The sequence below is a fragment of the Natronomonas salinimetallica genome (assembly GCF_013839515.1).
In the GTDB taxonomy this organism is placed as follows: Archaea; Halobacteriota; Halobacteria; order Halobacteriales; family Haloarculaceae; genus Natronomonas.
This window is the reverse complement of sequence record NZ_JACDNQ010000004.1, coordinates 112,183-225,323: the sequence shown is the minus strand read 5'-3', so window position 1 is coordinate 225,323 and position 113,141 is coordinate 112,183. Positions and strand designations below refer to the sequence as shown.

General features: G+C 64.5%; 104 protein-coding genes, 3 tRNA genes and 8 pseudogenes (1 of these 115 running past the window's edge). 58 read left to right on the top strand and 57 right to left on the bottom strand.

The annotated features are described in order from the left end of the window. Window positions 1–196 precede the first annotated feature (196 nt). The 3 genes and pseudogenes from HZR14_RS14345 to HZR14_RS04955 form a co-directional block, all read left to right on the top strand. Complete coding sequence (locus HZR14_RS14345) at window positions 197–322, top strand: hypothetical protein (RefSeq protein ID WP_255479171.1); 126 nt, start codon at window positions 197–199, stop codon at window positions 320–322. A 3-nt stretch (window positions 323–325) separates the two neighbouring features. Beyond that, window positions 326–1,549, top strand: coding sequence for an RNA-guided endonuclease InsQ/TnpB family protein (locus HZR14_RS04960; protein ID WP_181691757.1), 1,224 nt, complete (start codon window positions 326–328; stop codon window positions 1,547–1,549). Window positions 1,550–1,561: 12 nt separating this feature from the next. Then, window positions 1,562–1,786, top strand: a pseudogene (locus tag HZR14_RS04955) (HAD family hydrolase); the annotation flags it as partial. Between the two features lie 222 nt (window positions 1,787–2,008). On the opposite strand, the gene HZR14_RS04950 reads toward HZR14_RS04955, so the two are convergent. The 5 genes from HZR14_RS04950 to HZR14_RS04930 all read right to left on the bottom strand — a co-directional run bounded on the left by HZR14_RS04950 (window position 2,009) and on the right by HZR14_RS04930 (window position 6,273). Further along, window positions 2,009–2,332 carry a CGCGG family putative rSAM-modified RiPP protein gene (locus HZR14_RS04950; RefSeq protein WP_370464952.1) on the bottom strand — a complete coding sequence of 108 codons (324 nt, stop codon included), beginning with the start codon at window positions 2,330–2,332 and terminating at the stop codon, window positions 2,009–2,011. 2 nt (window positions 2,333–2,334) lie between these two features. Next, window positions 2,335–2,793, bottom strand: coding sequence for a hypothetical protein (locus tag HZR14_RS04945; RefSeq protein ID WP_181691756.1), 459 nt, complete (start codon window positions 2,791–2,793; stop codon window positions 2,335–2,337). A gap of 127 nt (window positions 2,794–2,920) precedes the next feature. Then, window positions 2,921–4,501, bottom strand: a complete 1,581-nt coding sequence (thsA, locus tag HZR14_RS04940) for a thermosome subunit alpha (protein WP_181691755.1) — start codon at window positions 4,499–4,501, stop codon at window positions 2,921–2,923. A gap of 92 nt (window positions 4,502–4,593) precedes the next feature. Beyond that, complete coding sequence (locus HZR14_RS04935; protein WP_181691754.1) at window positions 4,594–5,493, bottom strand: glycosyltransferase family 2 protein; 900 nt, start codon at window positions 5,491–5,493, stop codon at window positions 4,594–4,596. Window positions 5,494–5,541: 48 nt separating this feature from the next. Beyond that, window positions 5,542–6,273, bottom strand: coding sequence for a class I SAM-dependent methyltransferase (locus tag HZR14_RS04930; protein ID WP_181691753.1), 732 nt, complete (start codon window positions 6,271–6,273; stop codon window positions 5,542–5,544). Between the two features lie 221 nt (window positions 6,274–6,494). Between HZR14_RS04930 and HZR14_RS04925 the strand changes: the two genes are divergently transcribed. Beyond that, a complete protein-coding gene (locus tag HZR14_RS04925) occupies window positions 6,495–6,773 on the top strand; it encodes a MarR family transcriptional regulator (RefSeq protein WP_181691752.1) in 279 nt (92 codons plus the stop codon). A 45-nt stretch (window positions 6,774–6,818) separates the two neighbouring features. On the opposite strand, the gene HZR14_RS04920 is transcribed toward HZR14_RS04925, so the two are convergent. The 3 genes from HZR14_RS04920 to citZ form a co-directional block, all read right to left on the bottom strand. Continuing rightward, the gene (locus HZR14_RS04920) at window positions 6,819–7,958 is read right to left on the bottom strand and encodes a nicotinate phosphoribosyltransferase (protein ID WP_181691751.1); all 1,140 of its coding nucleotides are present in this window, start codon (window positions 7,956–7,958) and stop codon (window positions 6,819–6,821) included. A 30-nt stretch (window positions 7,959–7,988) separates the two neighbouring features. After that, window positions 7,989–8,867, bottom strand: coding sequence for a serine/threonine-protein kinase Rio1 (gene rio1 / locus HZR14_RS04915; RefSeq protein WP_181691750.1), 879 nt, complete (start codon window positions 8,865–8,867; stop codon window positions 7,989–7,991). A gap of 96 nt (window positions 8,868–8,963) precedes the next feature. Then, window positions 8,964–10,100, bottom strand: a complete 1,137-nt coding sequence (gene citZ, locus HZR14_RS04910) for a citrate synthase (protein ID WP_181691749.1) — start codon at window positions 10,098–10,100, stop codon at window positions 8,964–8,966. 201 nt (window positions 10,101–10,301) lie between these two features. On the opposite strand from citZ, the gene HZR14_RS04905 reads away from it, so the two are divergent. Continuing rightward, the gene (locus HZR14_RS04905) at window positions 10,302–11,258 is read left to right on the top strand and encodes a succinylglutamate desuccinylase/aspartoacylase family protein (RefSeq protein ID WP_181691748.1); all 957 of its coding nucleotides are present in this window, start codon (window positions 10,302–10,304) and stop codon (window positions 11,256–11,258) included. A 174-nt stretch (window positions 11,259–11,432) separates the two neighbouring features. Here the strand turns inward: HZR14_RS04905 and HZR14_RS04900 are convergent, their stop codons facing one another. Continuing rightward, window positions 11,433–12,701, bottom strand: coding sequence for a TiaS agmantine-binding domain-containing protein (locus tag HZR14_RS04900; RefSeq protein WP_181691747.1), 1,269 nt, complete (start codon window positions 12,699–12,701; stop codon window positions 11,433–11,435). 127 nt (window positions 12,702–12,828) lie between these two features. On the opposite strand from HZR14_RS04900, the gene HZR14_RS04895 reads away from it, so the two are divergent. From HZR14_RS04895 to HZR14_RS04885, 3 genes are all read left to right on the top strand, one after another. Further along, window positions 12,829–13,788: a transcriptional regulator gene (locus HZR14_RS04895; protein WP_181691746.1), complete on the top strand. Its 960-nt coding sequence runs from the start codon at window positions 12,829–12,831 to the stop codon at window positions 13,786–13,788. A gap of 233 nt (window positions 13,789–14,021) precedes the next feature. Continuing rightward, window positions 14,022–14,504, top strand: a complete 483-nt coding sequence (locus tag HZR14_RS04890) for a MaoC family dehydratase (RefSeq protein WP_181691745.1) — start codon at window positions 14,022–14,024, stop codon at window positions 14,502–14,504. 35 nt (window positions 14,505–14,539) lie between these two features. Then, a complete protein-coding gene (locus HZR14_RS04885) occupies window positions 14,540–14,728 on the top strand; it encodes a DUF8015 family protein (RefSeq protein ID WP_181691744.1) in 189 nt (62 codons plus the stop codon). A gap of 30 nt (window positions 14,729–14,758) precedes the next feature. Here HZR14_RS04885 and HZR14_RS04880 read toward each other — a convergent pair whose 3' ends face one another. Together HZR14_RS04880 and HZR14_RS04875 are read right to left on the bottom strand one after the other, a co-directional pair. Beyond that, window positions 14,759–15,649, bottom strand: a complete 891-nt coding sequence (locus tag HZR14_RS04880) for a Vms1/Ankzf1 family peptidyl-tRNA hydrolase (protein WP_181691743.1) — start codon at window positions 15,647–15,649, stop codon at window positions 14,759–14,761. A gap of 24 nt (window positions 15,650–15,673) precedes the next feature. Next, on the bottom strand, window positions 15,674–16,009 hold the full coding sequence (locus HZR14_RS04875) for a DUF5802 family protein (protein ID WP_181691742.1): 336 nt from the start codon (window positions 16,007–16,009) through the stop codon (window positions 15,674–15,676). 210 nt (window positions 16,010–16,219) lie between these two features. Between HZR14_RS04875 and HZR14_RS04870 the strand changes: the two genes are divergently transcribed. Together HZR14_RS04870 and HZR14_RS04865 are read left to right on the top strand one after the other, a co-directional pair. Then, on the top strand, window positions 16,220–17,353 hold the full coding sequence (locus HZR14_RS04870; protein WP_181691741.1) for a hypothetical protein: 1,134 nt from the start codon (window positions 16,220–16,222) through the stop codon (window positions 17,351–17,353). 95 nt (window positions 17,354–17,448) lie between these two features. Beyond that, entirely contained in the window at window positions 17,449–17,898 is a 450-nt protein-coding gene (locus HZR14_RS04865) for a DUF7382 domain-containing protein (protein ID WP_181691740.1), read from the top strand. Between the two features lie 6 nt (window positions 17,899–17,904). Here HZR14_RS04865 and HZR14_RS04860 read toward each other — a convergent pair whose 3' ends face one another. The 6 genes and pseudogenes from HZR14_RS04860 to HZR14_RS04835 form a co-directional block, all read right to left on the bottom strand. Further along, window positions 17,905–18,639: a protein-L-isoaspartate O-methyltransferase family protein gene (locus tag HZR14_RS04860; protein WP_181691739.1), complete on the bottom strand. Its 735-nt coding sequence runs from the start codon at window positions 18,637–18,639 to the stop codon at window positions 17,905–17,907. Window positions 18,640–18,770: 131 nt separating this feature from the next. After that, window positions 18,771–18,962 (bottom strand): annotated as a pseudogene (locus HZR14_RS04855) (protein-L-isoaspartate O-methyltransferase); the annotation flags it as partial. 189 nt (window positions 18,963–19,151) lie between these two features. Next, window positions 19,152–19,352: pseudogene (locus tag HZR14_RS04850) on the bottom strand (protein-L-isoaspartate O-methyltransferase family protein); the annotation flags it as partial. Further along, a complete protein-coding gene (locus HZR14_RS04845; RefSeq protein ID WP_181691736.1) occupies window positions 19,319–19,489 on the bottom strand; it encodes a hypothetical protein in 171 nt (56 codons plus the stop codon). The gene HZR14_RS04845 and the pseudogene HZR14_RS04850, both read right to left, overlap by 34 nt. Window positions 19,490–19,499: 10 nt before the next feature. After that, on the bottom strand, window positions 19,500–20,150 hold the full coding sequence (locus HZR14_RS04840) for an HVO_0476 family zinc finger protein (RefSeq protein ID WP_181691735.1): 651 nt from the start codon (window positions 20,148–20,150) through the stop codon (window positions 19,500–19,502). 53 nt (window positions 20,151–20,203) lie between these two features. Then, entirely contained in the window at window positions 20,204–21,190 is a 987-nt protein-coding gene (locus HZR14_RS04835) for an aminopeptidase (RefSeq protein ID WP_181691734.1), read from the bottom strand. Between the two features lie 139 nt (window positions 21,191–21,329). On the opposite strand from HZR14_RS04835, the gene HZR14_RS04830 reads away from it, so the two are divergent. Both HZR14_RS04830 and HZR14_RS04825 read left to right on the top strand, forming a co-directional pair. After that, entirely contained in the window at window positions 21,330–22,346 is a 1,017-nt protein-coding gene (locus HZR14_RS04830) for a type II glyceraldehyde-3-phosphate dehydrogenase (protein ID WP_181691733.1), read from the top strand. Between the two features lie 171 nt (window positions 22,347–22,517). Then, window positions 22,518–22,892: an Hsp20/alpha crystallin family protein gene (locus HZR14_RS04825; RefSeq protein WP_181691732.1), complete on the top strand. Its 375-nt coding sequence runs from the start codon at window positions 22,518–22,520 to the stop codon at window positions 22,890–22,892. Between the two features lie 75 nt (window positions 22,893–22,967). On the opposite strand, the gene HZR14_RS04820 is transcribed toward HZR14_RS04825, so the two are convergent. Next, entirely contained in the window at window positions 22,968–23,369 is a 402-nt protein-coding gene (locus tag HZR14_RS04820; protein ID WP_181691731.1) for an ArsR/SmtB family transcription factor, read from the bottom strand. 403 nt (window positions 23,370–23,772) lie between these two features. Between HZR14_RS04820 and arsD the strand changes: the two genes are divergently transcribed. Genes arsD through hcsS form a run of 4 tightly spaced genes read left to right on the top strand, consistent with a single transcriptional unit; the run spans window position 23,773 to window position 26,614 of the window. After that, a complete protein-coding gene (gene arsD / locus HZR14_RS04815) occupies window positions 23,773–24,108 on the top strand; it encodes an arsenite efflux transporter metallochaperone ArsD (protein WP_181691730.1) in 336 nt (111 codons plus the stop codon). A gap of 3 nt (window positions 24,109–24,111) precedes the next feature. Beyond that, entirely contained in the window at window positions 24,112–26,067 is a 1,956-nt protein-coding gene (gene arsA, locus HZR14_RS04810) for an arsenical pump-driving ATPase (protein ID WP_181691729.1), read from the top strand. Next, the gene (locus tag HZR14_RS04805; protein WP_181691728.1) at window positions 26,064–26,432 is read left to right on the top strand and encodes a YlbF/YmcA family competence regulator; all 369 of its coding nucleotides are present in this window, start codon (window positions 26,064–26,066) and stop codon (window positions 26,430–26,432) included. Before arsA ends, HZR14_RS04805 begins: the two co-directional genes overlap by 4 nt. Continuing rightward, window positions 26,423–26,614 (top strand): halo-CC-star protein HcsS, encoded by a 192-nt coding sequence (gene hcsS, locus HZR14_RS04800; RefSeq protein ID WP_181691727.1) that lies wholly within the window; start codon window positions 26,423–26,425, stop codon window positions 26,612–26,614. The genes HZR14_RS04805 and hcsS overlap by 10 nt, the downstream gene beginning before the upstream one ends. A gap of 180 nt (window positions 26,615–26,794) precedes the next feature. Here hcsS and HZR14_RS04795 read toward each other — a convergent pair whose 3' ends face one another. Together HZR14_RS04795 and HZR14_RS04790 are read right to left on the bottom strand one after the other, a co-directional pair. After that, on the bottom strand, window positions 26,795–27,661 hold the full coding sequence (locus HZR14_RS04795; RefSeq protein ID WP_181691726.1) for an ATP-grasp domain-containing protein: 867 nt from the start codon (window positions 27,659–27,661) through the stop codon (window positions 26,795–26,797). A 170-nt stretch (window positions 27,662–27,831) separates the two neighbouring features. Further along, window positions 27,832–28,158 (bottom strand): annotated as a pseudogene (locus tag HZR14_RS04790) (ABC transporter ATP-binding protein); the annotation flags it as partial. A gap of 70 nt (window positions 28,159–28,228) precedes the next feature. On the opposite strand from HZR14_RS04790, the gene HZR14_RS04785 reads away from it, so the two are divergent. Beyond that, entirely contained in the window at window positions 28,229–28,426 is a 198-nt protein-coding gene (locus HZR14_RS04785; protein WP_181691725.1) for a DUF7557 family protein, read from the top strand. Continuing rightward, complete coding sequence (locus HZR14_RS04780; protein ID WP_181691724.1) at window positions 28,423–28,821, top strand: PIN domain-containing protein; 399 nt, start codon at window positions 28,423–28,425, stop codon at window positions 28,819–28,821. Before HZR14_RS04785 ends, HZR14_RS04780 begins: the two co-directional genes overlap by 4 nt. 111 nt (window positions 28,822–28,932) lie before the next feature. Here the strand turns inward: HZR14_RS04780 and HZR14_RS14340 are convergent. Together HZR14_RS14340 and HZR14_RS04770 are read right to left on the bottom strand one after the other, a co-directional pair. Next, window positions 28,933–29,262: pseudogene (locus HZR14_RS14340) on the bottom strand (ATP-binding cassette domain-containing protein); the annotation flags it as partial. A gap of 102 nt (window positions 29,263–29,364) precedes the next feature. After that, the gene (locus HZR14_RS04770; RefSeq protein WP_181691722.1) at window positions 29,365–29,889 is read right to left on the bottom strand and encodes a DUF192 domain-containing protein; all 525 of its coding nucleotides are present in this window, start codon (window positions 29,887–29,889) and stop codon (window positions 29,365–29,367) included. A gap of 85 nt (window positions 29,890–29,974) precedes the next feature. On the opposite strand from HZR14_RS04770, the gene HZR14_RS04765 reads away from it, so the two are divergent. The 3 genes from HZR14_RS04765 to HZR14_RS14155 all read left to right on the top strand — a co-directional run bounded on the left by HZR14_RS04765 (window position 29,975) and on the right by HZR14_RS14155 (window position 30,975). After that, a tRNA-Val gene (locus HZR14_RS04765) sits at window positions 29,975–30,047 on the top strand. 368 nt (window positions 30,048–30,415) lie between these two features. Beyond that, a complete protein-coding gene (locus HZR14_RS04760; RefSeq protein WP_370464950.1) occupies window positions 30,416–30,640 on the top strand; it encodes an antitoxin VapB family protein in 225 nt (74 codons plus the stop codon). After that, complete coding sequence (locus HZR14_RS14155; RefSeq protein WP_255479167.1) at window positions 30,637–30,975, top strand: PIN domain-containing protein; 339 nt, start codon at window positions 30,637–30,639, stop codon at window positions 30,973–30,975. Before HZR14_RS04760 ends, HZR14_RS14155 begins: the two co-directional genes overlap by 4 nt. Before the next feature lie 930 nt (window positions 30,976–31,905). Here the strand turns inward: HZR14_RS14155 and HZR14_RS04750 are convergent. Then, the gene (locus HZR14_RS04750; RefSeq protein ID WP_181691721.1) at window positions 31,906–32,691 is read right to left on the bottom strand and encodes an IclR family transcriptional regulator; all 786 of its coding nucleotides are present in this window, start codon (window positions 32,689–32,691) and stop codon (window positions 31,906–31,908) included. A 329-nt stretch (window positions 32,692–33,020) separates the two neighbouring features. Further along, on the bottom strand, window positions 33,021–34,601 hold the full coding sequence (locus HZR14_RS04745) for a long-chain-fatty-acid--CoA ligase (protein WP_181691720.1): 1,581 nt from the start codon (window positions 34,599–34,601) through the stop codon (window positions 33,021–33,023). Between the two features lie 315 nt (window positions 34,602–34,916). On the opposite strand from HZR14_RS04745, the gene HZR14_RS04740 reads away from it, so the two are divergent. Together HZR14_RS04740 and HZR14_RS04735 are read left to right on the top strand one after the other, a co-directional pair. Next, window positions 34,917–36,083, top strand: coding sequence for a thiolase C-terminal domain-containing protein (locus HZR14_RS04740; protein WP_181691719.1), 1,167 nt, complete (start codon window positions 34,917–34,919; stop codon window positions 36,081–36,083). A gap of 20 nt (window positions 36,084–36,103) precedes the next feature. Continuing rightward, window positions 36,104–36,574 (top strand): Zn-ribbon domain-containing OB-fold protein, encoded by a 471-nt coding sequence (locus HZR14_RS04735; RefSeq protein WP_181691718.1) that lies wholly within the window; start codon window positions 36,104–36,106, stop codon window positions 36,572–36,574. Window positions 36,575–37,323: 749 nt separating this feature from the next. Here HZR14_RS04735 and HZR14_RS04730 read toward each other — a convergent pair. Further along, window positions 37,324–37,560: a hypothetical protein gene (locus HZR14_RS04730; protein WP_181691717.1), complete on the bottom strand. Its 237-nt coding sequence runs from the start codon at window positions 37,558–37,560 to the stop codon at window positions 37,324–37,326. Between the two features lie 373 nt (window positions 37,561–37,933). Here HZR14_RS04730 and HZR14_RS04725 point away from each other — a divergent pair, with 373 nt between their 5' ends. Further along, window positions 37,934–38,614: a potassium channel family protein gene (locus tag HZR14_RS04725; protein WP_181691716.1), complete on the top strand. Its 681-nt coding sequence runs from the start codon at window positions 37,934–37,936 to the stop codon at window positions 38,612–38,614. A gap of 181 nt (window positions 38,615–38,795) precedes the next feature. Then, complete coding sequence (locus HZR14_RS04720; RefSeq protein ID WP_181691715.1) at window positions 38,796–40,346, top strand: TrkH family potassium uptake protein; 1,551 nt, start codon at window positions 38,796–38,798, stop codon at window positions 40,344–40,346. 453 nt (window positions 40,347–40,799) lie between these two features. On the opposite strand, the gene HZR14_RS04715 is transcribed toward HZR14_RS04720, so the two are convergent. After that, the gene (locus HZR14_RS04715; protein ID WP_181691714.1) at window positions 40,800–42,338 is read right to left on the bottom strand and encodes a TrkH family potassium uptake protein; all 1,539 of its coding nucleotides are present in this window, start codon (window positions 42,336–42,338) and stop codon (window positions 40,800–40,802) included. Window positions 42,339–42,642: 304 nt separating this feature from the next. Here HZR14_RS04715 and HZR14_RS04710 point away from each other — a divergent pair. The 8 genes and pseudogenes from HZR14_RS04710 (at window position 42,643) to mce (ending at window position 56,059) form a co-directional block, all read left to right on the top strand. After that, window positions 42,643–43,349 (top strand): annotated as a pseudogene (locus HZR14_RS04710) (bacteriorhodopsin). A 113-nt stretch (window positions 43,350–43,462) separates the two neighbouring features. Continuing rightward, window positions 43,463–43,536, top strand: a tRNA-Phe gene (locus HZR14_RS04705). Window positions 43,537–43,864: 328 nt separating this feature from the next. Further along, a complete protein-coding gene (locus tag HZR14_RS04700) occupies window positions 43,865–47,080 on the top strand; it encodes a site-specific DNA-methyltransferase (RefSeq protein ID WP_181691713.1) in 3,216 nt (1,071 codons plus the stop codon). A gap of 3 nt (window positions 47,081–47,083) precedes the next feature. Continuing rightward, entirely contained in the window at window positions 47,084–50,143 is a 3,060-nt protein-coding gene (locus HZR14_RS04695) for a DEAD/DEAH box helicase family protein (RefSeq protein WP_181691712.1), read from the top strand. A 314-nt stretch (window positions 50,144–50,457) separates the two neighbouring features. Continuing rightward, window positions 50,458–53,004, top strand: a complete 2,547-nt coding sequence (locus HZR14_RS04690) for a DNA topoisomerase I (RefSeq protein WP_181691711.1) — start codon at window positions 50,458–50,460, stop codon at window positions 53,002–53,004. A gap of 127 nt (window positions 53,005–53,131) precedes the next feature. Then, a complete protein-coding gene (locus tag HZR14_RS04685) occupies window positions 53,132–53,857 on the top strand; it encodes a phosphoglycerol geranylgeranyltransferase (protein ID WP_181691710.1) in 726 nt (241 codons plus the stop codon). A 54-nt stretch (window positions 53,858–53,911) separates the two neighbouring features. Further along, a complete protein-coding gene (locus tag HZR14_RS04680; protein ID WP_181691709.1) occupies window positions 53,912–55,582 on the top strand; it encodes an acyl-CoA mutase large subunit family protein in 1,671 nt (556 codons plus the stop codon). A gap of 93 nt (window positions 55,583–55,675) precedes the next feature. Continuing rightward, a complete protein-coding gene (mce, locus tag HZR14_RS04675; RefSeq protein WP_181691708.1) occupies window positions 55,676–56,059 on the top strand; it encodes a methylmalonyl-CoA epimerase in 384 nt (127 codons plus the stop codon). Between the two features lie 156 nt (window positions 56,060–56,215). On the opposite strand, the gene HZR14_RS04670 is transcribed toward mce, so the two are convergent. Beyond that, complete coding sequence (locus HZR14_RS04670; protein WP_181691707.1) at window positions 56,216–56,863, bottom strand: FAD-dependent oxidoreductase; 648 nt, start codon at window positions 56,861–56,863, stop codon at window positions 56,216–56,218. Window positions 56,864–57,029: 166 nt separating this feature from the next. Here HZR14_RS04670 and HZR14_RS04665 point away from each other — a divergent pair, with 166 nt between their 5' ends. The 6 genes and pseudogenes from HZR14_RS04665 to HZR14_RS04640 form a co-directional block, all read left to right on the top strand. Continuing rightward, window positions 57,030–58,793, top strand: coding sequence for a 2-oxoacid:acceptor oxidoreductase subunit alpha (locus tag HZR14_RS04665; RefSeq protein WP_181691706.1), 1,764 nt, complete (start codon window positions 57,030–57,032; stop codon window positions 58,791–58,793). 2 nt (window positions 58,794–58,795) lie between these two features. Continuing rightward, window positions 58,796–59,665, top strand: a complete 870-nt coding sequence (locus HZR14_RS04660; protein ID WP_181691705.1) for a 2-oxoacid:ferredoxin oxidoreductase subunit beta — start codon at window positions 58,796–58,798, stop codon at window positions 59,663–59,665. A gap of 92 nt (window positions 59,666–59,757) precedes the next feature. Beyond that, a complete protein-coding gene (locus HZR14_RS04655; protein ID WP_181691704.1) occupies window positions 59,758–60,330 on the top strand; it encodes a cysteine hydrolase family protein in 573 nt (190 codons plus the stop codon). Window positions 60,331–60,407: 77 nt separating this feature from the next. Further along, window positions 60,408–61,712, top strand: coding sequence for an aspartate--tRNA(Asn) ligase (gene aspS / locus HZR14_RS04650; protein ID WP_181691703.1), 1,305 nt, complete (start codon window positions 60,408–60,410; stop codon window positions 61,710–61,712). 544 nt (window positions 61,713–62,256) lie between these two features. Beyond that, window positions 62,257–62,847, top strand: coding sequence for a hypothetical protein (locus HZR14_RS04645; RefSeq protein WP_181691702.1), 591 nt, complete (start codon window positions 62,257–62,259; stop codon window positions 62,845–62,847). A gap of 100 nt (window positions 62,848–62,947) precedes the next feature. Next, a pseudogene (locus HZR14_RS04640) lies at window positions 62,948–64,012 on the top strand (ArsA family ATPase); the annotation flags it as partial. A 13-nt stretch (window positions 64,013–64,025) separates the two neighbouring features. On the opposite strand, the gene HZR14_RS04635 reads toward HZR14_RS04640, so the two are convergent. The 7 genes from HZR14_RS04635 to HZR14_RS04605 form a co-directional block, all read right to left on the bottom strand. Next, window positions 64,026–65,324, bottom strand: a complete 1,299-nt coding sequence (locus HZR14_RS04635; protein WP_181691700.1) for a glycerate kinase type-2 family protein — start codon at window positions 65,322–65,324, stop codon at window positions 64,026–64,028. Window position 65,325: 1 nt separating this feature from the next. Then, window positions 65,326–66,153, bottom strand: a complete 828-nt coding sequence (locus HZR14_RS04630; RefSeq protein WP_181691699.1) for an SDR family oxidoreductase — start codon at window positions 66,151–66,153, stop codon at window positions 65,326–65,328. Window positions 66,154–66,374: 221 nt separating this feature from the next. Next, window positions 66,375–66,698: a transcription factor S gene (locus HZR14_RS04625; RefSeq protein WP_181691698.1), complete on the bottom strand. Its 324-nt coding sequence runs from the start codon at window positions 66,696–66,698 to the stop codon at window positions 66,375–66,377. A 180-nt stretch (window positions 66,699–66,878) separates the two neighbouring features. Next, entirely contained in the window at window positions 66,879–67,616 is a 738-nt protein-coding gene (locus tag HZR14_RS04620) for a DUF8135 domain-containing protein (RefSeq protein WP_181691697.1), read from the bottom strand. Next, entirely contained in the window at window positions 67,609–68,394 is a 786-nt protein-coding gene (locus HZR14_RS04615; RefSeq protein WP_181691696.1) for a hypothetical protein, read from the bottom strand. Before HZR14_RS04615 ends, HZR14_RS04620 begins: the two co-directional genes overlap by 8 nt. Before the next feature lie 119 nt (window positions 68,395–68,513). Beyond that, window positions 68,514–69,350, bottom strand: a complete 837-nt coding sequence (locus HZR14_RS04610; protein WP_181691695.1) for an RAD55 family ATPase — start codon at window positions 69,348–69,350, stop codon at window positions 68,514–68,516. A 33-nt stretch (window positions 69,351–69,383) separates the two neighbouring features. Beyond that, the gene (locus HZR14_RS04605; RefSeq protein ID WP_181691694.1) at window positions 69,384–70,406 is read right to left on the bottom strand and encodes a beta-ribofuranosylaminobenzene 5'-phosphate synthase family protein; all 1,023 of its coding nucleotides are present in this window, start codon (window positions 70,404–70,406) and stop codon (window positions 69,384–69,386) included. 433 nt (window positions 70,407–70,839) lie between these two features. On the opposite strand from HZR14_RS04605, the gene ilvD reads away from it, so the two are divergent. Next, complete coding sequence (gene ilvD / locus HZR14_RS04600; protein WP_181691693.1) at window positions 70,840–72,597, top strand: dihydroxy-acid dehydratase; 1,758 nt, start codon at window positions 70,840–70,842, stop codon at window positions 72,595–72,597. Between the two features lie 63 nt (window positions 72,598–72,660). Here ilvD and HZR14_RS04595 read toward each other — a convergent pair whose 3' ends face one another. Further along, window positions 72,661–73,017 (bottom strand): DUF8062 family protein, encoded by a 357-nt coding sequence (locus HZR14_RS04595; protein WP_181691692.1) that lies wholly within the window; start codon window positions 73,015–73,017, stop codon window positions 72,661–72,663. A gap of 249 nt (window positions 73,018–73,266) precedes the next feature. On the opposite strand from HZR14_RS04595, the gene HZR14_RS04590 reads away from it, so the two are divergent. After that, window positions 73,267–74,301 (top strand): phosphate uptake regulator PhoU, encoded by a 1,035-nt coding sequence (locus HZR14_RS04590; RefSeq protein WP_181691691.1) that lies wholly within the window; start codon window positions 73,267–73,269, stop codon window positions 74,299–74,301. 81 nt (window positions 74,302–74,382) lie between these two features. Here the strand turns inward: HZR14_RS04590 and HZR14_RS04585 are convergent, their stop codons facing one another. From HZR14_RS04585 to rnhA, 5 genes are all read right to left on the bottom strand, one after another. After that, the gene (locus HZR14_RS04585) at window positions 74,383–75,717 is read right to left on the bottom strand and encodes an alkaline phosphatase family protein (protein WP_181691690.1); all 1,335 of its coding nucleotides are present in this window, start codon (window positions 75,715–75,717) and stop codon (window positions 74,383–74,385) included. A gap of 104 nt (window positions 75,718–75,821) precedes the next feature. Continuing rightward, on the bottom strand, window positions 75,822–75,968 hold the full coding sequence (locus HZR14_RS04580; protein WP_181691767.1) for a hypothetical protein: 147 nt from the start codon (window positions 75,966–75,968) through the stop codon (window positions 75,822–75,824). Window positions 75,969–76,154: 186 nt separating this feature from the next. Then, a complete protein-coding gene (locus HZR14_RS04575) occupies window positions 76,155–76,694 on the bottom strand; it encodes an inorganic diphosphatase (RefSeq protein WP_181691689.1) in 540 nt (179 codons plus the stop codon). Window positions 76,695–76,826: 132 nt separating this feature from the next. Next, the gene (locus HZR14_RS04570) at window positions 76,827–77,399 is read right to left on the bottom strand and encodes a DUF7108 family protein (RefSeq protein ID WP_181691688.1); all 573 of its coding nucleotides are present in this window, start codon (window positions 77,397–77,399) and stop codon (window positions 76,827–76,829) included. Further along, the gene (gene rnhA, locus HZR14_RS04565) at window positions 77,392–77,982 is read right to left on the bottom strand and encodes a ribonuclease HI (RefSeq protein WP_181691687.1); all 591 of its coding nucleotides are present in this window, start codon (window positions 77,980–77,982) and stop codon (window positions 77,392–77,394) included. The genes HZR14_RS04570 and rnhA overlap by 8 nt, the downstream gene beginning before the upstream one ends. A gap of 148 nt (window positions 77,983–78,130) precedes the next feature. On the opposite strand from rnhA, the gene nreA reads away from it, so the two are divergent. Together nreA and HZR14_RS04555 are read left to right on the top strand one after the other, a co-directional pair. After that, window positions 78,131–79,408: a DNA repair protein NreA gene (nreA, locus tag HZR14_RS04560; RefSeq protein ID WP_181691686.1), complete on the top strand. Its 1,278-nt coding sequence runs from the start codon at window positions 78,131–78,133 to the stop codon at window positions 79,406–79,408. Window positions 79,409–79,490: 82 nt separating this feature from the next. Continuing rightward, entirely contained in the window at window positions 79,491–80,582 is a 1,092-nt protein-coding gene (locus HZR14_RS04555) for a DUF373 family protein (protein WP_181691685.1), read from the top strand. Between the two features lie 63 nt (window positions 80,583–80,645). Here the strand turns inward: HZR14_RS04555 and HZR14_RS04550 are convergent, their stop codons facing one another. Then, window positions 80,646–81,422 (bottom strand): HVO_0234 family beta-propeller protein, encoded by a 777-nt coding sequence (locus HZR14_RS04550; protein WP_181691684.1) that lies wholly within the window; start codon window positions 81,420–81,422, stop codon window positions 80,646–80,648. A 32-nt stretch (window positions 81,423–81,454) separates the two neighbouring features. Continuing rightward, a complete protein-coding gene (locus tag HZR14_RS04545) occupies window positions 81,455–82,228 on the bottom strand; it encodes a helix-turn-helix transcriptional regulator (protein WP_181691683.1) in 774 nt (257 codons plus the stop codon). A gap of 301 nt (window positions 82,229–82,529) precedes the next feature. Between HZR14_RS04545 and glmM the strand changes: the two genes are divergently transcribed. Next, window positions 82,530–83,909 (top strand): phosphoglucosamine mutase, encoded by a 1,380-nt coding sequence (glmM, locus tag HZR14_RS04540; RefSeq protein WP_181691682.1) that lies wholly within the window; start codon window positions 82,530–82,532, stop codon window positions 83,907–83,909. Window positions 83,910–83,957: 48 nt separating this feature from the next. On the opposite strand, the gene HZR14_RS04535 is transcribed toward glmM, so the two are convergent. Together HZR14_RS04535 and hisI are read right to left on the bottom strand one after the other, a co-directional pair. Then, window positions 83,958–85,094, bottom strand: coding sequence for a DUF7118 family protein (locus tag HZR14_RS04535; protein WP_181691681.1), 1,137 nt, complete (start codon window positions 85,092–85,094; stop codon window positions 83,958–83,960). A gap of 7 nt (window positions 85,095–85,101) precedes the next feature. Continuing rightward, entirely contained in the window at window positions 85,102–85,464 is a 363-nt protein-coding gene (hisI, locus tag HZR14_RS04530) for a phosphoribosyl-AMP cyclohydrolase (protein ID WP_181691680.1), read from the bottom strand. A 147-nt stretch (window positions 85,465–85,611) separates the two neighbouring features. On the opposite strand from hisI, the gene HZR14_RS04525 reads away from it, so the two are divergent. Further along, window positions 85,612–86,037: a DUF8146 domain-containing protein gene (locus tag HZR14_RS04525; protein ID WP_181691679.1), complete on the top strand. Its 426-nt coding sequence runs from the start codon at window positions 85,612–85,614 to the stop codon at window positions 86,035–86,037. A 115-nt stretch (window positions 86,038–86,152) separates the two neighbouring features. On the opposite strand, the gene HZR14_RS04520 is transcribed toward HZR14_RS04525, so the two are convergent. Next, window positions 86,153–86,608, bottom strand: coding sequence for a DUF5814 domain-containing protein (locus HZR14_RS04520; RefSeq protein ID WP_181691678.1), 456 nt, complete (start codon window positions 86,606–86,608; stop codon window positions 86,153–86,155). Between the two features lie 142 nt (window positions 86,609–86,750). On the opposite strand from HZR14_RS04520, the gene HZR14_RS04515 reads away from it, so the two are divergent. The 5 genes from HZR14_RS04515 to HZR14_RS04495 all read left to right on the top strand — a co-directional run bounded on the left by HZR14_RS04515 (window position 86,751) and on the right by HZR14_RS04495 (window position 93,387). After that, window positions 86,751–86,821, top strand: a tRNA-His gene (locus tag HZR14_RS04515). A 230-nt stretch (window positions 86,822–87,051) separates the two neighbouring features. After that, complete coding sequence (locus HZR14_RS04510; RefSeq protein ID WP_181691677.1) at window positions 87,052–87,765, top strand: competence/damage-inducible protein A; 714 nt, start codon at window positions 87,052–87,054, stop codon at window positions 87,763–87,765. A gap of 68 nt (window positions 87,766–87,833) precedes the next feature. After that, window positions 87,834–88,208, top strand: coding sequence for a cupin domain-containing protein (locus HZR14_RS04505; RefSeq protein ID WP_181691676.1), 375 nt, complete (start codon window positions 87,834–87,836; stop codon window positions 88,206–88,208). A 165-nt stretch (window positions 88,209–88,373) separates the two neighbouring features. Continuing rightward, window positions 88,374–91,652: a carbamoyl-phosphate synthase large subunit gene (gene carB, locus HZR14_RS04500; RefSeq protein ID WP_181691675.1), complete on the top strand. Its 3,279-nt coding sequence runs from the start codon at window positions 88,374–88,376 to the stop codon at window positions 91,650–91,652. A 166-nt stretch (window positions 91,653–91,818) separates the two neighbouring features. Beyond that, complete coding sequence (locus HZR14_RS04495; RefSeq protein WP_181691674.1) at window positions 91,819–93,387, top strand: ABC1 kinase family protein; 1,569 nt, start codon at window positions 91,819–91,821, stop codon at window positions 93,385–93,387. Between the two features lie 107 nt (window positions 93,388–93,494). Here the strand turns inward: HZR14_RS04495 and HZR14_RS04490 are convergent, their stop codons facing one another. Beyond that, window positions 93,495–94,409 carry a transcription initiation factor IIB gene (locus tag HZR14_RS04490; RefSeq protein WP_220132446.1) on the bottom strand — a complete coding sequence of 305 codons (915 nt, stop codon included), beginning with the start codon at window positions 94,407–94,409 and terminating at the stop codon, window positions 93,495–93,497. 316 nt (window positions 94,410–94,725) lie between these two features. Next, complete coding sequence (locus tag HZR14_RS04485; RefSeq protein ID WP_220132436.1) at window positions 94,726–96,066, bottom strand: GTPase; 1,341 nt, start codon at window positions 96,064–96,066, stop codon at window positions 94,726–94,728. A gap of 53 nt (window positions 96,067–96,119) precedes the next feature. Between HZR14_RS04485 and arcC the strand changes: the two genes are divergently transcribed. From arcC to HZR14_RS04470, 3 genes are all read left to right on the top strand, one after another. Further along, window positions 96,120–97,040: a carbamate kinase gene (gene arcC / locus HZR14_RS04480; protein ID WP_181691672.1), complete on the top strand. Its 921-nt coding sequence runs from the start codon at window positions 96,120–96,122 to the stop codon at window positions 97,038–97,040. 235 nt (window positions 97,041–97,275) lie between these two features. Continuing rightward, entirely contained in the window at window positions 97,276–98,031 is a 756-nt protein-coding gene (locus HZR14_RS04475; protein WP_181691671.1) for a proteasome assembly chaperone family protein, read from the top strand. Between the two features lie 158 nt (window positions 98,032–98,189). Next, on the top strand, window positions 98,190–98,708 hold the full coding sequence (locus HZR14_RS04470) for a DUF5813 family protein (protein ID WP_181691670.1): 519 nt from the start codon (window positions 98,190–98,192) through the stop codon (window positions 98,706–98,708). 24 nt (window positions 98,709–98,732) lie between these two features. Here the strand turns inward: HZR14_RS04470 and ddh are convergent, their stop codons facing one another. Together ddh and HZR14_RS04460 are read right to left on the bottom strand one after the other, a co-directional pair. After that, the gene (gene ddh, locus HZR14_RS04465; protein WP_181691669.1) at window positions 98,733–99,659 is read right to left on the bottom strand and encodes a D-2-hydroxyacid dehydrogenase; all 927 of its coding nucleotides are present in this window, start codon (window positions 99,657–99,659) and stop codon (window positions 98,733–98,735) included. Between the two features lie 350 nt (window positions 99,660–100,009). Beyond that, a complete protein-coding gene (locus HZR14_RS04460) occupies window positions 100,010–102,406 on the bottom strand; it encodes an ATP-dependent DNA helicase (RefSeq protein WP_181691668.1) in 2,397 nt (798 codons plus the stop codon). 107 nt (window positions 102,407–102,513) lie between these two features. Between HZR14_RS04460 and HZR14_RS04455 the strand changes: the two genes are divergently transcribed. Then, window positions 102,514–103,080, top strand: a complete 567-nt coding sequence (locus tag HZR14_RS04455; protein ID WP_181691667.1) for a DUF1684 domain-containing protein — start codon at window positions 102,514–102,516, stop codon at window positions 103,078–103,080. A 97-nt stretch (window positions 103,081–103,177) separates the two neighbouring features. Beyond that, the gene (locus HZR14_RS04450; protein ID WP_181691666.1) at window positions 103,178–103,660 is read left to right on the top strand and encodes a dihydrofolate reductase; all 483 of its coding nucleotides are present in this window, start codon (window positions 103,178–103,180) and stop codon (window positions 103,658–103,660) included. A 22-nt stretch (window positions 103,661–103,682) separates the two neighbouring features. Here the strand turns inward: HZR14_RS04450 and HZR14_RS04445 are convergent, their stop codons facing one another. Together HZR14_RS04445 and HZR14_RS04440 are read right to left on the bottom strand one after the other, a co-directional pair. Next, a complete protein-coding gene (locus tag HZR14_RS04445; protein ID WP_181691665.1) occupies window positions 103,683–104,363 on the bottom strand; it encodes a class I SAM-dependent methyltransferase in 681 nt (226 codons plus the stop codon). A 41-nt stretch (window positions 104,364–104,404) separates the two neighbouring features. Beyond that, on the bottom strand, window positions 104,405–105,004 hold the full coding sequence (locus HZR14_RS04440) for a deoxyuridine 5'-triphosphate nucleotidohydrolase (RefSeq protein WP_181691664.1): 600 nt from the start codon (window positions 105,002–105,004) through the stop codon (window positions 104,405–104,407). 88 nt (window positions 105,005–105,092) lie between these two features. On the opposite strand from HZR14_RS04440, the gene HZR14_RS04435 reads away from it, so the two are divergent. Beyond that, window positions 105,093–105,404, top strand: coding sequence for a DUF5783 family protein (locus HZR14_RS04435; protein WP_181691663.1), 312 nt, complete (start codon window positions 105,093–105,095; stop codon window positions 105,402–105,404). Here the strand turns inward: HZR14_RS04435 and HZR14_RS04430 are convergent. Both HZR14_RS04430 and htpX read right to left on the bottom strand, forming a co-directional pair. Next, entirely contained in the window at window positions 105,401–105,952 is a 552-nt protein-coding gene (locus HZR14_RS04430) for an Ig-like domain-containing protein (RefSeq protein WP_181691662.1), read from the bottom strand. The two genes, HZR14_RS04435 and HZR14_RS04430, sit on opposite strands and share 4 nt — an antisense overlap. A 243-nt stretch (window positions 105,953–106,195) precedes the next feature. After that, complete coding sequence (htpX, locus tag HZR14_RS04425) at window positions 106,196–107,062, bottom strand: zinc metalloprotease HtpX (protein ID WP_181691661.1); 867 nt, start codon at window positions 107,060–107,062, stop codon at window positions 106,196–106,198. A 171-nt stretch (window positions 107,063–107,233) separates the two neighbouring features. On the opposite strand from htpX, the gene HZR14_RS04420 reads away from it, so the two are divergent. Continuing rightward, entirely contained in the window at window positions 107,234–108,235 is a 1,002-nt protein-coding gene (locus HZR14_RS04420) for a PAS domain-containing protein (protein ID WP_181691660.1), read from the top strand. On the opposite strand, the gene HZR14_RS04415 is transcribed toward HZR14_RS04420, so the two are convergent. From HZR14_RS04415 to HZR14_RS14555, 4 genes and pseudogenes are all read right to left on the bottom strand, one after another. Continuing rightward, entirely contained in the window at window positions 108,207–109,766 is a 1,560-nt protein-coding gene (locus HZR14_RS04415; protein WP_181691659.1) for an RNA-guided endonuclease InsQ/TnpB family protein, read from the bottom strand. The genes HZR14_RS04420 and HZR14_RS04415 overlap by 29 nt on opposite strands. A 254-nt stretch (window positions 109,767–110,020) precedes the next feature. Next, complete coding sequence (locus tag HZR14_RS04410; protein ID WP_181691658.1) at window positions 110,021–110,860, bottom strand: M14 family metallopeptidase; 840 nt, start codon at window positions 110,858–110,860, stop codon at window positions 110,021–110,023. Window positions 110,861–111,104: 244 nt separating this feature from the next. After that, window positions 111,105–112,385 carry an adenosylhomocysteinase gene (locus tag HZR14_RS04405; RefSeq protein WP_181691657.1) on the bottom strand — a complete coding sequence of 427 codons (1,281 nt, stop codon included), beginning with the start codon at window positions 112,383–112,385 and terminating at the stop codon, window positions 111,105–111,107. A 60-nt stretch (window positions 112,386–112,445) separates the two neighbouring features. Further along, window positions 112,446–112,724, bottom strand: a pseudogene (locus HZR14_RS14555) (hypothetical protein); the annotation flags it as partial. 370 nt (window positions 112,725–113,094) lie between these two features. On the opposite strand from HZR14_RS14555, the gene HZR14_RS04400 reads away from it, so the two are divergent. Continuing rightward, a protein-coding gene (locus HZR14_RS04400; RefSeq protein ID WP_181691656.1) for an MFS transporter crosses the window boundary here: on the top strand, window positions 113,095–113,141 show its beginning. 1,159 nt of this gene lie beyond the right edge of the window; only the first 47 of its 1,206 coding nucleotides appear in the window; the start codon lies at window positions 113,095–113,097; its stop codon lies beyond the right edge, outside the window.

Below are 113,141 nucleotides of genomic sequence, written 5' to 3'. Positions count from 1 at the left end.
CCCTTCATCCAGATGCCGGACAATCTCGATCCGACGATCTCCACTCATTACCTTCCAGTCTCATTCCATGCCCATAACTTCCGTCACTCATTACGCGTCTCGTTAACGCCGCACGAGTATCGAACACCGTTCTTCGCTCGGCCCACAGGCCCACGCAATCGTAACCGTTTAGTACGTGTTTTGCATAACTTATGGTGTGGCAACGCGCAAGACTATCTCTATCCGCGACGACCAAGAGGAGTGGATTCAGGAGAACCATCTGAGTCTTTCTTCGTTCGTCCAAGAGAAACTTGACGAACACATCGAAGAACGTGATAGTTGACCGATGAACTATAACTACAGGTATCGACTTCGACCGTCCAACGCTCTCGCAGAACAGTTAGCGTGGACTGTCGATACCTGTAGACAGGTCTACAACCACTTCCTTCACCGCCTCAATCGAACCGACGACACCTCGGCATATTCCGAGCAAGAGCAACTTCCCGACCTGAAAAAGTGGTGGAACGACCTAAACCAAGTCCACTCAAAGGTTCTCCAGAAAGTCGTCCAACGACTGTACGACAACCTTTCAACGCTTCGCGGTCGCAAAAAGAACGGCTACCACGTCGGGACGCTCAACTGGAAGGCACTGGGCGAGTATCGTAGTTTCACCTACAGTCAATCCGGCTTCAAGCTCAAAAACACGAGCGGTCGGACAACACTGTGGCTCTCGAAACTCGGTGAAATCCCGCTCACCTTCCACCGCGACCTGCCCGACAATGCCGACATTAAGACCGTCACCATCAAGCAGGAACCCACCGGCAAGTGGTACGCTATCCTCGGCGTCGAAACCCCCGAGGAGTCGCCGGAAAAACCCGAGAATCCCGAGAAGTGCGTTGGTATCGACGTGGGGATTCTCAAGTACGCCCACGACACCGACGAAACCGCCGTCGAATCTCTCGACCTATCCGACGAACGTGACCGCTTGGAAAGCGCACAACGCGACCTCTCGCGGAAGGAACACGGCTCAAGGAATTGGGAGAAACAACGGCAGGCCGTGGCCGAACGACACGCCGACCTCAAACGAAAGCGACGAGACTTCCTTCACAAACTCTCGAACTACTACGCCCGAGAATATGAACTCGTGGCCGTGGAGGACTTGGACGCGAAGGGGTTGGTCGAACTACCGGGTAACTCTCGAAACCGTGCTGGCGCGGCGTGGGGGACGTTCCTCTCTATGCTCGAATACAAATGTGAGCGCGAGGGAACGTACTTCGTCGCCGTGAATCCGCGCGGGACGACCAAAGAGTGTGCGTCCTGCGGCGTTTCGACTGAAAAACCGCTGTGGGTGCGGGAACACAGTTGTCCCTCGTGTGGGTTTGAGGCGAACAGGGACGCGAACGCGGCGTGGAACATTCTTTCTCGCGGTCTTGAAGATGTAGGAGTGGTTCACTCCGAACGAACGCCTGTGGAGACTGCGCTCCCTACGGATACCCGTTCGGTGTCTGCAAAGCGCGTCGTGGAAGCAGGAAGCCCCACCCTCAAGCGCGAGCCGTTAGGCGAGCGGTAGGGTGGGGTAGTTCACATCGAACGGGCACTCGCGGACCTGGAAGCCGACACCGCGCTGTACGTCGGCGATTCGAACGTCGACCTCGAAGCGGCCCACCGCGCAGGTGTCGACTCGGCGTTCGTCCGGCGACCGCACCGCGAGGGGTACGACCTGCATCGGGACCCGACCCACGAGGTGTCGACGCTGTCGGCGCTGTCCGAGTCGCTCCAGCGGGCCGGCGGCCATCGGGGGGTTTGATACCGCCGGCTGTAACTCCGTGACGAGATCACGTCATCGAAGGGCGGATCCCGGCCGAGAGCTATAGTAGCCATTGAAGATCAATGCACACCCGATCGCACGACAGTAGTGCGATCGATGTGTACATAGTTGCGATGTTCACTACATCGCCGGTGGTATCGGAGCCCGCGATAGCCCGCGACCGCAACACGTTCGTCGATACGATCGGTCGCCTCCCGGCTCTCAGGACGGTCCGTCTCCTCCTCGGCGTTCGGTCCGAACACGCGTGACGTATCCACCACACGAGCAGCGCCCCTCCTCGGCGAGTCCGGCGACAGAACCCATAGACCGGAGTTCCGAGTAGAGATACGTCGACGGGTGGCCGTGTTCGCCGTGAGTGATGAGGTCGACGAACTGACCGTCCCTGGTCTGTTCGACGGCGTCGATCGACTCCTCGACGACGAGCGACCGGTCGGTCGCGTGCGCATCGGTCTCCAGGTTGGCGGCCCACGGCCGGTGGTGGGTCCGTATCGTGACCGGCTCGCGGCTCTCGTATGTCTCCACCACGATCAATCGTCCCCCCTGCCGACGACACGGCCGTCCGTTCCGCGGATTCTCGGGGACGAAGCGGTATCGAGAAGCGAGCCGATCGCATCGAGTTCGCGGTGGTGTCGCCGTTCGATCGCCCGTTCGTCTACGAGCGCGCTGGGGGCGTCCGACGGCGGTTCGAACGCCGTTTCGATTCCGAGACGGGCGCGGCCACCCGTTTTGTCCACCAGATACCGCGTACGCATGGTCTCGAGCGGTCCGGCGACGTGTCTGTATGCGAGGACGGCCTCGTCGTCACGGACTATTTCGATCGTCAGCGTACGCCCGCCGACCGCGCTCCACCCCGATACCTCGAGGTGGACGCCGTCACGTCGCGTCTCGAACCCGGCGGCATCGAGGAATAACTCGACGTTCGCGAGGACACCCCGTAGACCGGGGACGGAGGCGTCGAATCCGCTGACGGTCCTGACTGTTCGCATACGCCAGTCTATCGGACGGAACACCGAATAAGCTGAGACGAATATATCCGCAAGAACGGTTAGGCTCGCCCGGGTGAACCACGGTATGAGGGGGGCTTTATGCCCGTTTCCGGGCGATCATCGTCGTCTATTCGGCGGAGATCACGTCGTCGATGCGGGCGATCATCGTCGCCGACTCGGTCGCCGACTCGACGGCCTCGCGCTTGACCGCGGCGGGGTCGAGGATGCCGTATTCGATGGGGTCTCCGACGTTGCCGGATTGGCCCTCGCTGATGAGGCCCGCACGGCCCTCGGAGTCGTACGTCGAACGGAGTTCGACCAGGGCGTCGATGGGGTCCATGCCGGTGTTCTCGGCGAGCGTTCGCGGCAACACGTCGACGGCGTCCGCGAAGGCCTCGATGGCGAGCTGTTTGCGCCCCTCGACGCTCGCGACGCTGGTCCGGATGTGGTCCGTGATCGCAATCTCGGTCGCGCCGGCACCGGGGACGACGCCGCCGGCGTCGAGCGCCGCGGTAACGACGTCGAGGGCGTCCTCGAGGGCACGTTCGAGTTCGTCGGCGACGTGTTCGGTGCCGCCGCGGGCGAAGACGGTGACGGTCTCGGCCGCCGCGCCGCCCTCGATGAACGCGAGGTCGTCGTCGCCGAAGGACTCGACGCGGACGGTCTCGGCGTTGCCGAGGTCGTCGGCCTCGAAGTCACTCAGCGTGCCGATCGTCCGAGCGCCGGTCGCACGAGCGATCGAGCCGGCCTCGTCGTCGTCGACGGAGTCGAACACCAGGACGTCCTCCTTGGCGAGATACGAGGCGACGAGATCGTCGACGTCGCCCGTGACGAACGCGACGTCGACGCCGGCGTCGGCCACCGTCTCGGCGTAGCCGCGGAGTTCGGACTCCTCGGCCTCGATGGCGGCGTTGAGCTGATCGACGTTGGTGATGTCGTACTCGGCGTCGATCTCGGCTTCGCGGACCTCGAGATCGACGTCGAGGACCCCGATCGAAGCGTCCTCGACGGTCGTCGGCATGTCCTCGTGGAGCGGCTCTTCTTCGCTTATGACGCCCTGAACGAGTTCGGTCGCCGAGGCACCGGCCCCGGTCTGGGTCCGGATCGTGATCGCATCGCGGTCGATGCCCGTCTCGCCTTCGACCTGTTGGACCGCGGCGACGATCGTTTCGGCGAGGGCGGCGGCGTCGATATCGCCGGTTCCCTTGCCGGTCATCGACGACTCGGCGACCGCGGTGAGCGTCTCGTGGTCGAGTTCGTCGGTGAGCGTGACGTCCACGATCGCTTCGACGGCGAGTTGGGCGGCCTCTTGATACCCCTCGACGATGGTCGTCGGGTGGATATCGTCGTCGATGAGGTCCTCGGCCTGCGCCAGCAGTTGTCCCGCGAGGACGGAGGCGGTCGTCGTGCCGTCGCCGACCTCCTCTTCTTGGGTCTCGGCGACCTCGACGATCATCTGAGCCGCCGGATGCTCGATGTCCATCTCCTGGAGGATGGTCGCGCCGTCGTTCGTGATGACGACGTCGCCCGAATCGGAGACGAGCATCTTGTCCATTCCACGCGGTCCCAGCGTCGTACGTACCGACTCGCTGACGGCCTTTCCGGCCGTGATGTTCGACGACTGGGCGTCCTTGCCACGGGTCCGTTCCGTGTCCTCGTTGAGAATGAAAAGCGGCTGTCCGCGCCGCTGACGCATTTGCTGTGACATGTTCAGTTGGTATGTCGTCAGCGGTTCTATATAAAACTACCGTATCGATCGGACGACGGGGATACGTTCGGGGGGTGGATTTCGGTGGGTTTTTACCGTCGGTCGTGGACCGCCACCGCCCGGTCGGTGCGCGTCGACAGCCCGTGTGGGTTCCGGCGGGGACGCCGGTCGGTGTACCGAGCCCGGAGTCCGTCGGCGTACCCACGGAAGCCGCCGATGACGACGTCGCGACCGCTGCCGAACCAGGTGGTCGGCTTGGCGTCGCCGCGGAGGACGTCCCGAAGCGTACCGACCGCGTCCGCGCCCGCGTGTTTGAGCGTTCGGATCGGGACGGTCGGGTGTATCCCGTGATTCTTTGCCATCCGGTAGGACAGCGATCGATACCGGGCCCGCCACTCACGCGCCGCCGTACCGCCGTCGGCGACCGCCTTCCGCGAAACACACATGCGACTCGACCAGGTGACGTCGGATCCGACCCCGGCGATCCGATGTGCGGCGTCGCGGGCCCCGCCGACGTCGAGATACTCGTCGAACCCGTCGATCGCCGTCGCGAGCTCCCTCGTGAACGCGACGTTGCCGCCGTTGAAGTAGGTGACCGTCCGATCGCGGATCCGTCTGGACTCGGCGGTATCGGTCGCTACGCCGGCGTCGAGCCGCTCGTGTGTCGGTCCGGTGACGGCGTCCGCACCCGAGAGCCCCTCCCTCGCGGAGTCGAGCCATCCGGACTCGACCGCCACCGTCGGCGCGACGAAGCCGACCGCGTCGCCGCGGATCCGATCCAGCCCGGCGTTTCGGGCGACGTTGACGTTCCGCTCGTCGATCTCGACGAGTACGTCGACGTCCGGACGATCCCGGACCATCCCGCTCGTGCCGTCGGTAGACGGTCCGTTGACCACGACGATCTCGTGGGGGGCTTCGGCGGCGATCGAATCGAGACAGCCCCGAAGCTCGTCGCGGTCGTTCAACGTCGGGACCACTACCGAGATATCCATATAAAACATAGCGGGTCCGACGGGCAAAAGTTTCGTGCTTGCCGGCCGCTATCTCGGATCAGCGAGAGGCCCCTCTCTGACCCGCGTGTCCCAATACGAGACCGAGGCGAGTCGATCGCCGATCGAGGTCCCGCCGAGCGCCGCATCGGCCGCGCGGAACGGCCGGGCGACCCATCCCGGGATCGCCCGATAGAACCCGTATGGAAGGACGAAATCGTGCTTCACATTGGCGAGTTCGAGGTCAGCATCGACGACGAGCTGTCTGGCCTCTCGCCCGGAGTACAGCCGGGACCCCATCGGAAGCGCCCAGTTGTAGAGCGACCGGGTGGAATATCGGTCGAACGTGTCGAAAAACACCTGCTCCTTTGCGACCCGGCGCATCTCCCGTATGAACCCCTCGGGGTCGGGGGCGAGATGGAAAAACCGCATCGCAAACACCGAATCGAAATGGTCGTCCGGGAACGGTAACCGCCCGGCGTCACCCTGCATGAACGATAGCGACTCCGTGACGCCGGCCGAACGGGCCTTCCGTCGTCCCTGTTCTAACATCGCCTCGGAGATGTCCATCCCGACGATGTCCGCACCGCGGCCGGCCAACAGCACGGTGAACCGGCCGGTACCGCAGGCGACTTCGAGGATCCGTCTGTCCTCGACTGGGCCGAGGGCGTCCAACACCGCCTCCTTTTCGCGCCGATCGATGAAGCGTCCGCCGCCGGAGAACCGCTTGTCCTCGTACGCCTCCGCGACGTCGTTTTCTTGATACCACTCCTGTCCCTTCACACTAGTCGAGTCGACCGGCCTAGGGCATAAAAGGATGTGGATACCGCGAAACACGGCACACCGACGCGGTCGCCGGATCCGGCTGTCGAACCCCGCGCCGGCCGGGCTCGGGGGCCGTTCGGCCGTCGAATATAAGGTATCCTTACACACACTTAATTATCTGTATTATATTGTCACACATATAGCGAACATTTACGGGTACGTTTGGATCACATCGTGATATGAGCACCACCACGGAGGAACGCTCACGCCAGGCCGAATCGCCACTCGCCGATCCGGAGTTCCGCGAAACGCTCCGGGAACTCCCCCCGAGCGCGAAACTCATCGCGAAAGTCCTTGAGGACACGCGCCCGCTCTCGCAGGGACAACTCGCCGAGGAGTCGTTGCTGCCCGATCGGACGGTCCGCTACGCGCTCAACCGTCTCGAAGAGGAGTCCCTCCTCGAATCGCGGTACTCCTTTCAGGACGCGCGAAAGCAGGTCTACTTCCTCGTCACGTAACCGTTCTATCACGGGGTCCGCCGCGTCTCCGGATCGCGTGGTCCCCTACTTCGGGCCACCGAACCCGACCCGCTGTGCGTCGTTTCGTGCCCGGTCGGCGGCCGCATCGACGTCGAAGGAGGCGACGACCTCGCCGCCACGGACGAGGGGTTCGAGCAGCGACTCGGCGCCGGTCGGCGGATCGGCGTCCGCCAGGCCGACGTGGTGGCCACCATCCGGCGTCCGATAGACCGATTTCTTGCCCGGAAGTTTGCCCCGTTTCGCCGTCAACTCGCCGTCGACCTCGACGATGTCGAGGGCGAAGTCGACGGCGTCGGCGCTCGTGACGTAGCTCCCGACGCCGAACCCGTCGGCGACGTCTCTGAGTTCCCGGATCGTCTCGGGGGTGATCCCGCCGCTCACGAAGACGTCGACGTCGTCGTGGTCGGCGGCATCGAGCTTCCAGCGGGTCTCACGGACGATGTGTCTGAAGTCGCCGCGTCGGGAGCCGGTGGTATCGAGTCGGACGCTGTCGAAGCCCAGTTCCGCGGCCCGAACCGCCTCGTCGACCTCGTCGTCGTAGGTGTCACACAGCGCGATACGCGGCACGTCGGGGGCGACGGCCTCGTCGAAGGCCCGCCAGGCGTCTTCCTGATTGCCCGGCCCGAAACACAGCATCAACGCGTGCGGAATCGTACCCGAGGCGGTCCGATCCATGAGGTCGCCGGCGGCGACGTGTGAGAAGCCGTCGAACCCCGCCAGGAGGGCGCTCCTGTCGACCGTGCCCGCGATCGACGGGTGGACGTGTCTGGCCCCGAAGCTCAAAAGCGACGTCTCGGGGGCCGCCCGCCGGGCCCGCAAGGCGGCCGTCGCCATCGCGGACGGCTGCGAGAGAAACCCGAGCAACGACGTTTCGAGCCGTGCGAACTCGAGATACGGGCCCTGAATCCGCATGACCGGGCCGCCGTCGAACAGCGTTCCCTCGGGAAGCGCGTCGACGGCCACGTCCAGCCCCTCGAGCAGTCGGGCGGCGTCTTTCACCCCCGCGAACAACTCGAAATCCCCCGTCGGAAACTGATCGGCGGTCACCTCCGCGACGACGTTCGGGTTCTTTCCGGCGTGCTCCAGTGCCTCCTCGGTCCGCAGAAAGTACGCGTCCGTCGCCCGCCCCTCGCGAATGGCGGCCTCGGGAACGATATCGAACATACCGATTCCTCACGTGGCAGTTCAAAAAAGCTACGCTTCTCGTTCGCCCCCACCGGAGGGATCGGGGTCTGGATCGGTGACGGCGGCGAGTAGGGCGTCCTCGTCGATCTCGAGGCCCTGTCTTCGGAAGAAGGCCGCGACGTTGTAACAGTCCCGTTCGAGGAACTCACGGCTGTTCGGGTGATGGACCGTGACGGCCTGGCCGAGGTCGAGCAGACAGAGTTCGCCCTCGTGGACGACGACGTTGTACTCCGAGAGGTCGCCGTGGATCAACCCGGCGCTGTAGAGCCGCCGCATGTACTCGCGGACGACCTCGAAGGCCGTCCGGGGGTTCTCGACGTCGACCTCGTTGAGTCGCTTCGCCCGTTGGTCCTCCCCGCCGAGGTACTCCATCACGAGGACGTTTCGCTCGATGGCGATGGGCTCCGGCACCCGAACGCCGGCGTTTCGGGCCCGATTGAGGTTTGCGAACTCCTTTTTGGTCCACGCGACGACGACCTTCTTTTTGTCCGAGCCGATCCCCTCGAAGCGCGGATCGCCGTCGAGGTACTCACGCATCTGCCGGAAGTCGGAGGCGTTGATCCGATAGACTTTGACCGCCACCTCGCCGTCGGGGGCCAACGCGGTGTAGACGTTGGCCTCCTTTCCGGTCGAGATCGGGCCGCCGAAGGCGTCGATGTGGCCGTCCTGGACGAGTTTATACAGCGCACCGAGCGTCGCGTCGTCGAACACCGACGCCTCGACCTTGAGCCGTTCGGTGTTTTTGATCCGCTTTCGGAACTCGAGGAACTCCCGGTCTTGTCTGCGGGCGATGCGGTCGGCCTCCGTATCGGCGACGTCGATGTCCTCCCACTCGTCGCCGACGGCCCCGTCCTCCCCCGCTTCGAGCAGGCCGTACTCCTCGTTCATTCGCCGACGATAGGGTCTGGCGACTGAAAGCATCACCGGTCCAACCGACGTCACGACCCTCGAGAAATAACCCCCGGCTTCAGCGTAGGGCCGACGTCAACGGTCTTCGATGGGCGTGACCGTCCGATCCTCCGGGCCGACGTACCGGGCGCGGGGCCGGATGAGCCGGTTGTCGTCGTACTGTTCGAGGACGTGGGCGATCCAGCCGCCGACGCGGCTCATCGCGAAGATGGGGGTGTAGATATCGACGGGGATGCCCATCTGGTAGTACGTCGATGCCGAGTAGAAGTCGACGTTCGGCGCGAGGCCTTTCTCGTCCGTGAGATACTCCTCGATCGCGGCCGAGTAATCGTGCCAGCGTGGCGTTCCGGCGGCCTCGCCGAGGGCCTCCGATTTCTGCGAGAGGATCTTCGCCCGGGGGTCTTTGACGTTGTAGACACGGTGGCCGAATCCGGGGACGCGATCGCCCGACTCGAGTCGGTCCTCGACCCACTCGATGGGGTCCTTGCCGGAACTATCGAGATCGAGCAGCGTCTCCATAACGTCCTGGTTTGCGCCGCCGTGGAGGCTCCCCGAGAGCGTGCCGACTGCCGACGTGACCGAGGCATGGAGATCGGCGAGCGTGGACGCCGTCACCGTCGCCGAGAACGTCGAGGCGTTCAGACCGTGGTCGGCGTGCAACACGAGTGCCATGTCGAACGTCTCCGCGAGGACCTCGTCCGGCTCCTCGCCGTTGAGCATGTACAGGAAGTTGCTTGCGTGATCGAGGTCCTCCCGGGGAGCGATCGGATCGTCGCCGTCGCGGATGCGCGAGAAGGCCGCCAGCGCGGTAGGGATCTTCGCCGTGATTCGGCGACCCTTACGGAGGTTCGCCGCCTGGTCGGTCGGTTCCGATCCGACGTCGGGGTCGTACGCCGAGAGGTTCGAGACGATGGTCCGAAGCGCCGCCATCGGCTCCTCGTCGGCCTCGGCGAGCTCCCGGACGAGCCTGTGGACGCCGTCGTCGAGCCCGCGTTCCTCGGCCATCGACGCGCTGAATTCCGCGAGCTCATCGGCCGTCGGCAGCTGGCCGTGCCACAGCAGGTACAGGACCTCCTCGAAGCTTGCGTTCCGGGCGAGATCATCGATCGTGTAGCCGCGATACACCAGCTCTCCGGCGTCACCATCGATGAAACTCAACGACGATTCAGCAACCAGAACACCCTCCAGCCCTTTTTTGAGCTCCTCGGTCATGTGATATCGGTTCCTATGCACAGGAGAAAAGGGTTATCGTTTGCATGAACGATTGTTACCATTTCGGGGACTTCGGGACGGAACCCCCGCCCCTCTCGTGTGAGGAATGTCAACATTTTCGAGAACCGCCCGGCGGATCTGTGACGGAAATACGGACGGCTATCAGTAGGCCTAATAGTCGCCACCCTTCGAATAGGAGTAATGACGACCCTCGGTACCGCGAGCGCATCGCCCGGAGAGATGGATATCGGGCGACTCCCGGTCGGCGAAGCACGCGATGGCTCCGAAGTCGGACTTCCGGTCGCGGTCATCAACGGCCGCCGCGACGGCAAGACGCTCTTCGTGCAGGCGGTCTCCGACGGGGACGAACTCAACGGACTGGGGGTTATCCGCCGGCTCGTTCCGCAGCTCGATCCCGAGGAGATCGCGGGTGAACTGCTCATCGTCGGGATCGCCAACTACTACGGGTTCCTCGTGGGCGAACACCGGAACCCGATCGACGATACCAAACTCAACCGAACCTTCCCGGGCGACGACTCCGGGACGGCCTCGGAGCGGATCGCCGACGCGATCTTCGGGGCCGTGACCCGCGCGGATCTCGCACTCGACCTCCATCAGGGGTCGACGTCGTGTATGATAAACGAGACACGGGTCCGGTGTGGCACCAGACACCGGCTCCACCGCGACTGTCTCGAACTCGCGAAGGTGTTCGGCTGTGGCTACATTCTCGATCTGAAAGGCCCGGACGGGCAACTCGCACGCGCCGGTCCCGACGAGGGCGTTCCCACGATCGATCCCGAGTTGGGCGGCGCGGTCGGGTGGGACGAGACGTCGATACGAAAGGGCGTCAAGGGCGTCTTCAACGTCCTCTATCACTACGGATTCCTCGACGGCGAGATCACGACCGCACCACAGACCCGGGCGTCGAATTTCGAACAGTACGGCTCACCCGCTGGCGGCCTCGTCAGCTTCGAGTCCGACCTCGGTGACGACGTCGAACGCGGCGACACGCTCTTTACTATCACCGACCCGTTCGGCACGGTCAAAGCGAAGATAACCGCCGACTCCAGCGGCGTCCTCTGGCGACACCGGCGGCTCCCCCAGGTCGCGACCGGCGAGTACGTCTGCTCCGTCGGGACGAACGTCGACGAGTATTGACCGTGAGATCGGGGCGAGCGGTCGCCATCCGGCGAACGTTCAAATACGAATACGCGGCCACCCAGCCGTGTGAGCTGACGAACGGCCGGCGGCCGATCGAGGCCGTAGCGTGAGACGTCGCCGCCGGTAACCGCGGTCTCGCCTGTTTGCCCCATTGAACGCCGCAGCCGGCGGTCACCGCTCCGGGTGTGTCGCCGCATCGAAGCCACCCCTGAGGAGCGGCTTGGCGATGTGTCGCCGCGCCCGCGGGGGGACTTCATACCAGCCGACGTCGAGGTCGCGCTCGATCCGGCGGCGACGCTTTCCCGTGGCCGACGTATCACAGTCCCGACAGCGATATCCCTGCCCGCTGCCCGCGGATTCCATCGTTCGGCCACACCCGGAGCAGACCGGCGTCGCCGGTTCGGTCGCGACGAGCTCGCGGGCCGCGAACTTCTCGAGTTTCAGCGTCCCGCTGCTCACCTCGCCGCAGACGGTGAGCGTGTCGCCGACGCGGAGCCCGCGGACCCGATCGCGGAACCGCTTGGTCGGTTCGAAGGCGACGCACTCGATGGCCCGATTTCCGTCGCCGAATTCGAAGAAGACGTGGCCCCCACGGCGCGTTTCGGGGGCGGTGAGGACGGTCCCGTCGAGCCGGTAGGCGTAGCCGTCACGGACGTCACCGACCACCCCGTCCCGGAGGTGACCGTCGGTGCCTTGATTCGTCACGAACGTCCTGGCACGGTCGACCGGCTCCCCCTCGATGTGCTCGGCGACGGCCCGACAGGCCACCGGATCGTCCCCACGGATACCGTAGAGGACCGGCCCCGGCGTCCGCGGGACACAGACGACCTCTCCGGTTCCGCGGTCGACGGTGTCCCAGATCGTCGGGGCGTACGCGTCCGCGGCCGCGAAAACACTCTCGGGGTCGACCGTCCGCTCCGTTCCCCACCGCGTCGGCTCCCGATAGGTGATCCGCTCGTAGGTCCACTCCCCGAGCGCCCGCCAGGCTCCGACGGCGGCGAGCGCGCCGATGAGCCCACGCCCGTTCTTCCAGCCGTGGTGTCGGTAGCCGACCCGATCGACGAGGGATCGCGCGGCGCTCCGAGCGAGGTGGTCGTCGACCGCCTCCCGTGCGAAGTCGGCGACCGACTCCGGAACGCGGCCGGGGTCGCCCGGGGCGACGACGAGGCCAGGGTTGGTCCGATCGTCGCCCGCTTTCGCGACCTCGTCGATGGTGCGGCGTGCGACGTCGAACGCCACGTTTGCCGACGCATCGGTGTGGAGCGCAAGCGCCGCGTTTCCCCGCGTTTTGTGCTCGACGGCGGGGTTACAGCGGATCAAGAGCGACCGGTCGACGGACGCACCGCGGCGCTCGAGTCGCCGCGCGACCGTGTCGGCGGCGTAGGTCGTACACATCCCCCGTTCACGGGAGTCCGTATCATCGATCCCGACGGTTGTCACGGCCTCTAGTACGCTCCCCGGGGCTAACGCCGTTTCGATCCGCCGATCCGTCTCCCGGGTCGCCGAGCCGATATCCGGGGACGGTAGGGGGAAACTGATTTAACCAGGGAAACACCTATATATCTCTATGTCCCGATCCGCACTGGTCGGCAATATCACCGCGATGCTCGAGGACGCTGGGTTTACGGTGAGTGACCGGTGTGCGATTCGACCCAAAAGCTTCGACATCGCGGCACGGCGAGGCGACGACGTGCTCCTGTTGAAACTGCTCGCGAACATCGACGCCTTCGACGGCTACACCGGAGCCGAGATGCGCCGGCTCGGCGAGTACCTCGATGCGACGCCACTCGTCATCGGTCTCCGAACGCGCGATGAGGAACTCGACCCGGGTGTCGTCTACTTCAGACACGGCGTCCCAGTGTTCTCCCCGGACACGGCGATGGACCTGTTCATCGAGGAGGTACCGCCGTTGATCTATGCGGCCCCCGGCGGGCTGTACGTCAACATCGACGGTGACCTGCTCTCGGAGATCCGTTCGGAACAGGAGATGTCGCTCGGCAAACTGGCGAACGAACTCGGTGTCTCCCGACGGACGGTCTCGAAGTACGAGGACGGCATGAACGCGAGCGTCGACGTCGCGGCCGAACTGGAGGACATCTTCGATCAGCCGCTTGCGAGCCCCGTGGACGTGTTAGAGGGTGCGGAGGACGTCCACGAGCGGGGCGACGATCCCGAAGAACCGGAAGCCGACCCCGACGATGCACACATCGTGACGGTGCTCACCCGTGTTGGCTTCGAGGTCCACCCCACGTCGCGGGCCCCCTTCAAGACGGTCAGCGAGGACGAGTCCCGCGAGCGACGGATGCTCACCGGCCACTCGAAGTTCACCCGAACAGCCGAAAAGCGTGCCCGGATCATGTCCTCGGTCGGCCGGGTAACGGAGACCAGGTCGGTCTACGTCGTCGACCACGCCAAACGGGAGTCGGTCGACGGAACCGCACTCATCGAGCGCGAGGAGTTCGAACGCATCGACGATCCCGAGGAACTCGAGAACTTGATTCGCGACCGTGGCGAACTCGGGGCCTGATATAGTAGAGATCGGAACTATGTACACATCGATCGCACGGCCGCCGTGCGGTCGAGTGTGTCTTGTCTTCCGATCTCTACTATAGGTACGGCGCAACGTCGGTGTGCGTCCGCGACGCATCGTACCCGGATACGGCGGGGGATGCGACTCACTGTACTCAAAACCCACAGTCGATCCGATCGCACACCGACGGCACTCCAGGTTTTTATCGTAGGCCACCGATGGCTCGATCGATGCAACCCGACTTCGAGGACATGACGGTCGGCCGAACCTACGAGATCGACGGCAGCTACGACGTGACGGACTCGGAAATAAAACGCTTCGCCGAACAGTACGACCCACAGCCGTTTCACCTCGACGAGGACGCCGCGGCCGAGTCGATGTTCGGCTCGCTCGCAGCGTCGGGATGGCACACCGCCTCGATGTGTATGCGCTTGCTCGTCGAGGGGTTTCTGGATCCCGAATCGTCGATGGGGGGCAAAGGGATCGACGAGCTCCGGTGGCTACAGCCCGTCTACCCCGGCGATACGCTTCGGATCGAAGTCGAGGTGCTCGAAAAACGGGTCTCCGAAAGCCGTCCGGCAATCGGACACGTCCGGACGAAACTCGTCGGCTACAACCAAGACGGAGAGGCGGTCATCGAGTGGACCGCACGGACGATGCACCGCCGTCGGGATCACGAGCACGGCCGAGAGGGGGGTCACGGCAAAGAGTAATTACATTTAATTACGTCACGCTGGAATCGGGGGGCGTGAGCGAGATACTGACGCCGAAAGCGGCGTGGTACGACGGTCTGCTGGCGGCGATGCCCGCATCCGTCGCGGGCGGGGCTGCGGTCGGGTGGCTGTCGGGCCTTCCGACGTTTGCGGGGTTGGGTATCGGCGGGATCGTCGCTGCACTCCTCGTTTCCATCTCGCTTTTCGTCGTTCCGCCGGCCTGACGCGATGCGTATCGACGCGAATACGGGGGCTCACAGGCCGTAGAGCCGGACCGACCAGAAAGCCGCGAAAGCCGCCGAAAGCGCCGCTTCCGGCTTGCCGCTCGCGTCGACAGCCGCCCTCACGTCGGCATCGAACTCGTCGATCAGCCGCCGATCGCCGACGACGTAGTGTCGGTCCGCATCCACCGATGCTAACGCGTCCGAACAGCGATCGACGTGGTCGGCGATCTGCTCATCGCGGAGTCGCTCGAAGCGTGCCTGTGAGAAGCCGCCCTTCGAGTGATCGCTTTTGACCCGGCTCTCGAAGCCCTCGTAGGAGACGCGTTCGTTGCCCTCGTAGACGCCGACCGCGAAGACGTCCGAGCGCACCAGCGCTAGCGCGAATCGCCCGGACGGGCGGAACCACGCGCGCTCGACCCGCGGCGCTGAAGCCCACTCGAGAAACGGGTCGGGGGCTACCGGCGGCCGGAGTGCAGCGGCGAGGACACCAGCATCGTCGGTACAGACCACACACGGGGCCGCACGCCCGATGAGGAGTGCCCGGTCTCCGAGAAGCTCCCGTAGCTCCGAAGGGGGGTCGTCCTCGACATACGCGGTAAGTACGGTTTCAGGGCCTCCCTCGAAGGAGCCGAGGCGGTCGATGACCGCATCCGCGCGATCACCGCGGAGCGTCTCCTCGCGTCTGAATCCGACGTCCGTCGCCCCGGTATCGGTTTCGTCGGCCGCTTCGAGCCGCCCCTCGAGGTCGGCGATCCGGTCCTCCAGACGGTTGATACGCTCCTCGGCGGCCTGCTTGGCGCTGACCGCATCCGATCGACGTTCGCTTTCGGCTTCGAGCCGGGCTTCGAGCCGGTCGCGACGCTCCTCGAGCGCATCGATTCGCTCTTTCAGTTCGGTCCGGCCGAGGAGGTCATCGAGCATCGCCGGACCGACGGTCGCCGTGGATTAAAACCCCGCGGGACCGTCCGTGCCGAACCCGAGCAGCTGTCGGGCGCGGTCGGCCTTGGCGAGGAACACTTCCCGGAGCGTCGGCGGGTTGTCGGTTCCGGTCGCCGGGATGGTCGTTTCTGGGAGGGCAACCGTCCGACCGGGGACGTCATCGGCTCCGTGGACCGCGAGGTGTGTCGAACCGATCTTCATCACGAGCGGCTCGTCGTTGGACTCATAGAGCTGCTCCGTAACCCGTTCGTGGTGCTCACGATTGATCACAGCGCGGTCGCCGCCGTAGGGCTCGACGTAGAGTCGGCCCAGGTAGTACCCGCTTGAGAACTGTTCGAACATGCAGTCATGGTATTGTTAGACACTGCCATACATAAGCGTTACCCGGAAGCGGTTCCCCAGCCACTCGGGGACGTCGAGGCTTCGAGCCCACGAGCGGCCATCATCGGACAACATAAACGGTTTCGAGCGGTCTCAGCGCGTCCGACGGCGTAGATAAACGGTTCAAACAGTACGGGGGTTTTTATCCGATATCGGGCACATCCTCACATAATGAATCGAGACACCAGTATCCGAATGCTGGTCGCACTCGCTGGTCTCGGAGTGCTCGTCCTGTCCGGAACCGCGGCCGGAACCGCCGGAGCGATCGAAGGAGAACACAACACTACGCAGGGATCGGACGGTGTCTCGCTCGGCACGGAAATCTCGTCGTTCATGCAGGCGAGCAGTGCCGAGACCGCTGGGGACGTCGAGGACGGACGGTTCAACGCGGCGATGAACCGCACCGACGACGAAGGTGAGCGCAGAGAGCGACTCGAGGAGCACCAAGCACGGCTCGAGGAACGCAACGAGCGGTTGCGTACCCAGCGTGCACAACTGGGGGAGACCCCGGACGTACGGAACCGGTCGATCGCGACGCGGATCGCGGTCGGCGCTTCGGAGGTCGAACAGTCGATCAACGAAACGAGAAGCGCCGCCGACGGATCCGGTCTCGAGACCGAACGGTTAGATGAGATACGGACGAACGCACGGACGATGAAAGGCCCCGACGTCGCCGAGTTGGCGGGGGAACTCGCGGGGCCGCCAAGCGACGTACCCGGACTCCAGGAGCCACCGGAAAGCGGGCCGGATGGAGTGTCTGGGGGGCGGTCCGATCGGACGCCGGAGGAGACGCCCGGACCGGATGGGGTGCCGGGCGGCCGGTCCGATCGGACGCCGGAGGAGACGCCCGGACCGGATGGGGTGCCGGGCGGCCGGTCCGGTGAATCACGAGACGGTGGATCGGACCGGGAATGGGACGATCGACCGGGCGAGCCGTCTTCCGATACAACGGCGGAGAACGGAACCGATCCCGCCGAAACGGACGATACCGATACGCCGGATCCGTCTTCACCCGAACCACCGGCCGAAAACGCGATGCCGGCCGACACACGCGACGCCAACCGGAGCGGGCCATCGGAGCGGAATTCCTCCGATTCAGCCTCCGATCAAGGAAACGAAAAATCGCCCGACGACCCGGATACCGGTGACGGTTCGGGAGGCGGCCCGGACACATCCACCTCCGACGACGGTTCTGGATCCGGGGACGACGGGGGAAAATCATCGGACGGTGGCTCCGAAGGCAACGCCGGGCCCGGTCCATCCGAGGGGGCTTCCGGGGAATCGGATGCCGGGAGGGGGCGTTGAGTACGGCCCCCGCTCTCGTCCCGCGGCGACGTCTCGAAACGCGACCCCGACTGCTGCCGCGAGGATTTATATACTGAGACGGGACCAGACTCCCCATGCCACCGAAGGGCCGGTTCAGCGCGGACACGCGGGGTATCGAAGGACTACCAGTCAGACTCGTCATCGCCCTGGTCGTCGGGGTAGCGAGTCTCTCGGTCATGATGAACATGCTGTCCGGGATCTCGGGTCTCGCGGTCACCGAACTGGATACACAGCCCGAACCGGAGGTGATCGGGCCGGGCGATCACGACGTCGAAATCGCCGTCGTCGATCCGGACGGCCATACGGTTTCGGACGCGACGGTCATCGCCCGTGGTGGCTCGGCGCGTCTCGGTGGCGTTGAGACGGCGACGACCGACGAGGACGGGGTCGCGGCGTTCGAGTTCTCCGCCGAACTGCGCCCGAATCAGCGGGACGGAACCGTGGAGTTCGATATCAAGCCGCCGGCGGGGGACGAGTACACTGACAAGCGAGAGAACACGGCGGTTCTCGTCGTCGCCGAATGAGCGCGGTCAGATCCGGTCCCAGTCGATCCACGTCTGCTCCCACCCCTTCCGGCGCTCGGCGGCACGGCGGGCGTGCTCGCGATCCTCGCGGCGGGTTCGGTTTCGCTCGATCGTGTCGGCCTGCTCGCCGTCGACGAGCATCGGGTGGAACGCGACGGTTCCGTGCTCGGTCCGGCCGTCGTCTCCGATCGCGACGAGCGTCTGAGTCGCACCTCCAAGCGGCATGACCAACCGACCTCCCGGTGTTAACTGATCGAGGAGGGCTCCGGGCGGCTCGATCGCGGCGGCTTCGAGCAGGATTCGATCGTAGGGGGCATACTCGGCGAGGCCGCGGGCCCCGTCACGACAGTCGACGAGCACCCCCGGATAGCCGGCCGACGAGAGGTTCGACCGGGCGTCGTAGACGAGCCGACGGGCGATGTCGATCCCGTGGACGTTGGCCTGGTCGGTGAGTTCGGCGAGCACGGCGGCGGTGTAGCCGACGCCGGCCCCGACCACGAGGATGGTATCGTCCGGCCGAGGGGTGAGGGCCTCGAACAGCCGTCCGGCCGCACTCGGCGATAGCACGCGTGTTCCGAGCCGCTCGAACGAACGATCCGCGTAGGCCGCTGCGTCGTCGTCAACGAACGGCTCACGGGGGACACTCCGCATGGCGACGCTCACTCGCTCCGATCGAACGACGGCCTTGGCGTCGTGTTCGAGGCTGTCGACCATGTCGTCCCGGAGCACCGCGGGATCCATACCTCGGCTCCGTGCCGGAGCCTCTTGAATCGCGCGGCGCAGGTGGGATAGGGTTGGCCGTCCGGTGCGGGTGGGGGGCCGACCGTCCGGTGCGGGTCGGGAATCGACCGTCCGGTGCGGGGGGCGTACCCCTATCGGCCGTCGCCGCCTTCCATCGGCACGAACAGGACTCCGCCGTGGGTCTGTCGATCGAGGCCGTCCTCGGTATTAGTGGCCTCGACGAGCGTCTGGGTCGTCGTTCCGATCGGGGCGACGATCCGGCCTCCCACGCGGAGTTGCGCCCTGACGGCCTCCGGGATCTCGGGGGCGGCGCAGGTGAGGTATAGTAGAGATCGGAAGACAAGACACACTCGATCGCACGGCGGCAGTACGATCGATGTGTACATAGTTGCGATGTCTACTATACTGACGGACAAAAGAATGTACACACGACGCACGAGGATCACGCCGCTCGACGGAGCGAACGGCGGATCACTCGTGAGTCGGTTTCATTTGATTTCGTCCACCAGTATATATGCTCCGTCGTAGGGGGCATACTCCGGCCAGCCGTTCCAGCCGTCGCCGGTTCGGACGCTGATCCCGCCGTAGCCGAGTCGGTCCAGCCGGCGGCGAGCCTCGGTGGCCAGGCTTCCGACATACTCGACGGTGTAGACGTTCTCGCTTCCGACGATCTCGGCGGTCACGGCCGCGTGGTACCCACAGCCGGCCCCGACCGAAGGGCCTCGATCGTGGCCGACCGTTCGATCCGGTCGGCAGCGGCGAGCGAGTCGACCAACCGCTCGCGGGCCTTCTTGAAGCGGCCGCTGTCCCCGTCCTCGGTGATCCTGTCGTCCGAATCACACCCGAACATCGTTTCGCTCCTACCAGCCGGACCACGCCCGAGCCTGTGCGTCCTCGTCGCGGGCGTAGAGCCGTTTGACGTCCTTTGCGAGGACCGAATCCCCCTCGAAGTCGTAGTCCTCGCGCTCGTAGTCGGTCGCGTCCTCGCGGATGAGGATCCGCTCGACGCTGAACTCCTCGCCGCCGTACTCGTGGGTCCGCCCGATGACGAACGACTCGTCGCCCGGAACCTGGATTCGAACGCTTCTGCTCTCGTCGTGCGTTCCCTCTTTGGGATGCAGCGTCAGGTTGACCGAAACGTTGCCGACGGCGCGGGCCCAGATCGTCTCGACGTCGGCCACGTCGGCCCCGTCGGATCGGGAGCCGTCGGTCCCCTCGAGGGAGGTGATGCGGGCGGTCAAGATCGCCTCGTCGGTTTCGACGAGGAACTCGTCGCCGACGACGAGGCGCTCTTCGGGCGGAATCTCGACGACGGCATCGATCGACTCCCCGTCCTGGGAGACGACGACCCGACGTTCGATCGTCGTCTCCTCCTCCAGTGTCGTCTTGTGGACGTGGTCGCATTCGCTGCACCTGACGGTGACGCCACCGCCGCGGTTCAGTACCTCGTGGATGGTCTCGGTGGCCGGCGAACAGGACGGACACCGGACCGCAACGCGCTGTTGGCTCATTGTACGGGATTGACCGTCCGGACGTATAAGCGCGTGGCTCCGAAGCGCTTCGGTTATTCCTCGGGCGTCGGTACGTCGATCGCCTCGCCGTCGACGTACACCGTCGGTTCCTTGAGGATACCGTCCATGTGGATCGGGGCCTCGGTATCGCCGCCGATGCCCGCATCGTCGCCGAAGGCGATGTGAACCGTCCCGGCCGCCTTCTCGTCCAAGAGGACGCTTCCGACGAGGTCGGTCACGCCGAGGTTCGTGCCGATCCCGAGTTCCGCCAGGTTGTACGCCGCATCGCCGGCCTCCTCGGCGGCCGCCTCGGCCTCCGACCGGAGGGCGTCGTCGGAGATGTCCGTGAGCTGGCCGTCTTCGACCTCGATCGTGACGGTGTGACCCTCCCCGAGCAGGCCGTGCGGGCGGATCGTCCCGTCGACGACGTAGGTTCCGGTCGCCGATTCGGGGCTTATGAACACCTCACCCGCGGGCAGGTTCGAGAAGGAGCCGGCCTCGTGGACGATCCCGGTGTCGTCGTTCCAGGGCCGCTCGCCGAGGTCAAAGGTGATGTCGGTCCCCTGTGGCGATGTCACGCGGATCTCGTCGGCACCCGAAACGGCGTCGAGCATCGCCGCACACTCGTCGGCGATCGCCTCGTAGTCGGCGTCGAGTCCGACGGTGAACACCTCCTCGGTGATCCCGGGAAGCGTCGCGCCGCGGGCACCGCCCGCCGTCGCCTCCGAACGCGCGCGGGTGTGCGTGATGCTCTTCGTCGTCGGCGCGAGGAAACAGTCGGCTCCCGCGATGGCGGCGGCGACCGGATCCGGGGGCTCTGCGCCGTGTTGTGGCCCCGGCGGATATCGGACGATGGTACAGTCGTCGGTCGCTTCGAGCGCGGCGGCGTAGATCGCCTCGCCGATCGGTTCGCGCGTGTCGTCGGTGACGACGACACACGTCTCGCCCGCATCGAGCGCGAGACACTGCCCGACCGCCGTCCGAGCCGCATTCGCAACGGCTTCGGGGTCCTCGATGTCGATGGCGTCGGTTTCGGCCATAACGGTCGGTTGGAACGGCGGCCGCAAAGACGTTCCCCTCCGAGAGGACGTCCGGGGGACGTTTCCGTCCGGCCCGCCGCTTCGGACCCGACGGGCGGGGAGAGAAACGGTTATTCCGATGGGATCACCACCGGTAGACATGAGCGTTCAAGTCGCGGTCAACGGCTACGGAACCATCGGCAAACGGGTCGCGGACGCCGTGACGCTCCAGCCGGACATGGAACTGATCGGCGTCGGTAAGACCCGACCCAACCACGAGGCCGAGTTGGCCGTCGAGAACGGCTACCCGCTGTATGCCGCCATCGAGGACCGGGTCGACCTGTTCGAGGATGCCGGAATCGATCTCGCCGGCACCGTCGAGGAGATGGTCGAGGCGGCGGACGTCGTCGTCGACGCCTGTCCCTCGGGGATCGGCGCGGAGAACAAATCGCTCTATGAGGCCTACGACACCCCGGCGCTGTACCAGGGTGGCGAGGACGCGGACCTCGTCGATACGTCGTTCAACGCCCGCGGAAACTTCGAGGACGCTGCCGGGGCCGACCACGTCCGGGTCGTCTCCTGTAACACGACTGGACTCTCGCGGCTGCTTGCTCCCCTTCAGGAGACCTACGGCGTCGAGAAGGCCCGCATCACGCTGGTCCGCCGCGGCGGTGACCCCGCACAGTCGGGGCGCGGCCCTATCAACGACATCCTGCCGAACCCGATCGGCCTGCCCTCACATCATGGCCCCGACGTGAACACGATCTTTCCGGGGATCGACATCGACACGCTCGGCCTGAAAGTGCCCGCGACGCTCATGCACACCCACTCGGTGAACGTGACGCTGGAGGCGACACCCGACGCCGACGAGGTCCGGGAGCTACTCGACGGACAAACACGGACGTTCTTGATCCCCGAGGGATCCGGTATCGACGGTGCCGGCGCGATCAAGGAGTTCGCGATGGACCGAAACCGCCCCCGTGCGGACGTCTGGGAGAACTGTATCTGGGGGGAGTCGGTCTCGATGGAGGGATCGGACCTGTATCTGTTCCAGGCGATCCACCAAGAATCCGACGTCGTCCCGGAAAACGTCGACGCGATCCGGGCGACCCTCGGGACGGCCGACGCCACCGAATCGATCGAGCGGACGAACGAGACGATGGGAATCGGGTTCTGATACGCGGCGGACAGCCGGCAGTATGAGACTGCTGGTCACCGTTATAGCCGCGAAAAAACGGACACGCACCCTTCCTCCGGGGGGCCGGCCCTCGCCTTCAACGGAGCAGGTGGGGTAGCTGACAAGTGACACTGACAGAAGGCTTTTGAACGTATCCGCCGTAGCGTACGTATGCGCCGAGATGACCGCGACGATCCGTTCGACGACATCTTCAACGAGATAGAGCGGATGATGGACGGTATGGGTGGTAGCCTCGATGCCGCCGATGCCGGTTTCGGCGGTGACGCCCACGTATCGGTCTATGAGACCGACGAGGAGGTCCGCGTCGTCGCGGACCTGCCCGGCGTCGAAAAGGAGTCCCTCCGGATCAAGTGTGATGGCCGACACGTCACTATTTCGGCGTCGACGGCGGCCAGCGAGTACGAAGAGCGGATCGAACTACCGGCCCGTGTCGACGAGCACTCCGCATCGGCGTCGTTCAACAACGGTGTCCTCGAGATCACGCTCGAGCGCACCGGCAGTTCGGCGAACATCGATCTGTCCTGACGACGGGGAGTTACCCCTGACGGCGACGAAACGCGACCCGTCGATGGCCGGCGTGATCGCCCGCGGGGAACGGCATCACCCGTCGACGCTCACACTTCCCTCGAGGACGGTCACGAGCGTGATCGCACGATTGGTCGCCCGGTACATCTTCCAGCGGCCGTCCTTGCGCCCCTCCACCAGCCCCGCGTCGACGAGCCCTGAGAGCGCGTGGCTGAGGCCGCTTTCGGTCACGTCGACGACGGCGTTCAGTTCACAGACGCAGAGTTCCTCGCCCGCGGCGACGAGAACCCGAACGAGCGTGTAGCGGGTCTCGTTGGCGAGCGCCGAGAGTACGTCGAGTTCGGCCTCGCCCCGTCCGGTTCCGAACGCCGCCTCGAGCGTGCCGAGTTCATCCAGCCGTCGGTCGACGTCCTCGGTGCGGCACTCGCCGAGTTCGTCGTCGAGGTAGCGACGAAGCCGCTCCGTTGCTTGTGACATCGTACGTTCGTTGAGTAGATATTCAATTAATACTTCCGATCACGAACGAACCGACAACAGCCGGAACAGCCACGCTTTCGCCCTCAAGCGGCTCTAGGCCACCATTCAGCCGTTTTCGTGCCACAAGATCGCCCTATCCGGACGTACGTATCCCGTATTGGGCTCCTTCTCGACCGGAATCTTTATTCAATTGTCTGAGCAATAGTAGTTGTCTGAGCAATAGTTCAACTGAAGCTGGCACGCAACGCAACAAACGGCACCCGAATCTGCCCGCGAGCGGCCCGAACAGCGAATCCACGTATCGCCTGTACGGCCCGGTCGATGCACCGTCCGATCAACCGACCGAAGTACGTCTTCGACGGCCGATGCACCGCCCCGACGACCGAGACACCCCGAATACCGAATGACAGAACTCACCCTATACGAAGAAGCGATGTGTTGTTCCACCGGCGTCTGTGGACCCGACCCGGACGACGAACTCGTCGAAGTCAGTGCCGCCCTCGATCAGCTCGAGGCGGCCCGCGACGCCCTCGAGATCACGAGAGCGAACATGCAACACGACATGGACCAGTTCCTCGAGACGCAGTCGGTCTACGACCTAGTCGAAGAACACGGCCCTTCGATTCTCCCGATCACCGTCGTCGACGGCGAGGTCGTCGCCGAGGGCGAGTACCTCGGCTACGACGAACTCGAAACGGTCCTCGATGACCACGTAGATACGCGAACCCAGGAGGCCTGACGGATGTCGGAACAGCCGGCACGGACGCTACCGGACGCGAGAGGGATCGTCGAACCGAGCGGCGAGGACACCGAGTTCGTCTTCTTCAGCGGGAAAGGCGGCGTCGGCAAGAGCACCGTCAGCTGTGCGACCGCGACGTGGCTCGCCGACAACGGTTACGAGACGCTTCTCGTGACGACCGATCCCGCGCCGAACCTCTCGGACATCTTCGAACAGGAGATCGGCCACGACGTCACCGCGATCGACGGGGTCGAGAACCTCTCGGCGATCGAGATCGATCCCGACGTCGCCGCCGAGGAGTACCGCCAGGAGACGATCGAGCCGATGCGGGCACTTCTCGACGACGACGAGATCCAAACCGTCGAAGAACAGCTCAACAGCCCCTGTGTCGAGGAAATAGCCGCATTCGATAACTTCGTTGAGTTCATGGATAGCCCCGAATACGACGTCGTCGTCTTCGATACCGCGCCGACGGGCCACACCATCCGGCTGATGGAGCTTCCCTCCGATTGGAACGCCGAACTCGAGAAGGGCGGTTCGACCTGCATCGGGCCGGCGGCCTCCATGGAGGGCAAAAAACAGGCGTACGAGCGCGCCATCGATACGCTTCAGGACGACGACCGCACCTCGTTCGCGTTCGTCGGCAAACCCGAAGCCTCCTCGATCGACGAGATCCAACGCAGCGCGAGCGACCTCGGAGGGCTCGGCATCGAATCGCAGCTGTTGATACTCAACGGCTACCTCCCCGAATCGGTGTGTGAGGACCCGTTCTTCGAGGGGAAACGCGCGGACGAACGGGCCGTCATCGAGCGCGCCCGCGAGGAGTTCGACGCGGACGCGATGGCGACGTATCCGCTTCAACCCGGCGAGATCGCCGGACTCGACCTGCTCGCCGACGTCGGTGGCGTCCTCTACGACGGCGCGGAAGCGACCGTCGATGTCGGCACGGCGACCGACGTGGACGCTGACGGCGCGGTCGACTTCGACGCGATGGCGGATTCGGACGCGGCCATCGAGCAACTCACGCCGAACGAGGGGACTCGATATCTCTTCTTCACCGGCAAGGGTGGCGTAGGCAAGAGTACGGTCGCCTCGACGGCGGCGACGAAACTCGCCGAGGCGGGCCACGAGACGCTCGTCGTCACGACCGACCCGGCCGCACACTTAGCGGACATCTTCGGCGAACCGGTCGGCCACGAGCCGACCTCGGTCGGGCCGGACCGCCTCGATGCGGCGCGGATCGACCAGAAGAAGGCCCTCGAGGAGTACCGCGAGGGAGTCCTCGATCACGTCAGGACGATGTATGAGGACAGAGAGGACGCCGAAATCGACGTCGACGCCGCGATCGCAAACGTTGAGGAGGAGCTGGAGTCGCCGTGCGCCGAGGAGATGGCCGCCCTCGAGAAGTTCGTGAGCTACTTCGGGGAGGACGGCTACGACGTCGTCGTCTTCGATACCGCGCCGACGGGCCACACCCTGCGGTTGCTCGAACTCCCCTCCGACTGGAAGGGGTTCATGGACCTCGGCTCGCTGACGAAGGGCGCCGCGCCAGCGAAAAGCGACCAGTACGACGAGGTCATCGAGATCATGAAAGACCCCGATCGGAGCACCTTCGCGTTCGTGATGTATCCCGAGTACACCCCGATGATGGAGGCCTACCGGGCCGCCGCCGACCTCGAGGAGCAGGTCGGTATCGAGACCTCGTTGGTCGTCGCCAACTACCTCCTCCCGGAGGCGTACGGCGATAACGCCTTCTTTTCGAACCGGCGTGCCCAGCAGGCGCAGTACCTCGAGGAGATCCGCGACCGCTTCGACGCGCCGCTGATGTTGGCCCCGCTGCGCCGTGAAGAACCGATCGGCCCCGACGAACTCAGCGGCTTCGGCGAGGACATCACGGGGCTCGCACGGCTGGCGGAGGCCGAAACCGACGGCGACGAGACGGCGGTGAAAACCCAATGAGCGAAACGCGATCCGTCGACCCGGCCGTCGAGGAGCCGCTGGACGCGTTCATCGAGACGCTTCAGGACTCGGAGACGTACCGGGCGTTCGAAGCCGCGACCGAGCAGCTCGAAGCCGACGAGGCGGCGATGGAGCTACTGGCGGCCTACCGGGAAAAACAGCGGGCGGTGCAGACCGGTGAGTTCGACTCCTCGGATATGAGCGAGCTCCGGGAGCTCAAAACCGAGCTCTCGGAGACGGAGACGTTTCGGGAACAGCAGGCGGCACAGGCCGCGCTCGTCGCCCTCCTCAAGCGGACCGATGACCGCATAAGCGACCGAATCGGTCGGCCGTTCGCCCGGTCGGACGGGGGTGGGTGCTGTTGAGCACCACCGACGAGGACGTCCTGGCCGCGGCGGAAGCGCTTGCCGAGAGCCTCAACGAGGTCGAACCGGCCTTGACCGACGAGGCGTTCACCTCGACGCTCCTCGAGTGCAACGAGGCGATCAGCCGAGCGACCGGCGTCGACTACAGCAGCGTCTGTGAAGCCGAAAGCGACTGCTGCTAGACGAAGCGACCGCTTGCGACAACGCTGTTGATACATGTGGCCGAGCCGTTGAGAAAAACGGTCGGGACTACACCCCAAGCGAGCCGTGACTCGGTCGCCACCGCGTAGTCCGGCGACCCACCGCGCTATCCCCGAGCACCGATATCTGTCCCCGCGAACGTTTGGACATGCCCTAAGCGGTCAAACGTCCGCAGCCCGCCGGATCACCCCGGCGAGCCGGTCGTAGAACCCCGGCTCGTACTTCGTAGCCGCGTCGACCGTCGGCCGGGCGTTCGTCTCGTTGACGACGGCCCGTCCGTCGGCGACGAGGACGTCGACGCCGAGCCACGCGATGTCGAGTTCCTCGGCCGCCGCCTCCACGAGTTCGCGGCGCTCCGGCGGCAGGTCGACCCCCGTCGCCGCCGCCCCGCGGTGGACGTTGTGCTTCCAGCGGCCGGCCGCCCGCTCGGCCGCCGGGAGCCGCCGCTCGACCGCCCCCACGTACTCGCCGTCGACGACCATCGCCCGGAAGTCCCTGGCCCCGGGGAGGAACTCCTGGACCAGGAACGACCGGTCGTCGACGGCCCGGTAATCGTGTACCAATGAGAGGTACTCACAGATTCCAAAAAAGGAGTCGAGGTCGTCGGCTCTCGCGATGCCGACGCCGCGGGTCGTCGAGTTCGGCTTGACCACGACGGGCTGATCGAGGCCTTCGAAGGCGGCCCGGAGTTCGGAGTCGGCGGCCGGGTTCGAAACGTAGACGCTTTCGGGGGTCGGGATCCCGGCGCGCTCGAGCCGCGCCAGCGCCCCGGCCTTGTTTCGGCTCCGGAGGATTGCCTCCCGGCCGTTGACCCAGGGAACCCCGAGGAGGGCGTCCGCGACGCCGCCTTCCATCAGCCGGGAGGGATAGACGAATCCGACGTCGACGCGCTCCTCGACGAGCGTCTCCGAAAGCGGCTGTGCGCGTCCGGTCGTCGGCACGTGACGTGCGTCGATGCCGCGTTCGGCGAGGGGACCGCGGATCCGATCGAGGGTCTCGGCGTTCGTCGCGACCGCAAGCCGGAGCATACCCGTTGCAGGGAGCCGAGGGACTTGAACACGACGGCCGCGGAACGGCGGCGGGGAGGGCCGCCGATTCCGATACGTTCGATCCTCGGTCAGCCGTCCCCGGTCTTCGTATCCGGTCAGCCGTCCCCGGTCTTCGTATCCGGTCAGCCGTCCCCGGTCTTCGTATTCGGTCAGCCGTCCCCGGTCTTCGTGCGGGCCTGTCGCTTCGCCGCGCGCTGTATGAACTCTTCGGGGAGCTCCTCGATCTCACCGGCCTGGACGCCCCACAGGTGCGCGTAGAGGCCGCCGTCCTCGAGCAGTTCACCGTGGCTTCCCCGTTCGACGATCCGGCCGTCCTCTATGACGACGGTCGTGTCGGCGTCCTTGATCGTCGAGAGGCGGTGGGCGATGGCGAAGGTGGTCCGGTCCGCGGTGAGCCGATCGAGGCTGCGCTGGATCAACATCTCGGTCTCGGTATCGACGTCGCTCGTCGCCTCGTCGAGGACGAGGACCGCGGGGTAGTTCACATATCGTTGCCCCCACCGAGCCGGCGTAAGTTAGATAGGTGTGTATGCAGTCTGTATACATATGGGCACGTCCATCCGGGTCACGGACGATACGAAAAAGATGTTAGAGAGCCTGAAGCGAGAGGACGAGACGTTTGACGAACTCCTCGAACGCCTTGTGCAGAGCGAGAAGCCCATCAACATCGGCGCGTGGAGTGAGGAGAAAGCCGACCGCGCACGGGAGGCCGTAGAGCGCTCTCGGGAGAGCTTCGAGCGGTGACGTTCCTCGATTCCTCGGTCATCATCGACATGCTCGAAGGCGTCCCTGTCGTCGTTGAGCACGTCGAAGAGTGCGGACAGCCTTACCTCACGTCCTCACTCTGCGTCTTCGAGGTCATCGATGGCGAAGTCGGCTCCGGATCCACGGACGTCGTCGCGGTCCGCCAGGAGTTTGGCGGTGTCCGCGCCCTCGACCTCAACGAACAGGTCGCCCTGGAGGCGGGGCGGATGCAGGACCAGCTGATGGACAACGGCGAACGGATGGCCGCTCGGGATCTCCTCATCGCGGCGACCGCGCGGTCCACTGGTGACGAACTTATCGTTGCAGACAGCGATTTCGAGACACAGCTCCTCACGGACCTGATGGACGTTACGAACCTCCGAAGCGACGACTGAGGCGCTACCTGATCTGATTCAGGCTCTCGCCGTTGGACCTTTCTAGATTCAGATACAACACTCAGACGCCGTAATCGGTACCGGTGCAGAACCCCAGCGGATGACCGGGGTTAACACCGCTCGGGCGATGGAGATACGCTGTCTCTGGCCCCCGGAGAGCTTGACACCGCGCTCGCCGACCATCGTCTCGTAGCCCTCGGGGAGGGTGACGTCGCGGACGTCGGTCCCGTCGATGCGGATCGCCCCCTCGCCGACGTCGTAGAGCCAAAGGAGGAGCTTGAGGACGGTCGACTTTCCGGCACCGGCCGGGCCGATCAACGCGAGTGTCTCGCCCCCTGCGACCTCGAAGTCGACGTCCTCGACGATCGGGGCATCGTCGTAGCCGAAGGTGACTGACGCATAACGAACGCGGCCGTCGGTGACGGCGAGCGGTTCGGCGTCGTCGCCGTCGTCCCCCACCGTGTCCGACATGGGCGTTATTCGGCGTTCGGCGGCGATAACGCTTGGCCTACGGGTGGTTCGACCGATCCGAGGAGGTGTACATCATAGCTCGAATCGGACCTCGTCGCCGGCTTCGATCCCCCGTTCGGCCGTCCAGCCGAGGGGGACTTCGAGGACGTACTGGCCCCTCCCGCGATACTCTTGGGCGTTCCCGTCCTCCCCGGGGGCGGGTGGGGGTGCCTCGTGGATCGTCGTGATCGTTCCGTCGTGATCCACGAAGACGATGTCGAGGCCGAACGACATGTCCCGCATCACGTAGGTGTACTCGCCGGGGCTCTCGTGGACGAACAGCATCCCGCGGTCCTCGGGGAGTTCGTCGGTCCCGCTCAGGCCGACGTAGCGTTTTATAAACGTATCCGCGACGGCCGCCTCGACGGTCCCGAGTTCCGCCCCCGTCTCGCCGTCGACGACCGTGACGGCCGTTCGCTCGTAGTCGTCCGTGACGACCTCGGGGTCGTACCCGTCACCGAGCAGCGGGGCGATGAGTCCCGTCCAGAAGGCGGCCCCCACGATGATGCCCACGACGGCGGCCACGAGGAGACCGTAGGCAATCACTCGGGAGTCCATACTCCGACCGAAGGGGGCGGGGGCGTCTAAGGGTTCCGTTCAAAAAGTAAGCGTTATCCGCCCCCGGTGGTTCTCTCGGAACGTCGGGTCCGTGGTCTAGTGGTTATGACGCGTCCCTTACAAGGACGAGATCGGTGGTTCGACTCCGCCCGGACCCATCCAGAGCTTGTACGATTCCTATAGTTGCGATGTCTACTATAGGTGCGACTGGGGCGGTTGGGACGACCTGGAGACGTTTATCGATCACTACCGAGGTAGCTACGCCCCCGACGTCCAAGCGAGAGAGCGCCAGAAAGCCGGGTGGCTATAGAGCGGATTTGTGGTCTTCGGCTAACGTTAGATCTAGGGCCTAACGACTAATACTGACGAACAAAAGAATGTACACACGACGCACGAGGATCACGCCGTTCGACGGAGCGAACGGCGGATCACTCGTGAGTCGGTTTCATTTGATTTCGTCCACCAGTATAAGACACGTTAACACCAATGTTGACGTAACAATGTCGACTGCTGATGAAAGATCCGAGTGAGCGACCGCGTGAAGCGGGAACTCAACTGTCTCCGGCGTGAAGGAGAGAGCTACAACGACGTCTTGGAGCGTGTGCTTGACGAGGACCGCGTCAGCGACTTCTACGACGGGTTCGGCCGCTGGTCCGACGAGGAAGCCAAACGCGTCCGTGAAGGGCGTCGGAAGTCGAAGAAAAAAAAACGAAAACAGCGGATGCGAGAGCGGGCTGAGGACGCTGCATGAAAGTCCTCGACGCGACGTTCCTCATCGACTACCTGGACGGCGTCGAAGCGACGAAGGAGTTCTACGAGGCGACTGGTGCCGAGAACGAACGATGGGTGATGCCCGTCCCGGCCTATGCCGAGGCACTCGTCGGCGAAGGAAACCTCCCGAACGGCGACGTCGCCGGTGCTCGTGCTGACCTCTCGTGGGGAGCGAAGTACGAGGTGAACGAGAGGACGGCCGTGACAGCCGGGGAAATCACGGACGAGATCGAGCCGTCGTTTGTGGAGCGGGACGGGACGCCGCGATGGGCGATCGAAGAGGAGAGGAATTCGCCGGCACTTGCCGATATATAGATTTCTAAGACATATGGATTATTTTATACTTATGCCCACAGGCGGCGTCACACTGCCATTCATATCCGAGTTCACAAAGCCAAGCTGCAGCCGATCCCGACCGTCTCTGCCGACACTTTGCGGGTGACAAACCCGTTATCGGGCCCCACCGTCAGCAGCTCCGATTCTACGGCGTCGTTGACCCGTATACGAATGATATTCGCCACGTAAGCCTCTATTCGACCGCAACAAAACGGACAACGCAGTGGTTTTTGACCGGGCTATACCGGCGCTACCCGCCCGGTGACACCGGGTTCCTCGCCGACGGCGCGGATCGTCCCGGTCCCGATTTTGTTGCAGGCAACTATCGATCCCGAGTAATAGGACGCGAACATCGAAACGCAGCCAAATATCTGTTTCAAAAAACAGAACGAAAAATATATACGATAATAAATGCATCTGATTGTGAATAGTTTCAGCCGTGTCGTACCCGAGACGGCCCAAGAATGCCTCGAAGCCCTCGCCGTCTGCTACAGCTCTGGCCAAAGCTAACGCGGCCGGTATCCGACCCACGGGAAGCCGACCGTGCACACGGGCTTGGAGCCGCCCGTGTCGACCGTGTACCGGGAGCGTTCGTCCCGACCGATGTTTTCGGTGCTGACGACACAACCGGAACAAATAATAACAATATTAATTTCGTTATGGAATATCCAGTACGGATTACGGCAACCGACGTGGGATAGACGACTGCTGTCCTATCGATCATCCCTGGATCGCCGACTCCCTTTTGACAATGACAACATACACCATAGACCACGTATCGGCGATGGAAAACGATCTCGATCGTATGGGACCGATAATAACCGATAGCGCCTTCGAATGATTTCTGTTCTTTGTTCTGTAGCGTCCTTTCGCCGATCACAAAACGATATGCAGATTCACCCGTATCGATCACCCTTTGTTTTCGACGTGGATGTCGAGTTCGATGGTGTTGGCGACGCTGGCGACGTCATGAGGGACTGTGTTGGTGAACTCGGAGGTCGCCATCCGGTTGGTGGGCACGGCCGCGGATATCGCTCCGATAACGTCCCCATTCTCCGCGGTTACCGCGGATCCTACTGCCCCCAACCCCGATATGTACTCTTCGTCGTTAAACGCGTAGCCTTGCTCCGAAATGTCCTCTAACTCCCCGAAGAGCGCCGACTCGTCAACGACCGTGTTTGACGTGTGCTCCGGCATTCCATGCTGTTCGACGATTTCGGATATCCGTTCGTCAGGCATCTCCGCCAACATCGCCTTCCCGGCAGCGATGACGTGGAGGTGGGTTTGGTCTCCTACTTCGTCCGGGGGCTGAATACTGCTTTGACTTCCGGCCTGAGCGATACAAACGCCCATCCCGAACTCCTCGACGTAGATCTGAACTCGGGCGTCGATCCTGCGTGCCAACTCCTCCATCTTGCTATTGGCATGTCGGAAAAAGACGTTTTCCCGGCGACGGCTTTCTCCGACACGCAAAAATTTGAAACTCGGGGAGTAGACGCCGTCCTTCTTCGTGACCAGCTGATTCTCGAACAGGGTGACGAGGTGTGGATGGACTGTTCCGGGCGTCAACCCCAGATGCTCCGAGATCTCGGTCAACGTGGCCCCCTGGAGCTCGTGAATCGTATCAAGAATTTCACAGCATTTGTCTACCGCCGCAATCCTGCGTGAACCACTCGTGTCGGCGTGGTCTGTCATACTATCGCTCGAGGGCCGCTACCACTTATTCTTTTGCACGCTGCAAAATCGATGGGAGCTGACGGCGAGAGAAACAGGATGAGCGTCCGACGACGACGGCCGGTCATGTCGCTTCAAATACCTGTAACGGCCCGGACTACGGTTCGGCAGTGTCAGCCCCTCACGGAGCATCGAGAACGTACCCCACTCCGGACGTCCTCAACGGCCCCACCCCACTCCGGACGTCCTCAACGGCCCCGACCCGCGGGAGTACACGCTTGCGTCCGGGTTGGCCGAACAGGCACGTGCTCACTCGGGGGGCGACGACGAACGAGCCGGAACGGACGGGGTCACTTGATGGGGTCGCCGTGGGACTCCCGGAGTTCGACCTTGCGGATCTTACCCGTGGAGGTCTCGGGGAGGTCCTCGACGAACTCGACGACGGTTGGGCATTTGTAGTGTGGGAGATTATCGCGGGCGAACTCGATGATCCTTTCCTCGGTGAGGTCGGCGCTGCCGGCGGGCACGGCGATTGCTTTGGGCGTCTCGCCCCACTTCTCGTGGGGGACGCCGATCACGGCGACGCGATCGATGTCTGGGTGGTCATAGAGGGCGTCTTCGACCTCGACGCTGGAGATGTTCTCGCCGCCGCTGATGATGACGTCCTTCTTGCGGTCCTTGATTGATATCATCCCGCGCTCGTCGATACTGGCGAAGTCGCCGGTGTGGAACCATCCGTCGGCCCGGCCGCTGAAGGCATCGCGAGTCCGCTCGGGTTTGTTCCAGTAGCGGTCCATGATCTGGTTGCCGCGGACGATGATCTCGCCCATCGTCTCGTCGTCGGAGGGGATGTCCTCGCCGTCCTCGTCGACGACGCGCAGTTCGGTTCCGAGCATGGCGTGGCCCTGACGAGTCTTGATCTCGAAGCGACCCTCGCTCTCGATCCGGCGCGGCGAATTGCTCGTCGTGACCAGCGGGCCGGTCTCGGTCAGCCCGTAGACGTGCAAAATGTTCCAGCCGAGTTCGTCTTCGACGGTCCGGATCGTCGCCTCGGGCGGCGGGCTGGCGGCGGTGGCGATCCTGACCGGCTTCTCGCCCGTGGCGGCGACGCCGGTGTTCTGATAGTGATCGATGAGGCTGTCCAGCACCGTCGGCGCGCCACAGAGGTAGGTCACGTCGTGGTTTCGGATGCGCTCGAAGGCGCCGGCAGCGTCGAAGTGGCGCTGGCAGACGTGTTTCCCGCCGACGCCCGTGATGACGTAGGGGTAGCCCCACCCGTTGACGTGGAACATCGGCAGCGTCCAGAGGTAAGCGTCGTCGTCGCTGATCTCGGTGTGGTGGGCGGTGATCAGCGCGTGGTAGTGTTCGGTGCGGTGGGTCCGGACTACGCCCTTCGGGTCGCCGGTCGTCCCGCTCGTGTAGTTGATCGTCGCGGGGTCGTCCTCGGAGATATCGGGGCGTTCGATCCCGTCGGGGTCGGCCTCTCCCAGGAGCGACTCGTAGTCGCGCCAGTCGCCGTCGACGCGGTCGGCCGGGTTGGCGACGAACGACGTGGCGGGGACCCGGTCGCGGATCGCCTCGACCTTTCCGGCGTACTCGTGGTCGGCGATGACCGCCTGGGCTCCGCAGTCGTCGAGGATGTACTCGTAGTCCCCGGCGGTGAGCCGGTAGTTAAGCGGGGCCGAGATAGCCCCGAGAGCGTTGATTGCGAACAGCGCCTCCAGAAACCAGTGTGTGTTCGGCGAGAGCAGCGCCACGCGATCGCCCTCCTCGATGCCGAGAGCCGAGAGCGCCGACGCCGCGCGGTCGACCCGCTCGCCGAACTCGGCGTAGGTGTACTCGGTGCCGTCGTGGGCGACGATGCCGACGGTATCGCCGTAGACGTCGACCCCTCTATCGAGGAAGTCGAGCGTCGTCATCTGTCGATGCATGGTATGATAAGACGTAACTGTGAGACGTAAAGCTCTTTCCAACGACGGAGCCGGACATGCGATCATCGCCCAGGGGAACCGGACGGGAGCGAGCCCCCCAGTCCGGGTTCGGGCGGTTCCCGGCACCGGCGGAACCGGTCTCCGTCGCGGGGACGGCAACACTCCGGGGCAATCGGGTATCGAACAGCCTATCGATGCCGAGGGAGGATTCTTGCGATATACGCCCTACTGACCTCTCGGTTGCGACGACCGGAGTCGAAGCCGGACGGCTTCGCAACCGAACTTTTATTATCGATGATTGACGATACATAGAGGATGTCCACAGCTCATCTCATCGCGGTCGGTTCCTCTCCGCTGGGCAAGACAGACCTGCCCGGCCGCGACCTGTTCTCGAAGGCACTGGCCGAGGCGTTCGAGGAATTACCCGATCCGGCCGACGTCGTCGACGGACTGTACGTCGGCGCACAGTCCGAACGGTACGAGAATCAGATCATGCAGGGAACGCTCATGGCCGAGTGGGCCGGCCTGCGGAACGTCCCCGCGGAGCGTGTCGAGGCGTGTGCGGCCGCCGGTGCGCTCGCGCTCAAGAACGCAGTCCGGGACGTCCGGGCGGGCGTCCACGACGCGGTGTTGGCCTGTGGCGTCGAGAAAATGACCGCCGGCGGGACCGAAGGTGCCACGAACGCGCTCGGTGCCGCCTTCGAGCGGGCCTTAGAACAGCGCTCCGGGATCACAGCACCCGCCACGTACGCCCTGCTCGCGCGGCGATATCTCCACGAAACCGACGCGACGGAGCGGGACCTGGCCCGGATCGCCGTGAAGAACCACCGGAACGCGGCGGCCAACCCGCGGGCGATGTTCCAGGAGGCGGTCGACGTCGAGACTGTCATGGACGCTCCCGACGTCGCCCCGCCGCTGAAACTGTACGACTGTGCGCCGGTTACCGACGGTGCCGCGGCCGTCGTCGTCGCGAACGACGAGGTGGCGGCCGACCTGCGGAGCCGTCCCGACGCGGTCCGCGTGGCCGGCGTCGGCTCGGCGGCCAACAACCTCGCCGTCGCCGAACGGGACCTCACGTACGTCGAGGGAGCGAACGTCGCTGCCACGACCGCTTACGAGGACGCCGGTATGGACGCCGCGGACGTCGACGTCGCGGAAGTCCACGACGCCTTCACCGTCTGTGAAGCCCTGTTGGCCGAAGCCGCCGAGTTCGCGCCCAAGGGCCACGGCATCGAGACCGTCGAGGCCCCCGAGGATCGATCGGCGGGCTGGAGCGACGTCCAGATCAACACCAGTGGCGGCCTAAAGGCCCGCGGGCACCCGATCGGTGCGACCGGGATACTGCAGGCGGTCGAAGCCTACGAACAGCTCACGGGCCGGGCGGACGACCGCCAGGTGGCGGACGCCGATACGGCCCTGCTCATCAACGAAGGTGGCGTCGCGGACGCCCATACCGTGGCTCACGTCCTGACTACACAATGACCGACGAAAGTAATTCACCGATGACAGACACCGATTCCACGACGACGGGACCGCTCCTACCGGAAGACATCACTACCGATTCGCCGTTTACGCTCCCCGGCTTCTTCGACGCGCTGGCGGAGGGCCGGCTGGTGGCCGCCCGTTGTACGGAGTGTGATACACATCTGTTGCCGCCCCGCCCCGCCTGTTACGGCTGTGGTAGCCGGGCAGTCACGGTATCGGAACAGCCCCGGACCGGCGAGGTACGCTCGTATACGTCCGTCAACCGACCCCCGTCCGCGTTCGAGCACCTGGCACCGATCACCATCGCGGTGGTCGAACTCGACTCCTCGGCTCGGCTTACAGGCCGCGTCGACGCCCCACTCGCGGACGTCACCATCGGCGACCGCGTCGAACTCCAGGTCCGTGATCCCGAGGAAGCCGGCATTGACCCGGACTTCGATCTGTCCTACGAGGAGGAGTGGCCGGTCCACGTCTTCGAACTGGTGTGAACGGATAGAACACTGGCGGTGTTCTTTCGCAGTGAACACGCGACGTGACTCTCAGCTGGGCTTCGTGGAGCGAGAAGCGACACCGTGACCGCCGCTGGAGCTCGATATGCCGCTCTATCCGGCATACCTATATTTTTTGTTTGTAGTCTTTATTTTTGAAATATTTGGCACTGAATGAGCGCATCCGACCGGTCGCAACTGGGATGCGAGAGCCGATCCACGGCCCGAACCTGATCGGGATCCGGATCACGTCGCGGTCGACGAAACGGTACGCCGACTCGACAGTGAGCGTTCTTAGTATGCGACACCGTCGACTCCAAAACGAACGAAGTGGACCATACGCTGTCCAAGCCGACTACGAACAACGTGCTCCCCGACGCGCTGTTGGTGAACTCCGCGGGAGACACGCCGGCGACGATGCCGCGTCTCTCGTTGGTTACCCGTACTCACCGAGAGACGCCCGCAACCGTCGTGGCCTCGATTTCGGATACGAACAACACGAAACTCGAAACGATGCCAAACATATACTTAGAAAAATAAAACGCAGAAATATACGTTTCTCGACTGTTTTGCCATTGTCGATGCGGTTGCCCCCACCGGGAGTGTGGCTCCAACGACCATGGTCCCGGTAGCGAATCCCCGGACTGAAAGCACATTGATTATCGAGGGGATCGACGCGGCCCGGGAACGAACCCCCATCTGTCGGGTCGCCCACGAACTCACCGTCGGGTCCGACGCCGAACCGGCGATCAATCGTCCCCTTCGGTACCCAGATACTGCCAGTTTGTCTTCACCGTTCCCTCGGGGTGGCGCTCGAGTGCGACGTGGTAGTGGCTGACGTCGCTGTCCGTCTCGATGATCAGATGAATGCCGGGGTCGTCGGTCTGTGCGATCTCGTAGTTGACTACGTCCTCCCGGCTCTCGACTTCACTCCGTACCATCCGCTTCAGTCGTTGTCCCCGCCGGGCGGAGTCGGTGGTATCCATACGTGACGGTTCGCTACCGCCCCACGTCAACGTTCGTGTGTGATACCGCCGGACCGCAGCGTCGGTGCCCTCGATTCGGAACGGCTTCCGGTCGGCGACCCCCTCGTTTCACAACTCATACTGATGAACAAAAGAATGTACACACGACGCACGAGGATCACGCCGTTCGACGGAGCGAACGGCGGATCACTCGTGAGTCGGTTTCATTTGATTTCGTCCACCAGTATCACTATACCGTCTCGCCGGGGGCGAAGGCCGTGTCGCGCCGCGTCTCCGGGCCGTGATCGACGGGCCACGTACGGGAGCCCCACGGTCCCCGACCGGAGGGCGGACGGTACGCTTTTTTATTTGATGGGGGTAAACCGGATAACACATGTATATCGTCGTCGTCGGCGCCGGGGACATCGGAACACCCCTGATCGAGATCGCGATTCGGTCGGGCAACGAGGTCGTCGTCATCGAAAAGGACGAGGCGAAAGCGGATCGGGTGGCCAGCGAACACGACTGTCTGGTGCTCCAGGCGGACGCAACAAGCAAAGGCGTTCTGGAGGACGCGGGTGCGACGCAGGCGGACGCCATCGTCTCGACCACCGACCAGGACGCGACGAACATCATGGTCTGTATGCTCGCGAAGGAACTCGAGATACCGATGATCGTATCCGTCGTCCACAATCCCGAACACATGCAGTTGTACCGGCAGATCGACGTCAACACGATGGAGAACCCCCAGCAGCTCATCGCGGAGTACCTGTATCGGTCCGTCGCCCGCCCGGCGATCGTCGATTATCTGCGGATCGGCGAGACGGCGGAGGTCTTCGAAATAACGATCACGGAGGACGCGCCGATCGCCGGCAAGACGGTCGAGCAAGCGGTCCACGAGGGGGTCCTCCCGGACGACGTCCTCATCATCGCCGTCGAACGCGCCGACCTCGAATCGCCGATCACGCCGCGAGGGAGCACCGAAATCAAGCCCGGCGATCTGGTGACGGTCTATTCGGCGTTCGGTGCGGATCCGGAACTCACGGACCTGTTCGGGCACCATGAGGACCGATGACCTACGGTATCGCCCGGTCTCCCGTCCGTTTGGCGTGTAGACCGACCCACGCACAGGGGGCCGGGAGGCCGACCCACGCACAGAGGGCCAGGAGGCCGACCCACGCACAGAGGGCCAGGAGGCCGACCCACGCACAGGGGGACGCCCTGACAGTGTCCGGATCGGCGGGCGGACGAGAGCAATGCGGGTAAACACCCGAACGGTCGGGCGGGACGTCGGTCGTATCCTTCAGGCGGTCTCGCTCATGTTGGTCGTCTCGATCGCGGTCGCCGTCGGCCACCGAGAATACTACGCGGTTCCGGCTTTCGGTATCTCGTCGCTCGTCGTGGCCGGCATCGGGACCGCCCTCGTCCGGGCCTATCGCGATGCGGAGCCGCCGGGGAAACTCGAAGCGATGGTTACCGCCGCCAGTGCGTGGGGGGCGACCGGACTGCTCGGAGGGATCCCGTTTCTGCTGGTCGCATGGACGATCGCGCTCGATCCGCTCCCGGTGTGGGCACACACGCCACCGCTGGACGAGACGACGGCGATATTTCTCCACCCGCTCGATTCGGTGTTCGAGAGCATGAGCGGCTTCACCGGGACCGGCCTGACGATGGCCGCCGTCGAGGAGAACCTCCCGCGGTCGCTTCACTGGTGGCGGTCGTTCACCGAGTGGATCGGCGGTGTGGGCGTGATCGTGTTGACAGTCGCGATCCTCGCACGTCCCGGAAGCGGGTCGTTCACGCTGTACGAGAGCGAGGCCCGCTCCGAGAAGATCCATCCGAGCATCGTCTCGACCGTCCAGGAGATCTGGAAGATCTACCTCGGTCTTACGATCGGATCCATCCTGCTGTTTTTTTCGGTCGGAATGCCGCTTTGGGACGCGATCAACCACGGCATGACCGGTATCGCGACCGGTGGATTCTCCGTTCACGCCGACTCGATCGGCCACTATAACAGTCCGCTGATAGAGTATGCGGTCGTCCCGGTCATGATCGCCGGGAGTATCGCGTTTCCGATCCACTACCTGATATTCAAAGGCGAACTGCACAACTTTTATACCGACCTGCAGACGCGGTGGGTTTTGATCTGGTTTACGGCCGGATCGCTCGTGCTGACCGGAATTCTGTACGGAAACGGACAGTACGGATCGGTCGAGGAGACGTTCCGGATCGCGCTGTTTCAGTTCGTCTCCGCCACCTCGAACGCCGGGTTCGGGACGGCGGCAGTCGGGACGGGGACGGGACGCGTCTGGAACGCCGGGGCGACGTTGTTTATGTGTCTCGGAATGCTCACCGGCGCTGCCGCCGGTTCGACGGTGAGCGGTATCAAACTCATCCGTGTGATCACACTCATCAAGGGTACGGTATGGCAGGTCGAGAGCGTGTTCGTGCCCGAAACCGCGGTCCGATATCTCCGGATCGGGGACCGACGGCTCAGCGAAAAACAACTCCAGCGTGAGTATACCGAGGCGACGGTCGTGTTCATTCTGTGGCTCGCCTTTCTCTGTCTCGGCGTCGCCGTCTTCCTGTACGCGCTACCGTCCGCCTATCCCCTGGAGTACATCGTGTTCGACGTGATGAGTGCACAGAGCAACGTCGGCCTCGACGCCGGCATCACCGGGCCCGAAATGCCGACGATCACGAAGGGGATGTTGATCCTCAATATGTGGGTCGGTCGCCTAGAGATCATACCGATCGCGGTGGTACTCGGTGCGATCCTCGGCCGCCTCGATCTGTATCGGGAGTGAACGACCCCCAGTACCTCACAACGCATCGGCAGTTCCGCCGACCTGACACTGTCGACCATCGTTTCGTGACGATCGCACGGCACCGGGACAGGGACGTCCTGACGTAGATGTCGGGGGTCAGTTCGCTATAGTAGACATCGCAACTATAGTAGACATCGCAACTATAGTAAACATCGCAACTATAGTAAACATCACAACTATAGTAAACATCACAACGATGTACACATCGATCGCACTGCCGCCGTGCGGTCGAGTGTGTCTTGTTTTCCGATCTCTGCTATAGCTCTCCATTCACGATCTTCCCGGAGGACGTACGCGGGACGCGTTCGGCCGTGACGCGGAACCCCCCGTTCAAAATCCGCTTTGCGTTTCCTGTACGACTTTTATCGGTTCGGAACCCCCTCTCTTGAGTGCTCCGTCTCAAGTGAGCTCCGTGAGCTACTGACGTCGATCTCAGTGCCGGTTGTCGAGCGCCGAAACGAAGATCGCCAAGACGGGAACGATCTCCAGCCGTCCGACCCACATGAGAAAGATCATGAGTAGTTTCGACGGGATCGAAAAGAACAGATAACTGCCGAACGGTCCCAGTCGGCCGAAGCCCGGCCCGATGTTTCCGAGCGTCGCGAGGGATGCGCTGATCGCCTCTAGTGTCGAGATCTGGATCCCGATCCGGGCCGTATCGAGCGAGAGAAACACCGCTGCGAACCCGAACAACAGGATGTACAGGACCGTAAAGACGATGATACCCCGGACCGCGTCCTCGTCGACGACACTACCGCTGAGCCGCACCGGTTTGACGGCGTCGGGGTGTGCCGTCGTGAACAGTTCACGCCGGATCGTTTTCAACACGACCAGCCACCGAACGACTTTGACCCCGCCACCGGTGGATCCGGCCGAGCCGCCGACGAACATCGCGAACAGCAAAAACACCTGTGCGTGCGTGTCCCACTGTGCGAAATCCGCCGTCGCGTACCCGGTCGAGTTCATGAGCGATGCGACCTGGAATGCGGCCTGACGGAGGGTGTTCTCCGTGAGCCCGTCCGTTACGCCACCCAGTTCGGTCGGTGGCGCGGCTCCGCGGACCAACAGAAACGTCAACACGGCGACCAAGACGGCGATCGCTCCGGCGTAAAAGCGGAATTCGGCGTTTTCGAGCATGACCTCCGCCTCACCTTTCAGGACGTGCCAAAACAGCGCGAAATTGACGCCCGCGACGATCATGAACGGGATCACGACCCACTGGACGATGGCCGAGAACGCGGCGATGCTGTCGGCCTGCGGTGAGAACCCGCCAGTCGGGAGCGTGCTAAAGCCGTGCGCGATGGCGTTGTACAGGTCCATGTTCGGTGCCAGTTCGGCCAGGTGAAGGCCGTAGAGCAAACAGATGTACACGACGGTGAACCCGAAGTAGATCAACCAGAGAACACGTGCGGTTTCCGCGATCTTGGGGGTGAGCTTTTGCAGTTCCGGCCCGGGGGCCTCCGACGCCATCAGCTGTGCGCCGTTGACGGCGACTTCGGGCAGGATCGCGATCATCAGAACGATGATCCCCATCCCGCCGAGCCACTGTGTGAGCTGTCGCCACATCAACACGGCGTGGGAGTGTCGCTCGAGGCTGATCTCCCCCATGACCGTCGCACCGGTCGTCGTAAAGCCGCTCATCGACTCGAACAGCGCGTTGACGGGATGGGCGAGCGTCGACGCGGTCCCGTACCCCGCCAACAGATACGGGACGGTGCCGACCAAAGCGGCCATGAGCCAGGCCAAGGAGACGAACAAGAGTGCCTCCCGCGGCCCGAGTTCGGGGTCGGCGTCGACCTGCTCGAGCGCGAGTCCCGCCGCCGTAACGATACCGATCGAGAGGGCGAAGACCCAGATATCTTCGGCGTACACCACGGCGACGACCAGGGGGACGAACATCGTGACTGCGAGATATTTCAATCCGGTGCCGAGAAGCCCGACACTCGCTTTCCAACGTACTCGCCACGCCATAGCGTTGTGGAATCCTGTCGGGCGTATCAAACTATCGAAAACACAACTCGCGTTGACGATAGGTCGGACGAGAGGGAGGACAGACCGTAGTCGGAGGTAGCCGCCACGGGGACGCTGTGATCCCCCCGAGTACGGCGGCAGTCGGCCTTCCCGAATACGGCGGCAGTCGGCCTTCACGAATACGGCGGCAGTGAAACCATACTAGTTAGGTGCGTTCTACATGACCAACGAGCCCATAGTACGATACGTACTCATGGCACAACCAGGCAGCGAGTCACTGTGGCTGTGGATCGGCACGGCGGGAATGTTCCTCGGCATGCTGTATTTCATCGCCCGCGGTTGGGGCGAAAAAACAGACGCCGTCAGGAGTTCTACATCGTCACGATATTTATCACCGCGATCGCGTTCGTGAACTATCTCAGTATGGCGCTCGGCTTCGGCCTAACCACGGTCGAAGTCGGCGGCGAAGAGCTCCCGATATACTGGGCCAGATACACCGACTGGCTGTTCACGACGCCGCTTTTGCTCATCGACCTCGGGTTGCTCGCCGGGGCGAATCGAAACCAGATCGCCACGCTCGTCGGTCTCGATGCGCTGATGATCGGTACCGGTGCCGTGGCGACGCTGTCGACGGCCGGTGTCATGCTCTCCCCCGTCGGGGATCGAATCATCTGGTGGGGCGTCTCCACGGGCTTTTTGCTCGTGTTGGTGTATTTCCTCTTCGGGACGCTGACCGAGGAGGCGAGCCAACTGTCAGGGGCCGCCAAATCCACGTTTACTACCCTCCGGAACCTCATCGTCGTCGTCTGGCTCGTCTATCCGGTGTGGTGGATCGTCGGGACGGAAGGGCTCGGAATCATCGGTCTCTACCCCGAAACGGCCGGGTTCATGGTACTCGACATCGTCGCGAAGGTCGGCTTCGGCATCATCCTCCTGTCGAGCCGTGACGTCCTCGACGCCGCCGGCGACGCTACGAGTGCGGCAACCGACGTGGCGGCTGGGGCCGACTGATCCCCTTCGGCAATCGCTCCGCAGCCCCGCCGATGCGGTACGCGTCGCGAACCCGCGGCCATCGGCGGCTTTCGAAACCCTTTTTGATGCCCTACGTGTCGGTTGAGGTGCGAGCCGCCTTAGCTCAGACTGGGAGAGCACTCGACTGAAGATCGAGCTGTCCCCGGTTCAAATCCGGGAGGCGGCATATTCTGTTGTGACGGGCGAAGTGACGAGCAACAGGAACGACGCCGGACGGATTTGTGCCCTGGAAGACGAACGAAGTGAGTCTTCCTCCGGTTCAAATCCGGGAGGCGGCATTACACTCACGGTTCAAATGCCTGCGAGCGTAGCGTACGCGCAGCGGGAGCCAGCCAGTTACTCTACTTCGCCGCGGAGGTGACGCGAGAAGTAGCCCTTGACCTGTTGCATTATGACCGTGATTGCCGACCCCTCACGACGTGCGGCCGTGGATTCCACCCCGAAACATGTTGAACACGGAATGATTATTAGCGCCTGGTTGATGAGGTATTACGATGGCTGAACTCGCGGACATCGAAAATCTACGAGGATTCGGTCCGTCTAAGATAGAGAATTTCAGAGATGCAGGCTACGAAGAACTCGAAGATCTTCGAGGTATCACGTGGGAGGAACTGGGGGACATTCGCGGCATCAAATCACCCGCTAAACGACGGACACTGCTGACATTTTTGGAAGAACACGACCTGAGAACGAAGCCGGAACGAACGGAGAAATACGAACGGTTCCGCGAACTTCTCGAGAAACTCTTCCAGTTCGAGAGCGCCGATCTCGATTTCGGTATCTACCGGATCATGAACGAGAAACGCGACGAAATCAGCGCGTTTCTCGACGAGGGCCTTCCCGAACGCGTCGAGACCGAATTAGCGGCGTCCCAATCCGCCAAAGGACGGAAAGCGGAACGCCGGCTCGACGAAGTCAAAGCCCAAATCCGAGACGAATTCCCGAACTGGATCGACGACCACGGAAATATCGACGAAGAGGCGATCCCAGAGGACGCCCAAGGAATCGTCAAAGACCGAGCGAAGGCCTACTACGACGCCAAACAAGAGGTAGAACAAGCGGAGATCACAGAACGCACCGAGGCGGCCATCTACCAAGACCTGTACCGATTCTTTACGCGTTACTACAAGGACGGCGACTTCGTTCCACAGCGTCGAGCGGCCAACCAAGAAAAATACGCGATCCCGTACAACGGTGAGGAGGTCAAACTCCACTGGGCTAACCGACAGCAGTATTTCGTCAAAACGAGTGAGGCGTTCAACGATTACACCTTCCGTAAGGACGCCTACGATATCACGTTCAGACTTCACGACGCCCAGATCAAGCGAAACGACCGCAAGGACGACGGGAAATATTTCGTGCTCCGGGAGTCCGACCCAGTCAGCCAAGACGGTCGTGATGTCGCTGTACACTTCGAATATAGAGCACTCACACCCGAGGACTACGACACGTACGACCTGTCGGAAGGCTCCCGAACGAAAGGACGAGACATCCAGGGCGTAATCGAGGATCGGATTCTTTCCCACGCAAGCACCCAGCTCGAGGAGACACTCCGACAAGATTCTGACGTCGACCGGAGTGACAGCACGGTCCTCCAGCGCCACCTGCGGAACTACCGGACGAAAAACGAGAGTGACTACTTCATCCACAAGGACCTGAAAGGGTTCCTCCAGCGGGAACTCGAATTCTACCTGAAAAATGAGGTCTTCTCCTGGAAGGAGATCACCAACGAGCGCGGTGAAATTCCCTTTCACGTCCGCGCACGGCTCAACGCCGTCGAGCACATCGCCACAGAGATCATCGACCTCGTCTCCGAAATCGAGGATTTCCAGAAACGCCTATTCGAGAAACAGAAGTTCGTCGTCGATAGTGACTACTGTATCACATTAGACCACATCCCCGAGGAGTATTACCCGCGGATTCTCGACAACGACGAACAGATCGCAGCGTGGAAGGATCTGTACGCGATCGACGACAGCGAGGGCGAAGGCTTATCCAGATTCACCGAAGGAGAGGTTATCGACGGGACGTTCCTCGAAAACAACCCGTCGGTGATGCTGGACACGCAGTACTTTGCCACCGAGTTCGTATTCGATATTCTGGCAGAAATCGAACCATTGGACGAGACAGTCGATGGCTTAGCGATCCAATCCGAAAACGTCCACGCACTGAATCTTCTGGAACCGACGTTCGGTGACAGCATTGCGGCGTCGTACATCGACCCGCCATACAACACCGGTGACGACGAAGGGTTCGTCTACAAAGACAGCTTCCAGAGTTCCAGTTGGTTGTCGATGATGTACGATCGGAGTTCACTCGCCAATCAGCTACTCGGTGACAACGGCAAACTGTTCGTCTCCATTAGCGACGACGAATTCTCGAACCTGAAGAAAGCCCTCGACGACGTGTTCGGTCGAGAAAACTTCGTCTCGGACATCATCTGGAACTCGACCAAATCGGTGACGAACCCTGCCCCGATCTCGACCGCCCATACGCACAACCTGTTCTTCGCGAAGGACAGCGAGACGTTCAAGAACAACAAAGACCGATTCCGACTACCCGCGATCACGGAGGGCTTCGAGAATCCGGATGACGATCCGCGCGGGCCATGGAAAGCAGACCCCTTCGAAGTAGGCGGGGAACGACCGAACCAGCGATACGAGATCACGAACCCAGAAACGGGCGAAACCTTCACGCCAAAGGAGGGCAACAGCTGGAAGAACGACTACGAAACCTTCCAGCAACTGAAAGAGGACGACCGGATCGTCTTCGGGAAGTCGGGAACCGGCCGTCCGAAGCGAAAACGCTTCCTGAGCGAAGCGAAAGACCGAGGCACTACGCCCACCACGCTCTGGGACGATCTCGATACGACGACTAACGCCACAACCTACCTCCGGGACATGTTCGGTGAGCGGGGCCTGTTCAACAACCCGAAGCCCGTCGCTCTCGTCAAACGATTCGCAAAACTGGGCACCCAATCCGACGATTACATTCTGGATTTCTTCGCGGGATCCGGGACGACCGCTGAAGCGACGATCCAACTGAACGAAGAGGAAGGCACCGATCGAAAGTACATCGTAGTGGACATGGGCGAACACTTCCAAGACGTCCTGAAACCCCGCATCATTAAATCGGTATACAGCGACGAGTGGGAGGACGGGGAACCAACGACGGAGGGTTCGCGGGGCGTCTCTCACGTCTTCAAATACGTCTCTCTTGAGCAGTACGAAGACACGCTCGACAATCTCGAATCCCATGGCCAGCAGAGCAAAGTAGACGAGTTTACCGGAAGCTACCTGAAATACTTCCTCGAATTCGAACTCGACGGCCCCTCGTTGCTTGATCTCGACGAGCTACGAACCCCCTTCGAATACCAGATGCAGATCCGACAGGACGACGAGTTGAAAGACACCTTTATCAATATGGTCGAAACGTTCAATTACCTACTCGGCCTGCGCGTCTCCCGAATCCGCCGCTACGAGCGACTCGACCGCGAGTACCGAGTCGTTCACGGGACGAACCAGGATGGCGACGTACGGGTCGTCTGGCGTCCTGTATACGACGATGACGGCGAGGACTTCTTTGAGAGCGAACGGGACTTCCTCACGGAGGACGTCCTCGCCGACGAGGACGTCGTCTATATCAACCGCGATAGTGCGCTCCCCGAGACGCGCTCGATTGAGAAGGCCTTCGAAACCCGGATGTGGTGAACGATGGATGACTTCAGCCAGAAGCTCGTCTTAACCGAATATCTGTATAGCAAGTTCGGCGCAACCAGCTTCGACGAATTCCGAGACGCGCTCAACGACGCAAAGGAAGGATTCAAGCCGGATAACCGAAGCAGATTCATCGAAGAACTCACGACCGAACTGGAGCCGACCGAGTGGCTCTGGCGGCGCATCGAGCAGTACGACCGAAACATCGCTGCGTACGAACACCGGCTAGCGGAGAACCGCGAGGAGGACATCCGTCTCAAGTATTTCCAGTACCTGTCACTGCTTTTCACCGAGATTTACCTCGATCTCTACCACAACCACGAAGAGAAACTGCAGGGGGAATTTAGCGCTCTAATCGAGGACAAACGAACCGAACTCAGCGTCGAGGACCTCTACCCGTTAGAGGAGGACAACCTCAGCAAACTCGCCTACTGGATGGCAACCGGCTCCGGAAAGACCCTGATCATGCACGCGAACCTCTGGCAGTTCCAACACTACAGTGACCAAGAGCCGGAAAACCTGTTATTGATCACGCCGAACGAGGGCCTGACCGACCAGCACCTAAACGAGTTCGAAGCGAGTGGCATCGATGCACGACGGTTCAGTCCGGAGCGGAACCCCACTTCTGAGACAACGATTAACGTCTTAGACATCCACAAAATCAGTGACGAAACCGGGGAGAAAACGTACTCCGTAGACACGTTCGAAGGGGACAACCTCGTCTTCGTAGACGAGGGCCACAAAGGCGCTCAAGGGGACCGATGGATCACGTACCGAGAGCACGTAATCGGCGATGACGGATTTTCCTTCGAATATAGCGCTACATTCGGGCAAGCACTGAGCTCGATCGACAACGAACAACTCCAAAATCGGTACGTCCAGTCGATTATCTTCGAGTATTCGTTCCGGAACTTCCACATCGATGGCTTCGGAAAGGAGTACGACGTCCTCAACCTCGCCGAAGAAACAGAGTCACGCCGCGATGCATACCTCACCGCAAACCTGCTCACATTCTACGAGCAAAAAAAGTACTACACGGAGAACGAGGACGAGCTAGAGCCCTTCGAGATCGACGACCCGCTCTGGATCTTCGTTGGACAAACGGTCAACGCCGTCAGCGGCCGGGCTATTACGAAGAAAGACAAAGCCTCGGACGTCGAAACGGTCGTCCGATTCCTTGCTCGGTTCCTCCGGGAACGTGATGCAGTAATCGACGAGATCGGTGATGTATTGTCCGGGACGGGTTTCCTGGACGAGGACGGCCGTAGTCTCTTCGAAGACAAGTTCAATTATCTCGAGGAGTCCGCACTCTCGGCAGCGGAGATATACGACGAGATACTCGACATCGTCTTCAACGCGTCCACCGACGCCGAACTGAGCGTCGTTCACTTGAAGAACGCCGACGACGAGATTGGACTACGAGTCGGCCGGAACGAGGACTACTTCGGTCTCATCAATATCGGCTCCACGCGGAAATTCATCACCCGTATCGAGGAACACACCGAGATATCGACCGACGAACAGGAGTTCAAGCGGGCTCTCTTCTCGGAACTGAACTCGGACAGCTCGAACGTGACCGTCCTCATCGGAGCGAAGAAATTCACCGAAGGCTGGGACAGCTACCGCGTGGCGAGCATGGGGCTCATGCGGGTCGGACGCAGCGAAGGCTCCGAGATCATTCAGCTCTTCGGCCGCGGTATCCGCCTTCGCGGGATGAACAACTCCCTCAAGCGGACATCGCACGTAGACGTCTCTCAGTCCGACCTACCGGAACACATCGACGTCCTGGAGCGCCTGAACGTGTTCGGCATCAAAGCGGACTACATCAAAGAATTTGAGACACAGCTCGAGAAAGAAGATATCCCAACCGGGTTCGTCGAACGGACCGTCGAAACAGACGTACGAGCGGATCTCGTCGAAAACGGGCTGAACGTCCCCCGGAAGCGGGAGGATACGGAGTACGTTTCGTCAACTAGTCTGAGACTCCCACTCTCCGAAGATCACGCCCCTGCCGTTGATCTGTACTCCGAGGTCCAAACCCTCCGGAGCTCGGACACACAGGCGCTCGCCAAGGAGAAGAACAACGCCCGGAGTGACGACTTGGATCTCCAGTTGGTCGACTGGGATCGGCTCCTCATCGACCTAATCGAGTACAAAGAACGACAGGAATACTCGAATCTCGTTCTCGACGTGGCTCGCCTCAAGGCAGTCGTTCAGAACGATTACTTCGCGCTAAAATGTCCCACGTCCCGCGTTTCCCTCGACGACCCGATCGAGGCGAAAGCCGAAACCGAAGAAATCGTCCGCACCATCCTCCGATCGTACGTCGACAACGCGTTCAACGCTAAGAAATCCGATTGGGAGGACAGACGCCGCGAGTATCAACTGCTTCGGCCGGACGACACAGAACTACGCTTCGAGTTGACGTTCCGGGTGCCCGATGAACCGGAGCTCCTCGAAACGGTCGATGGGATACTCTCCGCGAACGGCTCGTCGTCGAATGAGTACACACTCGACTTCGATCGGAGCCTCTACACCCCCCTATTCGTCAAGGAACAAATCGAAGCGGCGGGCCCCCAAGAGCAGTTGAAAGCGCCATCGCAGTCGCTCAACGAAGACGAACGGCGGCTGGTCGAACGGCTGGACGCCATCGTCAAAACAGGACACCTCAGACGTCAGGACGTCTACCTACTCAGAAACCCCCGAGGCAGGGGGATTGGATTCCAACAGGGTGGATACCCTGATTTCATCCTCTGGATCAAGTCCGCTGATAAGCAAACCGTTCTCTTTTTAGATCCACACGGGATGGTCTTCGAACCGGAAGACATCGAAAAATCGAACAAGGTGAAGCTGAATGACCGAGTCAAGGTCCTCGAAGATCGGTTACATGACCCCGATATCGAGATGCACTCTTATGTGATCTCTGTCACGGAGGAGACTACATTGCGGGAGTCGCGGGACGTCTGTGTGGAGACGTACGAAGACCATAACGTCTACTTCCAGGAGGAGGGATATTTGAAGCGGATCCTTCAGGACGCAGGCGTTCAGATCTCTTGATTTATACTGGTGGACGAAATCAAATGAAACCGACTCACGAGTGATCCGCCGTTCGCTCCGTCGAACGGCGTGATCCTCGTGCGTCGTGTGTACATTCTTTTGTCCGTCAGTATTAGGGCCCTCCCCCGCGACATCCTTCCACGGCTGACGTCGTGGGGTTTCTCCTCGATATTTTATAAAACGGGTAGCTCACGCTGCGGTGTAGCTCACGCGTACGCCCGACCCGTCGCGCGCCCGTAGGCGCGCTCTCACGCGGTTTTACTCCCGGCCCGACGAAAGGTTGAAATCCGGAGTCGGCGTATCCACGTCCAACAGTGGAACTCATCGTCACCGAAAAGGACAACGCGGCGCGCCGGATTGCCGGGATTCTCTCCGGCGACAGCGCCTCGACCGACCGACAGTACGGCGTCAACGTCTACCGATGGGGGGACAAACGCTGCGTCGGGCTCTCCGGACACGTCGTCGGCGTCGATTTTCCGCCCGAGTACGCCGACTGGCGGGACGTCCAGCCCGCGGAGTTGGTCGAGGCCGACGTGGTCAAGACACCGACTCAGGAGAACATTGTCCGGACGCTAAAGGAGTTGGCCGCCGACGCGGATCGGATCACGATCGCGACCGACTACGACCGGGAGGGGGAGTTGATCGGCAAGGAAGCCTACGAACTCGCCCGCGAGGAGACGGACGCGCCGATCGACCGCGTCAGGTTCTCCTCGATCACGGAAAACGAGGTCCGGGAGGCGTTTTCGAACCCCGACGAGTTGGACTTCGATCTGGCGGCCGCCGGGGAGGCCAGACAGGTGGTCGATCTGCTCTGGGGGGCGGCGTTGACCCGATTTCTCTCGCTGTCGGCAAAGCAGCTGGGCGAGGACTTCATCTCCGTCGGCCGCGTCCAGTCGCCGACGCTGAAGCTCATTGTCGACCGTGAACGCGAGATCCAGGCGTTCGATCCCGACGACTACTGGGAGCTGTTCGCCGATCTGCTGAAGGGGGATACCGTCTTCGAGGCCCAGTACTTCTATCGCGAGGACGGTACGGAGGCCGAACGCGTCTGGGACGAAGCCGACGCGAACGAAGCCTTCGACCGATTGGCGGGTGCCCGCGAGGCGATCGTCGACTCCGTCCGCCGCCGCCGCCGGACTGACGAGCCCCCGGAGCCGTTCAATACGACCCAATACATCAGTTCGGCGAGTTCGATCGGGCTGTCCGCCCAGAAGGCGATGAGCATCGCCGAGGAGCTCTACACCGCGGGCTATATCACCTATCCACGGACAGACAACACCGTCTATCCCGACGATCTCGACCCCGACGCGCTTCTCGACGAGTTCGCCGAGCACTATCTCTTCGGCGAGGACGCAGCGTCGCTCCTCGCGGCCGATACCATCGAGCCGACCGCGGGCGACGAGGAAACGACCGATCACCCGCCGATCCATCCGACGGGCGAGATCCCGACGAAAGCGGACGTCTCGGAGGACGAGTGGGAGGCCTACGAACTCGTCGTCCGGCACTTCTTTGCGACGGTCGCCGACCCCGCGGAGTGGGAGCACCTGAAAGTCGTCGCCGACGCCAACGGCTGTCCGTTGAAAGCCAATGGCAAGCGGCTTCTCGATCCGGGCTACCACGAAGTGTATCCGTACCGATCGACGAGCGAAAGCTACGTTCCGGACGTCGACGAGGGCGAGATCGTCGATATCGAGGACGCCCGCATCGAGGCGAAACAGACCCAGCCGCCACGCCGCCGCGGCCAGTCCCGACTCATCGAGGAACTCGAGTCCCGCGGGCTCGGGACGAAGTCGACACGACATCACACGATCGAGAAGCTCTATGACCGCGGCTACATCGAGGGCGATCCCCCGCGGCCGACGAAGCTCGCGATGGCGGTCGTCGAGGCCGCCGAGACGTTCGCCGATCGGATCGTCGACGAGGACATGACGGCGCAACTCGAAGCGGATATGAACGCAATCGCGGACGGCGAGAAGAGCTTCGAGGCGGTGACCGACGAGTCCAGGGCGATCCTCGATCGGATCTTCGAGGAGCTGCACGACTCCAGATCTGACATCGGCGAGCACCTCCGGGAGTCGATGAAGGCGGATCGGACGCTCGGGCCGTGTCCGGAGTGCGGCGAGAGCCTGCTCGTCCGCCGCTCGCGGCAGGGCTCGTACTTCGTCGGCTGCGATGGGTTTCCGGACTGTCAGTATACCCTGCCGCTGCCGAACAAGGGCGAGCCGACGGTGATCGACGAGACCTGCGAGGAACACGGTCTCAAGGGCGTAAAGATGCTCGCCGGCCGGAGCACGTTTGTACACGGCTGCCCGCAGTGCAAGGCCGACGAGGCCGACGAGGCCGACGATCAGATCATCGGTCCGTGTCCGGAGTGTGGCGAGGGTACGGCGGAGCCGGGGGCGTCGGAGAACGGGACCGACGGGAGCAAAGGCGGCGAACTCGCGATCAAACAGCTCCGAAACGGCTCGCGGCTCGTCGGGTGTACGCGGTATCCCGAGTGTGAGTACTCGCTGCCGCTGCCGCGCCGCGGAGACATCGAGGTGACAGAGGAGATCTGCTCGGAGCACGGCCTGCCACACCTGCTCGTCACGGACGGTGCCGACGACGACGATCCCTGGGAGCTCGGCTGTCCGATCTGTAACTACGCCGAATACAGGGAGCGACAGGCCGCCTCGGAGATCGAAGATATCGACGGCATCGGCGGGAAAACCGCAAAAAAGCTCGCCGCGGCGGGCATCGAATCGATCGACGACCTCCGGAGCGCCGACGCCGCGGCCGTCGCAGACGACGTTCAGGGCGTCTCCGAGGACCGCCTCCGCGAATGGCAAGCGGAGGTCAACGCCGGTGCGGTCGCGGATTGATGCGGGCTGTCGTCGTCGTCGGGTCCCGACGGGCACCGAACCCGATCGGACGCCGGCCGGTACTCTGTGACGACGACCCATACAGGATGTCGAAGCGGTTTTAGCTACCCCCCGTGACAGATGGTGTATGAGCGCGCCGTGGGCAACGTGGGATCACATCGTCAAGATCGATCCCGACAAGACGCTCGCCGAGGGCGAGACGTTCGAAGACGTCTGTGCGACCGGAACCGACGCTCTCGAGATCGGCGGAACCACAGGGATGACCGAGGAGAAGATGGCACGGGTCGTCGAGGCGACGACCGCCTACGACATACCGGTGTACATCGAGCCGTCGAACGTCGGCGCGGTCGTCCACCGTGACGGCCTCGACGGCTACTTCGTACCGATCGTCCTCAACGCCGGCGATCCCTTCTGGGTGACCGGGGCACACAAAGAGTGGGCGCGCCTCGACAGCGACATCGACTGGGACCGGACCTTCTCGGAGGCCTACCTCGTTCTCAATCCCGACTCGTCGGTCGCGACGTACACCGAAGCGGACTGTGAGATCGATGCCGACGAGGTCGCCGCCTACGCCGAGGTCGCAGAACGGATGTTCGGCCAGCGCATCGTGTACGTCGAGTACTCCGGGACGTTCGGCGATCCCGAGATGGTCCGGGCCGCCGCCGGCGCCGTCGAGGAGGCGTCGATCTTCTATGGCGGCGGTATCCACGACTACGGGTCGGCCTACGAGATGGGCCACCACGCGGACACGATCGTCGTCGGTGACCTCGTCCACGAGGAGGGCGTCGATGCGGTCGAAGAGACCGTCGAGGGCGTCCGTGAGGCGAAATCCGAACCAGTCGAAGGCGCGTAGCCGAGCGGCCGCATCCCGCCAACTCTTAAGCCGGCGGGTCCGTATCGATCGATAATGTTCGACGCTGACGACCTCGATGAGATCCGTGCGGGGTACGACCAGTGGGAGGCCGAGACGTACGGCCCGACGGTTGACCGGTTCGGCGAGCGAAACGAGGCGTTCACGACCGATACGGGGGGACAAACCGTCGATCCGTTGTACACGCCCGACGACGTATCCGACCTCGAATACGAGGAGGACCTCGGGTACCCCGGCGAGCAGCCCTATACTCGGGGCGTCTACTCGACCATGTACCGGGGGCGGCTGTGGACGATGCGGCAGTACGCCGGGATGGGGACCGCAGCCGAGACGAACGATCGGTTCAACTACCTCATGGACGAGGGCCAAACCGGTCTCTCGATGGCGTTCGACCTGCCGACACAGATGGGCTACGATTCGGATTCGGCGATGGCCGAAGGAGAGGTCGGCAAGAGCGGGGTCGCGATCGATTCACTCGACGACATGGAGACCGTCTTCGAGGGGATCCCGCTCGACGAGGTGTCGACGTCGATGACGATCAACGCCCCCGCGTCCGTATTGCTCGCGATGTATATCGCCGTCGGCGACAAGACGGGCGTCGACCGCGAGGAACTTCGGGGAACGATCCAAAACGACATTCTCAAGGAGTACATCGCCCGAAACACCTACATCTTCCCGCCGGAACCCTCGATGCGAATTATCACCGACATCTTCGAGTTCTGTACCGAGGAGGTCCCGAACTTCAATACGATCTCGATATCGGGGTATCACATCCGGGAGGCGGGCGCGACAGCGGCCCAAGAACTCGCCTTCACGCTCGGCGACGGGCTCGAGTACGTCGAAGCCGCGGTCGAAGCCGGCCTCGACGTCGACGACTTCGCCCCACAGCTCTCGTTCTTTTTTAATGCCCACAACAACGTCCTCGAGGAGGTCGCGAAGTTCCGGGCCGCACGTCGGATGTGGTACAAACTGATGGACGAGCACTTCGACGCCGAGAAACCGGCGTCGAAACAGCTGAAGTTCCACACCCAGACGGCCGGATCGACGCTGACGGCCCAACAGGTCGAGAACAACGTCGTCCGCGTGGCCTACCAGGCTCTGGCGGCAGTGTTGGGTGGCACACAGAGTCTCCACACTAACGGAAAGGACGAGGCGCTTAGTCTGCCGACCGAGGAGTCGGTTCGGACGGCGCTTCGGACCCAGCAAATCCTCGCACACGAGTCCGGTGCTGCGGACACGATCGACCCGCTGGCGGGCTCGTACTACGTCGAGAGCCTGACCGACGAACTCGAAGCCGAGGCGTTCGACCTTCTCGAGGAGGTCGACGAACGCGGCGGGATGCGACAGGCCGTCGAGAACCGGTGGGTGCAAAAACAGATCCAGGACGTGGCCTTCGACCGCCAGCGCGAGATCGAAACCGGCGAGCGCATCATCGTCGGCGTCAACGAGTTCGAGGTCGACGAGGAGCCGAAGGAGGACATCGAGGAAGTAAGCGAGGAAGAACAGCGCCAACAGCGCGAGCGGGTTCAGGAGCTACGCGAGAGCCGCGACAACGAGGCCGTCGAGGACGCCCTGGCGGCGCTAAGAGACGCGGCCGAGGGGAGCGATAACGTCATGCCCTACATCGTCGACGCGGTGAAAGCGTACGCGACGACCGGGGAGATCTGCAACGCGATGCGGGACGTCTTCGGCGAGTACCAGGGCTGACCGAGATGCCGCATCGGGATCGGGCAATGATGTCCCGAACTGCGTCGGGGGCGTTTCCCCCGCGTTTTTCATCCCTCCAGTCGAGTGACCGGTATGAACTTCGACCACGCCGGCGTTGCGACCGACGATGCCGAGGGGCTCGCGTTCCTCTATACGGACCTGTTCGGCTGTGAGATCGCCCACGAAGAGCGTTTCGGGGAGTTGAACGTCATCTTCCTCGAACTCGGAAACGGCTACTTCGAGTTGCTCGAGCCCCACGGCGATGGGACGATCTCGCGGTATCTCGACGAGCACGGCGCAGGCCTCCACCACGTCGCCTTGGAGACGGACGATATCGAGGCGACGCTCGACACCGCCGAGTCCGTCGGCGTCGAGTTGATCGACGAGGAGCCACGGCAGGGGGCGTGGGGCCACCGGGTCGCCTTCCTCCATCCGGGGTCGACCGGGGGCGTGTTGATCGAGTTCGTCGAGCACTGACGGCTTCGCTCTCGGACCGGTAGTGGCGAACAGGCGGCACGCGTTCGCTCCGCAGCCCGTGTGCCACGCTCTCGCCCGGGCGGGCCGCGGTCGGCGCTTAGACCATACGCCGGATGGCCGCGTGCCCGTATATAAAACCGCGGTCGGGTCGGCCGATCAGCCGAAGTTCTCCGATTTGACCCTGTCGGGGTCACCGCCTGCCGCCTCGATCGCGGCCTCGGCGTCCCCGAGGAAGTCGGCGAACCCGTAGACGAACAGCTGTTCGTCGCCGCCCCCGGTACGGACGTCGGCGACGCTGTCGTCGAGAGCTGTCGCCTCGGTGAGGACGAATACGTCCGCTCCGGCGGCCGCGAGCGCCGCGAGACGGCCCTCGTAAAGCGGATCGTCGTCCCGATAGACGACGGCCGCGTCACCTCCATCCGAGATCGCTCGTTCGGCGATCGCGACTGCGGGGCCGACGCCGGGGCCGCCCGCGAGAACGACGACGCGTCGTTCGTGCTCGTAATAGTCGTTTCCGAACGGCCCGGAGATGGTGATCGGATCGTCGGGGACGATCGAGAGCAAGTACTCGCTAAACGCCCCTCCTTCGTCCGGGTCGTAGCTGACCGTGAGTTCGAAGGTGCCGTCCGTGTCGGGCGAGGAGATGGTATAAAACCGACCGACCGACTCGCCGCCGATCGTCGCCGAAAGCTTGACGAACTGGCCGGGAAGGGCGTCGAACCCGGACGGCGTCTCTATTTCGATGGCGACGGCATCGGTACCGACGTCACGGACGGCGGCGACAGTCGTCTCGATGGGGTCCATACGTGATGTAGGCCCTCCCGGCCGCAAGGCGCTTTCGGAGCCGGCTGTTCCGTTCCGGGATCGTACTCCCTTAATACCTCCCGTAGAGCCGATTTTCCCGGTGATACGGTGGCGAACGGCAATATTCAGAAGGCTTAACGTCCGCCGTGTAGAACCCCGATATAGCATGCCAGAGGACTTAAACTGGGCCGTCGGCGGCGAAGCCGGCGATGGGATCGATTCGACCGGGAAGATCTTCGCCCAGGCGCTCTCCCGTGCGGGGCGCCACGTCTTTACCTCGAAGGATTTCGCATCACGAATCCGGGGCGGGTACACCGCTTATAAGGTACGGACGTCGGTCGACCGCGTCGAGAGCGTCGTTGACAGACTCGACATCCTGATCGCGCTCACACAACGGACCGTCGACGAGAACCTCGACGAGTTACACGACGACTCGATCATCATCTACGACGGCGAGCGGTCGATGATGTCGGACTTCGAAACCCCCGGCGAGACGATCGGGCTCGACGTCCCGTTGAAACGGCTCGCGGAGGACGCCGGCGGGGCGATCATGCGGAACATCGTCGCCCTGGGGGCGGCCTGTGCCGTCTCGGGGTTCAACATCGAGTATCTCGACGAGTCGCTCGAAAAGCGCTTCGGCGGCAAAGGCGAAGCGATCGTCGACAACAACAAAGCGGCGGCACGAGCCGGCGCGGAGTACGTCGAAGAGGAGTACGACTTCTCGGCACCGTACGACCTCGAAACCACCGACAACGACTACGTCCTGTTGAACGGAGGCGAGGCGATCGGGATGGGCGCGTTGGCCGCCGGTTGCCGGTTCTACGCTGGCTACCCGATCACGCCCGCGACGGACGTAATGGAGTATCTGAAGGGCCGGATCGAGGACTACGGCGGGATCGTCGTCCAGGCCGAGGACGAGCTCTCCGCGGTGAACATGACCCTCGGAGGGGCCCGTGCGGGTGCGCGGGCGATGACCGCGACGTCCGGGCCGGGGATCGATCTGATGACGGAGACGTTCGGTCTCGTCGCCACCTCCGAGACGCCGCTCGTCATCTGCAACGTCATGCGCTCGGGACCGTCGACGGGGATGCCGACCAAACAGGAGCAAGGCGATCTCAATCAGATGCTCTACGGGGGCCACGGCGAGATTCCGCGGTTCGTCCTCGCCCCGACGAACATCGCCGAGTGCTTCCACAAGGCAGTCGAGGCGTTCAACCTCGCTGAAAAGTATCAGCTCCCGGTATACTTGACCAGCGACCTCTCGCTTGCGGTCACAGAGCAGACGTTCGAACCCGAGGAGTTCGATATGGAGGCCGTCGAAATCGACCGCGGGAAGGTCGTCGACGAGGAGACGATCGGGGAGTGGCAAAACGAGAAGGGGCAGTTCAAACCGCACGCGATCACCGACGACGGGATCAGCCCCCGTTCGTTCCCCGGGACCGACGGCGGTGCCCACATGTCGACCGGCCTCGAACACGACGAGTTGGGCCGGCGGACCGAGGACACGGATATGCGGATCGAGCAGGTCGACAAACGCGATCGGAAAGTCGACACCGCCCGCGAGCGCGAGGACTGGGGCTACCGGGAGTTCGGCGACGCGGAGGCGGATACGCTGATCCTCTCGTGGGGCTCGAACGAGGGCGCGATGCGGGAGGCGATCGGGATGCTCGCCGAGGACGACATCGACGTACGACTCATCTCGGTGCCGTACATCTTCCCGCGTCCGGACCTCACCGACGAGGTCGAAGCCGCCGAGGAGACGATCGTCATCGAGTGTAACTCGACGGGGCAGTTCGCTGACCTCATAGAGCACGACACGCTTTCGCGGGTGCAACGCATCAACAAGTACAGCGGCGTGCGGTTCAAAGCGGACGAACTCGCCGAGGAAGTCAAAGCCGCCCTCGGCGAACCGACGGAGGTGGAGGCCTGACAATGAGCTCAAACGTTCGATTCACCGATTTCAAATCGGATAAGCAACCGACGTGGTGTCCCGGCTGCGGCGACTTCGGGACGATGAACGGCATGATGAAAGCCCTCGCCGAGACCGGCAACGACCCCGACAACACGTTCGTGGTCGCCGGAATCGGCTGCTCGGGCAAGATCGGGACGTACATGCGCAGCTACGCGCTACACGGCGTCCACGGCCGCGCGCTGCCCGTCGGCACGGGCGTCAAGATCGCCAATCCCGAACTCGAAGTGATGGTCGCGGGCGGCGACGGGGACGGCTACTCGATCGGAGCCGGCCACTTCGTCCACGCGGTTCGCCGGAACGTCGACATGACCTACGTCGTCATGGACAACCGGATTTACGGGCTGACGAAGGGGCAGTTCTCGCCGACCTCTCGGGAGGATTTCGAGACGTCGACCTCGCCGGACGGGACGAACCAACAGCCGGTCAATCCACTTGCGCTGGCGCTCGCCGCAGGCGGGACGTTCATCGCACAGTCCTTCTCGTCGGATTCCCAGCGTCACGCCCAAATCGTCCAGGAAGCCATCGAACACGACGGTTTCGGCTTCGTGAACGTCTACTCGCCGTGCGTGACGTTCAACGACGTCGACACCTACGACTACTTCCGCGATACGATCGTCGACGTCGGCGACGAGGAGTTCGACCACGATCGGACGGACTACGACGACGCAAAGGACCTCATCCTCGATCGCGACAAGGAGTATCAGGGCGTCATCTACCAAGACGAAAGCTCCGTCGGCTACGAGACGCGAGAGGGCGTCGAAGAGCCGATGACTGACATCCCCGACGGCGCGCCCGAGGACGCGATGGACCTCGTCCGCGAGTTCTACTGATCGGGCCACCGGCCGCCGACTTTTTCGCGTCGAAGCGAGCGCCCGCCAGTGCCGCAAAAACGGTTTTGACCCTCCCTGCCGAACGGATACGTATGCGACTCGATCCGGACGAGACTGCGGTCGTTGTCGTCGATATGCAGAACGGCTTCTGTCACCCCGAGGGCTCGCTGTACGCGCCCGGTAGCGAGGCAGCAGTCGAACCCTGTGCCGGGGCCGTCGCGGACGCGCGGGCTGCCGGCGCGTCGGTCGTCTTCACCCGCGACGTCCACCCGTCCGCGCAGTTCGAGGAGAACCACTATTACGACGAGTTCGATCGGTGGGGCCAACACGTCCTCGAGGGCTCGTGGGAGGCCGAACTCGTCGAGGAACTGACGCCCGAGGCGGATGACCTCGTCGTCGTCAAGCACACCTACGACGCCTTCTACCGGACGGAACTGGAAGGATGGCTCGAAAGCCACGGGATCAACGACCTCGTGATCTGTGGGACGCTCGCGAACGTCTGTGTGCTCCATACCGCCGGATCGGCGGGACTACGGGACTACCGTCCGATCCTCCTGGTGGACGCCATCGGCGCGATAGAGGCTGACCACCGCGAGTACGCCCTCGAACACGCCGAATGGCTCTTCGGCGAGGTGTGTCCGCGCACCGATATCGGCTTCCAGTAGCCCGTCCGCGGAGTCCGCCCGACCGTGGAGCCGTCGCGTTTCCCCGCGCTTAAGTCCGATCGCCGAGAATCCGGTGTATGGACGACAGAACGTATACGGCCGATGCCGAACCGGGCGAGACGGCGACCGTCGCCGGGTGGGTCCACGAGATCCGTGACCTGGGCGGGATCGCCTTCCTCATTCTGCGCGATACGAGCGGGCGAATCCAGATCAAATTCGAGAAAGAGGAGATGGACGAGGCGATGGTCGAGACGGGCATGGGGCTCTCTCGGGAGTCCGTCGTCTCGGTGACCGGCGAGGTCAAAGAGGAGCCGCGGGCGCCGACGGACGTCGAAGTCGTCCCCGACTCCCTCGAGGTGTTGTCGGCGGCCGACACCGAGTTGCCGCTCGATCCCACCGAGAAGGTCGACGCGGAGCTGTCGACGCGGCTCGACAACCGGACGTTGGACCTCCGTCGGGAGGCGGGCCAGGCGATCTTCGAGATCCGAAGCGAGGTACTGCGGGCCGCCCGCGAGGCGTTCCGCGCGGCGGACGCGACCGAGATAAACACGCCGAAGATCGTCGCGACGGGGACCGAAGGCGGAACCGAGCTGTTCCCGATCACGTACTTCGGCCAGGAGGCGTTCATGAATCAGAGCCCCCAGCTTTTCAAACAGCTCGTCGCGGGCTCGAACGTCGAGCGCGTCTTCGAGATCGGCCCGATCTTCCGCGCCGAGGAACACAACACGCCGCGGCATCTCAACGAGGCGACATCGATCGACTTCGAGGGCGCGTTCTGTGATCACCACGACGCGATGGACGTCTGCGAGCAGGTCGTCGTCGCCGCCTACGAGGCCGTCGCCGAGAACTGCGAGGAGGCGCTCGAGGCGCTCGAGTTGGCCGAGGCGTTCGAGACTCCCGAAACCCCGTTTCCCCGGCTGGCGTACGAAGAGGCCATCGAACGGATCAACGCGACGGGCGAGCTCGACGAACAGCTCGTGTGGGGCGACGATCTGCCGACAGAGGGCGAGAAGGCGCTGGGCGACGATGTCGGTGGCCACTACTTCATCACCGACTGGCCCGCCGAGATCAAGCCGTTCTACATCATGGACCACGACGACGACGAGACGCTCTCGACGGGCTTCGACATGATGCACCCCCGGATGGAGCTCGTCTCGGGCGGCCAGCGTGAGCACCGCCGCGAGCAGCTCATCGAGGGCTTCGAAGCCCAGGGGCTCGATCCGGAAGCCTTCGAGTACTACACGAAGATGTTCAAATACGGGATGCCGCCGCACGCTGGCTGGGGGCTCGGTGGCGAGCGACTCGTTATGACGATGCTGGATCTGGACAATATCCGTGAAGCGGTGTTGTTCCCGCGTGATCGCCAACGTCTGAGCCCGTAGGGCGAAGACGTTGGGAGCCAACGAGACGAGCGAAGCGAGTCTCGTCGGACAGACAGCGATTGAGCCCGTAGGCGAGATCGCAGTCCGGCGAGCGGGTGCTCGGACGTCGCAGCCGCACAGTCGAGCGAATCGAGGCGAACAGGACAGTCCTCCGCGTTGTTCCCACGCGACCGTCGGCGTCTGATACTGCCGGACGTACCGACTTGAATCGCGGGGCAGTCGACACGCACGTTCGACCGGCGGTTTGGAGATATACCGGTTCGGGTGTTCACGAACGTACGTCCGGCAGTATGAGTCCCTGACGAAGACGGTGGGGGTCGAGGAGACAAAAAGCGCCGGGCGGCCACCGCTGTTTCGACTGTATCGGAGTAGCTATCGACGAGCAATCGACGAGCAATAGCGACACCCGATACACGCACGTGCCCGGATATCTCCCCCATTTCAGACATCACTTGGGTTTCGATGGTATCTGATGGTATTCACCGACACTCTTATATGTCCGCGAGGCGTTGATTCGGATACAATGAGCGAATACAGCTCCCCAATGTCTGCCGCATTCGAGTTCCAGCGCAGCGCCGTCGAAGGTGCCCACGGAGCCATCGAGAGCGGCGTCCAGGTACAAAAACAGTTCGGCGACGCGATGGTCGGTAGTTTCGACCCCGCCCGAGACGCAACCGAGCGCAGCACCGACTTCGCCCGCACGAGCGTCGACAACTACTTCGACGCCGTCGATGCGGTGCTCCCCGCCGGCAGCGGAGTCGACGAGGTCCACGAGATGATGCACGAGCAGCTCGATATGCTCGAAGAGAGCCAATACGACGTCATCGACCAACTCGAGGACAGCCTCGATGAGGGTACCGAATCGACCGAGGAGATGCTCGATGAGTTCCTCGGAGCGCTCGACGAGCAGGTCACGAGCCTGCTCGAGGCACACGAGGACGTCGAAGGCCAGACGCTCGAGGCACTCGAAGGACTCGAGGACAGCATCGAGGAGATGCAAGCGGAAGTCGAAGCCCGCGGCGAGGAGATGCAAGAGCAGCTCCAAGAGCAGGCCGAGACGATCCAAGAGCAACTCGAGGACGTGACCGAGAACGTCCAGGAGGCCGCCTCCGAGACCGCCGAGCTCAGCGCCTGATCGGTCGACACCACCTGCGCCTGATCGGTCGACACCATCTCTTTGTTTTCGCGCCCACGCGCCGTACCGACGGGTACACAAGCGGTCGTCCCCCACGGCCGGTATGAGCGAACTCACCGTTGAGGCGGTCGACTCCCTCGAGGGGGCGGAGCTCCCCGCCGGTGTCGATGCCCCGGAGTACGTTCTCTACGGCGGCAAAGGCGGCGTCGGCAAGACGACCTGTGCGGCCGCGACCGCGCTGGCGAGCGCTCGCGGCGGCACGCCGACGCTCGTTGTCTCGACCGACCCGGCCCACTCGCTGTCGGATACCCTCGGGACGGATATCCCCGCGGAGCCGACCGAGATCAGCAACGACGCCCCGCTTTTCGGCGTCGAGATCGATCCCGAATCGGCTACCGAAGGCCCCTTCGCCCCCGGGGCCGACACGGGCCCGTGGACCGACGATACTCCGGGCGATGGCGGGCTCGGAGGGCTCGGGGACCTGTTGGGCGAGGGCGGCCACCCCCTCGCCGGCGGGGCGATGCCCGGAGCCGACGAGGCCGCCGCGATGCAGTTGCTCATCGAGTACCTCGACGATCCGCGCTTCGAGCGGGTCGTCGTCGACACCGCACCGACCGGCCACACCCTCCGGCTGCTCGAACTCCCGGAGGTAATGGACTCGATGCTCGGTCGGCTGCTCTCGATGCGGGAGTCGGTCTCGGGGATGGTCGGAAACATCGGCGGTCTCTTCGGGGGCGACGATTCGGCCGAGGCCGGCACCGAGAGCCTCACGGCGCTCTCCGAACGGATCGAGCGCCTCCGAGCCGCCCTCGAAGACCCCGAACGGACCGACTTCCGCGTCGTCATGATCCCCGAGGAGATGAGCGTCACCGAGAGCGGACGGCTGATCGAGCGCCTGGAGGGGTTCGGGATCCCCGTCGGGACCGTCGTCGTCAACCGGGTCAGCGAGGACCTCGCCTCGACTGCCGGCCTCGACGCCGACTGGTTCGTCGCTCCGGACACCGAGAACTGTGAGTTCTGCCGCCGCCGCTGGGACGTCCAGCGCGATGCCCTCACGCAGGCTCAGGCGCTGTTCCGTGGCCGGGACGTAAAGCGGGTACCGCTGTTCGCGGAGGCGGTTCACGGCGAGGCGATGCTGGCGATCGTTGGCCGCTGTCTCGATTGACGCGCCGGCCCGACTACGCCGGTACGACGAGTACTCGGAGATCGTTGACGTTCGTACCGGTCGCCCCCGTTCGCAGGAGGGCGTCGGCCGAATCCAAGAGCGGATAGCTGTCGTTGTCCGCTAGCGCCGCCCGAGCGACCTCCGGGTCGTCGACCGTCCCTCCGTCGACGAGCGCGCCGGCGGCGTCGGTGCTGCCGTCGCCGCCGTCGGTATCGACAGCGCCGAGCACCACGCCATCGGGGAGTTCGGCTGCGGCCGCGAGGGCGAACTCCTGGTTCGGGCCGCCAATCCCGTCGCCGGTCACGTGGACGGTCGTCTCGCCGCTGGAGAGAACCACCGCGGGCGGTTCGACGGGATCCCCGCTGTCGGCGGCCTCGGCTCCGATCGCGGCGTGGACCCGGCCGGCCGGCGCTGCCTCGCCCTCGATCCGCGTCGAGAGGACGCAGGTCCGATAGCCGCGGTCGGCCGCATGCGCCCGTGCCGCGTCGACCGCGTCCCGGCCGGAGGTGATGACGTGGTTGTCGACGGCGACGGCGGCGGGGTCGCTCGGGGCGAGATCGGCGAGGTGGGACCTGACCGCCGGCACATCGAGCCCGTATCGATCGAGCACCTCGAGGGCGGCTTCGGGATCGACCCCGGTCGGGACCGTCGGCCCGCTCGCGATGACGGCGGGGTCGTCGCCGACGACGTCGCTGACGAGGACGCCGACCACCGTGGCCGGCGCGGCGGCGGCCGCGAGGCCACCGCCCTTGATCGACGAGCAGGCCCGCCGAACTACGTTGAGTTCCTCGATCGACGCCCCGGCGTCGAGGAGACCGGTGGAGACCCCGCGCAGGTCGTCGACCGAGAGCCCGGCCGCGGGTGCACACAGAAGCGCGCTTCCGCCGCCGGCGACTGCCGCGATGACGAGGGTTCGGTCGTCGGCCGTCGCCGCCCGATCGAGGACGGCCTGCGCACCGGAGACGCTCCCATCGCCGGGAGCGGGGTGTTCACCAATCGACACGTCGATACGATCGGGATCGGCGGTCCGTTCGTTCGTCACGACGGTACCGTCCGTAACCCGATCGCCGAGCATCCGCTCGAACGCCGCCGCCAGTTCGTCCGCCGCCTTTCCGCCGCCGAGGACGAGGATCGTCCCGTGAGCGGAGAGGTCGTAGGTTGCGTCCCCGATCGTGAGTGTCTCGGCATCTACCGAACAGTGCCGTTCGACGGCCCGTCGCGGGTGTGCAGCCTCGATTCCCGCTTCGAGACATCCGAGTACCAGTGTGTGTGCCGCCGATCCACCGGAGGACGCCGCGGAGCGTTCGAACATATCAGGAGCTAAGCCGTCGGATCGCACCGAATAGGTGGTCCGTGACCCGGTCGGGCAAGTAGTTCGCGTACGCGAGCAACTGTGCGGCGCGGCCGACAACGTACCGCGGCTCGGGATCGGTCGAAACCGCCGCCTCGACGATCGCCTCGGCGACTTCGGCGGGATGGACCGCGATCGGGCTCTCACCGCCGAGCAGGGTCGCGTCCTCCTGGAACGCGTAGAGGTCCCCGTAGGCGTCGGTTCGGTCGAGCCGCCCCAGCTCGTCCTCGACCCGGTCGCGGAATCCCGTCTCGACGGGACCGGGTTGGACGACGGCGACGTCGACCCCGAACGGGTCGAGTTCGCGCCGAAGCGAGTCACTGTAGCCTTCGATCGCGTGTTTCGACGCCGAGTACGGCCCCATCCCCGGTGCGGCGATCCGGCCGGCGAGCGAGGAGACGTTGACGATCGTCCCGTCCGCTCGCTCACGCATGTGCGGCAGCGCCGCGCGGACGAGCCGGTGGGGTCCGAAGACGTTCACGTCGAACTGCCGTTCGAGGCTGTCGGCGTCGATGTCCTCGATCGGGCCGTGCTGGCCGTAGCCGGCGTTGTTGACGACGGCGTCGAGGCGGCCCGCCTCGTCGATGATCCGGTCGACGACCCGTTGGACGTCCTCGTCGTTGCGAACGTCGATGGTGCCGATGTCGCAGCCGGCATCGCCGAGCGTCTGGATGTCGGCTGGATTGCGCGCGGTCGCGTACACCCGCCACTCCTCGTCTACGAACGCGTAGGCGGCCGCCCGGCCGATGCCGGACGAACAGCCCGTGATCAGTACCGTCCGATTGCTCATACGGGTCGCTCGGGGGGACGGTAGTTAACCGTTGATGTGTCGGGGCCACGATCACCGTCTTCCGAGACGGAGGCCCCGCTTTCACGTCGTGTGGGATCGGCGAGCCTGACTGAAGGGAAGGCTCGGAACAAGCGAGCGCCACCGCCGCGAGCAGCGACCCCGCTGGCCATCCGAACGGGCCTGCGCCCCGTGAGAAGGCCGCACCGGGCCTCCTGTTGCCGTTAGCTGTACTCCCGCCAGCGGTGGCCACACTCCTGGCACTTGAAAAACCGCGTCGGCGGTTCGTCGGCGGCCCCCGTCTGCTTGATCGTATACCACGCCGTGTCGTGGCCACACTCCTCACAGATTACGTCGTCAGACGTCGGTTTTCCCTCGAAGTCAGCGTCCGGCGAGGACTCGATGACGTCGCCGTCCGTCTGGGCTTCGGTGCTGACGAAGGACTCGGCGCGGGCCTCGTCCTTCCGTTGCCGGACGCCGCAGGACGAACAGACCATCTCGCCGTCGTCGGCGTGCATCAACGAGCCGCACTCGTCACAGAACTGCATGGGGAAAAAAGGACCCTCGGAAATAAAAGCTCACGGACTCGGTGGAGCGGCGGTGGGATTCGGCCGAACGGGGGGACCAGGCCGAACCGTACGCGCGGCGACCGGTACGCCGTCCGTCGGTCCCGAATACGCCGTCCGTCGGTCCCGAATACGCCGTCAGTCTGGTCTCGTCAGGTCTCGTCAGGTCTCGTCGGGAAACACCGTCTTCGCACGCTGGCGTTCCGCGACGACGGGGCAGTTCTGCAGCCGAAACCGGTCGGTACCGACCAACTCGACGATTTCGGTGCCCGAATTCGTGCAGGCGGTCTCGGGAGGTTCGGCGAAGTATTCACACTTCTTACAGTACTGTTCCGTCGGGACGACGGCGTCGGCCCCGTCGTCCGCGTTCGGTTCCGGTTCCGGTTCGGCCTCGGACGAGCCTTCGAGGACCGCGTCCCAGAGCGATTCCTCGTCGATATTCGCGGGCTCCATCTCCTCGAAGAAGTCCTCGACCTCCGCACTGGACGGATCGGAAGCATCCAGCTCCGTAAACGGGTTGTCAGAAACGTCGGGGTTGTCAGAAACGTCGGGGTTGTCAGAAACGTCGGGGTTGTCAGAAACGTCGGGGCTATCAGAAACGTCGGGGCTATCAGAAACGTCGGGGCTGTCCGTCCCGATTGACGTATCATCCCGGCGGTCGGTGTCGTCCACGCCGGTAGATGTAACGGCGTTCTCCCCCTCTAACTCCGCAAAGGGATCGTCGGCGGAATCCTCATCGTCCAACTCCGCAAAGGGATCGTCGGCGGAATCCTCATCGTCCAACTCCGCAAAGGGATCGTCGGCGTTCTCCCCCTCTAACTCCACAAAGGGATCGTCGGCGGAATCCTCATCGTCCAACTCCGCAAAGGGATCGTCGGCGGAATCCTCTTCCTCACTCATCGCCGTCTTCGTCCCTCGGTTCGGCGTCCGGGCCGTCGTCGGTACCTTCTTCGGTGAGAAGCGTCGGCTGTCTGAACCACCGGAGCACCGACGTCGGCTCCTCGAGGCCGTAGAGCCGGCGCTCACAGTGCGGACAGGTGGCATCGGATAGCAGTCCGATCCGGACCGCCTCGCCACAGCCGTCGCAGTTCGCTTCGAGGGCCCCACTCCGGTTGGCGGCACGCCGGATCTCGCCCAGATCGGCGTCGGCCTCGGCGTCGGCCTCGTCGCGGCGCTTGCGGGCGACGACGGCGCGGGCAAGCCGATCGAGTCTGTCTTCGGCGGTTTCTAAGCGCTCGTGGGTGGAGCCGAACTCCTCGTCGAACCGTTCGATCGAGTCTTCGACCACGTCGAGTTCCGCCGAGACGTCATCGAGGCGGTCGGTCAGCATCCGGAACTCCTCGTGGGAGTGATCCGCCGGTGCTCGGCCCTCGATCGCGTCCCGCAACTGGAGGACGCGCTCGCGGATGTCCTCGACGTTGTCCGCGAGTTCCGTCTCGACGTCACCGACCCGCTGTTCGGTCTTTCGGGTGCGAGCGTCGATGCTCTCGATCCGTTCGTCCACGGTATCGAGCCAGTTCTCGTCGAGGTCGGCCGCCGACCGATGTGTCTCGAGTAAGTGTGCCAACAGCGCGTCGCGGTCCATCCCGAGCGTCGCCGCCCGCTCCTCGAGCCACTCGGACAACGACGGAGGGAGCGTTACTGATAGTTCCGGATCAGCGGCCGACTCGGTAGCCATTACGGCATACTACGTCCAGCGCAGGTTTAAGCATTTGGTCGGTTATACGGACTGTTGACGTCGTATGCCGGCGATTGCCGAACCCGGGCCGGGCGCTCGACGGTGTGAGAGGGTCCGTCTCACCGGATCTTCCGGACGTCGCTGATGTCGAAGCCGGACTCGCCGATTTCGGTCTCGAATTGAACGATGTCCTCGTCTTCGATCCGCGAGAGCACTCCCCGGAACTGTTTGACGACCATCGTCCGGTCCCGCGTCGATCCGCCGCTCTCCCATCTAAACAGCAGGGTGCCGTCGGCGGCGTCTACCAACTGTCCGTGCCGGGCGTCGTCGAGGGACTCGCGGTTGACGTGGACCAACACCATTCCGCCCCATCCGAACGCGACCCTGGAAATCCCTTTCAAGAGGACCGGGACGTCGTCCCATTCGAGGTCGTCGGTCGGCGCGTCGATGAGGTCCGCGATCGAGTCGATGACGACGAGGTTTCCGGGGGCGTGGTCGGTCAGCGTGTCGCCGAGAGCCTCGGGGACGGTCGTCCGGGCCTGGTCCTCGCCGAGGTCCGAGATCCGGCTCGTCTCCCCTGTGTACCACTCGCGTGGAACGGGGCTGAGACGAAAGTACTCGTTCGAGAGGTCGTGAAACGTGATCGAGCCGATGGCCGCGTCCACGATGTCCTCGTCCATCGCGAGCGACATCTCCCGGCGGAGTTGTCGCTTCCGGGAGGTAAAGGAGACGTAATGCACTTCGGGTGGCGGGTTCGTCCCGTCGGGGAGAGTACCGTAATACAACTCGAAGAGATCGGGATCGCTCTCGACGAGCCCGTTCATCAACGCGGCGGTATAGACGAACTCCCGGGCTCCGGCTCCGGCCTCCCCGGAGAGCAACACGACGCTTCCCGACGGTGCCCCGCCGCCGATGGTCGTGTCCAGCCGCCGGATCCCGAAGGGGATGCGATCCATGCGTGTACATCGGCGGCGGTAGGGTTAAAACGGTTACCGGAGCCGCGTGATCCGTGCGCCCCCGTTCCGGGGGGTGACGGCTCGGACCTCGCCGCCGACCCCGGTCGCCGTGAGGGCGGCCTCGGCCGCGGTGTGCGCCTCCTCGGCCAGCGAGGCGTCCGTGACACCGTACACCGCAGGCCCCCACGATGACTGGCCGATACCCCGAACGGCGTGTGAGTCCGCCAGTTCGTCGATGAGCCGCCCCGCCGGCGGCCGGTACACCCCGCCCTGTTCGTCGGCGTACCACGCGCCGTTGAGACGGCCGAACTCGCCGACCGCATCCCCGAACGCCTCGAGACGCCCCTCCGCGACGGCCGGGAGGAGCCGGCGCGTCAAAAGCGCCGCGAGCGAATCGGCCACCGACGGGTCGGCGGTCTCGACGACGCTGCGCATGCTCTCGTCTTCGCCCTCGCCGCTTCGTCCGGCCTCGGCGTCGGGCAGAACGACCAGAAACCGCCACGCCGGGGGAAGGTCGTGGCGGGCGGTGACCGCCGGGACGCTCCACTCGCCGGGGTCCGGCGGAGCGGTCGTGAACCGTTCGGTCGGATGCCCGGCGTCGACGACGAACCCGCCCGACTCGAAGGTACCGACGCCGACGCCGCTTCGGCCACCGCGGTTGAGCGAGGGGGCGAGCGCTCGGACGTCCGGCGACCGGCCGTATGCCCGCCCGACGGCGGCGAGCGTCGCGAGCGCAGTCTGGGTACCGCTTCCCAACCCGATGTGTCGGGGCAGCGTCTCGATGACATCGACAGCGACGCCGTCGACGCCGAACAGCGCACAACTTCGCTCTGCGTACGTTTCGACGAGGCCGACGTCGCGGGTGTGCCGATCGGCCGGGGGGGCGGTACCGGCGCGTTTGGCCGTCACGACGATCCGATCGGCCGGTTCGGCCTCCACTACGACCCGCGGGGAATCGAGCGCGATGCCGACCCCACCGTAGAGACGCTCGTGTGCCAACGAGAGGTTCTGGAAGCCGACGTGCAGTCTGCCACCGACGTCGACGCGGACGCGCATTACCCGCCGTACGACGAGTGGGCTGTTGTGGGTTTCGACAGCGGGGATTTCTCGTCACGTTCGCTGTCGGTCACCCGCCGTGGGGGGCTCGATACGGAGCCCGTGGCCCGACATCGAGCACCGCAAAGGCCGCAGCCGTCACAGGTCCCGAGCACGGCCCAGATGTATCAGTTCCTCGCCGCACGCGACACACCGCCCGGTCACGTCGGTCTCGGGACGGTCCCCACATTTCGGACACTCGTACAATTCTATTGTTTTTATTGTCGTCTTCGGGCGCATATATTGCGGAAGAGTTTGGAAGGTATTAATTCAAACCCTAATATCCCTAGTAGTATGTAACCATACGACATATAACGGTGGGCGGACGGCGTCCTCGCCCGGCGGACGGGAGCGAGATGCGGATGGTTAAGTCGGTGGGCTGCCACGCACCGGTATGAGCCAGCAGACACCGTCCGAGCGAGAGCCTGGCGACTACGAGAAGGACGAGGATCTCCGGAGCCGCGACGTGACCGAGGGGCCCGACCGCGCCCCCCACCGGGCGATGTTCCGTGCGATGGGCTTCGACGACGAGGACTTCTCCTCGCCGATCATCGGGGTCCCGAACCCCGCCGCGGACATCACGCCCTGTAACGTCCACCTCGACGACGTGGCCGACTCGGCGATCGAGGGGATCGACGAAGCCGGCGGGATGCCGATCGAGTTCGGTACCATCACCATCTCCGACGCCATCTCGATGGGGACCGAGGGGATGAAAGCCAGCCTCATCTCCCGGGAAGTCATCGCCGACTCCGTCGAGTTGGTCTCCTTCGGTGAGCGAATGGACGCCCTCGTGACCGTCGCCGGCTGTGACAAGAACCTCCCCGGCATGATGATGGCTTCGATCCGGACCGATCTCCCCTCCGTGTTCCTCTACGGCGGGTCGATCATGCCCGGCGAACACGAGGGCCGCGACGTGACGATCGTCCAGGTCTTCGAGGGCGTCGGTGCCTACGCCCAAGGCGACATGAGCGGCGACGAGCTCGACGATCTCGAACGCAACGCCTGTCCGGGTGCCGGCTCCTGTGGCGGGATGTTCACCGCGAACACGATGGCATCCATCGCCGAGGCGCTCGGGCTCGCGCCGCTGGGGAGCGCCTCTCCCCCAGCCGAGGACCACGAGCGCTACGCGGTCGCGCGCCGTGCCGGCGAACTCGCCGTCGAGGTCGTCGAGGCCGACCGACGCCCCTCCGATATCGTCTCGAAGAAGTCCTTCGAGAACGCCATCGCCCTCCAGACCGCGATCGGCGGCTCGACGAACGGCGTGTTGCACCTGCTCGCGCTCGCCGCCGAGGCGGGCGTCGATCTCTCGATCGGGGAGTTCGACAGGGTCTCCCAGCGGACGCCGAAGATCGCCGACCTCCAGCCCGGCGGCGACCGCGTGATGAACGACCTCCACGAGATCGGCGGCGTCCCGGTCGTCATCCGGCGACTGCTCGACGCGGGGCTGTTCCACGGCGACGCCATGACGGTCACCGGCCGGACGATCGCGGAGGAGCTCGAATTCCTCGAGGAGGAACACGCCCTCCCCACGGACGACGAGATCGAGGCGGACTTCCTCTATACGATCGACGAGCCAAAACAGGAGGAGGGCGCGATCAAGATCCTCGAGGGGAACCTCGCACCGGAGGGTGCCGTGCTCAAGGTGACCGGTGACGACGAGTTCTACCACGAAGGCCCCGCACGGATCTTCGAGAACGAGGAGGACGCGATGGCCTACGTCCAGGAGGACGAAATCGAGTCCGGCGACGTGATCATCATCCGCAACGAGGGGCCGAGAGGCGGTCCCGGGATGCGCGAGATGCTCGGCGTCACCGCGGCCGTCGTCGGTGCCGGCCACGAGGACGACGTGGCGTTGCTCACCGACGGCCGCTTCTCGGGCGGTACCCGCGGTCCGATGATCGGCCACGTCGCCCCCGAGGCGTTCGTCGGCGGTCCGATCGCCGCCCTCGAGGACGGCGACCACATCACCGTCGATATCCCCGAGCGAACCCTCGACGTCGACCTCTCCGAGGCGGAACTCCAAGCCCGCCTCGACGCGTGGGAACAGCCCGACCCCGCCTACGACGGCGGCGTGCTCAGAAAGTACGGCGACGCGTTCGGCTCCGCCGCCAACGGCGCGGTCACGAACCCCGGCGTCAGACGCGACGAGTGAGCGCGGATCCGACGATGGGCGGACGCAGAGTCCGAGCCGCCACGGGACGACATCGGCGTCCAGTCACCGTGGTTCCGCTTCGATCGTCGTCGAGCCGCCATCGGCGTGGCCGAGCGATACGTCGTGGCCGGTGTGGCGGGCGTGGGTCTCCGCCCAGCGGCGGGCAGGCCGCTCGGTCAAAAATTCGTCGGCGTCCGGACACGCCTCGCAGGCCACACGCCAGGGCTGAACGTCGTCGGGAAAGTGGCCGGTGTGGCGTTTGTGGTCCAAGGCAAACCGTTCGAGCGCTCGGTTTCCGACGCGTAGGGTGTCGAGTTCGTAGCCGAGGTCCCACTCGCCGTCGCAGCGACTGCAGGTCACCGTCGGCGTATCGTCGATATCGTCGGGTTCGAGCGGGCCGCCATCGAACTGGTCTGACACGCCCCCACCTTCGTCGGGAACGTATATAATCGCACGGGAGCGAACCGAGACCGATCCCGGTTCCGGGAGTCCCCTCGGCGTCCGAGCCCCGACCCCGGTGTTCGTCGGGGACGGACGCCCGATTTCGGGGGCCGATCGAGGGGCCGTCCTCGCAATCAGCCGGGGGGTCTTCGGTATTGTATAAGAGCGTGCGCGAATAATAGTGTATATATAGTGAATATTAAGTCCTCGCACAACGATTGAAGTAATATGGAGACACGCAAGGTACAACGGCTGGGACCCTCGACGCTCGCGATGACGCTGCCCGCGGAGTGGGCCAGCGATCAAAACGTCGAGAAGGGCGATGAGGTGTCGCTTCGGATGGGCAGCAAGGGAACGCTGACCGTCCTACCCGAGTCCGTTCAAAAAGAAGAAAGCGAGGCGGTCATCCACGCACAGAACCTCGATGCCGACTCCGTCGAACGCGCGATCGTCGCCCAGTACGTGCTCGGACGCCGGATCATCCACGTCGAGGTCGGGAGCGGCGGCACGCTCGATTCCGCACAGATCAACGCGGTCTACAACGCCGAAACCCAGCTGATGGGGCTCGGCGTCATAGAGGAGACGCCCGAACGGATCGCAATCCGGTGTTCCGTCGATCCCGAGGACTTCACGCTCGATAACCTCCTCGAACGGCTCGAATCGACCGGTTCGACCATGCGAAACGAGGGAATCAAAGCGCTCGCCCACGGCAATCCCGACCTCGCACAGCGGGCGTTGAACCGCGAACGGCAGGCGAACAAGATCTTCGTCCTCCTGTTGCGGCTCATTTTCACCGCCTATCAAAACCCGAACCTGGCACGGTCGGTCGGCCTCGATTCGGGCTTTCCGCTCATCGGCTACCGCTCGATCGCGAAGAACCTCGAATTGACCGCCGACAACGCCGAGGACATCGCCGAGATCGTCCTCGAGACCGAGGGCCACACCCTGAACGTCGACAGCGGGGCGATGCGGCGCATTCGGGAGTTCACCGATCAGGTCAACGAGATCACCGAACTCGGCGTCCAGGCCGCGGTCAACCGCGATTACGACATGGCCATCGAGACCCGCAACCTCTTTGCGGAGATCCGGAACCGCGAGATCGAGATCCTCGATGACCTAGAGGAGATGCCCAACGAGGATCTGCTCCGCGTACGCGAGGTTCTCGTCAGCCTCGGCCAGACCGCCCAGTATGCGGCCCGAAACGCCGAGATAGCGACAAACCTCGCGTTGAACAAAGACAGCGGCCACGTCACGATCAAGTGACGGACGCTCGGGGCCAAAGCGACGAACTTACCGCGCGATCGTGAATCCCCCACGCGACCGTGAATTCCCCGCGCGACCCGTTCACAGTAGCGACGCGCCGTCGAACTCGCCGCGGTCGATCCCGATATCGAGGAGGTCGAGTATCGTGGGTGCGATATCGTAGAGGTCGGCGTCCTCGACCGTCGCATCGGCGTCGTCGACGAACAGGCAGGCGTTCTCGAAGCTGTGCATCCCGTTCCGTGGCCCGACGTCGAACACCGACTCGCCGCCGCGGAAGCCGGATTTGAGGTCGAACCCGTCGTTCGGGATGACGACGAGGTCGGGAGCGATCTCGTCGTGCTCGCCGCGGAAGGCGTCCTCTTTGGTCACGATACGGTCGGCGACGGGACGTCCGTCGGGGCCTTCGAGCGCCTCCAGGTCGGCTTTGAGCTCCTTTCGAACTGCCTCGTACTCGTCTTCGGGGACCGACCCGCGGGGTTCGCGGCCCTCGAGGTTGATATAGAAACGCCCGGGAATGAGCGAGTACGCCCGAGTATCGTCGGCGATGTCGCCGAGGCTGTCGTGGTCGTCGTCCTCGAAGGAGAGCCACCCGTTGTTCTCCAGCCAGACGTTGCATTTGACCTCGTGGTCGAGCGAGGTGAACCCGTGGTCGGAGGCGACGACCATCGTCGTCTTTTCGTCCAGCATCCCGCGTAGCTCCCCGAGATACCGGTCGAGTTTCGCGTAGAACTCGATGAACTCCGCTTTGTACTCGCCGTCCTGTGCGTAGTCTTTGAACAGGAAGTGATTCACCCGGTCGGTCGTCATGAAGACGCCGAAAAACAGGTCCCAGTCGTCCCCCTCGAGGTAGTGTTTGAACGCCTCGAAGCGGGCGTCGAGCGTCCGGTGGGCGTCCTCGATGAACGCCTCTTTGTCGTCTTTGTGTCCGAGTTTCGCGTTGACGTCAATCTTGTACTCGAGCGCTTCGAGCGTCTCGCGGAGCTCGTCGGGGTAGGCGGCCTTTTCGACGCCCGGCGAGAGGAAGCCGCTGACCATTCGCTGGACGTCCCGATCCGGCGGGAACGTGACGGGGACGTTCATCACCGTTGCCTCCCCGCCCGCGTCGTCGACGCGCGACCACAGCCGCGTCGCCTGGACGTCCTGTCCCATCGGGACGTACGTCTCGTAGCTGTCGACCTCGCGGTCCTGAAAACCATACACCCCGGTCGTCCCCGGGTTGACTCCCGTCGTCAGGGCCGGCCAACACGCGCTCGATTCGGGCGGTACGATCGAGTCGATTTCGCCGCCCGATCCGAACGCATGGAGGTTCTCGAACGTCCCCTCGTTGTCGGCGATCAGCGAATACGGTACGCCGTCGATGCCGAAGAAAGCGACTCGCGGTCCGCCCCCGCCACGAAGCCGATCGAACAGTCCCATGCCTCGTTTTGAGAGAGGCGGCTACAAGAAGTTTCGTTTCGACGGACAAAGACGACAGGGGTCGCCGAAACCGGCAAGCGAGACGCCGACCGGACGCGAGCGACCTACCCCTCGTCCGGGGCGGCGTCGGCCCCGGACGGCTCGAAGTTCTCCGGGACGACCGTCGGATGTCGGAGACCGAGGCGGCCGACGTCGTCGGCGTCGCCGGTACCGTCGATGTCGCCGGTACCGTCGGTATCGTCGGTGCGCATACACGGTGATAGGGGACTCGGACGTATATATCAACCCATAATCATAACGAATCCGGACCGACTGCCGGTATTCTTGAAGGTAATACGATTCGGTAAATCACCCGACTGCAGAGGGGTCGTTCGATGACCGATGGTAATCACGCCGGACGACCGCTGACCCGGGGGCCGTCGCCGGCGGCCGTTGTATCACTCGAAATGTTCCTCGTAGAGGTCCTGTGCGTGCTCGATCGCGTCCATCGCCGCCTGTTTGTCCTCCCAGCCCTGCGTTTCGACCTCCTTGCCCGCCTCGAGGTTTTTATACGTCTTGAAGAACTCGTCGATCTCGTCGAGTTGCTGTTGGGGGACGTCGCCGAGGTCCTCGATGTGGTCATAGCGGGGGTCCTCGGTGGGGACGGCGATGACCTTGTCGTCTTGCTCGCCGTCGTCGTCCATCTTCATCAGCGCGACCGGGCGGGCCTCGATCACACAGCCGGGGAACGTCCGATCCTCGACCAACACGAGCACATCGAAGGGATCCTCGTCGTCGTAGTACGACTGCGGGATGAACCCGTAGTCGGAGGGGTAATGGACGTTCGAGTGTAGCACCCGGTCCAAGACGACGCCCGGGATGTCCTTGTCGTACTCGTATTTGTTCCGCTTACCCTTGAGACACTCGACGACCGCGTAGATCTCTTCGGGCGCGTTCGGACCCGTTTCGAGGTCTTCCCAGAGGTTGGCTCCAGCCATATTCGAGGTTGTGCCCGAGGGTCGCAAAGAGCTTTCGACATCGACCGCGGCCGTCCTGGACGAAGCGTCCTCGGCGGTTCTGGACGAAGCGTCCTCGGCCGTCCTGGACGAAGCGTCCTCGGCGGTCTCGGATCAGGCGTCCTCGGCCACGCCGATGGTCAGCCGGACCGACTCCGCGAGCCGGTCGCGCTGTTCGTCGGTCGGCCATGCGTTCCGCCGGAAATATTCGGTGCGGAACTCCTCGCGCTCGGCCGGGGTCGCACGCTCGATCGGCTTCGCGTAGTGGTTGCTCATGAAATCCGCGAACGCCTCGGCGGTCTCGCCGTGGACCTCGCCGTGTCGCTCCCGGACGCGGGCCGCGATCGCGCGATTGTGCTCGTCGATTTCGGCCCAGTCCGCGCCGGATCCGGGACCCGAAAGCGGCCGTTCGACCGCGCGGTCGGTGTCGTCGACCCGGTCCATCCGTATCGTTCCGTCCTCGACCCACTCGGCGGGGTGTAACACGAGCGTCTCGCCGGTTTCGCCCTCCCGGACCCGTACGTCGTAGCCGTGGGCATCGAGCAGGTCCGCGCGCTCGCGTCGATACGCCGACCGTTCGTTCCCGTCGACCGCGTCCCGTATCCGCCGCGTCAGCGTCTCCGCGCGGTCGAGCACGTCGTCGGGGAGGGGTGACTCGTCATCCGGGTGTGGGGTCTCGTCAACCATCGAGTGCCTCGTTTGCCAGTTCGTCGGCGCGATCGTTTATTTCTCGCGGAACGTGATCGAGAGTCCACTCCTCGGCGTAGCGCAACAGCTCCCGGACACGGACCCGCTTTTCGCGCAGCGTCGGATCGTTCGCGTCCCACTCACCGCGGACCTGCTTGACGATGAGCTGTGAGTCTCCTTTGATGACGAGTTCGTCGAAGCCGTACTCGACGGCGGCTTCGAGCGCGCCGAGCAGCGCTTCGTACTCGGCCTGGTTGTTCGTCGCGCGGCCGATCCGCTCGGATCCCTCCGCGACGATTCCGTCGTCGGTGACGATCACCCACCCGATGGCGGCCGGACCGGGGTTGCCGCGACAGGCACCGTCGAAGTAGACGTGGGCGCGTCCGCCGCCGTCCTCGATGATTCCGGCGAGTCGGGCGGGGTCGCTCCCCTGGACGACGATCGAATCCTCGTAGGCGACCGCCGTCGCGCCCTCGCGGTCGGCCCGCCACAGCTCGTGGTCGGTGTTCCCGGGGCGAATCTCGACGCCCTCGGACTCCAGACGCTCCCTGGCGCGGTCGGGGTCGCAGTCGATAACCGGCATACGTTCGGCTCCCGGACGGGCGAGGATAGGGATTCCGGTCGGAGCCGACCGCGTCGGCGGCGAAACGACGGCGGCGGCGGATCGCCGTCCCCCGGCCGACGGCCGCCCCGCCCGAATGACATTTCAACGCCGACCCCGAACGGCGGGTATGCGCCTCGACGAGTACGTCGACGACCTCGACCGCGACGAGTCGGTCGAACTCCGGAGGCTCGCCGAGGAGAAGTCCTACGCCGTTACCGAGTACATCGACGACGCCAGGACCCGTTTCGACGAAACGCTCTCGGGGGAGACGCTCGTCGGTTCGACGGCACCCTCCGTGTTCGTCGGGCGGTCGAGTTACCCGCGGGTCTCGGCCGGCCTCCTCGCCCCCGTCGGCGACGAGGACGACGCCGCCGACTACGCCACGACGGGCACGTGGTACGAGAAGGGGTACGGCATCGACGACGTCTTCGAGCGCCGAACCGGCCTGTTGAACTCCACGCGGCGCTCGAACGTCGACGTCCACGACGTCTGGGATGGCTTCGTCGGCACCCAACGGGAGGTCGCCATCGCCGACCGCCCGGTCGACGTCGAACTCGGCCTCGAGGACCGTCCCGGGTTCGCGCTCGACGGCTCCCTGGAGGACATCGCCGCGCCCCGCGGCCCTCGCGTCGGCGCGGATACCGCCCGCGTGACCGAGAACCCCTCTGTTCCGCGGGCGATCGAGAAGACGCTCTCGGACGACGACTGGCGGGCGACGGGCGCGATGACCTACCTCTATCGCCGGGGGCTCGACGTCTACGAGATCAACAACGTGCTCTCGGTCGGCGCGCTCGGACGGGGCGAAAACAGACGGCTCGTCCCGACCCGGTGGTCGATCACCGCCGTCGACGACACGATCGGGCAGTACCTCCACGGAACGATCCGGAACGCCCCCACGATCGACCGGACGCTCGTGTGGCACACCGAGTACATGGGCAACGAGTACTGGGTCGTCGCCGCCCCCGGCGAGTGGGAGTTCGAGCTTCTCGAATTGAAAGCGCCGGGCAGCATCTGGAACCCCGACCCGAACGGCCGGCTGTATACGGCCGCCGACAGCGAGGGGTACGAGGGGCGGACGGAGTACGTCGAGGAGACCTCCGGGGCCTACTACGCCGCCCGACTCGGCGTCCTCGAGGCGCTCGCCGAGCGCGACCGGCAGGCGAAGGTGTTCGTCATCCGACACGCGACCGAGGGCTATTGGGCCCCCGTCGGCGTCTGGCAGATCCGCGAATCGATACGCGATGCGGTCGACGGCGAGGCGGCCGTCGCCGAGAGCTTCCACGGTGCGGTCCGGGAACTCGTCCCGCGGCTGCCGGTCTCGATGTCGACGCTCCGCCGAACGTCGACGCTCGCCGCCGGGATCCAAAGCGACCTCTCGGCGTTCGGCGGCGGGGTCGGGCCGTGACAGCGGACCGCTTCGCCGACCGACCGCACGCCGACGGGGAGAAGAGACTTACCCCACCGCACAAAACGCCTTCCAACGAGCGATGCTGTTGATCCTCTGTGTCGACCTCGACGACGACCTCGGCCGGAAGACCGGGTTCGAGACCCCGGTCGTCGGCCGGGACGCCGTCGAGGCGGCCGCCGTCGCCCTCGCGACCGCCGACCCCGAGGACTCCGACGTCAACGTCTGTTTTCAGGGCGTCCACGTCCACGACAGCATCGACGACGAGTCCGTCGAGGTGGCCGTCGTCACCGGGACCGCAAAGGCCGACGTCTCGGCGAACCGGAAGGTCGGTGAGGAGGTCGACACCGTCCTCGCGTCGCTGTCGACCGGCGAGGACGTCAAGGCGATCGTCGTCACGGACGGCGCACAGGACGAGAGCGTCCTACCGGTCATCCGGTCCAGAGTCCCGATCGACGGCGTTCGCCGGGTCGTCGTCAGGCAAGCCCAAGACCTCGAGTCGATGTACTACACGTTCAAGCAGGTGCTCGCCGACCCCGAGACGCGTGGTACGATCCTCATCCCGCTCGGTATCCTGCTTTTGATCTACCCGATCTCCATCCTCGCGGAGGTGATCGGCCTGCCGGGATCGACGCTCGGTGTCATCTCGGCGCTCTTGGGGCTGTACGTCCTCTTCCGCGGGCTGGGACTCGAAGAGACGATCGACGAGACCCTAGAGCGGGTCCGCGTCGGCCTCTTTTCGGGACGGGTCCAACTCATCACGTACGTCGTGGCGGCGGCGCTCGTCGTCGTCGGCAGCGTCGGAGGCCTCGACGCCGCCGGGACGCTCACCGACGCCGAGCCCGAACCGGTCCAGGCCGTCTCGGCGTTCGTCTACGGGGCCGTCCAGTGGGCCGCCGCCGCGGGCGTCGTCGCCGCCCTGGGTCGGATCACCGACGAGTACATCGCCGGCGGCTTCCGATGGCGGTATCTCAACGCCCCGTTCTACGTGGTCGCCATCGCGATCGTCCTCCACGGCGTGAGCGCGTTCGTCCTCGCGCGCCCGTTCGCCGAGCTGTCGTATCTCGCGGTGACGCTGACGACCGGGACGTTTCTCGGGTTGGCGAGCACGCTCGCGTTCGCCGTCGCCGAACAGCGGTACCCGCGGGAGCAGGACTCCGAGCTCGCCGGATGACCGCTCGGTCGTCCCCGGCCCGAAACGGACAGGGGGCGTGTGATCGGGCGGACACTCCGAGGGTCACACCACGACGATGCCGGCGACGCCCGCGAGGCCGATCGAACGGTGTCGCCAGCCGTCCCCCACGTTCGCGAGACAGACCCCGTCGGCCGTCACGGCGTAGACCCCGCCGTCGTAGGCGACGTCGACGACGGGGCCGTCGACCGGGAGCTCGACTGGGGTCCAGGACCCGTCCCCGGAGCGTTCATAGAAGCCGTCGGCCGTCGCGGCGTGGGCACACTCGCTGTCGCCGGCGACGGTCCGAAAAGCCCCCTCGAGCGCACGCACCCAGCCGTTGGCGAGGTAGTACAGGCCGTCGTCGGTCGCCGCGAGCGGCGTGTCGGCCGTCGAGACGTCCGCGGCACCGGCCAGGCCGACGTGGGTTCCGTCGAGCCGGTGGATCCCGGCGTCGGCGGCGACCATCCCGCCGTCGATCGATCTGACTCCCTCGACGTCCGCGAGTGTCCGCCACCCGCCGTCGTAGCGGGCGATACGGTCGTCGTCGGCAGCGAGCAGGCCGTCGTGGTAGCCGACGGCGGCGGCGGGCCCGAAGCCGGTCTCCTCGAACCCGTCGTCGGTACCGACGAGGACGTCCTCGGGCGTCCCGATCGCGAGCCGTCCGTCCCCGGCGGCGACGTCCGTCGTCCGCCCCCGCCGTTCGAGCGAGAACTCCCCGACAATGTCGTCGGAGAGAGAAACCCGGGCGAGGCCGACCTCCGAGGCCACGAACGCCGTCGTCGTGTCGTCGCCGCCGGCGTAGACGCGCTTTTCGGTGAGACTGATGTCCTCGTCGCTCATGGGTTCTATCGCCGCTCCGACGCCGAAAGCGTTTACGTTTTTTCCGAGCGTGCGAGGGCGCGCTCGAAGACGGCCTCCCCCCACGCGAAGGCGTCCGGATCGGCGCTGAAGACGGCCCCGACGAGCAGTCCCTCCTCGTATCCGAAGAGCCCGATCCCTTCCTCGTCGAAGAGGACGACGGCGACGGGCAGTTCGTGTCGGACGCTGCGGATCTCCAGGCCGTCTGCGTCCGCGGCGACCTCGAAGCGGTCGTATCCGGACCGCAGCCGCGACATCGCGTCCGATTCGACGACGACCGTCGCCGTCTGCTCGCCCGCCTCGACGTTGGCGTGGAGGTCGGCGAGAAGCCGCGGCATCCCCGAGGGGGACAGCGACCGGAGATGGTCAGCCTCCTCGCCGAGTTCCGAGAGCCGATCGAGCGGCCGCTCGGGGGCGTGTCGGCCGGGAACCGTGATCCGTCCGTGTTCGAAGAGCGCCAGCGGAAACCGCCAGTCGGCCGGGAGGGTCTCGAGAAGCCGGCGTCCGGTATCGAGCCGCCGGAGGCGCGCGACGTAGTCGTCGTGGCGCCGCCACGCGAGTCGGCCGAACCCGGTGAGCGCGTAGGTACCGTTCCGGTCGGCGACGAGGCCGGCGTCCCGGAGTTCCTGGAGGGATTTATATACCGTCGAGCGTGAGACGCCGAGGTCGTCCCGGAGGTCGCGTTGGTCGCGGGGGCCGTCCGCGAGCAGTCTCAAAAGCGGAGCGCGCTTACACAGGAGGTCGACGACCCTGCCGACGTCGCGGGAGGACCCCTCCGATCGATCCATTTTCCCGGTTGTTTCGACCCCTCCGAAGTGAATGTTTCGCTTATCGAGACGAATCCGAGAAGACGAACAGCGTTCGGGGAGCGATACGCCGTGTGGGGTGTAATCTGAAGTATCCGGGCTCCGTCCGTCGAATCGCCCGCTGGCGCGGTATCCCTCCGTTCTCCGGCCCTGATCTCGCGGCCGTCTCGGGGTCCTCCATCACCGTTCGGCCGGGGTCGAACCGCCAACGCCGGCAGGAAATCCGTTCGCGGACCGCATCGCCGTCGGAACCCATTTGTCGGCTCCGCCGGAGAGGACGAACATGGACGTATTCGGATCGAGCGGGGTGCGTGGCGTCGTCGGTGAGGGGTTGACGCCGGCGTTCGTCGGTCGCATCGTCTCGGCCGCCGGGTCGGTACTGGACGCCGATACCGTCGCGGTCGCGCGCGACACGCGGACCACCGGTCGAATGCTCGCCGACGTCGCGGCCGGAACGCTCGCCTCGGTCGGCGTCGACGTCGATCGCCTCGGCGTTCTCGCGACGCCGGGAGCGCAGGCGTACGCCGACCGCAACGGGGTCGCAGTCGTCGTGATTACCGCCAGCCACAACCCGGCGTCGTACAACGGGATCAAACTGATCGGGAGCGACGGAGTCGAACTCCCGAAGCCGACGCTCGAGCGGATCGAAGGGCGGCTCTCGGACGGGAACGGAAGCGACGGCGACGGGACCGTCGGCTACGCGTCGGTCGGGCACAGTCGGTCGATCGAGGGTGCGGGCGAGAGCTACGTCCGTGAACTCCTCGAGACGCTCGAGGACGAGGGGCGGCGCGACCGGATCGCCGGGAGCGGGCTCACCGTTGCGCTCGATCCCGGCCACGGTGCCGGCTGTCTCACCAGCCCGGCGTTCTTCCGCGAGCTGGGATGTCGGGTCGTGACCGTCAACGCACAGCCGGACGGCCACTTCCCGGGACGGGAGCCCGAGCCGGTCGCCGACAACCTCGCGGACCTCAGACGGCTCGTCCGTGCGAGCGACGCCGACGTGGGGATCGCCCACGACGGCGACGCCGACCGGGCCGTCTTCGTCGACGAAGACGGAAACCACGTCGACGGGGAGGCCTCCTTCGCCGCGCTGGCGGCCGCGGAACTCGACGGCGGCGACACCGCGGTCTCGGCCGTCAACGTCTCCCAGCGGCTCGTCGACGTCGTCGAGGCGGCGGGGGCCGGCCTGGAGTTGACTCCGATCGGGAGTACCTATCTCATCACGCGGATCCGAGCGCTCCGCGGGGCCGGGCGGGCGGTCCCGATCGCGGGCGAGGGCAACGGGGGCGTCCTCTTTCCCGACGTTCGGATCGCCCGCGACGGGGCGTACACGGCGGCGCGGTTTCTCGACCTCCTCGTCGATCGGCCGGCGAGCCGAATCGCCGCCGAGTACGACGGCTACGTCACCCGCCGTCGGAACCTCACGTACGACGACCCCGACGAACGCGAGGCGATGCTCGGGGCGGCCGAATCGTACGCTCGAGAGGCCGACGCCGAGTTGCGGACCATCGATGGCTACCGCCTCGATTACGGCGACGGATGGGTACTCGTCCGGCCCAGCGGCACCGAGCCGCTCGTTCGGCTCTACGCCGAGGCGCGCGAGGACGGCCGCGCGGAGGCGCTGCTCGACGGCGTCTACGAGGCGGTGGCCGAGGGGCGGTAGCCGACGCCGGTCTCCGGTCGGTCCCCGGCGTGGACGGCCTGTCCGCGGTCAGCGCCCCGAGAGGAGCGCCTCGAGGCGTTCGAGCTCCTCCCGGGCGGCCGAGCGCTCGGCCTCGATCTCGCCGCGTTCGAGTTTGCGTCGCTCCTCGTCGGCGAGTTCGGCGTCGGCGCGGGCGGCCTCCCGGAGCCGTTTGTAGTCGTCCTCGCGGGTCAGTTCACGGACCTCCCGGAGCGTCGAGACGGTCGACGCCCCGGCGATCGTGCCGACGAGTCCGAGCAGCTCCTCGATCCGAAAGCGGAGCGATTCGGCCGGCTCGGGGGGCCACTCGATCGACAGCGGGTCCGCGGAGAGCCCCTCGAGGTACGTCCGGTTCGTCGCGACGCGGCGTTTCAACAGGTCGACGTCGTCGACGTAATGCGAGAGCTTCGACGTCGAGTAGTCGGCGTACTCGAGCAGCGTCCCAACGGGGTGCCCGCCCGCCTCCCGCGTCCGGACGTACCCGAGGAGGTCCGCCGGGGGGGATTCGTACTCGACGAACGGGGTCTCGGCGGCCCGCTCGACGAACCCGAGGAGCCGTTCCGTGGACGCCTCGCGCCGAAACGTCTCGAAGGCGTCCTCGATCGCCTCGTTGTACGCCCGTATCGGCCCTTCGAGCCGTTCTATCGGCGCGTCGAGGTCCGCCTCGCCGAGTTCGAGGAGCTCGTCGAGCGTCTCGATCCGGGCCCGGAGGTCCGCTTTTCGACGCTCGGCCCGTTGTCTCGCCTCCTCGCGGGCTTCGATCGCGGACTCGAGGTCGGCGCGGAGGTCCGCGTACTCCCGCGCCGGAGCGAGCGCCTCGCGGGCGGCGTCGAAATCGTCCGTCCGGAGGGACTTCGAGACGCCGCCCGTCGTCACGTGGTCGTCGGCGTCGAGGAACGCCTCCCGCTCGGGGACGTCGTCGGGGACCGATTCGAGGGTCTCCGCCAGATCGTCCCTGAACTTGACGTACCCCTCGAAGTCGTCCCAGTCGGTCGCGCGCTCCTCCCAGCGATCGAGGACCGTCTCGACCGATCGGTAGGCGTTGGCGACCGTCTCCAGGGCCGACCGGTCCAGCGCCGTCCCCGCCAGCCGCGATCGGAGGTCCTCGACGCGCGTTCTGGCGGCACGGAGTTCGTCGGCGGCCGTCGGGTCGTTGGGTTCAGCCATCGTTCGGTTACTCGTACACCGCGTCGGGATCGAAGACCTCCTCGCCGACGATCTCGCCGTCGATCGTCCGATGGAAGCAGCTCTCGTAGCCGGTGTGGCAGGCCCCGCCCTCCTGGTCGACGAGATAGAGGATCGCGTCGCCGTCGCAGTCGACGCGGATCCCCTCGATGCGCTGGACGTGACCGCTGGTGGATCCTTTGTGCCACAGTTCCTCGCGACTCCGGGAGTAGTAGTGGGCCTCCCCGGTCTCGCGGCTCCGCTCTAGGGCCTCCCGCGTGACGTAGGCCAGCATCAACACCTCGCCGGAGTCGGCGTCCTGGGCGACCGCCGGCAGCAGTTCGTTTTCCTCGAAGGCGAGATCGACGCTCATTATCGAACGGTCGTCGTTTCGCCGCATAGGCCTTTTCCTTGGACTCCCGGCGGGGGCCGGCGACCCATGAGACGCCCGCGGCGCGGCGGCTGACGGACGCGCGTCTGACGAACGTTTAAATACGACGGCGCACGAATAGTGACAACTATGGGCAACAAGAACAAGACGATCTCCTTTCGGGTGAACGAGGAGGCGTTCGAGACCCTCCGGGAGATCGCCGAGGAGCGTGACATCTCGCTTTCGGCCGTGTTCCGCGACTACGTGGACACCCTCGTTGCTCACGACGGGCAGGTCCGGGTCGTCCCGGAACACGAACTCAAAGGCGGTAGCGCCTCCGAGACCACCTCCGCGGCCGAGAGCTTCCCGCCGAAGGTCGAGGTTCCAAAGAGCTTCGTCCGCGAGCACGAACGCCTCGAGCTGGAGGCCGAACACCTCCGCGAACAGCTCGACGAGTACAAACAGTACGTCACGAAACTCAGCCAGCAGGTCGAAGCCCAGGAGGCCGACGAGGTCATCCAACTCGAGGACCTCGACAGCGAGGGGAACGAAGAGGAGCCGTTCCGGCTGGGCTGATACTACCGTCCGTCCGTCGTGACTCGCTTTTCACATCCCGAGGTCGTGACTCGCGTGCACTGGGGACAGCCAACAGCACGACGCCGTCGGCGGCACCGGTCCCGGGACCGTGTTTTCACCGCGAGAGCTGTCGCTTTCGCCGCCCGATCCGACCTTCGGCCTCCGGACGGCCGTCGACGTCGGCGAGTCGCTCGGCCGCCTCCAGCGTCCGGACCGCGTCGTCCAGAAACGAGAGCACATCGCCCGGATAGGCGTACAGCAGGTAGTCGTCGCCCATCACGTCGACGATGGCGTCGGGGCCGAGCCCCTGCGCTCGGAGTTCGAGCAGATACGAGACGAACTTCCGCTCGGGGCAGCCGCAGTGTGGGTGTCCCTGACAGCCACAATCGAGGAAGTCCTCCGCGAAATCCAACACCCGGTCGCGGGAGGCCTCGTCGAGCTTTGCGATCCCGTCGCCCGAAAAGAGGATATCGAGCGTCGCGCCGGAGAAGGCGCTCTTCGGGAAGCTCGTGTCCAACTGCGAGGCGAGCTGGCGGTGGTTTTTGACGTAGATCTTGTCCGTGATCGCCACGGCTACCGGTAGTCGGTCGGGAGTGAAAAACCCACGGACAGCGGGTGAGATGCGTTCGCAGGAACCGTGTGGTCTCGCATTCCATACATCTCTGAAGTCCGAAACGTATATTACTCGGAGCCCGCGTAGTTGTTCATGCGTGTCCGGGTTGGGGTAGTGGTATCCTCCAGCCTTGTGGTGGCTGGGACGTGGGTTCAATTCCCGCACCCGGACTGACAGATTATTTACACGAACGGTACACCGCGAGCGACTGCTGAATTTGCGAGCGACCGACGGATTTGTGAGCGACCGACGGATTTGTGAGCGACCGACGGATTTGCGAGCGACCGCCGTATTCGCCACGCGAACGCGTCCACCGGGGTCGACGCCGAGCCATCGGACAACGAGAGGCCGTACTGCGGCACGTGCGGCGACTTTTTGAGCACCGCGACCGAACCACCGATATGAACGCGGCCCTGTTGACGGTCGGCGACGAACTCCTTGCCGGGGACACGACGAACACGAACGCGAGGTGGCTCGCCGCGGAACTCGCCGACCGCGGCGTGACCACGGAGCGGGTGTTGACCGTCCCCGACGAGACGGACGTGATCGCCGAGGCGACCCGACGCTACAGCGAGCGCTTCGACGCCCTCGTCGTGACCGGCGGCCTCGGGGGGACGCCCGACGACGTGACGATGGAGGGCGTGGCGGCGGCGTTCGATCGCGACCTCGTCGAGAACGACCTCGCCCGCGCGGCCGTCGAGCGCCACCTCGAGGCGATCGCCGACGAGTACCCCGAACTGGACGTCGACGTCTCCGGGGAGGCGGCGATCCCGGCCGGATCGCGGCCACTGATAAATCAGGTCGGGCTGTCGCCGGGATGTGTCGTCGAGAACACCTACGTGCTGCCGGGGATCCCCTCGGAGATGAGGGGGATGTTCGAGGGGGTGGCCGACGAGTTCGACGGCGACGTCGATTCGCGGTACCTCTACACCGAGGAGCCGGAGGCGAATCTCATCGAGCGCCTCGACGGGGTCAGAGAGCGCTTCGGCGTCCGGGTGGGCTGTTATCCCGATCGGGAGGCGGGACACAACCGCCTCAAGATCAGCGCCACCGACGACGAGACGCTCGCCGAGGCGGACGCGTGGCTCCGCGAGCGGGTCGTCCTCTCGGAGTGACGGGCGGGGCCGGGATCGGCCCCCGATGGATGGACAGTTCCAAGTCGGCGACCCCCGTAGTCGGGCGTATGTCCGGGACCCCACAGCCGCTCCTCAAGCGCGCGGACTCGATCGAACAGCACACCGTCGAGGCCGGTGACGGGCTCTCGAAGCGCGTCCTCGTCGGCCCCGACGACGGAGCGCCGAACCTCGCGATCCGTCGCTTCGAGTTGGAATCCGGGGCGTCGGTGCCGAAACACACCAACGAGGTCGAACACGAACAGTACGTCCTCGAGGGCGAATACGTCGTCGGAATCGACGACGAGGAGCACACCGTCAGGGCGGGCGATTCGCTTTTGATCCCCGCCGGAACGGTCCATTGGTATCGAAACGACGGCGATGGGACGGGGGCGTTCCTGTGTGCGGTTCCCAACGGCGACGATACGATCGAGCTGATCGATTGAGCGCGGGACGGCCCGACGGTGACGGGGCCGAACGATCGACGGACGTCGGTGACACCGCCGGATTCCCGCGAACGGTAGCCGCCGGTGGTTCGAAATTCGAACTGGAATTACGAATTCCGTACTCTTTCGCCGGGCTTATTACGATGTACGGACTCCGATCGGGTAATGCCAGACGAGGACCGTACTATTTTGCTCATCGGCAGCGGGCCGATACAGATCGGACAGGCGGCGGAGTTCGACTACTCGGGCGCACAGGCGTGCCGGGCGCTCAGGGAGGAGGGCGCTCGGGTCGTCCTCGTCAACTCGAATCCGGCGACGATCATGACCGATCCGGAGATGGCCGACAAAGTCTACGTCGAACCCATCACGACCGAGGCCATCGCCGAGGTCGTCCGGAAAGAAGAACCCGACGGCGTCATCGCCGGCCTCGGCGGGCAGACCGGGCTCAACGTCACCGCCGGACTCGCCGAACAGGGCGTCCTCGAGGAGTACGACGTCGATATCATGGGAACGCCGCTGGACACCATCTACGCGACCGAGGACAGGGATCTCTTCCGTGAGCGCATGAAGAAGATCGGCGAGCCGGTCTGTCGCTCCGAGACCATCTCGGAGATGGACGAACTCGAGGACGCCGTCGAGTCGGTCGGCGGCCTGCCCGTCATCGCCCGCACCGCCTACACGCTCGGCGGGTCCGGGTCCGGGGTCGTCGACGACATGGAGGAGCTCGAAGAGATCGCGCGCAAGGGCTTTCAGCTCTCGCGGAACCACGAGGTCCAGATCACCGAATCGATCGCGGGCTGGGTCGAACTCGAATACGAGGTGATGCGCGACGCCGACGACTCCTGTATCATCATCTGTAACATGGAGAACATCGACCCGATGGGGATCCACACCGGTGAGTCGACGGTCGTCACCCCCTCGCAGGTCATCCCCGACGAGGCCCACCAGGAGATGCGCGATTCGGCGCTGAAGGTCATCCGCGAGTTGGGTATCGAGGGCGGCTGTAACATCCAACACGCCTGGCGCGACGACGGCACGCCCTCCGGGGAGTACCGCGTCGTCGAGGTCAACCCCCGTGTCTCGCGCTCCTCGGCTTTGGCCTCGAAGGCCACGGGCTACCCGATCGCCCGCGTCACGGCGAAGGTCGCGTTGGGCAAGCGGCTCCACGAGATCGACAACGAGATCACCGGCGAGACGACCGCCGCGTTCGAACCGGCGATCGACTACGTCGTCACGAAGGTACCCCGGTGGCCGAAGGACAAATTCTCCGACGTGGAGTTCGAACTCGGGCCGGCGATGAAATCGACGGGCGAGGCGATGTCGATCGGCCGGACGTTCGAGGAGTCGCTCCTGAAGGCGCTTCGGTCCTCCGAGTACGACCCCGCCGTCGACTGGGTCGACGTGGGCGACGACGAACTCCAAACCGCGTACCTCGAACGGCCGACGCCGGATCGCCCCTACGCGATCTTCGAGGCGTTCGACCGCGGGTACACCCTCGATGAGATCCAGGAGCTAACCGGGATCTACGAGTGGTATCTCGAACGCTTCGGTCGGATCGTCGAGGCCGCCGAGGCCGCGCGGAACGGCGAGTTCCAGCCCGCGGCCGACGCCGGCTTTACCAACCAAGAGATCACGGCGATGGCCGGCGGGGCGTTCAACGATACCCACGCCTCCTGGATCCCCTCGGACGTCGCGGAGGGGGATACCGAGGCCGGCCAGCCGGTCGAACCCGACGGGTCGGGGACGACCGTCGACGACGTCGAAGCCGACACCTCCCGGCGGACGTACAAGCAGGTCGATACCTGTGCCGGCGAGTTCCGCGCGTCGACCCCGTATTATTACTCCGCGCGCGAGCCACCGACGGGGCGCGGGGGCAGCGAGGTTCAAGTCGACCGCGAGATGGAGTCCGTCGTCGTGGTCGGCGGCGGCCCGATCCGGATCGGCCAGGGTGTCGAGTTCGACTACTGTGCGGTCCACGCCGTCCGCGCGCTGCGTGAGGTCGGCATCGACGCCCACGTCGTCAACAACAACCCCGAGACGGTTTCGACGGACTACGACACCTCCGATGGGCTCTTTTTCGAGCCGATCACGGCCGAGGAGGTCGCCGACGTCGTCGAGGAGACCGGTGCGGACGGCGTGATGGTCCAGTTCGGTGGCCAGACGTCCGTCAACGTCGGCGAGCCACTCAAGGACGAACTCGAACGCCGCGGACTCGACTGTGAGATCCTCGGGACCTCCGTCGGGGCGATGGACCTCGCCGAGGACCGCGACCGCTTCAACGTCCTCATGGACGAGTTAGGGATCAGCCAGCCCGAGGGCGGAACCGCAACGAGCGAGTCGGAGGCGCTCGATCTCGCCCACGAGATCGGCTACCCGGTTTTGGTTCGCCCCTCTTACGTCCTCGGCGGACGGGCGATGGACGTCGTCTACTCCGACGAGGAACTCGCCCAGTACATCGAGGAGGCGGTTCGGGTCGCCCCCGACAAGCCGATTCTCGTCGACGACTTCCTCGCCGACGCGGTCGAACTCGACGTGGACGCCGTCGCCGACGTCGGCGCGTCACACGCGCCTGCAAACGGGAGTGGGTCCCGCTCCGGCGAGGACGTCCTCATCGGCGGGATCATGGAGCACGTCGAAGCCGCCGGTGTCCACTCCGGCGACTCGGCGTGTATGATCCCACCGCGCTCGTTGTCCCAGGAGGTCCTCGAACGGGTCCGGGAGGTCACGCTCGATATCGCCCGCGCGCTCGAGACGGAGGGGCTTTTGAACGTCCAGTTGGCCGTCCGTGACGGCGAGGTGTACGTCCTGGAGGCCAATCCCCGCTCCTCGCGAACCGTCCCGTTCGTCTCGAAGGCGACCGGCGTCCCGATCGCGAAACTGGCGGCGAAGGTCATGGCGGGCCAGTCGCTCGCCGAACTCCGGACTCACGAACAGATCCCCGAACACGTCTCGGTAAAGGAGGTCGTCCTCCCGTTCGATCGGCTTCCGGGATCGGATCCGCGGCTCGGCCCGGAGATGAAATCGACCGGCGAGGTGATGGGAACGGCCCGCTCGTTCGGAAAGGCGTATCTGAAGGCCCAATCGGCGACCAACAAGGGGATCCCGACGGAGGGGACGGCGATCGTCGACCTCGAGACCCTCCGGGGTATGTCCCAAAAGAACGAGGACATCACCGACGTCCGCGAGGGTGCCGAACGCCACTTCGAGGTCTACACGCCGGACGACGTCGACGACCTCGCCGGCGCGCTGCGTGGCGGCGAGATCGACGTCGTCTTCTCGCGGGACCGCGACATCCTCGAAATCGCCGTCGAGGAGGGGATCACCTACTTCTCGACAGTGCCGAGCGCGCGAGCGACCGTCGAAGCCATCGAGACCCGAGACGAACCCCTCGACGTGGTGGCGCTCGGGGAACGTCCCACGGAACGGCGCAACTGGGGCGAATAGGCCGGCCGGAGGCGACCGCCACCGGAGAACAGGCCGGCCGGAGGCGACCGCCACCGGATGGGAGATCCGAGGCCGACGCGGCGTCACGCGGTTATATATACGCGTTCCCCGAACGTCCGGTATGGACCGACAGCGGATGATCGACCTGTTTCGGCGGCAGCCGTGAATGAGCGGGTTCTGTCGCCGATACGTCCGGGTCGTCCTCCGGTTTCTCCCCTTCGCCGTGGCGTTCCTTCGGGATAGACGGCGGTACCTGCTTTTCGGCCCGGCCAGGGGGGTCGACGACGGGACACACCGGCGTCGAGCCGAGCGGATACGCGAGACGATGCTGGAACTCGGCCCGGCGTTCATCAAAATGGGACAGGTGCTTTCGACGCGTCCGGACGTCGTGCCGCCGGTCTATGCCGAGGTGTTCGCGACGCTCCAAGACGAGGTCCCCGAGGACGTGGGCGGCGATCCGAAGACGGTCCTGCGGGCGGAACTCGGCGACGATCTCGATTTCTCGACGCTCGAACCGATCGCCGGCGGCTCCCTCGCGTTCGTGTACACGGTCGTCCACGGGGGGGAGCGGATCGCCCTAAAGGTGCGGCGTCCGGGCATAAAATCCCACGTCGAACGTGACCTCCGGGTCATCCGTGGGCTGGTCCCCCTGGTCAGCGTCGCCGCGAGCGAGCGCCAGCAGTACTCGGTCCGGAACGCGGCCGACGACTTCGAGGACGTCATTCTGGACGAACTCGACTTCGAGCGGGAACGGGAGATCATGGCCGAGGTCGGTGGGAACTTCGCCGACGATGACCGGGTCGTTATCCCCGAGACGCACGAGGAACTCTCCTCGGAACGCGTGCTGGCGATGGAGTACCGGACGGGACGGAACATAACCGCGGCGGACGCCTTCGACGACGTCGACGTCGGACCGCACGAGATGGCGACCCGCATCACGGACGTCTACCTCGAGATGGGTCTCGTCGACGGCGTCTTCCACGCCGATCCCCATCCCGGTAACCTCGCGGTGACGGACGCGGGACGGCTGTTGCTATTCGATTTCGGGATGAGCGAACGGCTCCCGACGACGGTTCGAGAGGACATTATCGGGCTGTATCGGGCACTCGTCCGGCGCGACGTCGACGCGCTCGTCGACGCGCTGATCGCGCTCGATGTGCTCGAACCGAGCGTCAACCGGGCCGAGGTCGGTCGCGTCCTCGAACTCGTCGTCAAAAACCTCGAGGGCCGTTCGGACGTTACCTGGCGAATAATACTCACCGAGCTGACCACGATGCTCCGGGACTTCCCGTTTCGCATCCCCCCCGACGTGATGTTGCTCCTGCGGGTCGGTACCATTGGTGAAGGTGTCTGTCGACAGCTCGACCCGGAGTTCGACTTCCTCGCTGCCGTCCGGTCGTTTCTCATCGAGGAGGGGCTCATCGAGACCGAACTCGAAGCAGTCATCGAAGAGACGTGGAGGGACGTCCGGGGATCGATCCCGGCGCTGGCACGCGTTCCAGCCCGGTTCGAGCGAACGTTACAGCGGCTCGAACGCGGCGAATTGGTCGTCCGGACCGATCCCGTCGGGACACACCATCGGGCCGACCGAAACGCCGGTATCGCGGTGCTCGCCGGGGCGTCGATCGTGGCCGCGTCGGTGTTGACGTTTCACGAACGCCCCTACGAGATCCCGGCGATCGCGCTCGCTGTCGGCTTTTTGATCGCTTACGTCTTCGGTCGATGGCGGGGATAATACGTGACATCCTCGGTCTCAAACCACGGGGGTGGAACCGCGTGCGGTCAGTCTCGCTGGCGGTGCGCGGTCAGTCTCGTCGGTGGTATCGGGCGGCCACGGCGGTATCAGGCGGCCAGCGGTGATTCGCCGTTACCGGTGGGCCGCGTTCCCTCGGCCTCGAGCAGTTCCTGATACCGGTTCCGGATGGTGACCTCCGAGATGTCGGTTACCGCCGAGACCTCGCTTTGGGTGAGCGTCTCGGGGGTGAACCGTGCGGCCGCGTAGATCGCGGCGGCGGCGAGGCCGACGGGCGATTTTCCCGAGTGGAGATTGGCCTGTTTTCCGGTTTCGAGCAGTTCACGGGCGCGTCGCTCGGTCTCCTCGTCGATGTCGAGATCGCTTGCGAACCGCGGCAGATATTCGTTTGGGTCCGGCGGTTGGATCTCCAGTCGGAGTTCGCGGTTGATATAGCGGTAGGCGCGTTTGAACTCCTCGGCATCGACGCGGCTGACGGCCGCGATCTCGTCGATGGATCGGGGGATTCCCTCCATCCGTGCGGCGGCGTGCAGCGACGCCGTCGCGATGCCCTCGATCGATCGGCCCGGGAGCATGTCGTTTTTCAGCGCCTGCCGGTAAATCATCGACGCCGTCTCCCGAACGCTTTGGGGAAGCCCGAGCGCCGAGGCCATCCGTTCGATCTCGCCGAGGGCCTGCTTGAGATTGCGCTCTTTGCTGTTTCGGGTGCGGAACCGTTCGTTCCACGTCCGCAGTCGCTGCATCTTCTTCCGTTGGCTGCCCGACAGCGAGTTCCCGTAGGCGTCTTTGTTCTGCCAGCCGATGTTGGTCGAGAGCCCGTCGTCGTGCATCATCTTCGTCGTCGGCGCACCGACACGGCTCTTTTCGTCACGTTCGTTGGCGTCGAACGCCCGCCATTCGGGACCGCGGTCGATCTCGTCCTCCTCGACGACGAGCCCACACTCGGCACAGACGGTCTCCGAGCCGCTGTTTTTGAGCCTACCGTCACACTCGGGGCAGGTCAGCGACGTCCGTTCGCGCTCGGCTTCGTCCCCGCGTTCGCGTTCGTCGGCCGAGGTGGTTTCGTCATCGGTTGTCGAGGTGGTTTCGTCATCGGTTCGTGCGTGCGTCGAGATGGTGGGTTGTTGAGTCACGGTGAAGGGTGTTTTTATATACCGACGGTCGGCCGGTGGAGAGCGGAGGGACGCGGCATCCCCCTTTCGGGCATACTTCACCCTATGTAAGTCTTATTAACTTATAAACCTTTCGCAAAGTGTATATGTATGGGGCAAAGAGCCGGAGGACGTCCCCCGTTCGGTATCGCCGTGTCAGCACACCATCTTATATTCCTAACGCTCCCCGGTGGCGTTCCACTACGGTATCGAGGGTGAGGTTCTTCTCTTCGAGTTCGTAGCGAACCCGCACGACCGGAACGTCGACGTCGACCACCCGGCCGAGGTCGTGGGGCGTCCCCGAGACGACGACCTCTGGGTCTACGGCACGGATCGTCTCCTCTAGGTCCCGGATCTGGTCGTCGCTGTATCCCATCGCCGGGAGGACGTCGTCGATGTGGTCGTACGTCTCGAAAACGTCCCCGAGCGTTCCGACGGCCGCCGGTCCCGGGTCGAGGATCTCGGCGGCACCGTATGTTTTCGCCGCGAGCAACCCGGCACCGCAGGGCGCGTCACCGTGTGTGAGCGTCGGCCCGTCCTCGACGACGAGGGCGCGCTTGCCCGCGATCGAGTCCCGATCCGCGGTGATCGTCGAGTCCGCGTGGATGATCTCCGCGTCGGGATTCCCCCGACGGACGTTGTCCTCGACCGTTTCGATCCCGTCCGCATCGGCGGTGTTTTCTTTGTTGATCACCACGTAGTCGGCGAGTCGGAGGTTGGTCTCTCCGGGGTGAAACCGGACCTCCGCGCCGGATCGGTGGGGATCGGCCACGACGACGTGGACGTCGGGCGTATAAAAGGGAAGTTCGTTGTTGCCGCCGTCCCAGACGATGACGTCGGCCTCCGCCTCGGCGCGTTCGAGGATCGCCTCGTAATCCACGCCGGCGTAGACGACGTGCCCGCGTTCGATGTGGCCCTCGAACTCCTCGCGTTCCTCGATCGTGACGCCGCTCTCGTCGAGGTCGGCCATCGTCTCGAAGCGCTGCACCCGCTGTGAGAGGAGGTCGCCGTACGGCATCGGTTCTCTGACGACGACGACGTCCGCGCCGCGCTCCCGAAGCACGTCCGCGAGTTTGCGGGCCGTCTGGGACTTTCCGCAGCCGGTCCGGACCGCGTCAACGGCGACGACGGGAACGGCCGCCTCGAGCATCATTCGGTCCGGGCCGATGATCCGGAAGTCGGTCCCGGCCGCGAGCGCGCGTGACGCCTGGTGCATTACCTGTTCGTGGGAGACGTCCGAATACGAGAACACGACGGTATCGACGTCCTCCTCGTCGATGACGGTCTCGAGGTCGCGCTCCGGACGGATCGGGATACCGTCGGGGTAGTGGGTACCCGCCAACTCGGGCGGATAGCGTCGGTCCGGGGGCTCTTCGAGTTCGCCGATGTTCTGTGAGGCGGTGTGGGTGAACGCGACGACGTCGCTGTCCGCGTCGCCCCTGAAGACGGTGTTGAAGTCGTGGAAGTCCCGACCCGCCGCGCCCATGAGTACGATCTTTGCCCGGCTCATGGGAGGGACCTGCCGCCGGAAGAATGAATTACCACCGGTCAGAGATCACCCACATGGGGACCGATCCGGTCGTCGTAGCCGTGGGCGGCAACACGTTGTTGGGCGAGCACGGTTCGGGGACGATCGAGGAACAACTCGACGTGATCGAGCGGACGGCGCGGCGGATCTCGGGCGCTATCGACGCCGGATACGACGTCGTTCTCACGCATGGAAACGGCCCGCAGGTCGGAAACCTGCTCCTCCAACAGGAGAACACGACGGAGAGCCCCCGACTTCCGCTCGACGTGCTCGTCGCCGAGACCCAGGCCCAGATCGGGTATCTGCTGCAACAGGCGCTCGACAACGAGGTCTCGACCCCGACGGATTTCGTCACGCTCCTCACGCAGGTCGTGGTCGACGCCGACGATCCGGCGTTCGAGGAACCGACGAAACCGATCGGCCCCTGCTATACCGAATCGCGGGCTGCAGAGCAGCCCTTCGAGACGCGGCGGGTGTCGGATGCCCCCCGCCCGTACCGTCGCGTCGTGGCCTCGCCCGCCCCCATCGAACTCGTCGAAGAGGACGAGATCGCTCGCCTCGTCGAGCGGGGCGGGCTTGTGATCTGCGGTGGCGGCGGCGGTGTCCCCGTCGTACGCGAGGATGGACTCCGCGGCGTCGAAGCCGTCGTCGACAAGGACCGCTCCTCGAGTCTGCTCGCATCGACGCTCGGGACCGACACGCTCGTCATCCTGACTGACGTCGAATACGCCTACGCGGACTACGGTACCCCGGACCGGAGACCGCTTCGGCGTGTGACCGCCGAGGACATGCGGACACGTCTCGATGCCGGCGAGTTCGGTGCGGGAAGCATGCGCCCGAAGGTCGAAGCCTGCATCCGGTTCGTCGAATCGGGCGGCGAGCGGGCCGTGATCACCTCGCCCGAGCGGCTTCTGGACGCGCTGGCGGCGGATGCGGGAACGCAGATCGTCGCGTGAGGTTCGCCGGAGCCCGTCGGTTCGGACGGGAGGGCGTCGACGCCGCGCGCGTGGTTCTCACGATCTGGAACCCAGAGTGGTACTTATACTGGTGGACGAATTCAAATGAAACCGACTCACGAGTGATCCGCCGTTCGCTCCGTCGAACGGCGTGATCCTCGTGCGTCGTGTGTACATTCTTTTGTCCGTCAGTATTAACCCCCGGACGTACGAGCGGTCGCGTAGGTGTCGTTGCGTGTCTCAAGAGAACACATCTACGCGTTTCGAAAAGACGACCGAGCTACAGGCCGAATCGCCGACACTCATCGAGGGGCTTCCAGGGCTCGGGTTGGTCGCATCGATCGCGGTCGATCAGATCACGGCACAGCTGGGGTTGGACCAGCACGGAACGATCGTCTCCGACGATTTTCCGCCGGTCGCGGCGTTCGAGGACGGTCGGGTCAGGAACGCGGTCCGTGTCTACGCCGGTATTGACCCGGCCGTGATGACGCTACAGAGCGACGTCCCGATCCCGCCGGGATCGGTCAAATCGTTGAGCCAATGCGTCCTGGACGACGTCGCCGAGGAGTTCGAACAGGCGATCTTCCTCGCCGGCGCGCCCGCGGAGTCCGAAGACCAGATCGGCGAGATCGTCGGCGTGGCCACGACCGACCGTCTGGAGGCCGAACTCACCGACGCGGGCATCACTCTGGCCGACGGATCGGGCGTCATCGGCGGCGTCACCGGTGCGCTGTTGGCCGACTGTTATCAGGGCGGCGTCCCGGCGGCGGTACTCATCGTCCGCTCGAATCCCTACATTCCCGATCCCGGGGCCGCACGCGCGGTAATCGAAAACGCACTGGAGCCGCTCGTCGAGTTCGACATCGACACCCAGGAGCTCCTCGAACAGGCCGAGGAGATTCAAGCCCAAAAACAGCAGGTCGCAAAACAGCTCCAACAGTACCAAAATCAACAGGAGCAGCCGCCGCGGGCGGCGGGCATGTATCAGTGATCGTCCCGTCCGTCGCGTTCGCGACGTCCGTGGCGTATGCGAGGGGCGCTTCGGCCCCCTGTGGCCCGGAACGACGGGTCCGACCGCGCGGACCGAACGGGGTCTTCGACGGGGTCCGCACGACGCCCTTTTTATCCAACCGCCCGTAGGGGGGCGTGATGACCGATGAACTCCCCGACCGCGCCGTTCGGGCCTTCGAGGGCCACGATGCCTTCGAGCGCGACGGACGGTGGTTCGAGGTAACGACGACGAGATTCGACGGACGCGTGACGGCCGAAGAGACCGACGAGTGGGCACACTCGTACACCGTCGAGGTCCGGGCACCGATGCTCTCGGATGCGATCGAAGGGGACGTGGGTCCGGCCGTCGAGGACGGCTGGTTCGACACCTACGAGTTGCGCCTCGAGGACACCGGGATGGCCGTCCGACAGGACGTCGATTTCGCCGAGTACCGACTCCTCGAGGAAGCCGGCGATGCCGTCGCCGTCTTCGAGTTCGAGTGGGGCAACGCGGACCACGTCCCGGGGATGGCGAAGGCGATGACCGAGTACGTCGAGGGGACGTACATGGAGGGGATCGTCCCCGGCTACGAGTACCGGCCGCCGGTCTCGGAGTTGCTCTCGCGGGCCCGTTCGGGGGCCGGCGGGGACGGCAACAGCGGCCCGATGCCGCTGTGACGGTCGCGGCGGCGGGGCCGACCTCTATATGACGCGGTTCGTGAGCGTCTCGCCCTCGGCGTACCGGCGGGCGTTCTCCCGGACGAGCGGGGCGATCCGCCGGTAGTACGCCTCGGTCGCGGCGGCGATGTGCGGCGTCAGGAGTACGTTTTCCATCCGCCAAAGCGGCGACTCCAGCGGCAGCGGCTCCGTCTCGAAGACGTCCAGCGCCGCGCCGCCGATCGCGTCCGCGTCCAGCGCCTCGACGAGCGCCGCCTCCTCGACGACGGGACCGCGGGCGACGTTTATCACGATGGCGTCGGAGCGCATCGCCGAGAGCTCGGCCTCGCCGATCAGCCCCTCCGTCCGGTCGGTCAGCGGGACGGCGAGGACGACGAATTTGGCGTCGGCGATCGCGGTGTCGAGTTCCACCGACGGATAGACGGTCTCGACGCCATCGACCGGCGTCGGCGTCCGTTTCACCCCGACGACGTCCATCCCGAGGGCGTTCGCCCGGGTGGCGATCCCCCGACCGAGCGTCCCCAATCCGACCACACAGGCCGAGGAGTCGCCGAGGCTGAACGGGACGTCGTACGGCTGTCTCGACCACTCGACCTCCCGCTGTCGGTCCCGGTAGACGTAGAGCCCCCTGGCGAACGAGAGCATATAGCCGAGCGCCGTCTCGCCGACGGTATCGCCGTGAATGCCGGTGCTGTTCGTCAACGCGACGTCCTCGGCTTCGATGTCGTCGAACGGAAACCGGTCGACGCCGGCCTGGATCGAGTGGATCCACTCGATTCCCGACTCGAGAAACCGCTCGTCGTAGCCGAACGTGACGAGTGCCTCACAGGCGTCCAGTTCCGCCGTCGAGACGGTCCGTACCTCCGGTTCGATATCGGAGAGCGCCGTCTCGAGTTTCTCCGGCGGAAAGACGGCTTCGACCGATCGGTGGATTCCGATGGTGGAGATCACGCCGGCTGTTCGCGGGTGATATATAAATATCCGCGTGGTGGCACGGCCCCGTGGCCGTCGTCGCGTTCCGTTTCGAGTACCGTCGGGATATATCGACGCGGGACATCAGTACCGTCGGGATATATCGACGCGGGACATCGGCCATCACCTATTTATATCGATCCGCCAAATAGAGACCTGCAACCGGACGTATACGCCGGCACGAGTCGGTGTCCCGTCCGGAAAAGGGAAGGGGCACGCCCGGACGACGGGACGTGACCCGCGAGGGCGGTCGGAGTTCGTCTCGGTTCCTGCGGGTCGGTCGCCTCGCCAGCGGCCGGTCGATCCGCGACGGGTCGTCGTGTCCGGGCCTACCGGTTCCAGAAGCCATCGAGGGCGTACTCGAACATCTCGGTTCCGACGGGGCGGAACTCCTCACGTTCTGCCTCCCCGAGCAGTTCGCGAACGCTGTTCCAGGAGGGCTTCGCGTAGCGCTCGTCACAGAGTACCCGAACGCCGCACTCCTCGGGGCCGCGGATGACACGACCGATCGCTTGCCTGGCCTTTCGGACGGCGGGTACCGCGAGCGCGTATTTGAACCCGGCGTCGGACGCCGACGCGCCCGAGGAGCCATCCGGGCACTGCCCGGAGGCGTCCCCGAAGGCCCGCTCGTAGGCGGTTCGGACCGCCCGGATCCGGGGACTCGCGGTGTTGATGATCGGGACCCCACAGACGATGGCGGCCGAGAGGCGATCACCGCGGTAGTCGACGCCCTCGGTGAGCGTCCCGCGAAGGCTCGTCACCAGTACCTTCGGTTCCCCCTCGAAGAACTCCCGTTTCAGTCGCTCGGTCGCCACGTCGTCGGTCGCCTCGTCGAGCAGAACGGGTTTCTCGATCCCGGAGAGCGTCGAGGCGGCCCACTCGGCCTCCCGGTAGGAGGGCATCCCGACCAGGACGTTCCCGGGCGCGGCCGCGACCTGTCGGATCGCTCGGGCGTGGGAGCGCCGCGTCGGGGTCGATTCTCCGGTTCCGCCGCGATTCTCGTAGGTGAACTTCGGGGCCGCGAGGGCGAAGGACGCGCGGTTCTCCTCGGGAAACTCGAGACCGTAGGTCCGTTCGACGACGGGGCGGCCGGCCTCCGATTCGAGGTGTTCGAGCCCCGTCACCTCGGCGAAGACGTCGAGTGGCTCGAGCGTCGCGCTCATCAACACCCCGCCGCCGAACTCGTCGAGGCGCTCGCCGATCGCGCCCGCGGGCAGACAGTTGTGAAGGCTATAGGTGGCGGTGTAGGCCCGCTTCCAGGTCCCCTCGGGGCGGGTGTCGTCCCAGGTCCGCTCCAGTTCGATTTCCCGGAAGAACTCCGTGTGATCCGCCTCGTACCACCGTCCGAGCGTCCGACCGACCGACGGGGCGGCGCGGCGTTTGTCCGCCGATTCGAGCGTATCGAGCACCCGACCCGCGACCGCACAGACCGTCTCGGCGCGGCCCCAAAGCCGCGCGTCGAAGCCGTTACGCTCGGCCCACCGCGTGAGTTCGTCCGTTCCGGGCCGTTCGGGGTCCCGAAGCGGGATCTCGCGGTCCTCGAGATCCGGAAGCTCCTCGCGCCACCGGGGCCGGTCGTCGTCGAGGTGGTCGCACACGCGGTCGTCCAACCGGTCGCCGAGGGCGTTTAGAAAACGCCGAACGTCGCGGAGTTCGCCGAGCGTCACGTCCGAGTCGGCGAGTTCCTCCCGGATCGTTCCGGCCTGTGCCTTCGCGTCGTCGCCGTACTGCGTCCCCGCCCCGGCCTCCTCGACCGCGGCGATCGGCTCGATGACGCGGGAGAGTTCGGACGCCGCATCCGAGAGCGCCCGATCGGAGACGCCGTCGCCGACGAGATCCCTGACTCGCGGTTCGAGCATGTGGGCCTCATCGCAGATCACGAACGTCGTTTCGTCGATGAGGCCGCCGCTAAAGGACTCGACGGTCATCGGATCGAAGGCGTGATAATAGTTGCCGACGAGCACCTCGGCGTTCGGGAGGAGTGCGCCCATCACCGAGTGTGGACAGCTGCCGCGGCCCGCCGACAGCCCGACGAGGTCGTCGGTCTCGATGAGACCGCGGTCGGTCGGATCGAACGGGACGGCCTCGATCGGATCGCCGTCCTCGGGCACGTCGTCGAGATATCCCGCATAAAACGGGCAGTACTCCGTCCCGCCGTCGCCGGATTCGGGGGTCGATCTCGGATACGGCGTCGGCTCCCCGGCGGCCTCCAGAAAGGTCGCCTCACGCCCCGAGTCGGCCAGCCCGACCTGTTGGCTCCTCGCGGCGTCGGCCAGAGAGGCGGCCGTCGTCTCGCCGTCGGCGAGCCCACGGGTCCGCTCCCGGAGCCCCTCACAGCGCTCGTAGACGTTTCCGTCGTCGATTTCGCCCGCCCCGGCGAGGTTGTACGGGCAGACGTCGGCCTTCCCGACGAGCGTCATCGCCGAGACGGGCCGCCAGCCGTCGGGGAGGCCCGCGTTGATCGTCCGGAGGTCGGCCTCGAACTGTTTGAGCTGTTGTTTGACGCTCGTCAACACGAAGACGCGCTCGAAGACCGAGTCGGGGTCTCTGACCAGCGAGATTCCGGCGGTGAGTGCGAGCATCGTCTTCCCGGTCCCGCACGCGCCTTCCAGCGCCAGGAATCCGGACTCCGTGGCGGTCTCGATCGCGGTCTCGATGCCGTCGACTTGGTCGTCGTAGGGTTCGTCGTGGCCGAAGATCGGCCGCCACTCGGGATCCGGGGGCACGGGCGGAACTGACTCGGCTTCACGTAAAGACGTATCGACCGGGGCCACCGTCGTGCTACCGAAAGGCACGCCGGACGGCTTATTGATCGGGACCGCAAACCGGGGGTATGGAGTTCGACGTCGAAGCCTGGCGCGAGGAACTCGTATCGTATCGGGCACAGAAAGACGAGAAGTTCGAGGAGCCACACTCCTCGCCGCTCGGACCAGACGCGCGCCGTGATTTCGACGGCCTCGAGTACTTCGAACCGAACCCCGACTACCGCGTCGAGGCGACGGTCGAACTCGACGGAAGCGACGAGACGGTGACGATGGAGACGAGCAGCGACGGCGAGCAGCTATACGAGCGTGCGGCACGTTTGCACTTCGAGGTACCCGACCAGCGCGGCGAGGGGACAGAACAGACGCTCGTCGGCTACCGCCGCGTCGACCGGAGTGAGGGGTCGCTTTTCGTCCCCTTCCGCGATAAGACGACGGGCCAACAGACCTATCCGGGCGGCCGTTACATCGAACTGCACTACGACGGCAACCTGGAGGACGACGTCACGTTCACGCTGGATTTCAACCTCGCGTACAATCCCTTCTGTGCGTACAGCGGTGCCTACGAGTGCCCGCTGCCACCACAGGAGAACTGGCTCGACGTGGCGATCCCGGCCGGCGAGCGCTACGAGGAGTGACCGCTCGGGGCGGTGACGTCCGAGCGCCGAGGCCGCCCGCGGACGGGGCCGACGCCGTCGAAGAAACACGTATGGTAGCTCCCGCCCTTGGGTCCGTATGGAGCTGGTTTCGGTCGCCGCGGTCGCGGAAAACGGTGTCATCGGCTGTGCCGGCGAACTCCCCTGGGCGTCGATCCCGGCGGACAAACGACAGTACCGCCAACGGGTCGCCGACTCGGCGGTGATCCTCGGCCGCCGAACGTTCGAGTCGATGCGGTCCGACCTGCCCGGCAGCGAACAGGTCGTCTTGAGCCGGACGGTGGAGGGGTACGACGTCGAGACCGCACACGTCGTCGACGGTGTCGAGGCGGCGATCGGGTGCGCCGAGTCGCTGGGAGCGGGGGACGGCTACGTGCTGGGGGGTGCCGAGGTGTACCGGCTGTTCCAGCCGCACGTCGACCGGATGGTGTTGAGCCGCGTCCACGGTACCTACGAGGGTGATTGCCGGTATCCGGCCTTCGACGCCGATGCGTGGACGCTGACGCGGGAGATCCCGCACGATCGGTTCACCGTCGAGGATTGGCGGCGAAGCGAGCGTTGAGACGGTATGCCGTGTTCCGCGCTCAGGGGACGACCCCGACGGTCAAAAGCGTCCCGTACTCGCGGTAGCGCTCGAGCATGTCCGCTCGGCGCTCCCACTCGTCGGTCGGGAACTCGCTTTCGGGCGGGATCTCCGTCTCGCGGTCGGGGATCGTGTCCTGTTCGGCGACGTGGAAGCCGGCCTCGCGGAACGCCTCGCGGTACTCCCCGTAATCCCACCGCGTCATCTCGATCGAGATGTTCTCCTGCCAGCCGTGGGTGTGAACGTTCTCCTCGAAGTAGTTCACCGCGCAGTAGAACGTGCCGCCGGGACGGAGGACGCGTTTGAGCTCTCTGAGCGTGTTGTGGGGGTCGGGCGCGTAGTAGAACGCCTCCATCGAGAACGCGTGGTCGACGCTGTCGTCCGAAAACGCCAGCGAGTCGAAGTCGCCGACGACGTAGCCTACCGCCGGGTCGTCGGTGTAGCTCCGGGCGTTTCTCGTCATCTCCGGGGCACCGTCGAGGCCGTAGACGCGGCCGGCGTCCTTGGCCTCCCGGAGCGCCCGGCCGGCGTAGCCGCTGCCACAGCCCAAATCGAGGACGGTCTCGCCCGCCTCGACGGGCATCCGTCCCAGGGCGTGTTTCGCCGTGTGCCAGTGTCGCCGTTCCATCCCACGGTCGCGGCCGTCTGCCGCCCACTCGTCGAACTCCACGCGAACGCTCATACCTCACGCACGGCCCGGAACAAGTAAACGGCAGCGGATCGTCACCCGCCGGTCGTGCGTTCTGGACCCTCCCGGACGTTCTCGCCCTGGTACGTCCCGTCGTAGGTCCCCTCGTGGTTCGCCTCCGCGAGGACGAACTGTGCGATCCGGGCCCCGGCCTCGATCTCGACGTCGTGATACACCTCGAGTAACCCCTCGCCTTTTCCCTCGTAGCCGGCGTCCCACACCGCCGTATCGAGCATACAGGAGTTCCGCAGCAGCGACGACCGGGGATAGATAAACCCGACGTGGTCCGCGGGGATCGAAACCGTCTCGCCGTAGCGGACGACGTAGCCGCCCGGCGGGAGGCGGTAGACGCGGCCGCCGGAATCGTCATCGCCGCCGGCATCGTTATCGCCGCCGGCATCGTTATCGCCGGCGGTATCGTCATCGCCGTCCGCCTCCGGAGCGAAGTCCTCCGAGCCGCGTTCGATCGGGTCGAGTTCCTCTCGCCCGCCGACGGCCTTGTCGTCGCGGCCGATCCGCCCTGGCTCGCACTGTCGGAAGACCGCCTCAAGCGTCAGGTCGACGCCGTTGGGCTGGCGCTGTGCGTCGGTCGTCGGTTCGACGTGGTCTGCGACGAACGCGCCGCTTCGGTACATACCGGCCGGTCGGGTGGGCGTATAAAAACCGTTGCGCTCGTCGCACCGGTCCGACCCGTTTTTGGTGATCGATACCCAAGCGCCGTCCATGGACGCCGAAACCTTCGACGAGCAGAAGTACGTCGACCTCTTTCCGCAGCTCCAGCAGGCGTACAAGAACGTGTTCAACCGCCTGAACGACGAGTACGACTCGTCGTTGATCCACGGGATCGACCAGAGCGTGCTCAACGAGTCGGAGCCGTTCTACGACGACGACGAGGGGTTCTATCTCGAGATCCCCGAAGACCCCTACGGTCGGCTCTCGGAGACGGGCGTCGTCGTCGGGGAGGACCGATTCGAGACCGTACTCGCCGAGTACGTCGAGGCGATCGAAGCCGAACTCGAACGGACGTTCGATTAGGCGTCCGCGAGGTCCGAGTCCCCGGCGCTGGCCCCGCAGTTCGCGCCGGTCCAGACCGCGAGGTCGCCGCCGGTCCCGACCCGGACGAGCACGCGGGCGCAGTCGGTGCCCGTCCCGATACTGTCGATCACGTTCGTCGTCCGTACGTCGCCGTCGTCGAGCGTGACGTGAATCCGGTACTCGCCGGGGGTCTCCCCCCACGCCCCCTCGATCGTTCGGCTACCCCCGTCGGCGTCGAGTTCGTAGGTCCCGAGATGGAGCATCTCCTCGCCCGCCTCGACGGCCAACTGGATCCGGTGGTCCTCATCGTGAGTGTTCTGGATCGAAAGCTCCCCGAGTCGAGCCCCGTCCGGCTCCTCCGTTGTTCGGGTATCGGTGTCCTCGTTGGTTCCTTCGGCTTCGGTTCCGTCGGGGTCGTCCCCGTCCGTTCCGTCTTCGTCCTCGGTGTCTCCCTCGGCATCCCCGCCGAGCGCCCCCGTACAGCCAGCCAAGGGGAGTGTCGCGCCCGCGGCCGCGGCGGAGCCGAGTAGCGTACGACGCGTGTACATACCGGTATTGCGGCACTGGATCGCTTAAATACCCGTCAGACGTTCGGCGCACGGATCCGAGGGCAAGCGCCGGGACGAAGGGCGGTGGAGATGGACGAAGGGCGGTGGAGATGGACGAAGGGCGGTGGAGATGGACGAAGGGCGGTGGAGATGGACGAAGGGCGGTGGAGATGGACGAAGGGCGAGGGAGATGGACGAAGGGCGGTGGAGACGGACGAAGGGTGGACTGGCGGGGAGGGCCGCCTACTGTTCCATCTCGCGTTCGAGTTCGCGGAGTTTCTCGATCCGTTGCTCGGTCGGTGGGTGCGTCGAGGCGATTCTGCCGATGAACCCCTTCTGGATCGGGATGATAAAGAAGGCGTTCATGTCGGCCTGCTCGCGGAGGTCCTCCTCGGGGACCTGTTCCATCCGCCCGGAGATCTTCATCAGCGCCGTCGCGAGCGCCGAGGGGTTGCCAGTGATCATCGCCGCGCCGCGGTCGGCGCTGTACTCCCGGTAGCGACTGAGCGCGCGGATGAGCAGAAACGAGATCACCCATACGAGAAGCGAGACGACGATGGCGACGATGAGCGGGGCACCGTTGCGGTTTCGGCCGCCGAAGAGCCAGCCCCACCGGACGATAAAGAAGGCGATCGTCGAGAGGAACGACGCGATCGTCATCACGGCCACGTCGCGGTTCTTGACGTGGGCGAGTTCGTGGGCCAACACGCCGTCCAGTTCGTCGTCATCGAGCGTCCGAAGGACCCCCGTCGTGACACAGACCGCGGCGTTCGAGGGCGATCGGCCGGTCGCAAAGGCGTTCGGCGTCCGGTCGTCGGCGACCGCGACCGTCGGTTTCGGTAGGTCGGCCTGCTGGGCGAGTCGACCGATCCGGGCGTGTAGCTCCGGATACTCCGACTCGCTGACCGTCTCCGCCCCCATCGCGCGCAACGCGAGTTTGTCGCTGAAGAAGTACTGGACGATCGAGAAGGCCCCGAGCATGACCACGGCGAACAACACGTTTCCGAAGTACGCCGCCAGTACGCCGACGAAGACGAGATAGAGGGCGAAGAGCAAGAACATGGTAAAGCCCATGCGAAACCGCAAGCCCCAGTCGGTTTGCCATTCCATACATCCCCGTTGGTGGTGAGCGAATAAAAACTGTCGCGGTCGGTCCGAGCCGCATCCCGGCCATTTATAACTGCCGCGCGACAGGCTCCGCACTGTGCGGCAACTCTCTCTTCACGGCGCTGTGGTCCGTGGTGGAACAAGTCCTATCTATTCTCAGCACGACTTGTAACTATGGATACAGATCCCTACAATGGTGCTTTGGGGGACTACGAAGAGGGTACCAGCACCTATCGATTCATCATCGAAGCCGTTCGAGACGGCGTTTTCGTCGTCAATCTGGACGGGACCATCACCTACGTCAACGACTCGCTTTGCTCGCTGATTGGACGGGAGCGGAACGAACTGGTCGGTGAGACGTTCGATACCCTCGTCGAATCAGCACTAGCTCACCCGGAGGAGTTTGATCGATTCGGTACGGCGATACACGACCTTTCCGACGGCGAGATCCAAGACAAGACCCTGACGTTCGAGATTGGCCAAGAACCCAAGCGAGTGGTAGACGTTCGCGTCTCGACACACGTCCGCGACGACGGTACTGAAGATATCGTCGGCGTAGTTCGGGACGTGACAGAGCACGAGCGGAGGGTACGGGCGGCAGAACGAAAACAGGAGGTGCTGGCTACACTCTACCAGATTGGCGCTGAGAACGCTCTCACGTTCGAAGAAAAAGCCGAACGCATCCTCTCTATCGGATGTGAGTACCTGGACCTGCCGTATGGGTTCCTGTCGAGAATAGAGGAAGACACACAAGAGATTGTCCACGCTGTTGGCGATCATACACTCCTCCAGCCGGACGAATCGGCACCGATAGAGCAGTCGTACTGTCGGAAGACCATCGAAAGCGACGACCTAGTCGGTATGCAGGATGCACGGGCGGAGTTGGGTGACGACGACCCGGCGTACGAACTGTTCGAGTTGGGCTGTTATATCGGAACAAAGGTGCTGGTCGGCGAGAATCTCTACGGGACGTTCTGCTTTGCGGCCCCACACGACCGTGACCGGGAATTCACCGCCGGCGAACGAGAGGTCATCAAGCTTCTCGGACAGTGGGCCGGGTACGAACTCGAACGGCAGCGATTCGAAGAACGCCTGGAAGGTCTGCACGAGATATCACAGCGGCTGCTGGCGGGTCAACTACCCCACCCTACTCAGCGACTGACGTCGCTTCGTTGAGGGTGGGGCTTGTCCGTGACTCGGCGGTTACATCCACCGTGGCTGGTTGAGGCCACTCTTCACCGGCAAAACGCCCATCAAGCTCTAAGAGTCCAGACTTCAAGACTATCGTAGTCATCGGGGCTGGTTGACTATCCGTATCCTCGGTTGCTTCCGAGGCAGCCCGTCCCGAAGACGACTTGTGCGACTCCGAGACACCAGTATCCGCTTCTTCGGCTTGCTCGACCACATCGAACCAATTCTCACCCTCCGCAACGGAATCACCGTAGAACTCCTCTCGAACATAGCGATACGCAACGTTCTTCGCCGCGTTCAAATCCGCATCCAACGCGTACCCACACTCTCCACACTCAAACTCTTTACCAGACCGATTCGAACGAGCAACGTGTGAACAATCCATTCGACTACACGCTTGACTCGTGTATGCACCGCTCACGTCGTCAACGACCATATCGTACGGTTCGAGTTTGTACTCCACGTAGTCTTCAACGCGCTTGAAGAACCATTGCTGGTACTCTTTCTTGTTTGAGATCCGCTGTCGAATGTCGAGCAGCCGCTCGAACACAACGTGAGTAGCACGAACGCGGATCACATCAACGCAAATGGCATTCGCGATGGAGTGAGCAAGTTGGTCGAACCAACGCCATTCTCGACCCTTCATGGACTGTAGCGTGCGGTGAGCGGAGCGTGTGCCGGTTTGTTGGAGTCCGGCTCGAGTGTTCTCCCAGTTGGTGCGTCGATGATTCAAGTGGTCGGCGCTTCCGTGGAACCCGCCTGCACTCGTCACGACAGAGTATCCGGTCACGTTTCGGTCCACGCCAAGCACTCGTTGGTGCTTTTGCGTGTCAGAACCGTTGCCGCGTGAACGAATAGACTCCTGCCATGCCGAGCCGACAAGCTCTCCGAAAGCAGTAGTGTTCGGTATTGATTCCGGGTGTGGTAATGGTGCTGGTTCGACCTCTGTCCTCGTCTGGACGTGCGCGTAGAACTCGTGGTCAGACGGGCTGTCTGGTCGGTACACGATTCGCAGTGTCTGATACTCGAACACGTCAGAGAGGACGTACCCTCCATACGGGTTATCTAGCGACTCCGGGAGGATGAACTGTGTCTCGTGGCGGTTGCCGTCGACTAGTGAAAGTGTAGCTTTCCACTTTCGGAACGTGGAAGACCGTTTGTCGAAGAGCACCGACCAGCCCTCTTCGGAAGAGTCGTATTCTGGCTTGCTGATTCGACGGCCTTTCTTCCAGTCAGTTTTCAACCCGGCTATGTTCTCGACGGTTTGTTTGATGGCAGCTTGGACGAGGTTCGCGTTGAGGTCTGTTTCACTTTTCAACCGTGCGTATATCTCGTCTCGAACCTCACGTTTTGTGGTGATGAGATCGCTTGGTTTCTTGGGGTGGTCGGGCCAGCAGTAGTCCGTGGTTTGGTTTTGACAGTAGTAGTATTGTTCGGCGGTGTCGTGGAGCGCTTGGACTGTGTCGCCACTCACTTGCGTGGGAAGTGGTGCAGTTCGATACGCATCCACGACCATATGTTCGTGTTATTGTCTGGCTATTTGAATGTACTGATAATAGTTGTTTCAAGTGGTTTGGGGACGTGTTTGTCACTCTTGTGTCGGCTTCCTCCCCGCCCTACTCGCTCGGCACCGCCTCGCTCCTTGAGGGCGGGGGCTCCGCCGACAAAACTGCTGAAGGGGTGGGCTTTCGCCTCGCTACCGCTGTAACAAAGCACTGTCGGGACAAACTCCGACTCCGACGCCGACTCTGACTCCGATTCCGATTTCGACTATCCGTCCGATAACCCTTCGACGTCCTCCGGCGGCGAGAGCGTCCCCACGATCCGGCCGTAGATCCCGAAGATGCTCTCGTAGCCGTCTTCGCTCGCGAGCACCGGCACGACGCCCGACTCCTCGACACGGTGGGTGTAGACGTCGTCGCGGGCAAACACGTTGCCCGCGGGAATCTCCTCGAAGTTGTCGTAGTACACGTGCGGGTCGCCGCCGCCCTTCGGCACTTCCTCGTCACCCTCCACGATGGTCGTCTCGGTGAACGACGGCGGTTCGTCGGCGAGCGCGCCGTGGGCCCGCAGAAACGCGAGCGCGGCCTCGTAGCCGAACTCGACGGCCTCCTGGCTGCCCTGGCGGCCGGCCTCGACGGACACCGTGTTCTCGACGGCCGAGTCCAGCGTCGTCCCCCGGAGCCCGCTCGAATCGAGGACGTAGTCGATGGGCATCCCGGTCACCGTCCGCCGGACCGATTCAGTGAGGTGGCTGTAGATGGCAAACGGCGGCGGCGCGCTGTGGGAGGTGTGGATCGCGAGCACCGCATCGGCCTCCGCGATGGCGTCCGCGAGCCGGACCGCGAGCGCGCGCTCGTAGTCGTCGCTGTCGGCGTCGCCGGGGAACGCCCGATTTAAATCGGTATCGGTGTAGCGCGTTCCGGCGGCCAGCGCCGGTTCGTTGGCCACGATCAGCCGGACGGTTCCGTCGCCCCCGGCCGCCTCGGGGGCCGAAAGCGTGTCGGCGAGTCGGTCGACGATCCGCTCGCCGGCCGGTTCGTCGCCGTGGATGCCGCCGACGACCGCCACGGTGGCCGACCCCGCCGACCCGCGATCGAGTACGTTCATGCCGGCCGCTACGAGGCGGGGGAAAATAACGTGCGGCATCGGCTCCGTCGGCCGCCGGTGGCCGACCGGTTCGCGACCCGTGAGGGCGAACGGTCGCCGCCGAGACCGGTCGAGGTCGGCTCGACGACGTCAGCGCCGCCGCCGTCGCGACGGTGCCGTCGGGGGCGTCGGCCATCGAGCGGGGCGATCCGAGCCTGCCGACGGACGGATCGTCCGGGGGCTGCGGGCGGCGATCACGAGGAGATCACGTGCCGTGCTGCCAGCTGTTCATGTACTCCGCCTGCTCGTCGCTTAGTGCGTCGATCCCGATCCCCTCGGCGTCGAGTTTGATCTCGGCGACCTCCCGGTCGAGTTCGTCCGGGACCCCGTGGACGCCGGGACCGTAGGACTCGGCGTGTTCGACCATTTCGCGCACGCAGACGGCCTGGATCCCGAAGCTCTGGTCCATCACCTCGATGGGGTGCCCCATCGCGACCGGCGAGGCGAGGTTGACGAGGCGGCCCTCCGCGAGGACGTTGAGCCGTCTGCCGTCCGGCATCTCGAACGCCTCGATGCCGTCTCTGACCTCGCTGCGGGCGACGGCCAAATCGTCGAGCGAATCGAGGTCGATCTCGACGTTGAAGTGGCCGGCGTTCGCGAGGACGGCGCCGTCGGTCATCCGCTCGAAGTGCTCTTCGACGATCACGTCGCGGTTGCCCGTCGTCGTCACGAAGATGTCGCCCTCCTCGGCGGCCTCGGCCATCGGGCGGACCTCGTACCCCTCCATGTGTGCCTCCAGGGCGCGACGAGGTTCGACCTCGGTGACGACCACGTGTGCGTTCTGGCCCTTCGCCTTTTTTGCGACGCCCTTCCCGCAGTAGCCGTAGCCGGCGACGACGACCGTCTTGCCGGCGAACGAGAGGTTCGTCGTCATCGCGATGTTCGACAGCGAGGCCTCGCCGGTGCCGTGGACGTTGTCGAAGAGCCGCTTCATCGGCGTGTCGTTGACGGCGAACATCGGGTAGTGTAACTCGCCGTCGTCGTCCATCGCCCGCAGGCGGTGGACGCCCGTCGTCGTCTCCTCACAGCCGCCGAGGATCGAATCGATCAACTCGGGGTGCTCCTCGTGGATCGCCATTACCAAGTCGCCGCCGTCGTCGACGGTGACCGTCGGCTCGTGGTCCAGCGTGGCCTCGATGGCGGCGTAGTACTCCTCGTCGTCGACGCCGTGTTTGGCGTAGGAGGTGATCGCGTCGTGTCGGTCCAGCGCCGCGGAGACGTCGTCGTGTGTCGACAACGGGTTACAGCCGGTGATCGCGACGTCCGCGCCGGCCTCGGCGAGGACCTCCGTCAGGACGGCCGTCTTCGCCTCGACGTGCATCGCCATGGCGATGGTTTCGCCTTCGAGAGGCCGCTCCGAACCGAAGTCCTCGTCGATCGAGGTCATGATCGGCATGTGCTGGCGGGCCCACTCGATCTTCTTGCGGCCGGACTCGCCTGTCCCGGCCGGGTCCTCGAGCGCGTCGGTGATCGTCGGATGGTTCATAGATACGACGAGGGGCGAGGGCGGGAAAACGCTACCGAACGCCATGAACCTGCCCCGCGGTCAAGCCGCGGGGTTTCCTGCTTCCACGACGTCCTTTGCATCCACCCGAAGAGCGGTGAACACAGGGAGGACAGTCTGCACAGGCGTTGATTCGGAGCGTCCCGCCCCCCCATGAAGAGTATTGATACTGGTAGACGAAATCAAATGAAACCGACTCACGAGTGATCCGCCGTTCGCTCCGTCGAACGGCGTGATCCTCGTGCGTCGTGTGTACATTCTTTTGTCCGTCAGTATGAGCCCGCGGTCGAGCACGTTCTTTGCGGCGTTCAGGTCGCGGTCCCCGGTATGAGCAGTCGGACTGTCGAACGGTACATCAACCACACGGAGCACGTGTAGGCCGAGCGTACGGCCTTCACCCTCGGGGGCAAGTGGTTCGAGACGTGAAGCGTCTCGTCATCACGGAAATCTTCGATTTCCGTACGACCCCGAGGCACTCGGCCTGTAATTACTCTAGAGACGGGGGACGGGTCGCTCGCAGGTCCGTCGCCCGGCGTCCTCGGGTATCGTCCTCATACGATCTCATCGGGTGTCCCCGCATCCATACGATCTCATTCATCGGGCGCACACAACGGTTGATTCATCCGTCCATCGTGAGAAAGGACGCCATGCGCTGTCGACGCCGCCCAACAGTACGTGAGTCACGGTCGGGATGAACTGGGAGTACCGCTATACTGTGTTGTCGCTGTGTATGCTCGC

Excerpts from the sequence above, each read along its gene's own strand:
- HZR14_RS04960 (WP_181691757.1), top strand. The coding sequence starts at position 326 with ATGAACTATAACTACAGGTATCGACTTCGACCGTCCAACGCTCTCGCA.
- HZR14_RS04945 (WP_181691756.1), bottom strand. The coding sequence starts at position 2,793 with ATGCGAACAGTCAGGACCGTCAGCGGATTCGACGCCTCCGTCCCCGGT.
- thsA (WP_181691755.1), bottom strand. The coding sequence starts at position 4,501 with ATGTCACAGCAAATGCGTCAGCGGCGCGGACAGCCGCTTTTCATTCTC.
- HZR14_RS04935 (WP_181691754.1), bottom strand. The coding sequence starts at position 5,493 with ATGGATATCTCGGTAGTGGTCCCGACGTTGAACGACCGCGACGAGCTT.
- HZR14_RS04925 (WP_181691752.1), top strand. The coding sequence starts at position 6,495 with ATGAGCACCACCACGGAGGAACGCTCACGCCAGGCCGAATCGCCACTC.
- HZR14_RS04920 (WP_181691751.1), bottom strand. The coding sequence starts at position 7,958 with ATGTTCGATATCGTTCCCGAGGCCGCCATTCGCGAGGGGCGGGCGACG.
- rio1 (WP_181691750.1), bottom strand. The coding sequence starts at position 8,867 with ATGAACGAGGAGTACGGCCTGCTCGAAGCGGGGGAGGACGGGGCCGTC.
- citZ (WP_181691749.1), bottom strand. The coding sequence starts at position 10,100 with ATGACCGAGGAGCTCAAAAAAGGGCTGGAGGGTGTTCTGGTTGCTGAA.
- HZR14_RS04905 (WP_181691748.1), top strand. The coding sequence starts at position 10,302 with ATGACGACCCTCGGTACCGCGAGCGCATCGCCCGGAGAGATGGATATC.
- HZR14_RS04895 (WP_181691746.1), top strand. The coding sequence starts at position 12,829 with ATGTCCCGATCCGCACTGGTCGGCAATATCACCGCGATGCTCGAGGAC.
- HZR14_RS04890 (WP_181691745.1), top strand. The coding sequence starts at position 14,022 with ATGCAACCCGACTTCGAGGACATGACGGTCGGCCGAACCTACGAGATC.
- HZR14_RS04880 (WP_181691743.1), bottom strand. The coding sequence starts at position 15,649 with ATGCTCGATGACCTCCTCGGCCGGACCGAACTGAAAGAGCGAATCGAT.
- HZR14_RS04875 (WP_181691742.1), bottom strand. The coding sequence starts at position 16,009 with ATGTTCGAACAGTTCTCAAGCGGGTACTACCTGGGCCGACTCTACGTC.
- HZR14_RS04870 (WP_181691741.1), top strand. The coding sequence starts at position 16,220 with ATGAATCGAGACACCAGTATCCGAATGCTGGTCGCACTCGCTGGTCTC.
- HZR14_RS04865 (WP_181691740.1), top strand. The coding sequence starts at position 17,449 with ATGCCACCGAAGGGCCGGTTCAGCGCGGACACGCGGGGTATCGAAGGA.
- HZR14_RS04860 (WP_181691739.1), bottom strand. The coding sequence starts at position 18,639 with ATGGATCCCGCGGTGCTCCGGGACGACATGGTCGACAGCCTCGAACAC.
- HZR14_RS04845 (WP_181691736.1), bottom strand. The coding sequence starts at position 19,489 with ATGTTCGGGTGTGATTCGGACGACAGGATCACCGAGGACGGGGACAGC.
- HZR14_RS04840 (WP_181691735.1), bottom strand. The coding sequence starts at position 20,150 with ATGAGCCAACAGCGCGTTGCGGTCCGGTGTCCGTCCTGTTCGCCGGCC.
- HZR14_RS04835 (WP_181691734.1), bottom strand. The coding sequence starts at position 21,190 with ATGGCCGAAACCGACGCCATCGACATCGAGGACCCCGAAGCCGTTGCG.
- HZR14_RS04830 (WP_181691733.1), top strand. The coding sequence starts at position 21,330 with ATGAGCGTTCAAGTCGCGGTCAACGGCTACGGAACCATCGGCAAACGG.
- HZR14_RS04825 (WP_181691732.1), top strand. The coding sequence starts at position 22,518 with ATGCGCCGAGATGACCGCGACGATCCGTTCGACGACATCTTCAACGAG.
- HZR14_RS04820 (WP_181691731.1), bottom strand. The coding sequence starts at position 23,369 with ATGTCACAAGCAACGGAGCGGCTTCGTCGCTACCTCGACGACGAACTC.
- arsD (WP_181691730.1), top strand. The coding sequence starts at position 23,773 with ATGACAGAACTCACCCTATACGAAGAAGCGATGTGTTGTTCCACCGGC.
- arsA (WP_181691729.1), top strand. The coding sequence starts at position 24,112 with ATGTCGGAACAGCCGGCACGGACGCTACCGGACGCGAGAGGGATCGTC.
- HZR14_RS04805 (WP_181691728.1), top strand. The coding sequence starts at position 26,064 with ATGAGCGAAACGCGATCCGTCGACCCGGCCGTCGAGGAGCCGCTGGAC.
- HZR14_RS04795 (WP_181691726.1), bottom strand. The coding sequence starts at position 27,661 with ATGCTCCGGCTTGCGGTCGCGACGAACGCCGAGACCCTCGATCGGATC.
- HZR14_RS04785 (WP_181691725.1), top strand. The coding sequence starts at position 28,229 with ATGGGCACGTCCATCCGGGTCACGGACGATACGAAAAAGATGTTAGAG.
- HZR14_RS04770 (WP_181691722.1), bottom strand. The coding sequence starts at position 29,889 with ATGGACTCCCGAGTGATTGCCTACGGTCTCCTCGTGGCCGCCGTCGTG.
- HZR14_RS14155 (WP_255479167.1), top strand. The coding sequence starts at position 30,637 with ATGAAAGTCCTCGACGCGACGTTCCTCATCGACTACCTGGACGGCGTC.
- HZR14_RS04750 (WP_181691721.1), bottom strand. The coding sequence starts at position 32,691 with ATGACAGACCACGCCGACACGAGTGGTTCACGCAGGATTGCGGCGGTA.
- HZR14_RS04745 (WP_181691720.1), bottom strand. The coding sequence starts at position 34,601 with ATGCATCGACAGATGACGACGCTCGACTTCCTCGATAGAGGGGTCGAC.
- HZR14_RS04740 (WP_181691719.1), top strand. The coding sequence starts at position 34,917 with ATGTCCACAGCTCATCTCATCGCGGTCGGTTCCTCTCCGCTGGGCAAG.
- HZR14_RS04735 (WP_181691718.1), top strand. The coding sequence starts at position 36,104 with ATGACAGACACCGATTCCACGACGACGGGACCGCTCCTACCGGAAGAC.
- HZR14_RS04730 (WP_181691717.1), bottom strand. The coding sequence starts at position 37,560 with ATGGATACCACCGACTCCGCCCGGCGGGGACAACGACTGAAGCGGATG.
- HZR14_RS04725 (WP_181691716.1), top strand. The coding sequence starts at position 37,934 with ATGTATATCGTCGTCGTCGGCGCCGGGGACATCGGAACACCCCTGATC.
- HZR14_RS04720 (WP_181691715.1), top strand. The coding sequence starts at position 38,796 with ATGCGGGTAAACACCCGAACGGTCGGGCGGGACGTCGGTCGTATCCTT.
- HZR14_RS04715 (WP_181691714.1), bottom strand. The coding sequence starts at position 42,338 with ATGGCGTGGCGAGTACGTTGGAAAGCGAGTGTCGGGCTTCTCGGCACC.
- HZR14_RS04700 (WP_181691713.1), top strand. The coding sequence starts at position 43,865 with ATGGCTGAACTCGCGGACATCGAAAATCTACGAGGATTCGGTCCGTCT.
- HZR14_RS04695 (WP_181691712.1), top strand. The coding sequence starts at position 47,084 with ATGGATGACTTCAGCCAGAAGCTCGTCTTAACCGAATATCTGTATAGC.
- HZR14_RS04685 (WP_181691710.1), top strand. The coding sequence starts at position 53,132 with ATGAGCGCGCCGTGGGCAACGTGGGATCACATCGTCAAGATCGATCCC.
- HZR14_RS04680 (WP_181691709.1), top strand. The coding sequence starts at position 53,912 with ATGTTCGACGCTGACGACCTCGATGAGATCCGTGCGGGGTACGACCAG.
- mce (WP_181691708.1), top strand. The coding sequence starts at position 55,676 with ATGAACTTCGACCACGCCGGCGTTGCGACCGACGATGCCGAGGGGCTC.
- HZR14_RS04670 (WP_181691707.1), bottom strand. The coding sequence starts at position 56,863 with ATGGACCCCATCGAGACGACTGTCGCCGCCGTCCGTGACGTCGGTACC.
- HZR14_RS04665 (WP_181691706.1), top strand. The coding sequence starts at position 57,030 with ATGCCAGAGGACTTAAACTGGGCCGTCGGCGGCGAAGCCGGCGATGGG.
- HZR14_RS04660 (WP_181691705.1), top strand. The coding sequence starts at position 58,796 with ATGAGCTCAAACGTTCGATTCACCGATTTCAAATCGGATAAGCAACCG.
- HZR14_RS04655 (WP_181691704.1), top strand. The coding sequence starts at position 59,758 with ATGCGACTCGATCCGGACGAGACTGCGGTCGTTGTCGTCGATATGCAG.
- aspS (WP_181691703.1), top strand. The coding sequence starts at position 60,408 with ATGGACGACAGAACGTATACGGCCGATGCCGAACCGGGCGAGACGGCG.
- HZR14_RS04645 (WP_181691702.1), top strand. The coding sequence starts at position 62,257 with ATGTCTGCCGCATTCGAGTTCCAGCGCAGCGCCGTCGAAGGTGCCCAC.
- HZR14_RS04635 (WP_181691700.1), bottom strand. The coding sequence starts at position 65,324 with ATGTTCGAACGCTCCGCGGCGTCCTCCGGTGGATCGGCGGCACACACA.
- HZR14_RS04630 (WP_181691699.1), bottom strand. The coding sequence starts at position 66,153 with ATGAGCAATCGGACGGTACTGATCACGGGCTGTTCGTCCGGCATCGGC.
- HZR14_RS04625 (WP_181691698.1), bottom strand. The coding sequence starts at position 66,698 with ATGCAGTTCTGTGACGAGTGCGGCTCGTTGATGCACGCCGACGACGGC.
- HZR14_RS04620 (WP_181691697.1), bottom strand. The coding sequence starts at position 67,616 with ATGAGTGAGGAAGAGGATTCCGCCGACGATCCCTTTGCGGAGTTGGAC.
- HZR14_RS04615 (WP_181691696.1), bottom strand. The coding sequence starts at position 68,394 with ATGGCTACCGAGTCGGCCGCTGATCCGGAACTATCAGTAACGCTCCCT.
- HZR14_RS04610 (WP_181691695.1), bottom strand. The coding sequence starts at position 69,350 with ATGGATCGCATCCCCTTCGGGATCCGGCGGCTGGACACGACCATCGGC.
- HZR14_RS04605 (WP_181691694.1), bottom strand. The coding sequence starts at position 70,406 with ATGCGCGTCCGCGTCGACGTCGGTGGCAGACTGCACGTCGGCTTCCAG.
- ilvD (WP_181691693.1), top strand. The coding sequence starts at position 70,840 with ATGAGCCAGCAGACACCGTCCGAGCGAGAGCCTGGCGACTACGAGAAG.
- HZR14_RS04590 (WP_181691691.1), top strand. The coding sequence starts at position 73,267 with ATGGAGACACGCAAGGTACAACGGCTGGGACCCTCGACGCTCGCGATG.
- HZR14_RS04585 (WP_181691690.1), bottom strand. The coding sequence starts at position 75,717 with ATGGGACTGTTCGATCGGCTTCGTGGCGGGGGCGGACCGCGAGTCGCT.
- HZR14_RS04580 (WP_181691767.1), bottom strand. The coding sequence starts at position 75,968 with ATGCGCACCGACGATACCGACGGTACCGGCGACATCGACGGTACCGGC.
- HZR14_RS04575 (WP_181691689.1), bottom strand. The coding sequence starts at position 76,694 with ATGGCTGGAGCCAACCTCTGGGAAGACCTCGAAACGGGTCCGAACGCG.
- HZR14_RS04570 (WP_181691688.1), bottom strand. The coding sequence starts at position 77,399 with ATGGTTGACGAGACCCCACACCCGGATGACGAGTCACCCCTCCCCGAC.
- rnhA (WP_181691687.1), bottom strand. The coding sequence starts at position 77,982 with ATGCCGGTTATCGACTGCGACCCCGACCGCGCCAGGGAGCGTCTGGAG.
- nreA (WP_181691686.1), top strand. The coding sequence starts at position 78,131 with ATGCGCCTCGACGAGTACGTCGACGACCTCGACCGCGACGAGTCGGTC.
- HZR14_RS04555 (WP_181691685.1), top strand. The coding sequence starts at position 79,491 with ATGCTGTTGATCCTCTGTGTCGACCTCGACGACGACCTCGGCCGGAAG.
- HZR14_RS04550 (WP_181691684.1), bottom strand. The coding sequence starts at position 81,422 with ATGAGCGACGAGGACATCAGTCTCACCGAAAAGCGCGTCTACGCCGGC.
- HZR14_RS04545 (WP_181691683.1), bottom strand. The coding sequence starts at position 82,228 with ATGGATCGATCGGAGGGGTCCTCCCGCGACGTCGGCAGGGTCGTCGAC.
- glmM (WP_181691682.1), top strand. The coding sequence starts at position 82,530 with ATGGACGTATTCGGATCGAGCGGGGTGCGTGGCGTCGTCGGTGAGGGG.
- HZR14_RS04535 (WP_181691681.1), bottom strand. The coding sequence starts at position 85,094 with ATGGCTGAACCCAACGACCCGACGGCCGCCGACGAACTCCGTGCCGCC.
- hisI (WP_181691680.1), bottom strand. The coding sequence starts at position 85,464 with ATGAGCGTCGATCTCGCCTTCGAGGAAAACGAACTGCTGCCGGCGGTC.
- HZR14_RS04525 (WP_181691679.1), top strand. The coding sequence starts at position 85,612 with ATGGGCAACAAGAACAAGACGATCTCCTTTCGGGTGAACGAGGAGGCG.
- HZR14_RS04510 (WP_181691677.1), top strand. The coding sequence starts at position 87,052 with ATGAACGCGGCCCTGTTGACGGTCGGCGACGAACTCCTTGCCGGGGAC.
- HZR14_RS04505 (WP_181691676.1), top strand. The coding sequence starts at position 87,834 with ATGTCCGGGACCCCACAGCCGCTCCTCAAGCGCGCGGACTCGATCGAA.
- carB (WP_181691675.1), top strand. The coding sequence starts at position 88,374 with ATGCCAGACGAGGACCGTACTATTTTGCTCATCGGCAGCGGGCCGATA.
- HZR14_RS04495 (WP_181691674.1), top strand. The coding sequence starts at position 91,819 with ATGAGCGGGTTCTGTCGCCGATACGTCCGGGTCGTCCTCCGGTTTCTC.
- HZR14_RS04485 (WP_220132436.1), bottom strand. The coding sequence starts at position 96,066 with ATGAGCCGGGCAAAGATCGTACTCATGGGCGCGGCGGGTCGGGACTTC.
- arcC (WP_181691672.1), top strand. The coding sequence starts at position 96,120 with ATGGGGACCGATCCGGTCGTCGTAGCCGTGGGCGGCAACACGTTGTTG.
- HZR14_RS04470 (WP_181691670.1), top strand. The coding sequence starts at position 98,190 with ATGACCGATGAACTCCCCGACCGCGCCGTTCGGGCCTTCGAGGGCCAC.
- HZR14_RS04455 (WP_181691667.1), top strand. The coding sequence starts at position 102,514 with ATGGAGTTCGACGTCGAAGCCTGGCGCGAGGAACTCGTATCGTATCGG.
- HZR14_RS04450 (WP_181691666.1), top strand. The coding sequence starts at position 103,178 with ATGGAGCTGGTTTCGGTCGCCGCGGTCGCGGAAAACGGTGTCATCGGC.
- HZR14_RS04445 (WP_181691665.1), bottom strand. The coding sequence starts at position 104,363 with ATGAGCGTTCGCGTGGAGTTCGACGAGTGGGCGGCAGACGGCCGCGAC.
- HZR14_RS04440 (WP_181691664.1), bottom strand. The coding sequence starts at position 105,004 with ATGTACCGAAGCGGCGCGTTCGTCGCAGACCACGTCGAACCGACGACC.
- HZR14_RS04435 (WP_181691663.1), top strand. The coding sequence starts at position 105,093 with ATGGACGCCGAAACCTTCGACGAGCAGAAGTACGTCGACCTCTTTCCG.
- HZR14_RS04430 (WP_181691662.1), bottom strand. The coding sequence starts at position 105,952 with ATGTACACGCGTCGTACGCTACTCGGCTCCGCCGCGGCCGCGGGCGCG.
- htpX (WP_181691661.1), bottom strand. The coding sequence starts at position 107,062 with ATGGAATGGCAAACCGACTGGGGCTTGCGGTTTCGCATGGGCTTTACC.
- HZR14_RS04420 (WP_181691660.1), top strand. The coding sequence starts at position 107,234 with ATGGATACAGATCCCTACAATGGTGCTTTGGGGGACTACGAAGAGGGT.
- HZR14_RS04415 (WP_181691659.1), bottom strand. The coding sequence starts at position 109,766 with ATGGTCGTGGATGCGTATCGAACTGCACCACTTCCCACGCAAGTGAGT.
- HZR14_RS04410 (WP_181691658.1), bottom strand. The coding sequence starts at position 110,860 with ATGAACGTACTCGATCGCGGGTCGGCGGGGTCGGCCACCGTGGCGGTC.
- HZR14_RS04405 (WP_181691657.1), bottom strand. The coding sequence starts at position 112,385 with ATGAACCATCCGACGATCACCGACGCGCTCGAGGACCCGGCCGGGACA.